The organism is Bradyrhizobium australiense, from assembly GCF_013114825.1.
Classification (GTDB): Bacteria; Pseudomonadota; Alphaproteobacteria; order Rhizobiales; family Xanthobacteraceae; genus Bradyrhizobium; species Bradyrhizobium australiense.
Window position 1 is genome coordinate 56949 of sequence record NZ_JAAVLX010000009.1, and the last position, 112513, is coordinate 169461.

Annotated in this window: 106 protein-coding genes, 1 tRNA gene and 10 pseudogenes (1 of these 117 running past the window's edge); 55 read left to right on the top strand and 62 right to left on the bottom strand. The window is 61.4% G+C overall.

The features are described from left to right. Positions 1–270: 270 nt before the first annotated feature. On the top strand, positions 271–453 hold the full coding sequence (locus HCN58_RS26120) for a hypothetical protein (protein ID WP_235983891.1): 183 nt from the start codon (positions 271–273) through the stop codon (positions 451–453). An 89-nt stretch (positions 454–542) separates the two neighbouring features. Here the strand turns inward: HCN58_RS26120 and HCN58_RS36085 are convergent. Next, a pseudogene (locus tag HCN58_RS36085) lies at positions 543–1202 on the bottom strand (SOS response-associated peptidase family protein). Between the two features lie 455 nt (positions 1203–1657). Here HCN58_RS36085 and HCN58_RS36095 point away from each other — a divergent pair. Beyond that, positions 1658–2017 (top strand): hypothetical protein, encoded by a 360-nt coding sequence (locus HCN58_RS36095; protein WP_235983894.1) that lies wholly within the window; start codon positions 1658–1660, stop codon positions 2015–2017. Positions 2018–2479: 462 nt separating this feature from the next. On the opposite strand, the gene HCN58_RS26125 is transcribed toward HCN58_RS36095, so the two are convergent. Next, the gene (locus tag HCN58_RS26125) at positions 2480–2857 is read right to left on the bottom strand and encodes a cupin domain-containing protein (RefSeq protein WP_235983896.1); all 378 of its coding nucleotides are present in this window, start codon (positions 2855–2857) and stop codon (positions 2480–2482) included. 224 nt (positions 2858–3081) lie between these two features. Here HCN58_RS26125 and HCN58_RS26130 point away from each other — a divergent pair. Further along, positions 3082–3325: pseudogene (locus HCN58_RS26130) on the top strand (DNA -binding domain-containing protein). A 701-nt stretch (positions 3326–4026) separates the two neighbouring features. Next, positions 4027–4212, top strand: coding sequence for a hypothetical protein (locus tag HCN58_RS26135; protein ID WP_376701221.1), 186 nt, complete (start codon positions 4027–4029; stop codon positions 4210–4212). 337 nt (positions 4213–4549) lie between these two features. Here HCN58_RS26135 and HCN58_RS26140 read toward each other — a convergent pair whose 3' ends face one another. The 11 genes from HCN58_RS26140 to HCN58_RS26190 form a co-directional block, all read right to left on the bottom strand. Then, positions 4550–5215 (bottom strand): hypothetical protein, encoded by a 666-nt coding sequence (locus HCN58_RS26140; protein WP_171582248.1) that lies wholly within the window; start codon positions 5213–5215, stop codon positions 4550–4552. 146 nt (positions 5216–5361) lie between these two features. Next, positions 5362–6198, bottom strand: a complete 837-nt coding sequence (locus HCN58_RS26145; RefSeq protein ID WP_171582249.1) for an NYN domain-containing protein — start codon at positions 6196–6198, stop codon at positions 5362–5364. Positions 6199–6708: 510 nt separating this feature from the next. Further along, positions 6709–6882, bottom strand: a complete 174-nt coding sequence (locus HCN58_RS26150; protein ID WP_171582250.1) for a hypothetical protein — start codon at positions 6880–6882, stop codon at positions 6709–6711. A 3-nt stretch (positions 6883–6885) separates the two neighbouring features. After that, a complete protein-coding gene (locus tag HCN58_RS26155) occupies positions 6886–7161 on the bottom strand; it encodes a DUF6894 family protein (RefSeq protein ID WP_171582251.1) in 276 nt (91 codons plus the stop codon). Positions 7162–7198: 37 nt separating this feature from the next. After that, positions 7199–8005: a hypothetical protein gene (locus HCN58_RS26160; protein ID WP_171582252.1), complete on the bottom strand. Its 807-nt coding sequence runs from the start codon at positions 8003–8005 to the stop codon at positions 7199–7201. Continuing rightward, positions 8002–8241, bottom strand: a complete 240-nt coding sequence (locus HCN58_RS26165) for a hypothetical protein (RefSeq protein ID WP_171582253.1) — start codon at positions 8239–8241, stop codon at positions 8002–8004. The genes HCN58_RS26160 and HCN58_RS26165 overlap by 4 nt, the downstream gene beginning before the upstream one ends. Positions 8242–8612: 371 nt before the next feature. Further along, positions 8613–8900: a hypothetical protein gene (locus tag HCN58_RS26170; RefSeq protein WP_171582254.1), complete on the bottom strand. Its 288-nt coding sequence runs from the start codon at positions 8898–8900 to the stop codon at positions 8613–8615. 123 nt (positions 8901–9023) lie between these two features. Beyond that, positions 9024–9260, bottom strand: a complete 237-nt coding sequence (locus HCN58_RS26175) for a hypothetical protein (protein WP_171582255.1) — start codon at positions 9258–9260, stop codon at positions 9024–9026. A gap of 676 nt (positions 9261–9936) precedes the next feature. Next, positions 9937–10425, bottom strand: coding sequence for a hypothetical protein (locus HCN58_RS26180; RefSeq protein ID WP_171582256.1), 489 nt, complete (start codon positions 10423–10425; stop codon positions 9937–9939). 20 nt (positions 10426–10445) lie between these two features. After that, positions 10446–11030: a recombinase family protein gene (locus HCN58_RS26185; RefSeq protein WP_171582484.1), complete on the bottom strand. Its 585-nt coding sequence runs from the start codon at positions 11028–11030 to the stop codon at positions 10446–10448. A 218-nt stretch (positions 11031–11248) separates the two neighbouring features. Further along, positions 11249–11512, bottom strand: a complete 264-nt coding sequence (locus HCN58_RS26190) for a helix-turn-helix domain-containing protein (protein WP_171582257.1) — start codon at positions 11510–11512, stop codon at positions 11249–11251. 81 nt (positions 11513–11593) lie between these two features. Between HCN58_RS26190 and HCN58_RS26195 the strand changes: the two genes are divergently transcribed. Further along, positions 11594–11953, top strand: coding sequence for a hypothetical protein (locus HCN58_RS26195; protein ID WP_171582258.1), 360 nt, complete (start codon positions 11594–11596; stop codon positions 11951–11953). 1419 nt (positions 11954–13372) lie between these two features. Here the strand turns inward: HCN58_RS26195 and HCN58_RS36100 are convergent. Next, positions 13373–13843: a tetratricopeptide repeat protein gene (locus HCN58_RS36100; protein WP_235983898.1), complete on the bottom strand. Its 471-nt coding sequence runs from the start codon at positions 13841–13843 to the stop codon at positions 13373–13375. Between the two features lie 175 nt (positions 13844–14018). Beyond that, positions 14019–14657, bottom strand: coding sequence for a hypothetical protein (locus HCN58_RS36105; RefSeq protein ID WP_235983900.1), 639 nt, complete (start codon positions 14655–14657; stop codon positions 14019–14021). A 756-nt stretch (positions 14658–15413) separates the two neighbouring features. On the opposite strand from HCN58_RS36105, the gene HCN58_RS26205 reads away from it, so the two are divergent. From HCN58_RS26205 to HCN58_RS26235, 7 genes are all read left to right on the top strand, one after another. Then, entirely contained in the window at positions 15414–16265 is an 852-nt protein-coding gene (locus HCN58_RS26205) for a sulfurtransferase (RefSeq protein ID WP_171582259.1), read from the top strand. After that, the gene (locus tag HCN58_RS26210; protein WP_210266156.1) at positions 16262–16528 is read left to right on the top strand and encodes a hypothetical protein; all 267 of its coding nucleotides are present in this window, start codon (positions 16262–16264) and stop codon (positions 16526–16528) included. Before HCN58_RS26205 ends, HCN58_RS26210 begins: the two co-directional genes overlap by 4 nt. Before the next feature lie 147 nt (positions 16529–16675). Then, positions 16676–18964 carry an adenylate/guanylate cyclase domain-containing protein gene (locus HCN58_RS26215; RefSeq protein ID WP_171582260.1) on the top strand — a complete coding sequence of 763 codons (2289 nt, stop codon included), beginning with the start codon at positions 16676–16678 and terminating at the stop codon, positions 18962–18964. 32 nt (positions 18965–18996) lie between these two features. Then, positions 18997–19680 (top strand): DUF1326 domain-containing protein, encoded by a 684-nt coding sequence (locus HCN58_RS26220; protein ID WP_171582261.1) that lies wholly within the window; start codon positions 18997–18999, stop codon positions 19678–19680. 225 nt (positions 19681–19905) lie between these two features. Next, positions 19906–21015, top strand: coding sequence for an MBL fold metallo-hydrolase (locus HCN58_RS26225; RefSeq protein WP_171582262.1), 1110 nt, complete (start codon positions 19906–19908; stop codon positions 21013–21015). 107 nt (positions 21016–21122) lie between these two features. Next, positions 21123–21641: an SCO family protein gene (locus HCN58_RS26230; protein WP_171582263.1), complete on the top strand. Its 519-nt coding sequence runs from the start codon at positions 21123–21125 to the stop codon at positions 21639–21641. Positions 21642–22008: 367 nt separating this feature from the next. Next, positions 22009–23025 carry an NAD(P)H-dependent flavin oxidoreductase gene (locus HCN58_RS26235; protein WP_171582264.1) on the top strand — a complete coding sequence of 339 codons (1017 nt, stop codon included), beginning with the start codon at positions 22009–22011 and terminating at the stop codon, positions 23023–23025. Positions 23026–23524: 499 nt separating this feature from the next. On the opposite strand, the gene HCN58_RS26240 is transcribed toward HCN58_RS26235, so the two are convergent. Both HCN58_RS26240 and HCN58_RS26245 read right to left on the bottom strand, forming a co-directional pair. Continuing rightward, positions 23525–23809, bottom strand: a complete 285-nt coding sequence (locus tag HCN58_RS26240) for a hypothetical protein (RefSeq protein ID WP_171582265.1) — start codon at positions 23807–23809, stop codon at positions 23525–23527. Between the two features lie 1598 nt (positions 23810–25407). Beyond that, the gene (locus HCN58_RS26245) at positions 25408–25623 is read right to left on the bottom strand and encodes a hypothetical protein (RefSeq protein WP_171582203.1); all 216 of its coding nucleotides are present in this window, start codon (positions 25621–25623) and stop codon (positions 25408–25410) included. A 1588-nt stretch (positions 25624–27211) separates the two neighbouring features. Between HCN58_RS26245 and HCN58_RS26250 the strand changes: the two genes are divergently transcribed. Next, on the top strand, positions 27212–27595 hold the full coding sequence (locus HCN58_RS26250; protein ID WP_171582266.1) for a hypothetical protein: 384 nt from the start codon (positions 27212–27214) through the stop codon (positions 27593–27595). A gap of 44 nt (positions 27596–27639) precedes the next feature. Here the strand turns inward: HCN58_RS26250 and HCN58_RS35355 are convergent, their stop codons facing one another. The 11 genes and pseudogenes from HCN58_RS35355 to HCN58_RS26300 form a co-directional block, all read right to left on the bottom strand. Continuing rightward, positions 27640–27798: a hypothetical protein gene (locus HCN58_RS35355; protein ID WP_210266157.1), complete on the bottom strand. Its 159-nt coding sequence runs from the start codon at positions 27796–27798 to the stop codon at positions 27640–27642. A gap of 125 nt (positions 27799–27923) precedes the next feature. Then, a complete protein-coding gene (locus HCN58_RS26255; RefSeq protein ID WP_171582267.1) occupies positions 27924–28265 on the bottom strand; it encodes a ParB/Srx family N-terminal domain-containing protein in 342 nt (113 codons plus the stop codon). A gap of 9 nt (positions 28266–28274) precedes the next feature. Continuing rightward, on the bottom strand, positions 28275–28640 hold the full coding sequence (locus tag HCN58_RS36110) for a hypothetical protein (protein ID WP_235983904.1): 366 nt from the start codon (positions 28638–28640) through the stop codon (positions 28275–28277). Positions 28641–29591: 951 nt separating this feature from the next. Further along, positions 29592–29810, bottom strand: a complete 219-nt coding sequence (locus HCN58_RS26265) for a hypothetical protein (RefSeq protein WP_171582268.1) — start codon at positions 29808–29810, stop codon at positions 29592–29594. A 725-nt stretch (positions 29811–30535) separates the two neighbouring features. After that, positions 30536–33241, bottom strand: a complete 2706-nt coding sequence (locus HCN58_RS26270) for a bifunctional acetate--CoA ligase family protein/GNAT family N-acetyltransferase (RefSeq protein WP_171582269.1) — start codon at positions 33239–33241, stop codon at positions 30536–30538. A 136-nt stretch (positions 33242–33377) separates the two neighbouring features. Then, positions 33378–33953, bottom strand: a complete 576-nt coding sequence (locus HCN58_RS26275; RefSeq protein WP_171582270.1) for a hypothetical protein — start codon at positions 33951–33953, stop codon at positions 33378–33380. Between the two features lie 31 nt (positions 33954–33984). Beyond that, on the bottom strand, positions 33985–34248 hold the full coding sequence (locus HCN58_RS26280) for a putative universal stress family protein (protein ID WP_171582271.1): 264 nt from the start codon (positions 34246–34248) through the stop codon (positions 33985–33987). A 241-nt stretch (positions 34249–34489) separates the two neighbouring features. After that, entirely contained in the window at positions 34490–35386 is an 897-nt protein-coding gene (locus tag HCN58_RS26285; RefSeq protein WP_171582272.1) for a CHAD domain-containing protein, read from the bottom strand. After that, positions 35383–36960: a bifunctional aminoglycoside phosphotransferase/ATP-binding protein gene (locus tag HCN58_RS26290; RefSeq protein ID WP_171582273.1), complete on the bottom strand. Its 1578-nt coding sequence runs from the start codon at positions 36958–36960 to the stop codon at positions 35383–35385. Before HCN58_RS26290 ends, HCN58_RS26285 begins: the two co-directional genes overlap by 4 nt. Further along, positions 36957–37940, bottom strand: coding sequence for a zinc-dependent alcohol dehydrogenase family protein (locus HCN58_RS26295; protein ID WP_171582274.1), 984 nt, complete (start codon positions 37938–37940; stop codon positions 36957–36959). Before HCN58_RS26295 ends, HCN58_RS26290 begins: the two co-directional genes overlap by 4 nt. A 295-nt stretch (positions 37941–38235) precedes the next feature. Beyond that, positions 38236–38346 (bottom strand): annotated as a pseudogene (locus HCN58_RS26300) (CBS domain-containing protein); the annotation flags it as partial. A gap of 271 nt (positions 38347–38617) precedes the next feature. Between HCN58_RS26300 and HCN58_RS26305 the strand changes: the two are divergent. Both HCN58_RS26305 and HCN58_RS26310 read left to right on the top strand, forming a co-directional pair. Next, positions 38618–39312: pseudogene (locus HCN58_RS26305) on the top strand (helix-turn-helix domain-containing protein). 43 nt (positions 39313–39355) lie between these two features. Next, on the top strand, positions 39356–39613 hold the full coding sequence (locus tag HCN58_RS26310) for a hypothetical protein (protein ID WP_171582275.1): 258 nt from the start codon (positions 39356–39358) through the stop codon (positions 39611–39613). Between the two features lie 221 nt (positions 39614–39834). Here HCN58_RS26310 and HCN58_RS26315 read toward each other — a convergent pair. Then, positions 39835–40216: pseudogene (locus HCN58_RS26315) on the bottom strand (aminotransferase class III-fold pyridoxal phosphate-dependent enzyme); the annotation flags it as partial. Between the two features lie 56 nt (positions 40217–40272). Between HCN58_RS26315 and HCN58_RS26320 the strand changes: the two are divergent. After that, positions 40273–40836 (top strand): DsbA family protein, encoded by a 564-nt coding sequence (locus tag HCN58_RS26320; RefSeq protein ID WP_235983905.1) that lies wholly within the window; start codon positions 40273–40275, stop codon positions 40834–40836. Between the two features lie 84 nt (positions 40837–40920). After that, on the top strand, positions 40921–41889 hold the full coding sequence (locus HCN58_RS26325) for a Bug family tripartite tricarboxylate transporter substrate binding protein (RefSeq protein ID WP_171582277.1): 969 nt from the start codon (positions 40921–40923) through the stop codon (positions 41887–41889). A gap of 5 nt (positions 41890–41894) precedes the next feature. Here HCN58_RS26325 and HCN58_RS26330 read toward each other — a convergent pair whose 3' ends face one another. Continuing rightward, positions 41895–42188 carry a PilZ domain-containing protein gene (locus tag HCN58_RS26330; protein ID WP_171582278.1) on the bottom strand — a complete coding sequence of 98 codons (294 nt, stop codon included), beginning with the start codon at positions 42186–42188 and terminating at the stop codon, positions 41895–41897. A gap of 303 nt (positions 42189–42491) precedes the next feature. Here HCN58_RS26330 and HCN58_RS26335 point away from each other — a divergent pair, with 303 nt between their 5' ends. Next, a complete protein-coding gene (locus HCN58_RS26335) occupies positions 42492–43694 on the top strand; it encodes an acyl-CoA dehydrogenase family protein (RefSeq protein WP_171582279.1) in 1203 nt (400 codons plus the stop codon). A gap of 283 nt (positions 43695–43977) precedes the next feature. After that, complete coding sequence (locus HCN58_RS37510) at positions 43978–44106, top strand: VOC family protein (protein ID WP_376701222.1); 129 nt, start codon at positions 43978–43980, stop codon at positions 44104–44106. A gap of 281 nt (positions 44107–44387) precedes the next feature. Here HCN58_RS37510 and HCN58_RS26345 read toward each other — a convergent pair whose 3' ends face one another. Further along, positions 44388–45137: a Spy/CpxP family protein refolding chaperone gene (locus HCN58_RS26345; RefSeq protein ID WP_171582281.1), complete on the bottom strand. Its 750-nt coding sequence runs from the start codon at positions 45135–45137 to the stop codon at positions 44388–44390. Between the two features lie 466 nt (positions 45138–45603). Between HCN58_RS26345 and HCN58_RS26350 the strand changes: the two genes are divergently transcribed. From HCN58_RS26350 to HCN58_RS26380, 7 genes are all read left to right on the top strand, one after another. Beyond that, complete coding sequence (locus tag HCN58_RS26350; protein ID WP_171582282.1) at positions 45604–46944, top strand: ABC transporter substrate-binding protein; 1341 nt, start codon at positions 45604–45606, stop codon at positions 46942–46944. Positions 46945–47072: 128 nt separating this feature from the next. Continuing rightward, positions 47073–48008, top strand: coding sequence for a carbohydrate ABC transporter permease (locus HCN58_RS26355; RefSeq protein ID WP_171582283.1), 936 nt, complete (start codon positions 47073–47075; stop codon positions 48006–48008). After that, a complete protein-coding gene (locus HCN58_RS26360; RefSeq protein ID WP_171582284.1) occupies positions 48008–48922 on the top strand; it encodes a carbohydrate ABC transporter permease in 915 nt (304 codons plus the stop codon). The genes HCN58_RS26355 and HCN58_RS26360 overlap by 1 nt, the downstream gene beginning before the upstream one ends. 4 nt (positions 48923–48926) lie before the next feature. Then, positions 48927–50027 carry an ABC transporter ATP-binding protein gene (locus HCN58_RS26365; protein ID WP_171582285.1) on the top strand — a complete coding sequence of 367 codons (1101 nt, stop codon included), beginning with the start codon at positions 48927–48929 and terminating at the stop codon, positions 50025–50027. A 30-nt stretch (positions 50028–50057) separates the two neighbouring features. Then, positions 50058–51047 carry a hydroxyacid dehydrogenase gene (locus tag HCN58_RS26370; protein ID WP_171582286.1) on the top strand — a complete coding sequence of 330 codons (990 nt, stop codon included), beginning with the start codon at positions 50058–50060 and terminating at the stop codon, positions 51045–51047. A 66-nt stretch (positions 51048–51113) separates the two neighbouring features. Further along, a complete protein-coding gene (locus tag HCN58_RS26375) occupies positions 51114–52538 on the top strand; it encodes an amidase (protein ID WP_171582287.1) in 1425 nt (474 codons plus the stop codon). A gap of 117 nt (positions 52539–52655) precedes the next feature. Further along, complete coding sequence (locus HCN58_RS26380) at positions 52656–53081, top strand: hypothetical protein (protein WP_171582288.1); 426 nt, start codon at positions 52656–52658, stop codon at positions 53079–53081. 12 nt (positions 53082–53093) lie between these two features. Here the strand turns inward: HCN58_RS26380 and HCN58_RS26385 are convergent. Beyond that, positions 53094–53572: pseudogene (locus tag HCN58_RS26385) on the bottom strand (DUF1993 domain-containing protein). A gap of 129 nt (positions 53573–53701) precedes the next feature. Here HCN58_RS26385 and HCN58_RS26390 point away from each other — a divergent pair. The 3 genes from HCN58_RS26390 to HCN58_RS26400 all read left to right on the top strand — a co-directional run bounded on the left by HCN58_RS26390 (position 53702) and on the right by HCN58_RS26400 (position 56013). Continuing rightward, the gene (locus HCN58_RS26390; protein WP_171582289.1) at positions 53702–54478 is read left to right on the top strand and encodes a transporter substrate-binding domain-containing protein; all 777 of its coding nucleotides are present in this window, start codon (positions 53702–53704) and stop codon (positions 54476–54478) included. Positions 54479–54673: 195 nt separating this feature from the next. Beyond that, a complete protein-coding gene (locus HCN58_RS26395; RefSeq protein WP_171582486.1) occupies positions 54674–55516 on the top strand; it encodes a DUF2147 domain-containing protein in 843 nt (280 codons plus the stop codon). Between the two features lie 143 nt (positions 55517–55659). Then, entirely contained in the window at positions 55660–56013 is a 354-nt protein-coding gene (locus tag HCN58_RS26400) for a hypothetical protein (RefSeq protein ID WP_171582290.1), read from the top strand. Between the two features lie 12 nt (positions 56014–56025). Here the strand turns inward: HCN58_RS26400 and HCN58_RS26405 are convergent, their stop codons facing one another. Both HCN58_RS26405 and HCN58_RS26410 read right to left on the bottom strand, forming a co-directional pair. Further along, positions 56026–56430 (bottom strand): (R)-mandelonitrile lyase, encoded by a 405-nt coding sequence (locus HCN58_RS26405; protein ID WP_171582291.1) that lies wholly within the window; start codon positions 56428–56430, stop codon positions 56026–56028. Between the two features lie 23 nt (positions 56431–56453). Continuing rightward, the gene (locus HCN58_RS26410; protein ID WP_028346033.1) at positions 56454–57152 is read right to left on the bottom strand and encodes a ribonuclease activity regulator RraA; all 699 of its coding nucleotides are present in this window, start codon (positions 57150–57152) and stop codon (positions 56454–56456) included. Between the two features lie 226 nt (positions 57153–57378). Here HCN58_RS26410 and pxpB point away from each other — a divergent pair, with 226 nt between their 5' ends. From pxpB to HCN58_RS26425, 3 genes are read left to right on the top strand one after another with little or no spacing between them, the layout of a single operon-like run. Beyond that, complete coding sequence (gene pxpB, locus HCN58_RS26415) at positions 57379–58110, top strand: 5-oxoprolinase subunit PxpB (RefSeq protein ID WP_171582292.1); 732 nt, start codon at positions 57379–57381, stop codon at positions 58108–58110. After that, on the top strand, positions 58107–59162 hold the full coding sequence (locus HCN58_RS26420; protein ID WP_171582293.1) for a 5-oxoprolinase subunit C family protein: 1056 nt from the start codon (positions 58107–58109) through the stop codon (positions 59160–59162). The genes pxpB and HCN58_RS26420 overlap by 4 nt, the downstream gene beginning before the upstream one ends. A gap of 33 nt (positions 59163–59195) precedes the next feature. Then, positions 59196–59966 (top strand): LamB/YcsF family protein, encoded by a 771-nt coding sequence (locus tag HCN58_RS26425; protein WP_171582294.1) that lies wholly within the window; start codon positions 59196–59198, stop codon positions 59964–59966. A 104-nt stretch (positions 59967–60070) separates the two neighbouring features. Here HCN58_RS26425 and HCN58_RS26430 read toward each other — a convergent pair whose 3' ends face one another. The 5 genes from HCN58_RS26430 to HCN58_RS26450 all read right to left on the bottom strand — a co-directional run bounded on the left by HCN58_RS26430 (position 60071) and on the right by HCN58_RS26450 (position 65885). After that, positions 60071–60223 carry a hypothetical protein gene (locus HCN58_RS26430; RefSeq protein WP_171582295.1) on the bottom strand — a complete coding sequence of 51 codons (153 nt, stop codon included), beginning with the start codon at positions 60221–60223 and terminating at the stop codon, positions 60071–60073. A 178-nt stretch (positions 60224–60401) separates the two neighbouring features. Continuing rightward, a complete protein-coding gene (locus HCN58_RS26435) occupies positions 60402–62003 on the bottom strand; it encodes a sulfite reductase subunit alpha (RefSeq protein WP_171582296.1) in 1602 nt (533 codons plus the stop codon). Continuing rightward, positions 62000–63781, bottom strand: coding sequence for a NirA family protein (locus tag HCN58_RS26440; protein ID WP_171582297.1), 1782 nt, complete (start codon positions 63779–63781; stop codon positions 62000–62002). Before HCN58_RS26440 ends, HCN58_RS26435 begins: the two co-directional genes overlap by 4 nt. Positions 63782–64119: 338 nt before the next feature. Further along, positions 64120–65298, bottom strand: a complete 1179-nt coding sequence (locus tag HCN58_RS26445) for a CmpA/NrtA family ABC transporter substrate-binding protein (RefSeq protein WP_171582298.1) — start codon at positions 65296–65298, stop codon at positions 64120–64122. Beyond that, positions 65295–65885, bottom strand: coding sequence for an ANTAR domain-containing response regulator (locus HCN58_RS26450; protein ID WP_028346026.1), 591 nt, complete (start codon positions 65883–65885; stop codon positions 65295–65297). The genes HCN58_RS26445 and HCN58_RS26450 overlap by 4 nt, the downstream gene beginning before the upstream one ends. Before the next feature lie 113 nt (positions 65886–65998). Here HCN58_RS26450 and rimO point away from each other — a divergent pair, with 113 nt between their 5' ends. Both rimO and HCN58_RS26460 read left to right on the top strand, forming a co-directional pair. Beyond that, on the top strand, positions 65999–67324 hold the full coding sequence (gene rimO, locus HCN58_RS26455; RefSeq protein ID WP_171582299.1) for a 30S ribosomal protein S12 methylthiotransferase RimO: 1326 nt from the start codon (positions 65999–66001) through the stop codon (positions 67322–67324). A gap of 242 nt (positions 67325–67566) precedes the next feature. Then, positions 67567–68763, top strand: a complete 1197-nt coding sequence (locus HCN58_RS26460) for an acetylornithine transaminase (RefSeq protein WP_171582300.1) — start codon at positions 67567–67569, stop codon at positions 68761–68763. 98 nt (positions 68764–68861) lie between these two features. On the opposite strand, the gene HCN58_RS26465 is transcribed toward HCN58_RS26460, so the two are convergent. The 3 genes from HCN58_RS26465 to pcsA form a co-directional block, all read right to left on the bottom strand. Next, complete coding sequence (locus tag HCN58_RS26465; RefSeq protein ID WP_171582301.1) at positions 68862–69836, bottom strand: quinone oxidoreductase family protein; 975 nt, start codon at positions 69834–69836, stop codon at positions 68862–68864. Positions 69837–69929: 93 nt separating this feature from the next. Further along, positions 69930–70655: a TerC family protein gene (locus HCN58_RS26470; RefSeq protein ID WP_171582302.1), complete on the bottom strand. Its 726-nt coding sequence runs from the start codon at positions 70653–70655 to the stop codon at positions 69930–69932. After that, complete coding sequence (gene pcsA, locus HCN58_RS26475; RefSeq protein ID WP_171582303.1) at positions 70652–71386, bottom strand: phosphatidylcholine synthase; 735 nt, start codon at positions 71384–71386, stop codon at positions 70652–70654. The genes HCN58_RS26470 and pcsA overlap by 4 nt, the downstream gene beginning before the upstream one ends. A gap of 135 nt (positions 71387–71521) precedes the next feature. On the opposite strand from pcsA, the gene HCN58_RS26480 reads away from it, so the two are divergent. After that, a complete protein-coding gene (locus HCN58_RS26480; RefSeq protein WP_171582304.1) occupies positions 71522–72712 on the top strand; it encodes a UbiH/UbiF family hydroxylase in 1191 nt (396 codons plus the stop codon). A gap of 7 nt (positions 72713–72719) precedes the next feature. Here the strand turns inward: HCN58_RS26480 and HCN58_RS26485 are convergent, their stop codons facing one another. Beyond that, a complete protein-coding gene (locus HCN58_RS26485; RefSeq protein WP_171582488.1) occupies positions 72720–73673 on the bottom strand; it encodes an AEC family transporter in 954 nt (317 codons plus the stop codon). Between the two features lie 124 nt (positions 73674–73797). On the opposite strand from HCN58_RS26485, the gene hspQ reads away from it, so the two are divergent. Next, positions 73798–74130, top strand: coding sequence for a heat shock protein HspQ (gene hspQ, locus HCN58_RS26490; protein WP_171582305.1), 333 nt, complete (start codon positions 73798–73800; stop codon positions 74128–74130). 70 nt (positions 74131–74200) lie between these two features. Here hspQ and HCN58_RS26495 read toward each other — a convergent pair whose 3' ends face one another. Next, complete coding sequence (locus tag HCN58_RS26495) at positions 74201–75025, bottom strand: invasion associated locus B family protein (RefSeq protein WP_171582306.1); 825 nt, start codon at positions 75023–75025, stop codon at positions 74201–74203. A gap of 262 nt (positions 75026–75287) precedes the next feature. Here HCN58_RS26495 and HCN58_RS26500 point away from each other — a divergent pair, with 262 nt between their 5' ends. The 3 genes from HCN58_RS26500 to HCN58_RS26510 all read left to right on the top strand — a co-directional run bounded on the left by HCN58_RS26500 (position 75288) and on the right by HCN58_RS26510 (position 79996). Then, a complete protein-coding gene (locus HCN58_RS26500) occupies positions 75288–77114 on the top strand; it encodes an extracellular solute-binding protein (protein ID WP_171582307.1) in 1827 nt (608 codons plus the stop codon). 45 nt (positions 77115–77159) lie between these two features. Then, positions 77160–78665 carry an AMP-binding protein gene (locus HCN58_RS26505; RefSeq protein WP_171582308.1) on the top strand — a complete coding sequence of 502 codons (1506 nt, stop codon included), beginning with the start codon at positions 77160–77162 and terminating at the stop codon, positions 78663–78665. Positions 78666–78754: 89 nt separating this feature from the next. Then, entirely contained in the window at positions 78755–79996 is a 1242-nt protein-coding gene (locus HCN58_RS26510) for a GGDEF domain-containing protein (protein WP_171582309.1), read from the top strand. A gap of 149 nt (positions 79997–80145) precedes the next feature. Here the strand turns inward: HCN58_RS26510 and mfd are convergent, their stop codons facing one another. Both mfd and HCN58_RS26520 read right to left on the bottom strand, forming a co-directional pair. Beyond that, entirely contained in the window at positions 80146–83664 is a 3519-nt protein-coding gene (gene mfd / locus HCN58_RS26515) for a transcription-repair coupling factor (RefSeq protein ID WP_171582310.1), read from the bottom strand. Then, complete coding sequence (locus HCN58_RS26520) at positions 83661–83951, bottom strand: FAD assembly factor SdhE (protein WP_171582311.1); 291 nt, start codon at positions 83949–83951, stop codon at positions 83661–83663. Before HCN58_RS26520 ends, mfd begins: the two co-directional genes overlap by 4 nt. A gap of 275 nt (positions 83952–84226) precedes the next feature. Here HCN58_RS26520 and recG point away from each other — a divergent pair, with 275 nt between their 5' ends. After that, complete coding sequence (recG, locus tag HCN58_RS26525) at positions 84227–86335, top strand: ATP-dependent DNA helicase RecG (protein ID WP_171582312.1); 2109 nt, start codon at positions 84227–84229, stop codon at positions 86333–86335. On the opposite strand, the gene HCN58_RS26530 is transcribed toward recG, so the two are convergent. The 4 genes from HCN58_RS26530 to HCN58_RS36115 form a co-directional block, all read right to left on the bottom strand. Continuing rightward, on the bottom strand, positions 86287–87267 hold the full coding sequence (locus HCN58_RS26530; RefSeq protein ID WP_171582313.1) for a Dap2 family DHDPS-related protein: 981 nt from the start codon (positions 87265–87267) through the stop codon (positions 86287–86289). The genes recG and HCN58_RS26530 overlap by 49 nt on opposite strands. A 31-nt stretch (positions 87268–87298) precedes the next feature. Further along, the gene (locus HCN58_RS26535; RefSeq protein WP_171582314.1) at positions 87299–88084 is read right to left on the bottom strand and encodes a DUF502 domain-containing protein; all 786 of its coding nucleotides are present in this window, start codon (positions 88082–88084) and stop codon (positions 87299–87301) included. Positions 88085–88246: 162 nt separating this feature from the next. Next, complete coding sequence (glmS, locus tag HCN58_RS26540) at positions 88247–90073, bottom strand: glutamine--fructose-6-phosphate transaminase (isomerizing) (protein ID WP_171582315.1); 1827 nt, start codon at positions 90071–90073, stop codon at positions 88247–88249. Positions 90074–90935: 862 nt separating this feature from the next. After that, positions 90936–91271: a hypothetical protein gene (locus HCN58_RS36115; RefSeq protein WP_235983908.1), complete on the bottom strand. Its 336-nt coding sequence runs from the start codon at positions 91269–91271 to the stop codon at positions 90936–90938. A 58-nt stretch (positions 91272–91329) separates the two neighbouring features. Here HCN58_RS36115 and HCN58_RS36120 point away from each other — a divergent pair, with 58 nt between their 5' ends. From HCN58_RS36120 to HCN58_RS26560, 4 genes and pseudogenes are all read left to right on the top strand, one after another. After that, positions 91330–91677: a hypothetical protein gene (locus HCN58_RS36120; RefSeq protein WP_235983910.1), complete on the top strand. Its 348-nt coding sequence runs from the start codon at positions 91330–91332 to the stop codon at positions 91675–91677. Positions 91678–92041: 364 nt separating this feature from the next. Further along, complete coding sequence (locus HCN58_RS26550; RefSeq protein ID WP_171582316.1) at positions 92042–92233, top strand: hypothetical protein; 192 nt, start codon at positions 92042–92044, stop codon at positions 92231–92233. Between the two features lie 147 nt (positions 92234–92380). Next, positions 92381–92642, top strand: a pseudogene (locus HCN58_RS26555) (SOS response-associated peptidase family protein); the annotation flags it as partial. 441 nt (positions 92643–93083) lie between these two features. Continuing rightward, a complete protein-coding gene (locus HCN58_RS26560; RefSeq protein ID WP_171582317.1) occupies positions 93084–93275 on the top strand; it encodes a hypothetical protein in 192 nt (63 codons plus the stop codon). Positions 93276–93317: 42 nt separating this feature from the next. Here the strand turns inward: HCN58_RS26560 and glmU (HCN58_RS26565) are convergent. The 4 genes and pseudogenes from glmU (HCN58_RS26565) to glmU (HCN58_RS26580) form a co-directional block, all read right to left on the bottom strand. After that, positions 93318–93460: pseudogene (gene glmU / locus HCN58_RS26565) on the bottom strand (bifunctional UDP-N-acetylglucosamine diphosphorylase/glucosamine-1-phosphate N-acetyltransferase GlmU); the annotation flags it as partial. Between the two features lie 235 nt (positions 93461–93695). Then, positions 93696–93983: a hypothetical protein gene (locus HCN58_RS26570; protein ID WP_171582318.1), complete on the bottom strand. Its 288-nt coding sequence runs from the start codon at positions 93981–93983 to the stop codon at positions 93696–93698. A 302-nt stretch (positions 93984–94285) separates the two neighbouring features. Then, on the bottom strand, positions 94286–94435 hold the full coding sequence (locus HCN58_RS26575) for a hypothetical protein (protein ID WP_171582319.1): 150 nt from the start codon (positions 94433–94435) through the stop codon (positions 94286–94288). 551 nt (positions 94436–94986) lie between these two features. Further along, positions 94987–96345: a bifunctional UDP-N-acetylglucosamine diphosphorylase/glucosamine-1-phosphate N-acetyltransferase GlmU gene (gene glmU / locus HCN58_RS26580; RefSeq protein ID WP_171582320.1), complete on the bottom strand. Its 1359-nt coding sequence runs from the start codon at positions 96343–96345 to the stop codon at positions 94987–94989. 162 nt (positions 96346–96507) lie between these two features. Here glmU (HCN58_RS26580) and HCN58_RS26585 point away from each other — a divergent pair, with 162 nt between their 5' ends. Together HCN58_RS26585 and HCN58_RS26590 are read left to right on the top strand one after the other, a co-directional pair. Continuing rightward, the gene (locus tag HCN58_RS26585; RefSeq protein WP_171582321.1) at positions 96508–97833 is read left to right on the top strand and encodes a hypothetical protein; all 1326 of its coding nucleotides are present in this window, start codon (positions 96508–96510) and stop codon (positions 97831–97833) included. Positions 97834–97929: 96 nt separating this feature from the next. Next, entirely contained in the window at positions 97930–98310 is a 381-nt protein-coding gene (locus tag HCN58_RS26590; protein WP_171582322.1) for a hypothetical protein, read from the top strand. Here HCN58_RS26590 and HCN58_RS26595 read toward each other — a convergent pair. After that, positions 98270–99895: a glycoside hydrolase family 17 protein gene (locus HCN58_RS26595; protein WP_171582323.1), complete on the bottom strand. Its 1626-nt coding sequence runs from the start codon at positions 99893–99895 to the stop codon at positions 98270–98272. The genes HCN58_RS26590 and HCN58_RS26595 overlap by 41 nt on opposite strands. Positions 99896–100144: 249 nt before the next feature. Between HCN58_RS26595 and HCN58_RS26600 the strand changes: the two genes are divergently transcribed. From HCN58_RS26600 to HCN58_RS37200, 5 genes are all read left to right on the top strand, one after another. Beyond that, positions 100145–100717, top strand: coding sequence for a beta-1-3, beta-1-6-glucan biosynthesis protein (locus HCN58_RS26600; RefSeq protein WP_171582324.1), 573 nt, complete (start codon positions 100145–100147; stop codon positions 100715–100717). A gap of 215 nt (positions 100718–100932) precedes the next feature. Continuing rightward, positions 100933–103611: a glycosyltransferase gene (locus tag HCN58_RS26605; protein WP_171582325.1), complete on the top strand. Its 2679-nt coding sequence runs from the start codon at positions 100933–100935 to the stop codon at positions 103609–103611. Between the two features lie 244 nt (positions 103612–103855). Next, positions 103856–103931 (top strand) — tRNA-Lys (locus tag HCN58_RS26610). 93 nt (positions 103932–104024) lie between these two features. Then, positions 104025–104177 carry a hypothetical protein gene (locus HCN58_RS26615; protein WP_171582326.1) on the top strand — a complete coding sequence of 51 codons (153 nt, stop codon included), beginning with the start codon at positions 104025–104027 and terminating at the stop codon, positions 104175–104177. A gap of 139 nt (positions 104178–104316) precedes the next feature. Then, complete coding sequence (locus HCN58_RS37200; RefSeq protein ID WP_311966872.1) at positions 104317–104733, top strand: hypothetical protein; 417 nt, start codon at positions 104317–104319, stop codon at positions 104731–104733. A 176-nt stretch (positions 104734–104909) separates the two neighbouring features. Here the strand turns inward: HCN58_RS37200 and HCN58_RS26625 are convergent, their stop codons facing one another. Both HCN58_RS26625 and HCN58_RS26630 read right to left on the bottom strand, forming a co-directional pair. Continuing rightward, on the bottom strand, positions 104910–105092 hold the full coding sequence (locus HCN58_RS26625) for a hypothetical protein (protein ID WP_171582327.1): 183 nt from the start codon (positions 105090–105092) through the stop codon (positions 104910–104912). Positions 105093–105710: 618 nt separating this feature from the next. After that, positions 105711–105956, bottom strand: a complete 246-nt coding sequence (locus HCN58_RS26630) for a DUF6894 family protein (protein WP_171582328.1) — start codon at positions 105954–105956, stop codon at positions 105711–105713. 700 nt (positions 105957–106656) lie between these two features. On the opposite strand from HCN58_RS26630, the gene HCN58_RS26635 reads away from it, so the two are divergent. Both HCN58_RS26635 and HCN58_RS26640 read left to right on the top strand, forming a co-directional pair. Then, positions 106657–106851: a hypothetical protein gene (locus HCN58_RS26635; RefSeq protein WP_171582329.1), complete on the top strand. Its 195-nt coding sequence runs from the start codon at positions 106657–106659 to the stop codon at positions 106849–106851. A gap of 1090 nt (positions 106852–107941) precedes the next feature. Then, positions 107942–108184: a PilZ domain-containing protein gene (locus HCN58_RS26640; RefSeq protein ID WP_171582330.1), complete on the top strand. Its 243-nt coding sequence runs from the start codon at positions 107942–107944 to the stop codon at positions 108182–108184. Between the two features lie 773 nt (positions 108185–108957). Here HCN58_RS26640 and HCN58_RS26645 read toward each other — a convergent pair. After that, positions 108958–109173 (bottom strand): hypothetical protein, encoded by a 216-nt coding sequence (locus HCN58_RS26645; protein WP_171582331.1) that lies wholly within the window; start codon positions 109171–109173, stop codon positions 108958–108960. Between the two features lie 338 nt (positions 109174–109511). On the opposite strand from HCN58_RS26645, the gene HCN58_RS26650 reads away from it, so the two are divergent. Together HCN58_RS26650 and HCN58_RS26655 are read left to right on the top strand one after the other, a co-directional pair. Beyond that, a complete protein-coding gene (locus tag HCN58_RS26650) occupies positions 109512–109919 on the top strand; it encodes a hypothetical protein (protein ID WP_171582332.1) in 408 nt (135 codons plus the stop codon). 217 nt (positions 109920–110136) lie between these two features. Then, a complete protein-coding gene (locus HCN58_RS26655; RefSeq protein WP_171582333.1) occupies positions 110137–110523 on the top strand; it encodes a hypothetical protein in 387 nt (128 codons plus the stop codon). Positions 110524–110591: 68 nt separating this feature from the next. Here the strand turns inward: HCN58_RS26655 and HCN58_RS26660 are convergent, their stop codons facing one another. The 4 genes and pseudogenes from HCN58_RS26660 to HCN58_RS37835 form a co-directional block, all read right to left on the bottom strand. Beyond that, complete coding sequence (locus tag HCN58_RS26660) at positions 110592–110984, bottom strand: response regulator (protein ID WP_235983913.1); 393 nt, start codon at positions 110982–110984, stop codon at positions 110592–110594. Positions 110985–111085: 101 nt separating this feature from the next. Continuing rightward, on the bottom strand, positions 111086–111664 hold the full coding sequence (locus HCN58_RS37825) for a sensor histidine kinase (protein ID WP_446471650.1): 579 nt from the start codon (positions 111662–111664) through the stop codon (positions 111086–111088). Next, a pseudogene (locus tag HCN58_RS37830) lies at positions 111665–112447 on the bottom strand (PAS domain-containing protein); the annotation flags it as partial. Between the two features lie 42 nt (positions 112448–112489). Next, positions 112490–112513: pseudogene (locus HCN58_RS37835) on the bottom strand (PAS domain S-box protein); its annotated part runs 915 nt beyond the window's last position; the annotation flags it as partial.

The following is a 112513-nucleotide window of genomic DNA, read 5'->3' on the forward strand; positions in this document are numbered from 1 at the left end:
CTAACCACTCGTACAAGGCGACGGCTTTCTATCAAGCCAATCCTGTCCGTCCGCTAGGTGGCTGCACTGAAGAGGTACTGCGGATGTTGGTCACCGGCCCGCACGGTACCGGAGCGCCGCCATGGGTATCTGTCGTGCTTAGCAAAGCGCAGCCGCCCGACACAAGGCTTGACCGGCTGCGGACCATTGCGGGTATAGGAACAGACATGAAGGTCGCGAATTTGGTCGGTGAACGACAGAAGTCGATCCTGTTCGGCTATGAGAAACATCGTGAACGAGACCGGGGAGATCATCGCAAAGGCAACGCATGACGGCACGTTGGTCGGAGGGCACCACCGCATCGCGGTGGCCGCCAGTCTCGGTCAAATGCTGCTCTGGCAGGACAGCGGTGAACCTGTGAACCTTGAAACCTTCTTCAGGCATCCGGCAAGTTCTCAGCGACGTATGGCTTGACGCCGCTCGCCGGGCTTATCGCCCTTCGGATACATCTGCTTCAAGCTGCGGACGAACCTAAACCAAGCGTCTTGCTGCCCGGCTGAGTTTCATGCGGCGATCCTGTCTTCCTTTTCCGTCCCACGCATAACTATCTTGAGGGCGTCATCCCGCAACGGCCGCTGCAGCATCTTGGCCTCATGCCACGGCGCGCGCATCCAAACATCACGCTCCTCATCAGTCATCAGAATGACCGGCATAGCCTTCGGATGGATCGGCTCGACGATTGCGTTCGGTGACGTCGTGAGGAAGCCTAGGCGTTATGAGGCCCCGGTACCGGCTTCGACTTCGTGCCACGATCGCCCTTGAACTCAGTCCAAATGGCCGCGAAGCAGGTCAGCGGTCTATCCTCATTGATGGCGAACCAGACGACGTCCTCTTTCTTGGTCTCGGGGTTCGGCTCTGGCGCGTATTCAAGGAAGCTATTGATTGGCACGAGACATCGGCTTTCCGGCTTCAGCCACCCGCGTCAATGCGCGCCTCGCACAGGCGGGCCGCCCGTGACCAACATCCGCAACACGTCTTCACCGGAGGCGGCATGCCCCAACGCATACGGACAAGCTCGCGCTCTGCGCCCGCATTCCGAATGACCGGCGCGGGATAGTCGGGAAACACGCCCGGCATGGGCGCAAGGTTACCGACGTAGCGGTTCATCACGCGAGAGCGCGCATGGCTTCTTGGTTTGTGGTGATGCTGTAGAGATTGCACATTTTAATCTCTGCTACGATGCACGTCTCTCAGCTTGCGCATGTAGTAGCCCTGCCTCTCAAGAGCCGACCTAATCTCCCCGCTTACTTTAGCAACCCTCTTCTTGCTCTTGCGCCATTTTCCCAGCGCCGCAGCGGCAGGGATCGGGCATCCCTTCTTCACAACGAGCAGATCACGTCTGGTGTTCAAATAAACATCCATATGCCTCGCTCCCAAAAAACGACTGAACTTATCGCCGGTGAGCGGAGCATGGGTGACCGAAACGCAACACCAAGCCACTGCTGTGCGCCGTCCTACTATACCGCTGAAGGGACGCTCAGCGAGACGCTTGACCAAGGTAAAGCAGCACAGGCCCGATAAGCAGCTAAGTATCGTGGATTGCTCAGGGGCTTCGGTGGCGCTGTAATGGCCGCCCATGAGCACGAAAAACGCGAGGTCATCTGGGGGCGGCCGGATCATGGGCGCGCATATGCGCGCCCAAACGGCCCGCCAAGAAGCTAAGAAGGCTGCCCGTGCGGCCGATCGCGCTGAGGCAGAAGCGTGGTCTGTCCGCATGGAAGGCTACGGCGGGCCAGCGCAGCCGTCCCCAACGATCGGCCAATGCCTCAATGGCGGTTATGGCTGGTTAGAGATCGAATGCTGCCGATGCAAGACGCGGGTTAGCCTGCCGCTGGATGCTATCCGCAGGGCGCGCGATACGCCGATCTGGAAGCTAGAGCCTTCCTTCCGATGCCGGTCATGCGGTACGCGCCGCTATAAGCCGCCGGTCCGCATGATCAAGTTGACGGTGCAGCGGGAGATTACGCCTTACAAGTAGGTGCATCCTGATGAGGAGCGTTGAGGCCGCAGCACATGATCTGTATGGTCTCACATGACGATCGCCGACTAGACCTTAGTCGTGTTTGCACGAACGAGTTCCAACTTGAAGTCGAGAGGCAGTGTCTATGATTACAGAATGTCGCTCAAATCGGTGGGCGATCTGGGGATTTGGGGAGAACTGTTTTGAAGAGAATTACCCTCGTCACTATAGCACTGCTTTGCTCAACGACACTGGCGCAAGCTAAGGGTGGTGGTCACGGCGGCGGCCGCGTATCGTATGGTGGAGGCCATCACACCTCTAGCCATAACGGCACATACATTGGAGGTTCAGGCTCGTCCCACAAGGGTGGGCAATATCAAAACCCGAGTACTGGAAATCAGTACGGTACCCACAAATAATTCGATGCTTCGCCGTGCTCTGAGCGAGCAAGAGCAGAGCACGGCTATCCCCGAAATAGTGTCACTTCACGACTTCAGTGACGGGCTTTCCTTTATCCACGATGTGGACGGTCAACATCTTCAACGGCTTGTCGCCTGCAACCTTGAACCCCGCGTGAGGTACGTTACGGATGTTTATTATGGCCGCTCCAGTGGGGAATTGCCGCTGGCTTCCATCCAGTAGTTCAAGCGTCGCGCCCTCGAGCACGTAAACGACTTCTTCGCCCGGGTGGATATGCCTTGGAAGATTTTCTCCGGGCGGAACAGTGGAGATAGTAACGATGACGTCCATGTCCTTTCCAGTCAGGTCTGCTCTCTTAAGTTCATCGCGCGTGATACCCTGCGCATGGGCGGTAGCAATTAGCATTACGAATGACGATGCGAGCACGAGCTGTCTCATAAATACCTCCCTCTAAACCACTTAGAAAGCAATATCAGCAACGGCTTCGATCTTAGACAGAACAATTGCGGCTGCAAGGCACAGATGAGTTAAGTCGCCGTCCGGGCTCGGAGAACGCCCGCGAAGCGTGCCGACCTAAACTTGACGCAGTGCTGTGTTGACCTCGCTACCCTCCGCCCCAGCCCGCGAGACGTGCCTATAAAACGCCGCCACTCGATCCTCATATCGCTGGCGTAGCGCCAGCCGGACCAACACCGAGTATGATGAGGAGCACATGATCACGTACATGCGCTTGCTTGATGCTGATCAACAGGGCGCCGACTGGCGCGATGTCTCTCGGATCGTGCTGCGCATTGACCCGGACACCGAGGCCGACCGCGCGCGCGGCTAGCCTTCGAAAGCCATCTCTCGCGTGCCAGATGGATGACCGAGCAGGGTTATCGCCTTCCGCTGCAAGGCGGCGTCTGATCATCACAACGCCTAGCCGGCCTCTCGGGCACTCATAGCTCGCTCAACCTCATCGGCTAGTTGGTCAATGCCGCGCAAGCCGATCAAACATTCGCACTTCGCTTTGTCAGTAGCCAAGTCTCGGACCAGCGCACATTCGGCTGCGTCCTTACGCGCAGCTTCTCAAGATGTTTTTGATAATCTTTCATTGGCGGACCTTCTTCTGCAACCAAGGACGTTGCACTGCGCGAAGGACCGTCGGACTAACAAATGTTAGGCGCGGCTGGAAAGTTGCTTATTATACTTTCGCTTTAATTGTAAGCGTCTCAAGCAACTCTTCGCCAACCGATGCCTACGTGCTGAGCACGGCCCCGCCCGGGGCTTGGGGGCATGGTGAGGCGGGAGCCGTGCCGAGCCAACCGATAAGCTCACCGAATCGGCCCGCGCAAATGTAACGAGCCCAGAACGTCCGAAACGTGGCGGACAACAAAACCGAGCACGACCGACGCGCAGTTCGGCTCTAAGTATGAGAAGTCACACCTTGACGGACTAACAAATGTTAGGTGGGCGACAGGGTCTCTCTGAGGTGCTACGAACACTTCGCGCCAAATTGATCTTGAATATGGCCAGCGCAACTTCACCAATTGTAAACCATAGAAATTTTTCCGAAAATTTGAGCGAACAACTCGCCCTCCGCCGCGTCGACTAGTTGGAGGCATAACATGATGACAGAACGCAAATTCAGAGAGCAAGAAGTTCAGATCGCGCGCTATCGGCTGCTGGAGCGGGAAGTCACCGATCCACTCGCCGCAAGTCTGCTTCACATTATCATCTTAGAACTTGAGGCTGACCTTCAGACGGATTGCGACACGGAGCATCAATCAGCGGCGTACGTAAAGCATGTGTAAAAGCCTTCGCCTAACTAGTGCCGGTTGTCTCCTCACAAACAGGGAATGAACGTGCCCAGTTTCGCATTCTCGGGCGACGGCCAATAAGGTGTCGCAAGGATCAAGCATATCCCAGTCGTCTCCCAGCACCCACGTGATTGCGGACAACTTGCCATTGATCATGCCCCCATTCTCCGCATTGTGGTGGACGCCGCCCGCCCGATTGATCAGCGCGAGCGCGATCCATTCCTGCGCGACGTCGCCACCGAGCTGGCGCATACGGGCTGCTCGGTCCGGCATCGTCGGCCGCGTCGTCGCCAAGCTGCAGTGCCAGCACCCGCGCCGCGCATGCGAGCGGTTAGAAACTCGAATTGATCTCCGAGATTTGTTTGACCTCGCTTGATGGTACAAAAATGAATTTCTTGTCGTGGCTGATGATAAACCCGCTGGACGAGGCTCGGACAATCCGCGCCTCAGGATACTCAGCCTCCTTCGTCTGAAATTTGTAAGTTCGCTTTGAATACAGGGCCTCGTGTTGAGCGAAGGTCGCACCTATCCAAAGGGTTGTGAGCAGCCCCGCGCCTACTGGCGCAGCCAAGACCGTCCATGACTTGCGTTGCTGCCAAACGATGTAAGCGCCTATCGTTCCGACGAGCGTGCTTGCCGAGAAGCAAATGGCAAAAAGCGTCATCACGGATAGAAATCTGTCAGTGAAAAAGAGCGAGATCGCGAAGAAAGCCATGACGAAGCCGAAGACTACCTTCATCGGCCCGGTAAACTTTGTCGTGGCATCCGGCTGCTTCGCAGCCTGTCGCACCTGTTCGACTACATCCAACGGAAAGAACGCGGTCGCCGGTATGACAAGGCAAAGCACGAGCCCCACCGGGTAGACGACGTTGCTTAGGTCCATCACTCCGATGAAATGATAGCCGATGAGGTAAAAGTACCCCATGTTGAAGACTGAGACGACGGCCACGGAACAAAGCGTGATGAAAGGCCAGTACTTTGTAACATTCTCAAACATGTGCCCCCCCTTGGAGCGATCGCGATAGCACGCTGCCCATCCTGCTAAGCAAGGGCCTACAACACAGCGGACTGTGACTTTAAAAAGAAAAACTCGGCCAGCTTCGCGCACTGACCGGGGCTCGTTGAAACGCGAGCCGCTGCCGCTTATGCGTCGAAGTACACACGCTTCTTATGATTGTCCTCGAACTCAGCCACGATCAGCTCCCACCGATCCGAACGAGCAAGTACATGAGGATTGATTGCCATCGATTGCCCCAAAAAACACCGTTCGCCTAGACGCGGTTCTTGGTAGATGAGGTATGGTAAACCTTCGCAAACGCCTTCTTTGAAGACAGTCGACGGCTGAAAGTCCGCAGTCGTCGTGCGGTCGACGATTTTCTCCCGCTCTGGATACTGGAGCCACCGCAAGATCGTAAATGGCGTGATGGGAATGACGACATCGGCAAGCGACATCAACTCCTCCGAAGTTTCCGGAGCGTAGCAGTGTAGATGCACCGATACCGGCGTATCGCGCAACGCCTCGAAGAGAGGGAAAAAATCAAGATCCGTCGTCATGATGTGGGCCTCAGCCATGTTTCTCAGCGAGGCGTGCTTGTAAACATCAATGGCTAACAGGATATCGACCCCTTTTTGCTCAAGCATCCTTCTGGTGGATCGACTTCGGGTAATTCCTTCGCGCGTGTGCATGAATGGTGTGCGATTCACGCGATCAAACAGTTTGAGCTTCGCGACTAGCTTCGTGTTGAACGATTCGTCGGTGTCATTGTCCTTTCGAGACGGCAATGCGTCGTAATAGAATGTGCGCTGAAACCCTCCCGCTATGGCCCTGTAGTCAAGCGACGAATTCAGCTCCATTCCCAAGAAAGCGGCTGCCTTTGGGATCATGTTTTCGATAAACCCACCATCGATAAACAGGTATTTCGTCACGGGCTCAATAGCCTTTCTGGAGGCATTCGTAGCGCCTAGCCATCCGAAATTCATCTGCGGCCTTCCTTGCGAATCACTGCGTCCACGGTCGCACAATGCGGGGTGCAACATGAGGATTGGAACGTTTGTCCCGATTATTCACAGGGGCTGCCTGAGGGGTGCTGGACGGCATCGACGATCCCGACATCAGAACTGTGGACAATACTGACACGCCAGTGACACAGCAGCTTGATGGCGGTGCAGATTGCAGCGTCATATCAATCCCTTGCCGCGAGCACGAAGTTCCCTACCAAAGGGTCTGTCCGGCGCATTCGCCATTGACGGCCCGCTACGTCAGCACCCAAATACATCGTTCCCCAAAGGCTCTCACGATTTTTTTCAATGGAGAGCTATCTCATGCGCAATCGACTGCAGGTCAGCTTCCGGGGACTACATCTCACCGCCGAAGGCATTGTGGGGATTGCAGCAGCGCTGCTCGTCATCGTCGTGATGGCGGCATCCAGATTTTAGATAACTGAGCTTGGCGTCAGAAGTGCTAGGTAGCGTACCAGCGCGTGGGGGGTCTCATTCATCTCCGAATAATCGCAGTCGGCGTTCGGCGGCGTTCTCCGCGAGCTTCATCCAGTCCGCCGCAAGGCTGAGCCAAGCATCCTTGTCGTGCAGGCTCATTGCTCTCGCCGCGAGCTTGCGGCACTCTTCCGCCTCTTGGCGGTACCTTTCTGCATCAGTTTCGGCCATTACCTAGGCGTCTAGACGAAGCCGACGTGCCTCGAAAGAAACCTTCACTAGCAGAACTGCGCCGCCATTGTCCCGGACCTCGACTTCCATCTGATGGTTCGAACCATGCTCGGCTCTATCAGGAAGGGCATCCACCGCCAATTCAGCGACGGCATGTGCGGCTTCGACCCACGCATCTTCGGCCGATGGCAGTTCCATGCCTTCCTCGTCCAAGGTCAAGCCGTCTGGGTGACGAACATCGAAGTGGTAGCGCGTCATTGGGCCTGAATGCAGTTCCACCGCGATCGTTCCTAATAATTGCTCACTCAAGGTTATGCTACGAAGCCGACGGTGAGAACGGCGTCAGCTTTGGTCGCTCCGGCAAGCTCGCCTTGTCCCGGCGCTTATGTTCCGGTGTGAGAGCAAAATCGAGCGCGACCGCATAGGAGAACATCTTCCTGATCTGACGCTCAAAGTGAGCATATTCTTTGAGAAGATCGCGCCCGTTCATCCTCGCAGCCTTCGGGTTTCCGAATATAGCATGCGGCAGAACGCGGGTGCTGCCGTCTCGCTCGGACGCCCTCATCAATGGCATGTGGATGCCGATGTTGCGCTGATCCGCGATCTTATCGCTATTGTTGATCAACCACTCGAACTCTGTGAGCAACGGGTTGTTCGGTTTCAACTTCGCCCGCGCAGCGGCAACCAACATTTTTCTTTGCGATCTATCGCTGTCGAGAGCATGCCAAGCCGAGAGCGCAAGCGGCCAATCGCTGTGGCTAAAGAGATTGGCGAACAATGTGCCGAGCGTTTCCTGATATTGGTTCCATGCGATCACGATCTTGCCGATCGCCCGCTCATGATCGGCGGTCTGCCGTTCGTACTCTTCCAGAGATCGCGTTTCCAAAGGACCTGCCCGGCGTTCTGTCATCTCCTGAGCAGCGTAGCGCATTTTGCGCTTCGCATCATCGGGAATGAAATCGTCCGGCATTTCGGGCATGTCATCAGGATCAGCCGGATCGACTTGATTGCACACCGGGCAAGGCGCGCCAGCCCCGCCGCAGTCGCAAGCGCGATCTCCAAGGAAGGGACTGTCAGGATGGTCCTCGCCCACCGGCAGTTGTCGCATCGGGTGCAGAATCATGCCTGCAAGGCGCGCCGCTTGATCGAACCGAAGTCCGGTCGGACATCGGCACCACGCTTGCCGCAAGCTGTACAGGTGAACTGGCCTTCGATGTCGGAAAGGCGTAGGTGATCAGGCCAGCGGCTGGCCTCCATGGTGACACTGTGGCTGCAGGTGTAGTCGTGGCAATAGACGATCACCCTACTCGCGCCCCTCTCGCGGAGTTCGGCAAAGGTGATTTTCTCGGTTTCCGGCATATTGCGTTCGGCTGCCAGTTCAGGATGAAATCGGAGGCGACAGAATGAATTTCTTTAGCAACATCGCGCTGAATTTGCGTGCCCACGGCCCAGCCGCCGTCATGTGCACTTGGCTGGTATGCTTTACGTTAGTCGCCCTCTTGGGCGAGGGCGAATTGGCCGCTAGGGCTATGACTGTTCTCACAATCGTCGGCGGAATGATCTTCGCGTCGTTCGGGGTACTAAATAAGATTGGGAACCCCTGATCACCGTTTCTCAAGGTAACGACAGTATCGCATGACAGTATCGAAGCCGGTCGAGATCGCGTCGAGGTCAGAAATCTTCGTTAAACAACAGCTTATGAAATTAGCTTGCATCCAGCCCGGGAGCCATCATTGGCATGCAGGCATTGTTTTCTCACGATTTTTTCTCCTGATTGGCAAATGACGCGGCGCGGGTTCGGGATTAAAAGTCTGAGGATCGAACGCTAGCGGGATTAATTTCAACGTCGCCGTGCTTGACTTGTCGGGCGTCGCAAAGCCGAGGAATGTCACCGGCATTTGCCGGTTGAAAGATCGAAGCACAGCATAACCCGCAAAATTGGGCCCTATATCGTCAATATCTAGAAGAATACGACCATTCTCTTTTGACTTGTATTCCCCAATCCATTGTCCCTGCATGCGGCGCTCCAACGGGCTAATCAACCCCTGATGTTCTGAAAACTGAACAATATCCAGCGGACTAGTGATTCTGACCAGACGCTACCAACAGTCTGCACGCACTTTGGCGCCGATCGCATGTTGTCACTTACGTTCTGATTTGCGTTCTGCACGCGACCGGAGCTCTTTTGTGAGGTCAACCGCGGCTTCGGCCACACCGTTCAAAGGGTGTGACCTGCAATAGTTGTCCATCCAAGCGGTCAGTGCGTCGAAGCTGGGCTGGGCGAGAAAGTCAACGCCGCCGCTTCCGATGTTGTATCCAGAAAGAAAACCACCAAGCCAAGACTGCAGTTTGATATGCTGCAAGGCGTTCGCGAACATTGTCTTGGCGATCGAAAAAAGAACGGTAGCGCGTCCATTCCCCACATGAGTAAGTACCAACCCCAAGCATCGTTTGCGCCGGTGCGACGTTAACTCCCGCGAGAACTATGGCCAGCGCCAGCATTAAACGGATCATGTTTCAGCTTCCCCAAGTCGCATCAGTACCGTTCGCATTTTTGCATCAATCTCGGCCACGTCATGTGATATCAAGTGACCGAGGCGCGCAGCGCACCGGCTAGGCACGGCGAGAAGCCCAGCGCGAACGGTCCGCAAAACGCCTGACCATTCCGCCTCGACCTGAGATGCCGGTACAAGGTCGCCGCGCATCATCGCGTTCTTTGTCTCGGCGTAATCCGCCCGCGCCATGGCTAGCCGGGCACGCTCAGCAGCGGCCTCCGAAGGACCTTCGCTCCCACGGTTGGCCGCGGCGCGCAGCGATGCGCAGTAGCGGTGGATCGACTGCTCGAAGTCGTAGCCATGCCCGCGCGCGCGCTCAGCCCCCAGCTTAGAGCGTCGCCTGATATGGTGACCTTCCGCTCAGACGTTGGTGCCGCGCGCCTGAATTTCGGAGACCGACCGAAAACCGACGCGCCCCATCTAAGAAGGATCATGCTCCGAGATGGAAGTGATGCAGAGTAGTTCATCACGCAGCGCTAAGCTTAGGCATCGAAACGGCTCACACAGTAGCGCCCCGGTCTCGCCGGAGTACGTACGCGCGGTGTGAGAACAAGTCGTCATAGCTCTGAAAGCGCCGCGCTAAACTCCAGACTTCCTCAATAGTTGGTGTTCCGAAAATCTCTTTAGGCTCCTTCGCCCTCGTGAGCCCCCGCGTTGCGACCCTGCGCTCGTAGAGATTTGGAAACCACCTGTCGTGGATGAGTCGGTTGCGATCTTCCTTATCCCGCCAGAAGGACTCGATCTTGCTCACAAGTTCTTCCAGGTCATAGCCGCCCAATCCGATCAATTGGGCCAGAGACAAGACCCGCTCCTTACTATCCCGCGATTTTAGCACGGCGACAGCCTTAATTTCGTCCCCGCCAAGCATCTCGGACACTAAGTCGAGCAGTTCGGCTTCCGCTAAAGCAAACGCGATCACCAGATTGCCAAGTGGCCTCACGAAAGGTTGGAAGTGCTCATCGACCAAATTTGGTTCTGAATGATCCATGCAAGACAACGCCTCGACCATCACACAGAAACCGATAGTACGCGCTGTACTACGCTGGTGCCGATCTTCAAGGTTCTACCAATTTTCAAGATGCCCATCCCGTCAGCTTTGAGCTTGCGGATGCGCTCCTCCAGGGCTGGTCCGACCGGGCGGCGGCCTAGCTTCGTTCCTCTCGCCTTCGCCCTGGCGAGACCAGCGTTAACCCGCTCCCTGATCATGCCGCGCTCGAACTCGGCGAATACGCCGAGCATCTGAAACATCGCCCTCCCCGATGGCGTGCTGGTGTCGAGCGCCTGCTGATGCAGGTAAAGATCGCATCCGAGTGCTCGCAGTTCAGTTAAGAAACCAACCAGGTCCTGGAGACTGCGGCCCAGCCGATCGACAGACCATGCGGCGACCATGTTGATCTTGCGAGCGGTGGCGTCGTTCAGCAGCCGATCGAACCCTGGGCGTCTTTCGCGCCCTTTTGCGCCGCTGATGCCGGCGTCCTCGTAAACCCCGACCACTTCCCATCCGGATCGGGCCGCCACTGCTTCCAACTCGCGTCGTTGGTTTTCCGTCGTCTGCCCGCCTGTCGATACTCTGAGATAAATGCCGACGCGCATCACGACTTCTCTCCGCAGTTGCCCGACTCAATAATGTCACAGATCATACCGAAATCAAATGATTAACGTATACTAACCGTGCCGAGGATAACGTCAATGATTTCGCGGATCTGAGAGGCGATCTGCAGAGGGGATTTCGGTATGGCTGAGTTTGTCCTCACTCGCGAGTCGGCGCACGCAACTCCCGACGATTGCTGGACAGAAAGAATAATCCCCAACTAGAGCTTTGGCCGTCGCCCACCTTTCAACGGTCGAGGCGTTGGCTCGCCGGCGCGCGGCACCCGAAAAAGTGCTTCGATATCAGAGGAAAGCGCTTTCGCAAGGCGTTCGAGAACAGCGACCGTGGGATTTTCGAGCCCGCGTTCTAATCGGCTGACATACGTTCGGTCGATCTCGGCATCTACGGCCAGGGCTTCTTGAGACAAACCGCGAGCGACGCGGAGCCGACGAATATTTCTTGCCACAAGTGCGCCTGCCTTCATGTGAGAAGGCGAACAGGTCGAGGCCTGTTAAACCACGGACAATAGTGCTAGGGTTATCGGCATTCGGCAACGAGTCTCAGCATGATCTTCACGCCAGAAACCCATTTAAAGGCTGCGAGAATGGTTCTCGAAGCAGCGGAGGCGGCCAGCGGGGCGAAGAAATGCCGCTTGGAAAGCCTAGCTCGTTTGCATCAGCTTCGTGCAAAGCAGTTGGAGGCAAAGATGACCAGCACGACAATAGACGAGCCAAATGAAATCGCTACAGCCAATGTTCCGTTCATGACTCACTGGATCCGAGAGCCGCCGGGCGTGTTCTCAGTTTTGGAGGCTTGGGAGCAGTATTTGACCGAACTGCTCTCGTTGCCCGATTCGATAGTGACGCGGGCAGCGATCAAGTCGGCGGAGGAGAAGATCGCCGCGAAGCGCGCGGAGGAGACCTAGAGGGCGCCGGTTTGCCGAGCCTCAAGTCGCAAAATTTATGGCATCATACGCAACGAGCATTGCTATCCTCGCAGCCGTGTTTCTTGGCTTTTTTCAGCTTTCCGGTTTTTGGCTTCTGCCGCTAACGGGTCTCGCAGTCATAGGAATGCGGTTCTATCACCCGGAACAGTTCGGGAGTTGGTATGCATACGTGCGGGCGGGTATTGTTGCATTCGTTTGCCTCTCGCTATTCGAATGGGTTGCGAGATTGGGAAGCCTATACATGACGGGGTTTAGTTTCGTTGGCGGGCCTTAGGGTCCGACTAGGTCATCGTGCAGCGTCGAAATGTGCAGCCCGTTTCGAACTGACGAGCTAGGCCTGCGGAGTTCGCCGGGTCGCGTCGTGAGCTGATTTTATAGTTCGCGGTCGCGCGGCTATTCCTTCAGCCTTCGCTCCCGCTCCGGAACGGTGGCGGAGTATTTGTACCCGTTGCTTTATCTCGACGCCTTGTGCTTTGAGCTCGGTCCGCTTGACCTAGAGCGCTGCCTGCGCGGCCTTGCGGGCGGCGATGCCTACAGGCCTGGTCGCGGAAGCGCACAAACCAGCCGCTACCGGTCACGCGCGACCCTTTAGCGCTGCAAGACCTCCCTACGAAGCCTTCTCCTGCGGACAGCTTTCGAATAGCGTTGAACCTGCCCAGGCCCTTACGGGTAGTCCGCTATCCGGGTTATATCGGACCTGCCAGTCTACTTTGTGAATGTCCGAATTGAGCAAAGCTACGGGCAGCCATGGCCACGTCCATGCGATAGTTCGCGATCGGCGCGCACGGAACGTTCAAGGTGCCAAGCGACACTAGCGGTGTTCTCATGATGGCGGAACGTCCATCCTCCCTACCCGCGTGCAAGGCACCTTGGAAACATTCAGCTTCTCTGCTCGGCCACCAATCATGGTGCACAAACCCACGGTCGAAAGCTACGGCGGAAGGATTACACGCGCCCGATCTCATGACCAAACTCCCGGGAGGAAAGATGCAGGCGACGAGACTTTGCTGGCGCGATATGGTCACCGGGTCAAATCCGAAAAAGATGCCTTGGGGTACTCCGTACGGCTAGCATCGCGGCTGTGCAGGAGGTCAGGCAGGCCCATGTTCACCTTGCTGGGTACGATCGCAGTGCAGTCGCAGCAGGCCTTCGTGGAAAACCCGAGACAGCACAGGCGACATGCACTCGGCGACGAAGGCCACCGGAAACGGTTTCGCGGGTCACTCCGCACGACGTTCGGGTCGACGCGTTTTGGTGGCGTGACGCACCGAAGGTGATGTCCGCTTTGCTCCTAAAACGGCGCGGCTGCTGCACAGCAGAGAAATGACGCGATGGGCCAATAGGTGACATTCGAGATGGAAGAGGCCGTCAATGTCAGCAAGCGAACAGCCTTTCACCTTATTGCTCCCGGGCGCCTCCCTTCCTCAGCCCACCGACAATGTCATCGAACTCCCGACGAAACTGCGGGTTGCTTGAGATTGAGTAACCAAGATCACGGTACCACTGGACCGTAAAGTCTGGTCGGAGCTTGTTCAGTTCAGTCAAGCTCTGCTGTGCCTGTTCCAATTGACCCGTGGCTCCATAGGCCGATGTCAGATCTACATAGGCATACCAGTACAAGTTGTTCAGATTGACCGAGCGCCTGCATTCGTCGATGGCCTCTCCATATTCGCGCACGTGCAAGTGTGCATGGCAGAGCCAGTAATGCCAAAGGAAAGCAAAAGGATCTCTCGGACTGATGCGGAGAGCCAACTGGGCCGGGGAGAAGGCTTCGCGCGCCCGCCCGGAGACGACAAATGTGATTGCTTTACTAGCGTAGGCAGTTGGATCATTTGGATCAATTTCGAGCGCAGCATCGTATTCAGCCATGCGCCTCCTCAGGGTGTCCAAATAAAAGAATGTTTCCTTACTTTATGAGCCCTGGCGTTTGCCGAGCTTTTGGACAGAACTCTGTCGATGAGGTCGATCGCTTGTTTCTTGTCTTCAACAACGGACGCAGACCACCGGTTATTCACACCAGCGGCTAAAGACCCCGCTTTCCCGATCATGGCCTCAACGTTGTCCGGATCGAGCCGTAGCGCATTGTCGAACAAGTCCTTTGCCTGAGCATTTCTATTTTCGACCGCGCCGGATAGAACTTTGCCCAGCCGCGCATAATGAAGTCCATGGCATCTGGATTCCTCCATCGGTCCGCCTCGCTGCGACGGCTTTCGGCTTGGATCAGTTCAATGTTGAGTGAGCGGGCAAGCCGCGCCATGATCTGGTCTTGCAAGGCGGCGAGGTTCGTACGATCGCCGTCGAAACGATCGGACCAGACGTCCCGACCGCTCGCGATATCCGTAAGTGATACGTTGACCCGGACCTGACCCCCATTGCGCCGCACCGCGCCCTGGACTGCCCAGCGGATGCCAAGATCCTTGCCGAGCGTTCTGAAGTCGATCTGCTTGTTCTTGTATGTAAAGGCCGTTCCGCGTCCGATAACGAACGCGCCGGGCATTTGCGCGAGGTCGGTCGTCAGATCGGTCGTAATGCCGTCGGCGAAATAGTCCTGCTCCGGATCGTTGTTGAGGTTGCGAACGGCAGGACGACTAGTGACAAGCGGGGAGCAATGTCGGGCCGAGCCGTAGCCTCCCTCTGCGTCTGTTGCTTGTCCGGAAACACGTCGGTGCGGAGCGTCTTCCACATAGTCCAGTAGCCGACGAGGCCACCCGCGATGGCGCCGATAGCGGCAATCGAAGCGAGCGCCCCGCCGATCAACTGCAATCGCGCCCGCAGGCGACCCTTTAGATTGCGATCGGATGGCAATTTTCCCGGTTGCCCGCTATCGGACGTCGCTTTGTCCGGTTGCTCGTTATCGGATGCCGGCTTGTCCGGTAAGTCGCTGGAGACTTCCGAGTTCGTCACCATTGCCTCCCCCGCAGGAGCCAAACGCCCGGATTTCCCAAGCCGCAGATTTTTTGCCGGCTTGGCGTGGGTCACCGTTACTGACTAAGTTCACGCCTCTTGCAACTTGTTGCTGGATGGCCGTCGGTTTTACGACGTCGAATAGATGTCCGGTTGGGGGCCAACAGCGGACCTTCATCAACCCTCGACAAACGTCGTGAAGTGCGATCCAATACCTTACTCGGCTGGAGATGTATCGTAGCCCCCTATGCTGGAATGCGAATCTCCTCTGTTGTCAGCTTCTCCCGCGGTAATTTTCGCCCTGCGCCAGATGCTGCGAGTTTCTCACTCAAGCATTAGGTGGGCTGCTGCTCATCGACCCCGGCCGCGCACTGGCGTCGGCCTATGAGGCCAGGGAGCCATTCTCGACGGACGGCGCTTGTGCACGCCCTTATGCACAGGCCGAGTTAGTGGGCGATCCGTACGAGCTGAGTGACCACACTGGCACCCGCCGCACGGGCGACGATATCCGTGGAAACCAACAGGGAGGATTCTCATGAGTCAGTATGCTGATCCCAAAGTGCTGGTTGATACCGCCTGGGTGGTGGCGCACCGGAGCGATCCCGACGTTCGCCTCGTCGAAGTCGACGTTGACACGGGTGGGTACGACCAGGGGCACATTCCGGGTGCGATCGCCTGGAATTGGACGACACAACTCTGCGATACGCTGCAGCGTGACATCATCCCGCCCGGCGACTTCCGGCGGCTGATGGAGGAGGCAGGGATTGCGAACGACACGACCGTGATCCTGTACGGCGACAACAACAACTGGTTCGCCGCCTGGGCGCTGTGGCAGATGAAGATCTACGGCCACTCGGACGTTCGCCTGATGGACGGCGGGCGACGCAAATGGCTCGAGGAAGGGCGCGAACTGACGACGGATGTGCCGCAAATCGCCCACACCAGCTACACGGTGCCCACCGAGCCCGATTTCCTGCTCCGCGCCTATCTCGGCGATGCCCAGGCGGCCGCGGCGCAACAGAGCGCTGCGCTGGTGGACGTGCGCAGCCCCGACGAGTTCACGGGGCGGATCCTGGCGCCGCCCGGCCTTCCCGAGACATGCCAGCGCGGCGGGCACGTGCCTGGCGCGCGGAACATCCCGTGGGCCAAGGCCTGCAACGAGGACGGCACCTTCAAGTCGGTAGACGAGCTTCGTGCTCTCTACGAAGGCGAGGGAGTGACCCCGGATCGTCCGACGATCGCCTATTGCCGTATCGGCGAGCGCTCGAGCCACACCTGGTTCGTACTCAAGTACCTCCTGGGCTACCCCGACGTGAAGAATTACGATGGTTCCTGGACCGAGTGGGGCAACCTCGTCCGCGCGCCCATTGAGCGCGCCGCGGCGTGATCTCGAAGGAGGTGAACGCGATGCAGAGCGGAACGGTGCTGCGCGCCGAGGACTACCGGCGCCGGCGAGATCGCCTCGAAGGCTGGGACATTGGCATCGCCTCGTACAAGCTCGGCGGCCGATACTGCTGCGAGGTGGACAATGCCAGCCCGGGAGGCCGACTGGCGCGAGGCGAAGGGGACACCCGCGAGGAGGCAGAAGCCGAGGCGCTGAATAAGGCAAGAGAGATGTTGGCGAGAACGCGGGTGTACCCACCGCGCTGACAATTTGCGCAAGAATCGGCATTCGGCTTTGCTCAAGTCAGGCGCGGCTTTTTGTCGTTGGAATCAGGGCAAGGCAGCGGCGCCTGCGGCGGCTCGTTGTGCTAGACTTTGAAACAGACCAGGGCTGGCCAGGCCAGGGAGCGGCGCATGGAATGTCCGAGCTGCCGGGCCGACATTCCGGAGGAGAGCAAGTTCTGCGACGCGTGCGGCGCGGCTCTCCCGGGCCGGTGCCCATCCTGTGGCGCGGCCATCCGGTCAGGTGCAAAGTTCTGTCCCGCGTGCGGAAAGAGGCTGACGGCGAGCGACCGCAACCCAACCGCCGCCACACCAATGGCTCCTATTCCGGCATCCGCCGAGCGCCGGCAGCTCACCGTAATGTTCTGCGATCTCGTCAACTCAACGGTGCTCTCGGCGCGGCTCGACCCCGAAGACATGCGTGACGTGCTGCGCGTCTATCACGATGGCTGCGCCAGCATTGTCAAAAGATTCGAGGGCTTCGTCGCCAAATACATGGGCGACGGCGTGCTCGTCTACTTTGGTTACCCGCACGCCCACGAGGACGACGCCGAGCGCGCGGTCCGTGCCGGTCTGGCTCTGGTTGAGACCATCGGCGCAACCGCGCTTCCGCTGCCGGGCGAGCTGAAGCTGCAAATGCGCGTCGGCATCGCCACCGGCCTGGTGGTGGTCGGCGATCTCATCGGAAGCGGCGCGGCTCGGGAGGAAGCGGTGGTCGGCGAAACCCCGAACCTGGCTGCGCGGCTGCAGGGGTTGGCGGCCCCGAACTCCGTCGTGATCGCCACCGACACAAGGCGCCTGACGGGCGGGCTGTTCGAGTACTGCGACCTCGGCCCTGCGACGCTCAAAGGCTTCGCTGATCCGGTGCGGGCATGGCAGGTGGTCGGCCCGAGCGCTATCGAGAGCCGCTTCGAGGCGCTTCACGCCGCCGGTACCACGACGCCGCTGATCGGCCGCGACGAAGAACTCGAGCTCTTGATGCGCCGCTGGCAGCAGGCCAAGGGGGGCGATGGCCGGGTCGTGCTGCTGTCTGGCGAACCGGGCATCGGGAAGTCGCGCGTAACCGAGGCAATCGAAGAACGGTTGAGCGGCGAAGCGCACATTCGGATGCGCTTCTTCTGTTCGCCTTATCACGGGGAGGCCGCGCTTCATCCCATCGTCAGCCAGTTAGAGCACGCCGCCGGATTTGAACGGGACGACAACGCCGAAAGCCGGCTTGGCAAGCTTGAGGCGATCCTCGCCCCATCGACGAAGACCATGAAGCAAGCCACCGCCCTGTTGGCTGACCTGTTATCGATCGGCGGCGATCGCTATCCGCCGCCAAACCTGGATCCGCAGAGGCGCAAGGAAGGAACCCTGAAGGCACTCTTCGCACAGCTCGCCGGGCTGGCTGCGGATCGACCGGTGCTGATGGTCTTCGAGGACGTACATTGGATCGATCCGATTTCGCTCGAGCTGCTCGAGCTGACGGTGGAGCGGATTTCGTCCTTGCGCGTGCTGCTGGTCATTACCTTTCGGCCAGAGTTCCAGTCGCCGTGGACTGGCGACGCGCACGTGACGACATTGGCGCTCAACCGTCTGGGCCGCCAACACGGCGCCGAATTGGTGAAGTGCCTCACCGGTAACAAGCAGCTGCCTTCGGCTATCCTTGATCAAATCACCGCGCACGCCGACGGCGTACCACTGTTCGTCGAGGAACTGACCAAGGCGGTGCTGGAAAGCGGTCTGCTAGGCGATGCGGGTGACCGCTACGTCTTGAACGGTCCGGTGCCGCCGCTGGCGATCCCAACGACGCTGCATGCCTCATTGATGGCGCGGCTGGATCGGTTGGCGCCGATCCGAGAGGTCGCGCAAATCGGCGCCGCGATTGGCCGCGAGTTTTCTTACGAGTTGTTGGCCGCCCTGGTCCCGCTCCCGGAAAGCACCTTGCAAGAGGCCGTGGACCGCCTCGTCCATTCCGAGCTGGTCTTCTGCCGCGGCAGGCCGCCGGGCGCGACCTACACGTTCAAGCACGCGCTGATCCGGGATGCGGCGTATACGACCTTGCTGCGCAGCCGACGACAGGAGCTGCACGCACGGATTGCGCAAGTGCTGGAAGATCGGTTTCCGGAAACGGTGGAATTGCATCCTGAGATCCTCGCCCACCATTGGTCGCAAGCGGGCCTGGTCGAGAAAGCGGCCTTTTATGCAGGAAAGACCTGGCTGCACGCCGACGGCTATCAGCGACGGAAGCAGCGCCTCGGTGGCTGGGAGATCGGGGTGATCTCGTACAAGCTGGGCAACCGATATCGCTGCGAGGTGGACAATGTCAGCCCCGGAGCACGCCTCGCGCGCGGCGAGGGCCCCACCCGGGCGGAGGCGGAAGCGCAGGCCCTGAACGAAGCGCGCAAGCTGTTGGCTAGAACGCGGGTGCGCTCCTAGCTAACCTGAAGATTGCGGGAGGGTGCGGTGAAATGGCTAATCAATGGCTATTCAAGAGCGAGACTTATGATAACTGCAATTGCGCAATGAATTGTGGTTGCCAGTTCAATTTGCCGAGTACCCACGGCTATTGTCAGTCGGCCTTCGTTGGCACCATCGTTGAAGGCCACTTTAACGATACGCCGCTCGCAGGCCTGAACTGGGCGGCGCTGTACAAGTGGCCCGGCGAAATCAAAGACGGAAACGGCCGGCGCCAGATCGTTATCGACGAGCATGCGGATGAAGCTCAACGGATCGCGCTTGAAACGATCATCTCAGGCGAGGCATGCGAACCCTTGAGCAATCTTTTCGCCGTATTCGCGCCCACATGCTCAGAATTTTGCGAGACATTGTTCCTACCGATTGATCTCGAAGCGGACTTGGAACTCAGAACCGCAAGGGTAGAGATACCCGGAGTCATGCGGAGCAGCGGCAGGCCGATGATCAACGAGTTTACTGGTCAACCATTCCACATTGCGCTGGCGCGCCCTAGCGGCAGCTTCGAGTTTACCTACGCAGAAATCGGGCTAGGTACCACCTCGGCCACGGGTGACATGGAAATGGCGTTCGAAGATTCATGGGCGCACTTTTGTGTTCACCACTTCAATCAGGATGGCTTGGTCCGAGAAAGATCAAGGCTCACGGCATGGCTTGAGCGCATGAGGCCGCGCCCGTGACGCAACGCGTTACGTTCTAGTGTGGATAAGCGTCGATTTGGCCTCGCCTTCGCCATTCCGGTCTACCCTTGACTGCCGACATGTGAGGCGATCGCCGGCTTTGTCGGTGTGGGACCGGAAGCTTGCGCCTGGCCGCCCCAACCGCGGGGCCTGACTTCCGGGCAGTCGAGAAGCTTGCTATACTGCGCGCCAGTTGGGGCCTCGAAACACGGTATGGAGGCCAACATGACCCGCATATTGGGACGGCGTGACTTCCTCGCAGGCTCTGCGGCCCTCGCGGTGAGCGGCGGCTTCACGTGCGTCGAGTTCGCTTCGGCAGCACCGATCGAGGTGCCGATGGTCGATAAGCTGTCAATCAGGGTGCTCGTCGACTCCACACACAATCTTTTCCTGCGCCCGGCAACGGTCAACGGCGTGAGCGTGCAGCCGACCCCCGTGTCGGCCGGGTTTCCCAATGTGATACACACACAATGGGGCCTGTCGCTGTGGCTCGAATCCCAGCGCGGCAACGAATCCCGCACCCTGATGCTCGATTACGGCTACACGCCCGACGTGCTTATCAACAACATGGGCATCATGGGCGTCGACGTGAAGAAGATCGACGGCTTGATCGTCAGCCACGGCCATTTCGATCATTACGGCGGCCTCATGGGATTCCTCGACAAGCACCGTGGCGCTCTGCCGGCGGACGTGAAGCTCTATGCCGGCGGGGAGGACAATTTCTGTCATCGCCTGATCGGGGCGCCGGGTCAATTCACCGACTTCGGCACGCTCGACCGGCGCGCTCTGGCCGCTCAGAAGGTCGCGACCGTCCTGTGCGAGCACCCGACCGTGATCGCCGGCCACGCCTTCACCACCGGGCAGATCAAGCGGTCCGGCATTGAAAAGGTCTTGCCCAACACCATGGTGGAGTACGGGATTAAGGACGGGCTAGGTTGCGATGCCACCCAATACACGCATTTCTCGGCGGCGGAACTGCAGGGCAAGGTCGTCCCGGACGAGCATACCCACGAGCACGCGACCTGCTTCAACGTGAAGGACCGCGGCCTCGTCGTCATCACGTCGTGCGGCCATGTTGGCATTCTCAACACCATCCGGCAGGCGCAGGAAGTCTCCGGTATCAATAAACTGCATGCACTGATCGGCGGCTTCCATCTCGGGCCGGCGACGCCCGACTATACCGATCAGGTCGTCGCCGAGCTGAAGACGTTCGCGCCCGACGCGGTGGTGCCGATGCACTGCAGCGGCCAGACCTTCGTCGATTCCGTGCAGAAGATCATGCCGGACAGGCTGCTGCTGGCCTCGGCGGCGGCGCGGCTCAATTTCGGCGCGTGATTGCGACCCGTCGGCGCGTTCTCGGTCTCGCGGCCGGCCTCCTGCTGGCCGACGCACAATGCTCGTTGCTGGCACAATCGCCCGAGGAGACGTCTGCCGCGCGCCTGATGGACGACCTGATGTGGAACCGCGGTCCGATCGGTGGGCCGTTCGCTCTGATCGACCACACCGGCAAACTTCGTACCGACGAGGATTTTCGCGGCAAACTTCTGCTGATCTACTTCGGTTACAGCTATTGCCCGGACGTGTGTCCAACCGATCTGCAGCAGATCGGTCTGGCGGTCGATGGATTAGGGGCCGGAGCGGAAGCGGTCCAGCCGATTTTCATCACGCTTGATCCCGAGCGCGACACCGCTGCGCACCTCGCCGATTACGTGCCGCTATTCCACCCGCGGCTGATCGGCTTAACTGGCAGTGCGGAGCAGATTCGGCGCATGGCGCTCGCCTTCAAGGTCTATTACGCCAAATACCCGCCTGACAGCCCGGATTACGTCATCGACCATTCTTCGTTCGTGTACTTAGTCGATAAAGCCGGAAAATACATCGGCTTCTTTCCGTCCGGCACCGCGGCCGACCGCATAATAGAAATGATCACTCTGCATCTTTCGGATAGGACGAAGAGATAACTTCTATGGGAAACGGACGTCAATGTTCGGGTCTCTTGCTTGAGGCTTTCAGCTTCGCTCCATTACATCGAAAACTTCTTGAACGAGTAGCCTCGAGCATTTGTCTGACTGCGACGGATACATTGCTGCATGGATGTCGATGTCGGCTCAGGGTCACGAGCGTCGCCCTCTGCCATACTCGGTTGTCCGACAATTTCCGCTATACGCTGTTAGCGACCGAGGTCTTGTGGCGGTGCAAACGTCGCTCAGGGCCAAGTGCGGAACTCTTCCTTCTCCACCAAATCGCGGCGTCTTGCATCCACTGGCGGTGCTATGCTGGATTCGGCTGCAGCGGTGGGGGATACACGACGAACGTGAGGAGCCGATCATGCTGCGCACGCCGCTTTGCCGACTGTTGGACATCGAAGTGCCGGTTTTCGCCGCACCGATGGGGTTTGTCACCGGTCCCGAGCTTGCCGCAGCGGTGAGCAATGCCGGCGGACTGGGGATCATGTCATTCAGCGGCAATCCGCCGGCGGTGCTGCGGGAGGAGATTCGACGCCTCCGGTCTCTCACAGGCAAGCCGTTCGGCATTGGCGTATTGCTGAGCGGGCCGCACCTGCCTTTCCCGGTCGAGGCCGCCATCGATGTCTGCATCGAGGAGCAGGTTCCGGTCCTCTTGACCTTCTGGGGTGATCCGACCGCCGTTGCCAGGCGAGCCAAAGCCGCCGGGGTGAAGGTGATCGATCAGGTCGGCTCTGTAGCCGATGCCGAAAGGGCGGTCCGCGCGGGTGTCGATGCTGTTGTCGCTCAGGGCGTGGAAGCCGGAGGTCATGTCGCCGGAGAGGTCACGACGTTGGCGCTGGTGCCACGTGTTGTGGACGCGGTAGCGCCCGTTCCAGTCATCGCGGCCGGTGGCATTGCAGATGCGCGGGGCTTCGTCGCCGCTCTCGCGCTCGGAGCCCAGGGCGTGATGATCGGCACCCGACTGATCGCGACACCCGAAGCCTACGCCCATCCGATCTACAAACAGAAAATCATTGACACGACTGAAGATCAGACGGTTCGCACAACGCTTTTCGGTCACGGCTGGCCAAACGCGCCTCATCGCACCCTGCGTACACCCTTTGTCGAGCACTGGTTGCCGGAGGAGACACGCGGCAGTGAGCAGAGGCCTGATGAACCGCAGATCGGCGAGACTAGGATCGGCGGCCAGCTGGTGCCGCTCTTACGTTTCATGGGGTTTCCGCCGACGCCAGCCACTTCCGGCGATCTTGAGTGCATGGACTTTCTTGCGGGACAGGGTGTCGGTTTGGTGCAGACGATCAAGCCGGCGGCAGATGTTGTCCAAGAACTCGTCAATGGTGCCCGCCAGATCATTTCCCAACTCGCCGAGCGCGATTGAAACAGGCGGGTGGCAGATGGCGCCTCGGTCCGCTCCGGGTCACGAGCGTCGCCCTCTGCAATAGACGGCTGCTCGTCAACTTCCGCTATGCCCCGTTCACGACCGACGTCGTGTGGCGGTGCAATACGTCGCTCTGGGCCAATTTCAGACAAACTTTGCTGAAGAGCCTTCAGGAGAAGCTCATCAAAATCAGCCAAGGTCGTACGCTACAGCCGCTACGGACCGCCTCGCCACGCGGTCAGGCGCGGGATCCAACGCGGCACATTGATGCGGAACGCATCGTATTCCGCCCCGAATGACTTTTTGAGCCTCGGCTCTTCGTAACCCACGACAAACAGGTGGCAAACGAGGTAGAAGAGCGCCGTAGGCGCTCGCGCAGCCCGTTGTAGTTCTCGCCATTACAAGCACGGGCGGTACACCGAAGAGGTTCAGGCGACTCGGCGTTAGTTGCCAGAGGCTCCTTTACGATATTAGGTAAAGCAACCTGAAATGTGTACTTTCAGCAGCTCGATAGGTCGCAGACTTCCAATACCCTCAAGGATTTTTCTAAAACACAGTTAGAAAACTCACTACTGCCAACGCAGTCATCGATCGCTTTGTTAGTTTGATCTGCCATACAGTTTGAGTATTTGCCCTTGTCTTCCCCGAATTTCTGCCGAAATTTAGCTAGGCAGGATTTGCTCGCTCTTTCAGTCTGCGCGATCCACTTGTCACGATCGATAGGCACCGCCTGAGCAAGAAGCGTCGACCCAAGCAACATCGCGATGGCCAAAGCATATCGCATGTTCTTATCTCCGCCGGATAAATCGGACGGTACATGAAAACGCTGGACGGCACTCTATTTAGGCGCATCCTAGACTGCTCCGCACCGCAGAGCGCCCATACCCGCTTAGTTTCTCGCGCAGGTGGCCAGAGTCCGTTGTGGGTCATGCGCGACCGATCCAGGCGGTCCTGCCTGCCATTTGAGGTCCGCTTTGACCTGAGAGCGACCTGATTGTTGCGCGCACACGAAATGACGCGAGTCGACATTGCGGGATTTCTGGGAAGCCTGGAACAAGCGCATGCTGGCATTTCCCCAGCGAGCTTTGCACGCGGCTCGATATGTACGCGTATCCACCGCTCGCCATCGATCCTCTTACCCGAACATTCCGATCGCTGGCGTCCGCTAGGCCGGTTATGTCGGCGGACAGTCCCTCCCCCACCTCCCTTCCTCCATCAAGGGGTTACGGCAAATGATCGGAGAAGCTACGGCCGCAACCCACGTTTTGAACGTCGTCGACGCGGCGGAAGGGATTTATGGGCGCGCTCTCTCAAGAACTTTCACAATCTTGGAAGCAGACGCGCGCGAGCCGCTGCTGCAGGAATGCCCGTGGTGCCAGCGGTCGCGGCCAGCATCAAGGCCACAGCGAAAAGCATCTGCTTCATTCCCAGTCCTCCCCATTGGTTGTGGTGCGCACAACCACAGGGAGAGCCCGCCGGTTCACGCTGGCGGGCTCCACCAAAAAATCTTCACGTTCTGTTAACTTCCAAACAGACGTTGCCGGTTTTTCCCACTTAAATATCGGCGTTTCGGACACGAATCAGTATTTGCCTTCGCCCGGCGTTCAGCTACGGCCCCGGGGCTTTAGCCCCGCAAGTCGGAGGTTGGTGTCATGCAGCATCGCCGATCCTTTATGACACGCGAGACGGTTCTAGTTGACGTCTCGATAGCATGGACCATTACCGTTCTTGCGGGACTGCTGTTGCAGCTCTTCGGAGTGTAGGACCGCCTTTCACGCCAGAGCGAAAGAGGCCGCCAACCGGAGGCGGGTAGACCAGCGCTAAGCCCTGCGCAGAAACGGCGGGCCCTTTCACAAATGGAGGTCTGGTTTTTTCGTCTTGGAAATCGGCTCCGATGACGTAGCGGGCTCGTGTGACCTCCATGAGGTCAGCTCCCCAGGGAGCCGAACGGGGGCGGTCTCGACCTGAATGCAAGCTCAATGCATCCCGCCAGCACCAACAGGCCTCCCGCAATCATCAGCCAAGCGAGCAATTCCAATAATGGCATTGCGGTCTCCCGCATTCATATGGCGGTGCCATAGATTGTTACAAAGCACTCACTCCGCACTGACCGACAAAATTGCGTCGAGATAGTCGCAATGAACGGATATTGGTGACTTGTTTCCGTCGAGCAGGACGCGGGCGCAATTTACGTAGACGCTGCTCCGGCCGACGATAGTGCCCGTCTTGTCAGCAAGTCGCGGACAGCGTGTTGCGCTGAGTGCGCTTATTTGAACGCGATCCCCAATCGAAAATTCTGACTTCATGATACCAGTCCAGAGTGCATGGGATCGAGCGTAGAGCTTGATCGGTGCGGCTGCTTTCCAGAATCGCTTGGTCGGTTCAGTCCAGACAAAGCCAACCTGACTTGTTTAAGTTTTTAGTTAAAGGGCGGGGCTGACTACACCGTTCACCGGAGAGGATTCGCGCTTCACGCTGGCGGGCCTCTTTCACCGCCCGAGCGGCAAACCACGTTTCCGCGGCATCCTCATTTGCGAATACCTTGTGCTCGGCGTCGCCGACCTGCTTGCTCGTGTTGACGTGGACAGAAACGGTCATTGGTCTCTCTTCAGCTTTCGCTTGCCCCAATGATGGCCCTTGCGATCGGGATTAAAGACTCGTTCGACGTGACGGTTCAACGCCCGCATTTCGTTACCCCAAGCGTGACCCCGGAGCCAATTTCACCCGCCCTGGCGGCGGGAGCGGACCTCCCGTGGTTCTCGAAGTACCACGCTGTGTTTGCGGATCGTGATTTTTGACCAGAGCGCAAGCGAGTTGCGCAACAAGCGCAGGTTCGCTGCCGACGATGCGGCAAACCACCACCTCGATTTCGGTTTGTTTCGGCGTACCCTCTTGATGATTGGGCGAACTCGTCGCGGCCACGACGGGCCGAGGCTTGAAGAATTCGCCGGGTTGCCTTGCATAGCAGGATAGCTGGAGGTAACGATGGATTTCACGGACAGGCGCCTCTGGTACGGTGTGGTAGCCGTCATCGTGGTATTGCTCGTGATCGGGTATGCGGCTGGGTGGTTTGGCGGAACACCCCCACCAGCGCCTCAGAAGTGAGAAGATCACTCATCTGATCCACCCAGATCGGATTGATCACTCCTCTGACCACCCTTGGCAGACATACCCCCACTTGCCGGCCGGCATCTTGTCCCAATTGAAATCCAGCCTGACGTCGGCGCCGCGCTTGCCGCAGGCCTTACAGACGAACTGCGGCTCGATGTCGGACAGCCGAGCATCATCGGACCAGCGATCGGCGGACAGGGTGGTGGAGTGGCTACAATGGTAGTCGCCGCCAGAAGACGGACACCGCTGGACTCGCGCATCTTGCCAAAAGTGATTTTCTGGGGCCGCACTTAGAGCTCAGGCTGCACGCGTAGCCGTTGGATCGGGTCCTAGACTCCGTAGAGCGGCGTAGAGCGTTTGCCGCGCCCATGTGCTCGATTTGCAGCCGGCGCGCTCAGCGGCCTCCGCAACGAGTCCTAGAGCCCTTTCAGGCATGATGATCTGAAGAGGCTTGCTGCTCATCAGTTGCCCGCCTCAACTTCGCTGACCGGACGAGGAGCTAGGCGCCGGCTAACGATGCCCGGCCTGTGATTGGTGTTACCGGTGTCGCCGGGGTCGGTAACAGGTTCGTCGTCAAATTCTGGTGCAGCATCAAAGGTCTGAGTTTTGCTGTTACCGGTGTGATCGGTGTTACCGGTGGAACGGGCTCAACCCAGTAACGGTTACCGCCAACTTTATGCACCTCTCCCGCCTTCGCCATCTTCATCAACAGGCGACGGACATTCCCTCCTGGTTCACCGGGTGCCGCGGCGATCTCGGCAGGCTTCATTGGTGAGCCGTGGTCCTCCAGCGCGGCAATGATCTTGTTGCGCTCGCCGGATCGACGAACGTCAGCGGCCTCGCCGATTATGGACCACGAGCCGCCAGCGAAGAGCAGCGCGGTTTCCTTCGGCGAATGAGATCACCCATTCGATGTGCGGATATCCTTAGCCTGTCCCATGGCTGTGTGATTTACTCATTTGTCTTTGCGGGAAACCGGCAGAGTCCAAATGTCTAGACCGCTGCTTGTGATACCAAGAGGGACACTTCCGATCTCCCTTTTTATTGCACGAGAACTTTCAGACAGGAGCGATAAATGGTTGAGAACGTGGAAAAATGCGGCTCCGTTACCATTAGATATCCCAGCGCGTGCGCGTATTCCTGCATTTGCGGTTCGTGGGGATGCATGTGGCAGGTGAAGTGTGACGGCACGGTATTTACAGGGACTGGTTTTAGCCCGCCGAAGCCTCCAAAGAACCCGCATGTGACGCTCGCCGGAGATTTAGTGGCGTGTGCGGAAGCCCTTCAAAATGCGTGGAAACGCCGCGTCATAGTCCCGAAGGAGTTGCGCGGGAATAAAATTCGAAAACGCACCATCAAAGGCACGCCCGAGGAGATTGCCGATGCTCTTGGCCTTGAGCTCGGGTCAAAACTCAAGAGTGCCCGACCAAAACGGCAAGAGGTGAAAATCGGGGTTTAGCTTTGCATGCTTCGTTGCAAGGCTGCGCCTCGCTCGCGCATCGCTCAATCTCGCTTAATGCGCCCTAGATATTCGGCGCAGATCGCGGCGAGCGCATTGCCTTGCGGCGATTTATTCGGGTTGTTCGCATCGCGCGGCGTGGTCGCCCTGGCGATTGGAATGAACGTCATGTCGCGATAGGGCGACCGATCGCCTTCCGGCAATTCCGGCTCGAGCTCGGAAACGCCGACGGAAAGCTTGATAGCTCGTTCTCACTGCTGCCGGTCAGCGCGATGTTAAATTCGACATCGACGAGATCGGATAGTTCGAGTCGCAAGGTCTCCTCGTCCTAATCGCTGGCATCCGTGAGCCGATTGTCGGCGATGACGTAGGCGCGCTTTTGCTGCTCGGTCCATCCGAGCGCGACGATGACCGGAACCTCGGTAAACCCCAGCAGTTTGCCGGCGGCCAATCGGCCGTGCCCGGCGAGCACCGTGCCGTCATCGGCCGCCAATATCGGCATGGTCCAGCCCCATTGCCGGATCGACGCCGCGATCTGCTCGATTTGCTCGGGCGCGTGCCGGCGCGAATTGCGCTCATATGGCCGCAAGCGATCGATGGGCCATGTTTCCACGGCGAACGCTACGATCAACAGCATGGCAATGGCGGTGCGCCGGCCAATGCGGTTCATTCCAGAACCTCATACTCGAAAACAACGCCCTCCGGATCGTTTTCCTCGAACCATTTCTCCGCGGCATCCAGATTGGCAAACACCTTGATGTGGCCGACCCCAGTGCGGCTCTTTTCCCTTCGGATTGAACTCGCGAACATGCTGCCGGTTTAGCGCGCGCATGACGCCGATCCTGGCGAACATGGTCGGGCCGCCGAGTTCGACGACGAGCAGCAGGGCTTCCGCCGCGGCTTGCCATGCCGGTAGGCGACGTTCCTTAGGAGACAGGTTCAGCATGTAGGTTGCTGCGTCCCGGAAGTAGACGAGCGTCCGCCCGTCCGGCAGCTCGATGGACTCGTCAAACTCACGGCTCCAGCCCGATCTGTGCTCTGCCATTTCCTCGCCCCGGGACATCCAAACCGAGGCGACCGGGGCGGGGCAAGGGCTGCGCCAGATCAGGTGCGCCTAGCCATCGTGAATTAAGATAAGCGCATTTCAAGAACAGATTGCAGGACGGAACGAGATTCTCTTTCCGCGGGAGCCTGGATTTAACCGTTACTGTGAGCGCCCGGGCATCGCACGCTTTTTGCCGTTTTATCCCGGTAGGATGACTCGGCACTCGTAAGGGTCCATCTTGAGTAGGGACGGCTCTGGCGCCCCCACAGCCCCCAAGCCCCGCGCCAGGGCCGTCTTATCAGGCGCCCATGCTCGCATAGGGAAGCTCGGTCGAACGTCGGCGCCACGCTTGCCGCACGCCTTACAGCGCGATCGAGTGGCCGCAACGGTAGTCGCCGCAGAACACAACGACGCCCAACACGCCAGACCCGCGCATCTCTCCGAACGTGATTTTCTGGGGCCGCTACATCGCTTGATGTTTGCAGTAGCCGGCCTCCGGATAAAGTCATTCAAAAGACGAGAGTCGCCCTGCTCTGCCCGTAGTTGAGACCGTGGGTTTGTAATTCTGCATGGTAAATTTGCCAATGATTTCAATCGTGTTGACCGGACACCCCTTCCGCCAGTATGATGTTCTCCGTTGTTCGCGATCGTTCGGAACGCACAGCAATTTTAGCGTCTTGCCCGGAAAGCCTGTACTTAATCGTTCGCAGGTGTTCCTCCTGATCAGCGCCGAAACCGCAGCTTGGCACCGTGGGTTCGGCGGACGGTTTTGGACCTGAGGGCCCGCCATCTAAAATACGGCCCCAGCGGGCTCGAGCGACTGGGGCCGTAGGTGAAGCGTCTCCTGTGCCGAAGTCTTCGGCACATCGTTGTAGCAGCTGGCAGATTACGTCGTACCTGCTCTTTAGGTGTGCAATCGGATCTTTTGAGGTACCCGATCACGCGGACTCGTTAATATGCCTTCTTCGCCTTCTTTTTCTTTTTGCCTTTGGCCGTAGCCTTTGCCATCGCGGCCCTTGGGCTTGTGGTGGCCGTCGGCGCGGTTGCATCGGAGCCTGACTTCGCAGCTGCACCACCGCCGGTGCCGCTGGCGCCGCCAGTTTGTGCTATGCCGCCGGCTGCTGACAGTGCCAGCGCTATTGCGGCCACGGGAATGATCAATGCGCGCATTGTAAATCTCCCCTCAAACGAGTTCCGGTCCGGAAAGACCGTCCGTTCTAACCGAGTTGAACCGTCCAAGTTCCGCGACGGACGCCAAAGAAGAGACCGCCGGTGTGAACCGGCGGCACGAAAAAAGGCCGCCGCTGGATTGAGACAGCGACGGCTCTCCTCATTACTTCCGCGGTCTGATGACCTCCGCGATTGGTCAATTCTCTAAGCGGCCCGGGGTTAAGGACTTGTGGCCACCAACTGCGACGGCGGCCCTAATGCTCGAATTTAGAGAGGAAGCGCAACCGGGTAGGTCGTAAAGAACCTGGTCGCCTCGACTTTGTCGTAGGCCAGACGATTATTCTTGGTCACCACTCGGCAGAGCCAAGCCAGTCAACAAGCGCCCAAGGTTCACCTGTCGCGTCGTTCCGGTCTTTGCGAATACTTCTTTCAGCTGACTCCTCACGGTCTCAACGCCCACATTCTGCCGACTTGCGATTTCTTTCTAAGGTCTTCGCCTCGGCTATGGCTCGAGCAACTTTTGCCTCTGCAGTTGTCTGGTCGAACAAACCTTGAAGCAGTTCAGCTGAAGGACTCGCTGTTCTGTCCACGGGGGTGGCAATGATGAGATTCGAAGCCATAGAAAAGGTATCCTTTGCGGCCCGCCGCACTGGAAAGACGTGAATCACCATGGCCGAGCTTTGCTCTGTGGCTGGCATAATAGCTGTTGCTCTGGCTCTTGTGCATCAGGCTTGGTTCAAAAGCGCCAGCCTGACGTTGCAGATATCGTGCTCCTGTGGGTCCGATTTCACCTCGAAGCCAAGGCTGCGGCACATCGCGAGCATGACCGTGTTCTCGGTCAGGACGTCGCCGGAGATCGCTTTCAACCCTTCCGATTTCGCATATTCGATGATCATCTGCATCAGGGTCCAGCCGAGCCCCCTGCCCTTGAGATCCGATCTCAGGAGAATGGCGTATTCGCCGCTCTCGTAGATCGAGTCCGAATGGATTCGGACGACGCCGACCGGTTCGTTGCTCGCCTCGTCGAATGCGACAAAGGCCATCGCCCGGGCATAATCGAGTTGGGTCAGGCGGGCGATGAATTCATGGGAAAATTCCTTCATAGGCGCGAAGAACCGCAGCCGCAGGTCCTGCATTGTGACATGCTTTAACATCTCGTGGATCGCTGGCTCGTCCTCCGGCCGGATCGGGCGAACGAACACGCGCCAGCCGTCCTTGACCTCGATGTGACGCTGCCATTGCGAAGGATACGGCCGCACGGCGAAATTGGCAGGACCCGAACCGCGAAACTTTCGTTCCGCGCGCCCGATCGCGACGCGCGCATCGACGGCGAGCACACCTGCTTCATCGGCCAGCAGCGGATTGATGTCGAGCCCGCGAATTTCGGGGATATCGGCAGCCATCTGCGCAAGCTTGACCAGAACCATCGCGACAGCATCCTGCTTCACCGCCGGCACGTCGCGATAGGCACGCAACAGCCGCGAGACGCGGGTACGTTCGATCAGGCTGTGCGCCAGTTGCAGGTCGAGCGGCGGCAGCGCCAAAGCCTTGTCGTTGATGATCTCGACCGCCGTTCCGCCACGGCCGAACACGACGACGGTACCGAAGGTCGGATCGTCGGCGACACCGAGAATGAGCTCGCGCGCCTTCGTCCCCACCACCATCGCCTGCACCATCACACCCGATATGCGCGCCTCCGGCCGCAGCGATCTTGCCCGCGCGAGAATCTCGGCGGTCGCCTTGCGCACCGCATCGGCGCTGGTGAGATTGAGCACGGCCCCACCGACATCGGATTTGTGTACGATGTCGCGCGACATGATCTTGAGAACCACCGTCGCGCCCTGCGCGAAGATTGCATTCGCATGCGCGACCGCCTCTTCGGCATCGGCGGCAGCGAAGGTCGGCACGGCCGCGATATCGTAGGCATCGAGCAACCGCTTGACTTCGATCGGATCGAGCCAGGAACGGCCGTCGGCCAGCGCCGCAGCAACGATCTGCCGCGCGGTATCGACATCGGGAGCGAATTCGCTCGGCATGGCGGGCGGAACCTGCGCCAGCGCTTCCACCGCCTCGCGATGGCGGACCAGATGCATGAAGCCGCGCACGGCGTCGTCTTCGGTCGGATAATTGGGAATGCCGGCTCCGCTCAAGAGATCGCCGATCGACGGCTCTGCGCCGACCCAGACCGCGAGAACGGGCTTCGGCGACGCGCGCTGCCCGGCCCGATATTTCTGCACCACCGCGGTCACGGCCACGGCGATTTCGTCGGCGCGCGCGATTGCCGTCTGTACGTTCATGACAAGCACGGCGTCGTTTTCGGGATCCACCAGCAACGATTCGAGCGCTGCGCCATAGCGCACGGGATCGGCATCGCCGATGATATCGACGGGGTTCGATTTCGACCATGTCGGCGGCAAAACAGCGTCTAGCTTCTCGCGGATCGCCGACGAGAGAGCCGCAGGAATACCGCCGAGCTCGACCAGCCGGTCGACTGCCAGCACACCGATGCCGCCGCCATTGGTCAGGATCCCGAGCCGCTTTCCCGGCGGCGATTTGACCCGCGCGAGCGTCTCGGCGCAGTCGAACAATTCGCGAAGATCCGATACGCGCAGGATACCGGCGCGCTGGAACGCAGCGTCGTAGACCGCATCAGCTCCGGCCAGCGCGCCTGTATGGGTTGCAGCGGCCCGTGCGCCTTGCGCCATCCGGCCTGACTTGACGACGACGACCGGTTTTATTCTGGCGGCGGCGCGTGCGGCCGACATGAACTTGCGGGCATCCTTGATCGCCTCGATGTAAAGCAGGATGGCGTGGGTCTTTTCATCCAGCGCGAAGTAATCGAGCAGATCGGCGATATCGACGTCAAGCTGGTCGCCGATCGAAACAATGCCGGAAAAACCGACGGCCCGCTGAGCCGCCCAATCCACCATGCCGGCGGCAATGGCGCCGGACTGCGAGATGAGCGCTAAATGGCCCGCGGCCGGCATATGTGCGGAAAAGCTCGCATTGAGACTGACGCCAGGCTTCATGATGCCCAGGCAATTCGGGCCGATCAGCCGCATGCCGTATTTTTGCGCGGCGCGTTCCGCTGCTTCCGCCAGCGAGCCCGGACCGTGGCCGAGCCCAGCACTGACAATGATGGCGCCGGCCGCGCCGCGCCGACCCGCCACATCTGTGAGGCCTGCGATGGTGCGGGCGGGCGCAGTGAGGACAACGAGTTCCGGCGCAAAAGACAGTTTTGCGATACTATCCGCGGCCGCGACGCCGTCGATCTCATGATAGCGCGGATTGACGAGGCCGAATTCGCCCTTGAACTGGGCCTTGCGGATATTGTTGAGAATGGCACGGCCTACCGAGCTGTGGCGCGGACTTGCCCCTACCAGCGCGACGGAATGCGGCGAAAGCAGATTGTTCAGACGATACGTGGACATCAGGCGTTTGTATCCGGCAGGCCGCGGCCACTTGTGAACAGTATCTCACGCAAAGTGTTCCGAGCGACACGATAACCCGGCACGGTCGCGGCCCGGTGGCAATCCGGCCTCGCCTTTTCTGTCATTGGCAGCCAACTCACAGTTGAGACAGATCAAAGCCCGCCGGGATTAGTGGCGAACTAATGCCCATGCGCATCGGCCAAGACGAACTGTCGCTTGAAGCGAAGGACGCTCGCCCGTTCCGCGCGCGAGCACACATCCGCGACTGGAAGCCGATCAGTTCAGCGAACGGCCGCTGATCAGGTTTGACGTGGTCGTGATCACCTGTCGTCTGGAGGTCTTTCACGGAATGCGCGCCCGCCATTTTCGGGACGAATTCCGTGGGCAGATGCATCTCAGTCCGCGTTCGCTCCAGCATCTCGTCGCCGAGAAACACCAGTTCCTCCAACATCATCTTCTGCGCACCGAGCATGAACTCCAGCGCGCCCTGGTTCAGTTTGGCGGCTTCCGCTTCTGGATTTGCGGCTGTTGGAAATGAACCGGAAGCGGCCCGCTCAGACAACTCTGACATGACAATCTCCGATTTCTGAATTTCCACCGAAAGCGATTCGGCTTTGGACCGAACATTGAGGTGCATCAAACTGGCGTTATTGCGACCGCAGGCCTCGTCACAAGGAGACGCGACAAGGAACTCACGGAAACGAAAGGTCACATCCCCCTGCCCACCAGGGATCAATCCGACATCAGCGCGGGACGCTCATCGAGCCGAACATGCCCCGCGTGACGCCGCCGAGAATTCGTTCCTGCAGGCGCGAATGGCCGTACCCGCCCATCACCAGGAGCCCAATATTGCTTTCGGCCGCAATCGACAAACTGGTGCCTTGGACGTTGCCGCGATCCGCCGTCAGCCTTTGGACCCGCGCTGCGATGCCGCGCCGGGCCAAATGGCTGACGAGTGGGTCCGAGGATGCTTTACCTGCTTCCTCGTTGACCGCAATTATGGTCACGCCTTCGCAGCCATCAGACGTGGTATCGCATCGCGCACCGCACGGGCCGCAAGGCGGCTTCAGCGGGAATCGCCGTGAAGGTCCTGGTGCTGCAGGCGATGTTGGCGAACTTGGCCCCGATCTCTGGCTTACGGCCCCGCGCCGCGGGTTGCTGCCAGCAAAGTAGCTGGCTGGCGGACGACGGAAGTTGAAGCAAGTCAAACTCGGACAATGTCCGGCGAGAGCGCTGCGAACGATGCCGTCAGCAGGCTCTGGCGTGGCTTAGCTCACGATAAGACGCGACGGCGACGCCGACCAGCTTTTCCCTTCGACGGCGATAGTCCGGCGGGTACGCCTTACTCCGTTTACGGCTTTCGGCCTGTCGCAACCCACTGGCAAGGCCAGCGAAACGCTTGAGGTCGCGGAGGTCGCCCAATGCGCGTTGCAGTCGCTTTGCCGGCCGGTGCAGGTGAAGCAATTCGCCGCGGCTCCACAGCGCTACGATTCCCGTGAGCCCTTCCAGCATGTAGCGGAAGCGTTTGACCTTGATCCGCAGCCGGTGACGGCGCGACGCTCCCAGCGCCTTCAGGCGGCGTCCCTTGCGGATCAAGCGTTCGTGCCAACGGTTGAGTTCGCGAGCGCAATAGAATTGCAGAGCCTCCGCCTCCTTATTCCGCTTGCACCGCGCTAGCCACGCTCCCTGTCTGATCCAGTCTGCGACTGCCGAGATCAGGCGCTGCGTCCGAACGGAGCGCAGACTGCGAACCAGGCGACGGTGATCCCGCGTCTGGCACTGATCGACCTGCCTAATGATGTGCTCCGCCCAGGAGCGGTAACGCTTGCGGCGCGCATATTCGACAAGGACGTCGCTGTCGCGCGCGGCGCCGAGCGAGCCATTCAGCCAGGCGATTTCCTTTTTCAGACGCAGCCATTCCGCATCGACCACGATCGGCGCGAAGAACGCCACAGCGGCGCGCAACCGTGTGATCGCGACGCGGATCTGATGCACTGCCTCGGCATCGCCGGCGCATGCGCTGCTATGCTGGGCCTTCATAGCCGCGACGCAGTCGAGCGCGATCGCCTGGAATGCGGCTGCACAATCGAGACTCGCCGCAGAGGTCTTGTGCAGGCCGGAAGTTCTGGTTGGACGGCCACTCATGGTCGAGGCTGGTCCGGCACCAAAGGCAGGAAAACGCGGGCATTGCACAGCGACTGTTCCGGTGTCCCCGAGGCATCGATCATATGCCATTTTACCGCGCCGATTGCGAAAGTCTCCTGCTTCAGGGCGACACTCCGTGTCGCATCGGACGCATCGCCCTTGCGCTGCTCGATCCGCGCCAGCCGCGTCGCAAGATCGGTCGTCAGAAAAAGGCCGACGAAGCGCGCGCTGTGTGTGGCCGCGAGACTCTCGATTTCCGTCCGTTCCGCCTCCTGCAGATAGGCGGCATCGAGCGCAACCGAACAGCCTTGGATGAGCACACGTTGCGCAGTGCTCGAAAGCGCGGCGTATACTCGCTCCGTCGTATCAGACTGATAGGCAGATTCCGGCAGAGCGGTGGTTTCGCTAGTACCTAACAGGCACTTGCGGACGACATCCGAGCGCACGATGAGCGCCCCGGGTGGAGGCTCAATCAGACCTGCGAGTCCGCGTGCAAGCACCGACTTCCCCGTCCCCGACAACCCGCCGATCGCCACCAGTATCGGCGGCTTGGGCGCAATGAGACGTCCAGCCAGATCGAAGTAGCGCTTTGCCTCTTGCCACACTGCGTCGCTCTCTCCGGCATGTTCGCTCTTCACGAACAGCACATGTGCGCGGATCGCTGCCCGCATCGACAAGAACAGCGGCAGCAGGCGCAGGCCGTCAAAATCTTTTTCCCCCGCCTGCGCAAGGTAACCATTGAACACCGCGTTTGCCGCCGCGCTTTGATTGAAATGAATCAGATCCATCAGCGTAAATGCAAAATCGTAGAGAATATCCGTCGTGGCGATGACCGGATTGAATTCGATGGCATCGAACAGCAGGGGCTTGCCGTCCACCAATGCAACGTTGGCAAGATGTAGGTCGCCGTGGCAACGGCGCACGAACCCCTGGCCGGCGCGCTCTCTGAGCAGCGGCTGTAATGTCGTTACAGCACCGCGGCTGGCGGCATCGAGTTGCTCGATGGCAGCGGAATCAAGTCCGCGCACGGTTCGAAACTTTACGGTATTGCGGTCGATGATGGGTAGGATGGAGGCAAGCCAACCTTTGCCGTCGTCGCGCGGCGCCCGGTCGTGGGACCGCAGAACCGCATCGGCCACGGCCGTCGCAAGCGATGGATCGATCGTCTTCGATGCAGCGATACGGTCGAGCGACTGCTTCTCGTCGAACCGCGTCATTTCGACCGCCCATTCGACCGCGGTGCCTGAGCCGCCGATTTCGAGGTCGCCATCGGAATTGCGCGTGATGGGAACAACGCGTCGGTAGAGCTGGGGAGCGTTGCCGGCGTTGACCTTCAATTCCTCCTCGCAGGCATTCTTGCGCTTCTCCAATGTCGAGTAATCCAGGAACGGCAAACGCACGGCACGCTTAATCTTCAATGCCCGATCAGCTCCGAGAAAAACTATGGAGGCGTGGGTATCGATCCGCTTACCGCCCCCCGCCGGGCCAAAGCTGGAACTATCGAGGAAATCGAGCACGTGCTGCTGGTTGTCAGCCTCCGCTGCGGCAGCGTCGGCGGGCGGTCGCACAGTCATGGCTGCAGCACGGCGGCCCCGGTGATCTGCCCGGCGCGCAGCTTCGAGAGGACTTCATTCGCTTCCTGCAACGGAAACACGCTGGTGTGCGTCCTGATGCCGGCTTGCGCCGCGACCTTGAAAAACGCGATGCCGTCGTTTCGCGTAAGATTGGCGACCGACACAAGCTGCCGCTCCTGCCAGAGCAAATGATAAGGGAACGAGGAAATGTCCGACATGTGAATGCCGGCGCAGACCACGCGCCCGCCTTTGCGCACCGCGCGCAACGCCAATGGCACCAGGGAGCCCACCGGCGCGTAGATGATAGCTGCGTCGAGCGGCGCCGGAGGCCGGTCCTCCGACCCGCCGGTCCATTCGGCGCCGAGCGATATTGCAAGGCGCTGCGCCGCGACGTCGCCCGAACGGGTGAATGCATAGACCGAACGCCCCTGCCAGCGAGCCACCTGCGCGATGATGTGACCGGCCGCACCAAAGCCGAAGATGCCGAGATGCTTTCCATCGCCCGCCATCACCAGCGAGCGCCAACCGATCAGGCCTGCGCACAGCAGAGGAGCGACAGCGACGTCGTCGTCGGCCTCGCCGAGCGGAAAGCAATACCTGCCATCCGCGACCAGGTGCGTGGCAAAGCCGCCGTCGCGCGTGTAACCGGTGAAGCGCGGGCGATCGCAAAGGTTTTCGCGGCCGCTCCGACAGTAAGGACATTCACCGCAGGTATAACCGAGCCAGGGAACGCCGACCCTTTCGCCGATCCTAGGAGACGTCACGCCGGGACCAACAGCTTCCACCCGACCGACCACCTCGTGGCCGGGAACGATTGGATAGGCAATGTCAGGCAATTCTCCGTCGACAACGTGCAAATCGGTCCGGCATACGCCGCAGGCGCCGACCGTAACACGCACTTCGCCGGTCCCGGGTACCGGATCCTCGCGCAGCTCAAACCGCAATGGCGCGCCGGGCGCTTTCAGGACCATGGCGTGCATTTCGTTCGATATCCTCACGCAGTGTATGCAGTCTATCCGCTGCGAACGGGTGACGCTTGATCCTCGTCAATCGAACCCGTGCGAACTTTCCCTAACATGGCTACGTCGGGAGCGCTGCGCCAGCTGCGGCGTTCTGCCATTTCTTGACAGCATGGAACAGGAGATCGCCAAATGCGCGCCCATCAGATTATGACCAGGTCCGTCATCACGATCACAGCGAATTTGGAATCGTTCGAAGACGCGCGACGCGGCAAAGCGGGTCAGGTGCGCCGGCACTTCCCGCCAGAGGAACGACCTACCTGCGCGCGCTCTCGGTCAAGGCGCGCATGATGTCCTCCCGCGCGATGATCCCGACCAACCGCTGCTCGGCGTCAAGCACGGGCAGACTCTTCATCCGGTGGTCCACCGTTGATGAAGCTCGGAGCACTCGATTTTCTTGAAAAACCATTCGAGGACGACCGGCTGATTGGCCTGGTCGAGACCGTCCTAGCGCAGAGCGAAAGCGGGTCGAAAAGCGAGGCGTTGTCGGCCGACATGGCTGCTCGCGTCGCCAGCCTTACCCAGCACGGACGCCAGGTGATGCAGGGATTGGTGACGGGGCAATCGAACAATGTAATCGCCCACGACAGGCGGCATCCTCGATACACCAATGCCATCCCGCATCGAGGAGATGCAAAATGCTCACCCAGACGATCACCGCCCCGGCGGTCCCGGCAGAGCTTACCCTACCCTACGCGCCCAGAATGTTCCGGCCATCGACCAGTTCAGCGTGATCGCGACCTGCGCGGGGGGCTTGCCAGCGAGTTTTCCTACCGGAAAGACGAGGAAATCTACGGCGAGGGCGAGCCCTCGTTGTATGTCTACCAGGTAGTCCGCGGTGCAGTTCGCATCTACAAGCTGCTCAGCGACCGACGGCGCCAGATCGGCGCGTTCCATCTGCCCGGCGACGTGTTCGGCCTCGATGCCGGTTCGACCCACCGCCTGACCGCTGAAGGGATCGCCGACACCACCGCCCGTCTGGTGAAGCGCCGCAGCCTGGAAGCCCCGCCGGATCGAATGTCGAGGTCGCCCATAACCTCTGGACCATGACCGCAAGCGATCTCCGGGCCGAGGATGACATGCCGCTTCTGGGCCGCAAGACTGCAATGGAAAAAGCTGCCACTTTCCTGCTGGAAGTGGATCGCAGGCTCACCAGGGCGGGCATGGTGGCCCTGCCGATGTGCCGCCGCGCATCGGCGACTGTCTCGGCCTGACGCTGGAAACCGTTTCGCGGGCGCTTTCGCAGCTCAGCGACCAGGGCATTCTGGTGTTTTCGAGCGCACATCAAATCGTGCTGCGCAACCGCCAGCGGCTGGCGGACATGGACGCCTGAGAGTAAGCTGGGCGACAGGATGCCGGAAGGATGGGAGTGCAAGATGAACAATTATCGCGTCTCCTTCTACAAGGACCTCTGTAATTCCGACGGCCACAGCTTCAAGTGCCTGCAACGCCAGATCGAAGTGCAATCGGTCGGCCCCTCGCAGGCGCTGGTGTTGGCGGAGCGGTTGGTCGACAACGAACGCCTCAATGCCGATTGCGTCGAGGTCATGCATCTGGCGGGCCATGACGAGTTCGAACATCCGGCCTGCTATACGCCCGCCCCCGGCAAGCACGCATGGAACCGTGTTGCGTGATGAGCAAACCGCGACGTAAATCGAAGCCTCGCGGCCTGCGTGGTGCCGGCGATCGGCTGTTCTGCCGCGCTCGTTGTCAGGGCAGGCGTACCGGCTAGTTTACGGGGCATTTTTATTTGATGCTCACAAGTCCGAATTGGCCCAGGTCGATGCCGACGACCTCTCGATTGGACCTCGCTTCCAATTCGCGGACAGCCGTGCGAGGCCGCGTGCAGCGCCTCGATCGCCTTGCTCCAGGCGCAGAGGTCTGGACGCACGCCGAGCGCTTCCCAGCTCCCTGGTATCGAGACGCAGGCCGGCGCGCACTTCGTCGATGATCAATGCGGCGTCAGCCGCGTCGCATGCCGCCCGCGGCTGCCGCCAGTTCCCTCGTCGGCAGTTCGAGATCACGCCCCCATGTCATGGCGGAAGGCTGTCACCAGAATCGCAGCGAGATCCCCTGCCCGCTTCCTCGACCGCCGCCCGCAGGCTTTGCACATCATTGTACTCGAAGTGCACAAGATGCGCGCGGTCCTCGGCGGTCACGCCCGCAATGCTCGGCGAGCACCATGGCAGCGCGCTGTGATAGCTGCCACGCGCGACCAGCACCTTGCGGCGTCCGGTGCCGGCGCAGGTTCCCGGCAAGCGGTGCCTTCTCGCTCGCCTTTGCGGGCTCCGCGTTGGCGCAAAGCGCGATTGCCGCCGACGTCGCCAAACCGGTATCCCTCCCCGACATCGCCATCGGATCCGCGAAGGCGCCGGTGACCATCACCGAATATTCTTCGATGAGCTGTCCGCATTGCGCGGCTTTCGGCCAGAATGTCTTTCCGATGCTGCGTTCGAAATTTATCGACACCGGCAAGGTACGCTTCGTATTCCGCGAATTTCCGCTCGACATCAAGGCCGCCGCAGCTTCGATACTGGCGCGCTGCGCCGGCAAGGGCGATTCCGAAAAATACCTCAGCGCAGTCGAGACCCTGTTCAAACTGCAGGAACGCCTGATGGCGAAGGCCAAGGATATGCTGATCTATGTCGGCAAACTGCACGGAATGACCGAGCAGGAAGTCGAGGCCTGCGAGCAAGATCAGGCACAATTCGACAAGCTTACCGCCGACCAGCAATACGCCTATAAGGAATTGAAGGTCACATCGACGCCGACATTCTTTCTCAACGGAGTGCGGCTGCACGGCGCGATGTCGTTCGAGGAGCTGGAAGCACGGCTCAAGCCGCTGTTGAAGAAGTAACGGCCGCAGGCGGTCGCAATAGCTCTTGTCCGGCGTCGCCGCCTCGCCGATGATGGCTCCAACAAACATATTGGGGAGACCGCCATGGCCGCGGCTTTGCGGGTATTGTTGGCAGCCGCGTGGCTGCTGTCCGGCGTCGTGGCGCCATTGGCGCAAAACTATCCGAGCAGACCGGTGCGCGTCGTGGTCGGCTTTCCCGCCGGAGGACCCACCGATGCCATCGCCCGGATCGTGGCGCAGAAGCTCTCCGACAATCTCGGCCAGCAGTTCTTCGTCGAGAACATCGGCGGCGCCGGCGGTAATACCGCGGCAGGCCAGGTCGCGCGCGCGACGCCGGATGGCTACACTATCATGGCGATCAGCACCGGTTTCGTCGTCAATCCCAGCCTCTATGCCAAGGTGCCATATGATCCGGTCAAGGATTTCGCGCCGGTGACGCTGGTCGCGGTTTCTCCGAATGTCGTGGTGGTCAACCCGCAGGTGCCGGCCAAAACGCTGCCGGAACTGGTGCAGCTCGTCAGGGACAATCCCGCCAAATACAGTTTTGCCGGCCCCGGCGTCGGATCGACACCGCATCTGGGCGGCGAGCTGTTCCGGCTGGCTTTCAAGCTGGACTTGGTCCACGTCCCTTTCACGGGCGCTGCCCCGGCCATTCAGGCGACGGTCGGAGGGCACACGCCGATTGCCTTTACAGCGCTGCCGCCGGCTCTCTCGGCGGTGCAGAGCGGACAATTGCGCGCGCTCGGCGTGGCTTCGAGCGAACGGGCCGCAGGCCTGCCCGACGTGCCGACCTTCGCCGAACAGGGCGTGAAGGATCAGGAGGCCGATACGCTCACCGGGATCGTCGCCCCCGCAGGGACACCGCAAGAAATCGTCGATTTGCTCTACCGCGAGATCGCCAGGATCGTCGCACAGCCGGATGTGAAGGAGCGTCTCACCGTGCTCGGCTTCAAGCCGGTCGCGAACACGCCAGACCAGTTCGGCGCGCGCATCAAGTTGGAGATAGATAAATGGGGCAAAGTGGTGCGCGATGCTAAGCTAAGGATCGAGTAGAACGCCTATCGTCCGTCTCCGCATTGCGATTCTTCCGCAACATCGGCATTCGCGATCTTGATGAAGGTCAGGCCGACACGATTCTTCTGGATCCATGCTACCCGGCATTCATGCACAATCGAGGGATCCTTGGCCATCACCAGACGAAAATGCCGCGGGACGAAGGCCTGGTTGTCGACATCGATTGCCGCGCCCTCGCGCGAGATGTTCCGCACCACGCAGCGCATCACGGAACCGCCCGACGAAACATAGGCAGGCTCCTCCATCTCCGTTCGCGGAAATTTTCGCCTCTCTTCCATTCCGTCCGTCCCGCCTCGGATCGATTCCGGCCAAGCCGCAAGGCTAGCGCAAAACCTTAAACAAAGTCGGACACGTGTGCCGCAGCGTTCGCCGAACGGCCGGAACAGGCGTCGTCAGCCGACGGGTTAAAATCGTTTCACGCAGTCCACGCGATTGCCGCGCCCCATTGTGCAGAGCGGCACGAAATCCCAAATCGCATATTCGCAGATATGCTCCGCCTCGCTATGGACTTGCCGATCGCGACGATGGCGCGATAGCCTTATCCACTGATAACTGGCACGCGAACGCGATAACCGGCGGGCATGGCCTTGGATACACTGATTGCAAACTCTGCCGATCTCGCGGGCGACCAGTCAGTAATCGCCCGGGCCGAGGCCATACGTGCTGACGTCGCGGCAGTTTCCGACGATATCGAGACCGCGCGCCGGCTCCCGCCCGTACTGCTCGACAAGCTGCATGACGCGCAATTGTTTCGTCTGTTGCTGCCTCGCTCAACCAACGGGATCGAGACCGATCCGGTGACTTTTTTTCACGTCATCGAAACCATTGCCAAAGCCGATGCTTCCACCGCCTGGTGCCTCAGCCAGGCCGGTGGTTGCGCGATGTCGGCGGCCTATCTCGATCTGCCAGTGGCGCAGGCGATATTCGGCGATCCGCGCGCGGTATTGGCATGGGGGCCCGGCCCCAAGGTTCGCGCGGTCGAATGCGAAGGCGGCTACAGGGTAACCGGCGTATGGTCCTTTGCATCTGGCGGCCGACATGCGACCTGGCTCGGCGCGCACTGCCCGATTTACGCCGCCGACGGTTCGCGCAGATACGACGCCAATGGAGCTCCGCTCGAGCGCACCATGCTGGTACGCGCTGAAGACGTCGAGTGGACCGACATCTGGAATACCGTGGGCTTGCGCGGCACCGCCAGCGATCAGTTCGCGCTCAACGACTTCTTCGTGCGCGCGGACCATTCGATTACGCGTGAGTTCGACCGGGAATGCCGCGAGCGCGGCCCGCTCTACCGCATGAGCAACCACACCTGCTATCAGGTCGGCTTTGCCGGTGTCGCCTGCGGCATCGCCCGCACCGCCCTCGACAACTTCGTCGATACAATGCGCAACAAGGTGCCGCGTGGCGCGAAGATTTCCTTGCGGGACAATGCCGTGGTCCAGTGCAACCTCGCCCAGGCGGAAGTCAATCTCCGGGCCGCGCGGGGCTACGTGTTGCAATCGATGGCCGACACCTGGAAGGATCTCACCGCGGGCGCCACCATCACGGTCGCGCAGCGCATGAACATCCGGATGGCCTCGACCCATGCCATCCACAAGGCGCGCGAGGCGGTCGACTTTGCCTACAATGCCGCAGGCGCCACGGCGATCTTCGAGAACCATCCGCTGGAGCGCCGGTTCCGCGACATCCATACCGTGACCCAGCAGTTGCAAGGCCAGCTCAGGCATTTTGAGACCGTCGGCGCCTGGATGATGGGTGTCGATACGGACCTCAGCTTTGTTTAGGGAGAGCGACCATGGGACTTGGCGGACTACAGCACTACACCATGGAGCCCGCCGATCTCGAGCGCACCGAGGATTTCTATTGCGATGTGCTCGGGCTGGAGAATGGCGACCGGCCGCCGCTCGATTGTCCCGGCTATTGGCTCTATTCCGGCGGAACGGCCACGGTGCACCTGATGGGCAGACGGAAGCCGCGCGAGGGCATCGTCGTCCGCGGCACCGAGAAGAAGTATGAAGATACCGGCCGGCTTGACATATCGCCTTTGCCGCCACCGATGTCGAGGGCATGCGCCGGCGCCTGCAGTCGAAAGGCGTCAAATTCCGCGAAAGCATCGTGCCGCGCACCGGCGATACCCAGTTCTTCCTCCATGATCCCGATGGCGTCGGCGTCGAACTGAACTTTCGGAAAGCTTAGCCCTTGCGGCGCATGCCCGACCTCGATCGCCTGCGTCCAGACCGACCGCGATGCTGCGACGCCGGGACGCACATGATGTTGCGGAGCAACACCGCCCGTCAAAGAATGAAGTTCCCGACAACGCCGCAAGTCAGTCACGACTAAGGCGCGAGTTCGTCCGGTTTTCTTCATCATTGCAATGAGATTGGAGGAGCCGCGCCGCTGCGGCAGAATAGCCGGGTGCCGCGCCTTTCCACCTACCCCAGGGCATGCGTGCCCGGCTATTCGTCCAGCCGATCCGCCTAATCGAGCCCACGCTCGTGGCTCAGGTTGACCATTTCCTGAATGAAGACCGCCTTTTGCTTGTCGTTCAGGCTGGCAAACAGCGGCTCGGCGGCATCGGCCACGTTGCGCTGATCGACGGCGCGATCATTGAGAAATTGGGCCTCATTGCGCATCTGCTCGATGATGTCGTCGGGAGGATCGCGCTTGGCGCGCGCAACACGCAGGTTGAGCCGGTCGGCGCCGTTATGACCGAGATAGTGCATCGCACTGTTGAACGCAGCCCAGTGCTTCTCCTGCTCGGGCGTGAGATCTAGCTCCTTCTTGATCCGCTCGATATTGGCGTCGCTGTTGGCGACGATCTGTTCGGCCGTCAGTTGCGGCGCACCGGCCTGGGTCAGGACGGCCGGTTGCTGTTGCTGCTGCTTCGCAGTCTTGGTCGCCTTGGTCCCCTTGGACGGCTTCGACGTTTCACCCTGCTTGGATGCCTCGCCTTGCTTGGCATCCTTTGTCGCAGGTACCTGTCCGCCCTTGTTATTGTTGCCCCCGGTCAGAACGCCGGTGACACCCGTGACCACCCCGACGACGCCGCCGATCGCTCCGCCCAGCACGCCGCCGACCGGCCCCGCAGCCTTGTTGCCCTCGCGCGCTCCTTGCTGCACGCCCTGCACCAACCCTTGCGCGTTCGCGGGCGCAGGCGCCTCAAAAGCCAGCATGGCGACGGCGCCAAGCGCAAAACGCATTCGTGCAATTTGCAAACGACGGATCATTTATCGGGTCTCCATAGCGATCGAGAAATTCGGCACGCGCAGTCGCTCTGGGCTGCCGAGAATCCTTCTCAGCCTAAACTATCGTTTCGGCCCCGAACTCGTCCACCGTTGCGCCGGCGGGTTCCACGACAGAAACATCTTTCGCAGCGAAGGAGTTACGCGCGCCACGGCTTGACCGCGGCGCAATCGCGCACCATCGCCACAGGAATCGAAAACTAGAGTGTGCGGCGCAATATGCCCGCGCCCATTATTTACGATCCCAACGACTGGCATCGTCGCTCCGGCTGCCCGGAATTTCCACGCAACGTTAGTTCAATGACGGCGGCCGCTCTGTTTTCTCGACAGATGCAAACAATTCTGGTCTGATCCAACTACTAAATCTTCGCTGGCCAGCCGTCTTTGCGGTCGACGTCAGACGAGGACAAAAAACAAGAAGCAAAATCTGGCTCAGCAAAGAGGAAACGCCATGTCACGCAGGAAGCTTTCTCGCCGACAATTCGTTGCTGCGACAGCGCTATCATCCGCAGCCCTCATCACCGCGCCCTATGTGCGCGGCGCCTACGCCGCCGGCACGTTGTCGATCGGCCTCTGGGACCACTGGGTTCCTGGCGCCAATAAGGCCTCAACCGATCTCGTCAATGAATGGGCCGAGAAGGAGAAGGTCGAAGTCAAGATCGACTACATCACCAGCAACGGCAGGAAGAACGAGATCACGATCGCAGCCGAGGCGCAGGCCAAATCCGGGCACGACATCCTGGCAATGCCGACCTGGTGGCCGCACGCCCAAACCGAGCTGCTCGAGCCGATGAACGACGTCATGACGCCGCTGATTGCACAGAACGGCGCGGTCAACGACACCGTGAAATATCTCGGCCAACTCGATGGCAAATGGCATGCTGTGCCGTTCTGCATCGGCAGCCAGATCAAAGGGCCCTGCAGCCGCATCGACCTCATGAAGAAATTCGCCAATATCGACGTGCAAGAGATGTATCCGGCGGGCTCCCAGCCCAAAGCGGACAATTGGACGATGGAGACATTCCTGAAGGCCGCGGAAGCCTGCCACAAGGGCGGCGTTCCCTTCGGAATCGGCCTGGGCGAAACTTCGGACTCCGTCGACACGGCAGGCGCGATCTTCCAGTCGTTCGGAGCGCAGCTTGTCGATGCCAAGGGCAACCTGACGGTCAAGACCGACGAGGTGCGGCAGGCGCTCGAATACTACAAGAAACTGATCGCCTTCCTGCCGCCTGACGCCGGGGCATGGGACGATGCCTCAAACAACAGGTGGTTAGTGTCCGGCAAAGGTGCCTTGATCATGAACCCGCCGAGCGCATGGGCTGTCGCCAAGCGCGATGCGCCGCAGATCGCCGAACAGTGCTGGACGCACGGTTTTCCGAAGGGACCGAAGGGCCGCTTTGCACCGCATCTACCCTACTTTCTGGCGGTGTGGAACTTCTCCAAGAACAAGGCAGCCGCGAAGAGCCTCATTACGCACCTTTCGCAGCCGACCTCGATTGAGAAACTCGTTGCAGCCAGCGGCGGATACGACCTGCCGGCATACGAGAAACTCACGACGCTGAAGACCTGGGCCGAGGAAGCGCCGCCAAAGGGCACGCTCTATCACTACCCCAATCCGTACAACCATCAGATCTTGTCGATCGCTGCGTCGCCGGCCCCGCCGAAGGTGGCCCAGCAGATCTATGTGCAGGCCACGTTGACCAAAATGTGCCTGCGCCACGGTCAGGGGGAAAAGATGGAAAGCACGCTAGCCTGGGCAGAAGGTGAGTGCGAAGGCTTCATGCGGAGTTGAAGCGAAGGATTTCGCCGCGGCGGCCATTCGAGTGCACCGCCGCGGCGCGGGTTCATTACTGCATCAGCACACCAGGGGGCCTGCAGGCGCGGGCTTCTCGGTGATACATCCCGCGAGGACGATGCGTCATGGTCGATGTCACATTTCAATCGAGTCGCGTTGCTGGTGCTGGGACGCGAAAGCGCACCAGTCTGCGAGCGGCGATGAAGCGAAAGTCCACTGCGGCTTTCCTGATGACCCTGCCACTTATTCTCCTGATCGCAATTCTGGTTCTTTATCCGGCTTTCTATTCGCTACATCTGGCAACCCTGAACAAGTCGATGCAGCGCTTCGTTGGTTTCGGCAATTTTGAGTTCCTGTTCAAGCGCCAGACATTTTGGCTGGTCGTACAGCAATCCTGCATCTTCGCGATCACGGCTGTGGCCTTCAAGGCGCTGATCGGCTTTATTGTCGCGCACTTTGTCCACAACATTCCGGCCAAGGGTCAACGCAAGTGGCGCGGAATGCTGCTGGTACCGTGGGTCATTCCGCCGGCGATGAGCACGCTCGCCTGGCTGTGGCTGTTCGACCCCTCCTACAGTGCCTTTAACTATACCCTTTCGTTCTTCGGCATCGGTCCAATCCCCTGGACCGGCGATGCGGCCTGGGCACGTTTTTCGGTCATCCTGGTCAACGTCTGGTTTGGTGCGCCATTCTTCATGATCATGTACCTGGCCTCACTGAAGTCGGTGCCCGAGCAGCTTTATGAGGCGGCGGCGATCGACGGCGCCAATTGGTGGCAACGGATCTGGTACGTGACGCTGCCGATGATGCGCAACATCATCGCGATCACGACGCTATTCTCGCTGATCGTGACCTTCGCGAACTTCGATATCGTCCGCATCCTGACCGCCGGTGGCCCGCTGGATCATACGCATATCTTCGCGACCTGGGCCTTCCGCCTTGGCATCGAGGGCGGGGACATCCCGCTCGGCGCCAGTGTCTCGCTGTTCATGTTTCCGATACTTGCGATCGCGGCGATCTTCATCCTCCGTGACATCAACAAACGCGGGAATGAAGCCTGATGGCCAGTACAGTTGTAATCGACAAGGGTGCGCCAACCCGCAAAGTCAAATATGGCAGCATGAGCCGCGACCGGGCCTGGGCGCTGCGCTGGTCGTACTTCTTTCTTATCGTATTCGCGATCTTCTCGCTGGTACCGCCACTCTATATGCTGATCACCTCGCTTAAGAGCAGCGCCGAGATTTCGGCGGCAACGAATCCTTGGTGGGTATTTCATCCGACGCTGTCGAACTACATCGAGCTTCTGACATCGAATCAATTCCTGACGTTCTTCTGGAACTCGGCGTGGGTATCGATCGTGGTGGTGACGATCACGATGCTGATAAGCGTGCCAGCGGCTTTCGCGCTGTCTCGCATGCGGTTCTGGGGGTCGGCGACGCTCGCGACCGGCGTGTTCCTGACCTACCTGATCCCAGATACGCTGTTGTTTCTGCCGCTCTTCAAGATGTTTGCGGCGTTTGGCGATTGGACCGGGATTCCGCTGATCAACCGATGGTATGTGCTTCTGATCGTCTATCCGACGCTCACGGTGCCGTTCTGCACCTGGATCATGATCGGTTACTTCGCATCCATCCCCAAGGAGCTCGACGAGGCTGCCATCATCGATGGCGCGTCGTGGTTTCAGACGTTGACGCGCATCTTCATTCCAGTCGCGATGCCCGGTCTGATCGCGGCAACCATCTTCGCGTTCACCGTGTCATGGGCGCAATTCCTCTATCCGCTGGTGTTCACCACCTCCACTGACCAGCTGGTGCTGCCGGTCGGCATCATCACGACGCTTATCAAGGGCGACGTGTTCAATTGGGGACAGATCATGACTGGCGCCCTGCTCGGCGCGGCCCCGCCGCTCATTATCTACGCGTTCCTGATGGACTATTACATTGCCGGACTGACCGCCGGTGCGACAAAGGGTTGATCTCATGGCTGACGTGACGTTGCGTAAGGTTATTAAGCGCTATGACGAGGTCGAGGCGGTGCGCGGCATCGATCTCGATATCGCCGACCATGAGTTTGTCGTGCTGGTGGGGCCGTCGGGCTGCGGCAAGTCGACCACGCTGCGGATGATCGCCGGCCTGGAAGATATCTCCGACGGCGACATCATGATCGGAGGCGACGTCGTTAACGACGTACCGCCAAAGGATCGCGATATCGCGATGGTGTTCCAGAACTACGCGCTCTATCCGCACATGACGGTTGCGGAGAACATGTCATTCGGCCTGCGCTTGAAGCGCTATCCGAAGGCCGAGATCAAGAGCCGGGTCGACGAGGCCGCGCGCATGCTCGACATCGTCGAACTCGTCGACCGCAAACCGAAGCAATTATCCGGCGGCCAGCGCCAGCGCGTCGCGATGGGCCGCGCCATCGTGCGTAACCCGAAGGTGTTTCTGTTCGACGAGCCGCTGTCCAACCTCGACGCCAAGCTCCGCGTACAGATGCGGATCGAGATCAAGAAGGTGCACCAGAAGGTCCGCACCACGACGGTCTACGTGACCCACGATCAGGTCGAGGCGATGACGCTGGCCGACCGCGTGGTGGTGATGAACCATGGCCGGATCGAGCAGATCGGCACGCCGAACGAGCTCTATCACAAGCCGGCAACGAAATTCGTCGCCAGCTTCATCGGCTCGCCAGCTATGAATTTCATCCCATGCCGGCTGGAGGATCTCGCCGGCAAGTTGCACGTCCGGTTGACCGACCGCACCACCTTCCCGCTGCCGCCGGCCCGCGCCGCCCGCTATCAGGGCGTGCCGCGCAGCGATAAACTGCTGCTGGGGCTGCGGCCAGAGCATATTACCGAGGCCCGGCCGCATCTTGCACCCGGCGTGGAGGCTTTCGACGCGGTGCTCGACGTCACCGAGCCGATGGGAATGGAGACGCTGATCTACTTTACGCTGGAAGGCTCGCAGGTCTGCGGCCGGGTCAATCCCAATGCCGGCGCGCAGGATGGCGCGCCCCTTCGATTGGCTGTGGACCTCAACAATATGCACCTGCTAAACGAGGTGACCGGCGTCGTCCTTTGACGGCGCAATTGTGAGACCCAAGGGCAGGAAATGGCTACCAACAAGAAGAAAATCTTCATTACGGAATCGATGTCACAGCAGGGAAGAGCGCTACTTCACGCGCGAGACGACATCGAACTTGTCGAATTTCCCAACATGATTCCGCAGAAGGATTTCGAAGCCAAGTTGAAGGAACATGCGCCGGTACACGGCGTCGCCCTCGGCGGCACCCGCTTCGGCGAGCCCGAGCTGGAAGCCTCGAAAGACATGCTGGTGGTGACGCGGATAGGCGTCGGGTTCGACGCCGTCGATGTTCCCGCGCTGAGCCGCCGCAAGGTGCCGCTGATGGTGGCCGGCACCGCCAATTCGCCATCGGTTGCCGAACACGCGCTGTTCATGATGCTGACGCTCGCCAAGCGTGCAACGGAAATGCATTCGCTGGTCAGGGACGACAAATGGGCTGATAGGCTCGGGATGTTGCCGTATGACCTTTTCGGCAAGACGGTCCTGATCGTAGGTTTCGGGCGCATTGGCACTCGCACCGCCAGACGCTGCCTCGCGATGGAAATGAACGTCCTGGTTTTCGACCCCTATAAGCCCGCCGCCGACATCAAGGCCGCCGGCTGCGAACCGGTCGCCGATCTCAACGCGGCGCTGCCGCGCGCCGACTTCGTCAGCATCCATTGCCCCAAGAATCTGGAGACCGTCGGCATGTTCAATGCCGACAGGCTGAAGCGGATGAAGCCGACCGCTTATCTCATCAACACGGCGCGCGGCGGAATTGTCGACGAGGCCGCGCTGCATGCCGCGCTGGTGTCCGGCAAGCTTGCCGGCGCCGGCCTCGACGTCTTCGAGCAGGAGCCGCCGCCGGCCGGTCAGGCGCTGCTCGCCCTGCCGAACGTTATCATGGCGCCGCATGTCGCGGGTGTCACGGTGGAAGCCGTGGACCGGATGAGCGAGCAGACCGCCCGCAACATTCTGAGCGTATTGGACGGCGTTCCCTTGCGCCAGAACGTGATCAATCAGGACGTGCTCGGCTAAATCGTCCGCAACAAATGGCCCCAGGCGTGGCCGGTCTATCGGCCGGCCGGCAAGCGAGGTGTGTGCATGGCCTTCAAGGAGTACGGCGATTACGACGCGGTCGGCCTTGCCGAGCTGGTTCGGAAGAAAGAGGTCTCGGCCACGGAATTGCTCTATGAGGCCATCGCCCGCACCACGAAGGTCGATCCGCAGATCAACGCCATCGTCGTCAAGCATTACGACTATGCCGAGCGTCAGATCGAGCGCGGCCTACCCGACGGCCCTTTTACCGGCGTACCGTTCCTCCTGAAAGATCTCGACCTCCTGGAAGGTACGCGCACGACCTCAGGCGCCACGGTCCTGCAAGATTTCGTGGCTGACCACACCGGGACGCTCGCGCAGCGTTTCCTCGATGCCGGCGTAACGATCTTCGGCAAGAGCTCGAGTCCCGAATTCGGCCTGATGCCGACGACGGAGTCGCGCCTGTTTGGGCCGACCCGCAATCCCTGGAATCTGGAGCATTCTTCCGGCGGATCATCCGGCGGCGCGGGGGCGGCCGTTGCAGCCCGCATCGTCCCCGTCGCGCATGCCAGCGATGGCGGCGGCTCGATCCGCATCCCCGCCTCCGCCTCCGGCGTATTCGGCCTAAAGCCGACCCGAGCACGCAATCCGCTCGGCCCCGATCGCGGCGAAGGCTGGGGCGGATTCGCCTGCGGCCATGTCGTGAGCATCAGCGTGCGCGACAGCGCGGTGATGCTGGACGCGATTCACGGTCCCGAGTCGTCGAGCCCCTACGTCGCGCCGCCGCCGGAACGGCCGTTTTCGCAGGAAGTCGGCCGCGACCCCGGCAAGCTTCGTGTTTCCTTCACCGATAAATCGCCATATGGCGACGCCATCGATCCGGAAATCGCGGCCGCCGTGCGTGAAATCGCAAGCCTTCTGGCGGGGCTCGGTCATCACGTCGAGGAACGGGCGCCGGCGCTTGCTGCCGATCCGGCCGCAGTGATGGCCACCATCGTCGGCGGCAATACCGCGCTGACCGTGCGGCTGATCGAGCAGCGGCTCGGGCGAGAGATGACGCAGAATGATCTCGAGATATTGACACTGGCGCATTCGCGCAACGCGAAGAGGACCTCTGCGACCGACTATGTCGCCGCCCAGCTCGCCGCCTTCCAGATTTCGCGCTCGCTGGCTAGCTTCTTCGAGAGCTGCGACGTCTTCCTCTGCCCGACGTTATGCGCGCCGCCGCTGCGCATCGGCGAACTCAATACGATGTCAAACGATCTGTCGCACATTGCCCCAATCCTGCGCCGCTACATGCCCGGCACGTCCATGTTCAACATGTCCGGCCAGCCCGCGATGTCGGTACCGCTGGCCTGGAATAAGGCCGGATTGCCGCTCGGCATGATGTTCTCGGCCAAGTATGGCGACGAGGCGTCCCTGTTCCGGCTGGCCGGCCAGCTCGAACAGGTCCAGCCCTGGAAGAACAGAACACCTCCAATCTGCGCTTAGCTGCGCCCCAAAAAAGCCACGGATTGACAAAGCCCAGCTTTATTCGGAAGCAAGGAAAGGGCCTTGGGCGGCAACGGATAATGATTCCGCAAACGGGCTCGATCCGGAGGCTGAACCGTGACCCAAAGCGACCCGACCGACAACGCCCTAGCGACCATCGCCAGTATTCTTGACCCGCCGGACGCCCGTCGCGCACCCGAAAAGACCGCGGTCGCGGAGCACGCGCCGGTGGTCCCTCCGCCCATCCCCGTGTCTCCTCCGCCCATCGAGGCTCATGGCTACTGCAAGTTCGGACCCGGCCCAATGACCGCGATCCGTTTCAAATGGACGGTCCGCCTCGACAACGGCGACTACTATGTCGACGAGACCATTGGAGAGAATTCCGCGCCGATCGTCACCGGGCCGATGTCGCGGGAAGCTGCGATCCAGATGGTCGACGATCGCGAAAGCGGCGCGCGCCGGCGCTTCGAGCAATTGAAGAGCGAGATGACCAGGGACAGCGCCACCGTCAATCTGGCCCGCAAGGACAGCGGCGAGGCGTAACTTTGTTAATGGCTATCTCTGTGGCCCCAGGAAATCCTTCTTGACCAGATCGACACCGGCATGGCGCAGGACGTCGTAGGCTGTCGTGACATGAAAAAAGAACTGCGGAACACTGAACGTCAACAGCAACGATTTCCGGTGAATTTCCGCTGCGTCCCGTTCTTGAAAGTAAAAGCGACTTCCTTGTCGGCCGCAGCTTCGATCTCGGCCCGCGGCAAATCTTGCACGAATTCGATCGCCTCGGATATCTGAGACTTGAGCTCGGAAACGTCGGGCTCGGCGTCCGAAAATCCGTGAGGCACCCGGCCGGCCAGCAACGCGCAGCCAACGACCGCGTGCCGATCGGCCTCTGCTATCTGCTGCTTCAGGCTGCACATGGTGGGTGAGAGCCGCATGTTCAGAAGGACTGCGGGATCGATGTTTTGGGCTTCGGCATGCGCCGAGGCCTTGTCGAGAAGTCCGGACAGATTTCTGAGATACGGCACGAACATGCCGACGGAAGACTCATAGAGCGAGATGGTCACGATTTCAATTTCTCCGGGTGGCACCGCGCGGATATCTGGTTTAAATCGGCGCGATCGATTCAGAGTGTCATTTAATTTGTCGGCGGAGAAGACCTGATGCTTCGAGTGTTCGTTAGCCTCGCAATCGCTGTCCTATGGACCGTTGTCGCCCACGCTCAGCCGGCGAATTCCCGCCTCGACGAAGTCATCAAGCGCGGCACGCTGCGGGTCGGCATGACCGGCGATTATCTGCCGTTCACCAATTTCGACAAGGCCACGTCCAAATTCCGCGGGTTCGACGTCGACATGGCGGAAGCGCTGGGCAAGGCGCTGGGCGTCAAGATCGAGTTCGTTCAAACGGCGTGGCCGCAGCTCATGAAGGATTTCGAATCCGACAATTTCGATATCGCGATGGGCGGCGTCTCGATCACGCTCGACCGGCAGAAGAAGGGACTATTCTCGACCCCGATCATGCGCGAGGGCAAGACGCCGATCGCCCGCTGCGCCGACCAGGGCAAGTATGAGACCATCACCGATATCGACAAGCCGGGCACGCGCGTCATCGTCAATCCCGGCGGCACCAATGAACGCTTCACCAAAGCGAACATCAAGAACGCCGAGATCAAGATGTGGAACGACAACGTCACGATTTTCGACGAGATCGCCAAGGGCAATGCCGACCTGATGATGACGGACGCTTCGGAAACCCGCTACCAGCAGAAGCAGCACGCCGGCGTGCTCTGCGCGGTGCATCCGGACAAGCCGTTCGACTTTGCCGAGAAGGCCTATTGGCTGCAGCGCGATATCGCGCTGAAAGCATTTGTCGATCAGTGGCTGCACATGGCTATCCAGGACGGAAGCTTCAGGAAAATTTATTCCGCTTGGTTCGATTGATTCTCGGCTTGGAGAAGTCTGTTATCCGAGGAAATTGACCGTCCATTGGGCGCAATTTAGACTGCCGCGGTCGAATTGAACCAAAGCCGCTAGTACACGACTTATAGTTTGAAAGTGATCTGGATCACGTTGAGTGAAGCTGCCGCTGCGTAGTAGCTGCGGAAATCCGGATTCCCTGTTCAGGAGGTCGTCATGATGAAGAAGTGCTTCGCTATCGCCGCGCTATTGCTCGCGAGCACCGTCACCGCTGCGCAGGCGCAGTACACTTTCGAATATGGCGGCCGCACCATCACGATCGATCCCGATCGCGGCACTGTTTCCATCCCCGGCGTCTACGACAACACCGGCAAGAAGACCAAACGCGCGCGCGGCGAGGAAGGCGATCTTGACCGTCCGGCCAGGAAAGCCCCGCAGCAGGCGAAGACCGCCCCGCAGGCCGTACCCGAGACGACGCCACCGCCGGCCGCGCCGGCACCGACTGAGCAAGCGGCTGCGCCAGCGCCTGCCGCCCCCGCTCCGGCCGCTCCCGCCGCAGTAATGGCAACGCCGTCGAGCACGACGGCAGCCGTTGCGCCGGCAGACGCCGCCGCGCCTGCGGCAGCACCCCCTGCTCCCCCCGTGCAACAGAACGCCGCTCCGGCAGTAGCGCCAGCACCTGCCCCCGTTGCCCCGCCAGCACCACCGCCGCCGCAACAACAGAAACAGGCCGCGGCTCCGGCAGCTTCGGCGGCGCAGCCTGCGAACTCACCGTTTGGCGTTTGGCTGACGGAGGAGAAGGAAGGCAAGGTGCGGATCGAACCGTGCGGCCCCAATCTCTGCGGCTACTCCGTCGACAAGAAGTCGAACCAGAACGGCGAGCAGGTCCTGATCAACATGAAGCCCGGTAAGGACAAGTGGAGCGGCCGGATTTTCGATCCGAATACCGGCAGCACCTACGATTCGACGATCGCGCTGAAGGGCACCGACAGCCTGCGCGTTCAGGGCTGCGCGTTCGGCGGCATGTTCTGCGGCGGCCAGACCTGGACCCGCGTCAACTGACCCGCAGGCATGGCTCGCGCATTCGACCGAAGCCCCGCCGCTGCGCGGGGCTTTTTCTTGGAATCTTGACGCGTGATGGCAATCACAGTCGTCATGGAGCTGCTGTGAGATCGTGATCGTGTCGAAACCAAAAGGGGCACGTCATGGTAAAGTCTCGGAAATCCGTCGCAGCCGCTTTGCTGCTTCCTGCACTGGGCCTTGCGGCACCATCCGCGGCCGCGACATTCGACGGTGACTGGAGTGTGCAGATCGCCTCGTCGAATGCTGCCTGCAGCAGCGGCGCTTCGGTCTCGATCGGCATCAACAACGGCCAAGTCGCCTCCCACAACACGGCTGTAACGGCGTCCGGCCGCGTAGCCGAAGCCGGTGCCATCCGCGTAACGCTTGCGAGCGGCATGAAGCGGGCGGTCGGCTCCGGGGTTCTCACGGGCACGTCAGGATCGGGCACATGGCGCGCGGCGCTCTGCTCGGGCACCTGGACCGCGCAGCGGATGTGAAGCGGCAGGTACTCAGCCGACTTTCGCGGAATATTCCGCGTCCGTCACATGCTCCATCCAGGTGACGTAGCTTCCGTCGAGCGCTTCCTGCATGGCAATGTGGGTCATGCTGTTGGTCGGCGAAGCGCCGTGCCAGTGCTTCTCGCCCGGCGGAATCCACACGACATCGCCGGGGCGGATTTCCCTGATGGGGCCGCCCTTGGCCTGCACCCGGCCAACGCCTGAGATCACGTACAACGTCTGGCCCAGCGGATGCGTATGCCATGCGGTGCGCGCGCCGGGCTCGAAGGAGACGCGCGTCGAGACCAGCCGTGCCGGCTGCTCGGTTGCGATGATGGGATCCTGCAGCACGGTGCCGGTGAAGTAGTCCGGCGGCGCCCGGCGCGTCGGCCGGGAGCCAGCGAAATGGATTTCCATGGAGTTGCCTTTGCTTGTTGATGTCATTTCTTCGTCGCGGCGTAGCGCGCCTTGGTCTCGGCGTTCATCGGATAGAGTCCGGGCAATGCCGCGCCGTTATTCACCTCGTTGACGATCCAGGCTTCCATCCGCTCCTGTTCCGGCCCTTCAGCCAGCACGTGATCGAGCAGCGCCTGCGGGATCAGCACGGCGCCGTCCTGGTCGGCGACGACGATGTCATTCGGGAATACCGCGACCCCGCCGCAGCCGATCGGCTCACCCCAGCCGACGAAGGTCAGCCCAGCCACCGAAGGCGGCGCGGCAAAGCCATCGCACCAGACCGGGAGATTGGTGCCGAGCACGCCTTCGACGTCGCGCACCACGCCATCGGTGATCAGCGCGGCAACGCCGCGCTTGACCATGCGCGCGCAGAGGATGTCGCCGAAAATGCCGGCATCGGAGACACCCATGGCGTCCACCACGGCGATGCAGCCCTTCGGCATCGCTTCGATCGCAGTGCGGGTCGAAATCGGCGACGACCAGGATTCCGGGGTAGCGAGATCTTCGCGCGCGGGCACGAAGCGCAGCGTAAAGGCCGGTCCGACCAGCCGCGGCTGCCCCGGCCGCAGCGGCTTGGTGCCGCGCATCCAGACGTTTCGCAGGCCCTTCTTGAGCAGCACGGTGGTGATGGTGGCGGTCGACACGCCGGACAGGGTCGCGATGGCTTCGGGTGACAGGGACATCTGGAATGTAGGCTCCGGAGGATGGATGAAAGGTAGCGCATCTTGCGGGGTGCGGGCATCGCGTCAAGAGCTCGTAGAAAAAAGCGCGATCACAACATCTTATCATCGGAATGCAGATTAATTTATTGAACTTACTGGGTGATTTCGCGCGAAGCGAATTCCACTCACGCCCAAAACACGCTACAGCTTGTGCCTAGCACGAGAGCTGCGAGACAGTTTAGAGGTCATGGCCGCAACGCTATCCCCGCCCCGCCTGTTGCCGAGTGGCGACAGCGCCGTCACGGTGGAATTCAGCCGCAATATCGACGACGCCGCCAACCGGCGGGTGCTGGCGCTCGACCGCGCTCTGGCTGCTGAGCCCATCCCAGGCGTCACCGAGGCTGTGCCGACGTATCGGTCGCTGCTGGTCCATTACGACCCCGTGCAGATCGATTTCGACAAGCTCAGCGAAAAAATTCTCGCGCTCGCAAAACGACCGGTGCCGCCAACGACGAAGGTCCGGCGCTGGCGCATTCCGGTGGTCTATGGCGGCGAGCACGGCATCGACCTGGAGGACGTCGCCCAAACCCTCAACACGACGCCGGACGAGATTGTGGCGCGGCATGTTGCCGGCGACTACCGGGTCGCGATGATCGGCTTTACGCCGGGCTGGTCCTATCTCAGCGGGCTTGCGGATAGCCTGCACATGCCGCGGCGGCAGAACCCGCGCTTGCTGACGCCGGCCGGCACTATCTCGATCGGTGGCGTACAGACGGGTGTGCAGTGCCTCGCGGGCCCGAGCGGCTGGCACCTTCTGGGACGGACGGCGGTCCGCACCTACCAGCTCCATCGCGAGCCGATCTTCCTGCTGGAGCCGGGCGACAACGTCACCTTCACGTCCGTCGATGCCAAGACCTTTGCGGAACAGGATCGCGCCGCCGAAGCCGGTGAATTCATTGCCGAGCAGATCGCTTTATGACCAAGCTCGTCATCGCGTCGATCGGCCCGGCAAGTTCGGTACAGGACGGTGGACGTCCCGGCGCCCAGCGCTACGGCTTGGTGCCGAGCGGCGCGATGGATCGGCTGGCGTTGGCGGCCGCCAACACGCTGGTCGGCAATGAGCCGTTCACGGCGGCGGTCGAGGTCGGTCCGTTCGGAGCCAAGTTCACCGCGCGCGGCGGCGCGGTGCGCGTCGCGCTGACGGGAACTCCGCGCAATGCCGATATCGCAGGCCGCGCCGTGGCACCAGATACTTCCGCAAGGCTGGCCGATGGCGAGACGTTGACGCTCGGCTTTGCCCGCGGCGGCTCGTTCAGCTATCTCGCGATCGAAGGCGGCGTTATCGGCGAGCCGATGTTCGGTAGCCTCGCCGTCAACGCGCGCGCCGGCCTCGGCAGCCCCTATCCACGCCCGCTGCAGGCCGGCGACGAACTGCCGACGAAGGCCGCAAGCGGCGCGCCAGAGCGGCGGATCGAGCTGCCCGCGGCAGGCGACGCGCCAATCCGCGTGGTCTGGGGTCCGCAGGATGACGAATTCGCCGACGAGACTAAAAAGCTGTTTGTCGACAGCGAATGGAAGATATCGGCAACCAGTGACCGGATGGGCTATCGGCTCGAGGGGCCCATCCTCAAGCACCTCCACGGCCACAACATCGTTTCCGACGGTACCGTGAACGGCAGCCTGCAGGTGCCCGGCAACGGCCAGCCGATCGTGCTGATGCCGGATCGCGGCACCAGCGGCGGCTATCCGAAGATCGCAACCGTGATCTCGGCCGACCTCGGCCGCTTGGCACAGATCCCAGCCGGCCGCGGCTTTCGCTTCAGGGCCGTCAGCATGGCCGAAGCGCAGGCGGAAGCGCGGAAATTCGCGGAACTGCTGCGCACCCTGCCCGAGCGGCTGCGAGCAATCGAAAGCGTTGATCTCAACGTCGACGCGCTGCACGATGCCAATGTCGCGGGGCACGCCGTCAGCGCGGTCGATGCCGGAACCTGGCACGCAGTATCTCTGGCCGACATAGCGGGCCCGGACTGACTACCATCCACTCACGAGAAGCGGACGGACAACATGACAACCATCGACCTCAATTGCGATCTCGGCGAAGGATTTGGCGCGTGGGAAATGGGCAATGACGCCGCGATGATCGAGCTTGCGACGTCGGTGAATGTCGCCTGTGGCTTTCATGCAGGCGATCCCGACATCATGCGCCGCACGGTCGAACTGGCGAAAGCGCGCGGCGTCTCTGTCGGCGCGCATCCCGGCTATCACGACCTGCACGGCTTCGGCCGGCGGCCGGTCCCGGGCTTGAAGTCTTCGGAGATTGAGAACCTCGTCGCCTACCAGATCGGGGCGCTGCAGGCGATTGCAACCGCGGCCGGTTACAAGGTCAGCCACGTCAAGGCGCATGGCGCGCTCTCCAATGTCGCCTGCGAGGACGACATGACCGCGAAGGCCATCGCGAACGGTATCAAGGCGGTCGATCCCAATCTGATCTTCGTGGTGCTCGCCAATTCCAAGCTGGTAGAGGCCGGCGAATCCGCCAACCTGCCGATGGTCCACGAGGTGTTTGCCGACCGTGCCTATGAAGACAATGGCTCGCTGGTGTCGCGCAAGAAACCGGGCGCTGTGCTGCACGATGCCAAACAAATCGCCGACCGCGTCGTGCGAATGGTGCAGGATGGCGCGGTCGTCTCCGTCACCGGCAAGGTGATCAAGATGCGCACCGACACTGTATGCATTCACGGCGATACGCCAGGCGCAGTCGACATTGCGCGAGGCGTGCGTCAGGCATTGAAGGATGCGGGCATTACGGTCGCGCCGTTCAAGACGGCGGGTTGATATCAGAACCGTAGGGTGGGCAAAGCGAAGCGTGTCCGCCATCGCGAGCGGAGTGCTGATGGTGGGCACGGCGCAAACGCGCCTTTGCCCACCTTACAAGAAGCTCAGAACGGGTGGACCGACAACGTACCGAAGACAATAGCGGCAATGAGCGCGAACGCGCTGTAGAGCGCGGCGGTATGAAAGCCGGTGCCGGAACGGCGGGACACCGAGCGTGCGTAAAGGTGCAGGCGGGTTTCCGCCGATAGTTCGCGCATGATCGATCTCCAACGCGGCATGGATTGCATATGGAATATCGATCGCGCAGGGATGCAAGATATCCGCAAAAATAGTGATACGGACGCTCCGCCGCACTCCATTTCGAGGGAAAATTCCCCTCCGCCCGACCAGGGCGAGAATTTTATTCGGGCCGATTTGAGTGAGCTGGAACCCGAATTAGTAAACGTCCTGCTGGAACCGGCCGTTCTTCTTCAGTTCCCCGACGAAGCTGACGGCCTCGTCAGTGGTTCGGGCGCCGAATTGGGCGATGATGTCTACCAGTGCGCGCTCGACGTCCTTGGCCATCCGCTTGGCATCGCCGCAGATGTAGACATGGGCGCCTTCGGCTAGCCACGTCCATACCTCGCGGCCAACCTCGCGCATGCGGTCCTGCACGTAGAACTTCTTCTCGCCATCTCGCGACCACGCCAGCGACAATCGCGTCAAGAGGCCCGACGTCTTCATCGCGTTGAGTTCGTCGGCATAGAAGAAATCGCAATCGCTGCGCTGATGGCCGAAGAACAGCCAGTTCTTGCCGGGCGCGCCGGTGGCGCGGCGATCTAGCAGGAAGGCGCGGAACGGCGCGATACCCGTGCCGGGCCCGACCATAATGATCGCCGTTTTGGGATCCTGCGGCAGGGCGAAGCCATGGGCCTTCTGCACATAGACCTTCACCTCGTCGCCGGGATTGATGCGCTCGGCAAGAAACGTCGAGGCCAGCCCCAGACGTCGACGTTTGTTGACCAGATAGCGCACGCAATCCACCGTCAGCGATAGCCTTCCGGGCGTGGCGTTGTGCGACGATGAGATCGAATAAAGCCGCGGCTGCAACGGCTCCAGCGCCTCGACGAAGGCCTCAGGATGCGGGCGGACGCGGGAGAACTTCTGCAACACCGCCATGACGTCGAGCGTTGGCGCGTCGCCATCGGGATCCTCGCCCTGTGCCAGCGCACGGGCTTTTTCACGCAACGCGCCGCCGGTCAGATACGAGATCAGTTCGAACAGGGAATCCGGCGCCGGCGACAGCGAGACGTCGTCGCGCAATACTTCGCGCAGCGTCTTTCCCCTTACCTCCGTGGTATGGGAGGCGCCCAGGAGCGCGATGATCTGGTCGACCAGACCGACGTCGTTGCGCGCAAAGATGCCGAACGAATCGCCCACGACATAGTCGAGACCGCATCCGGAGAGATCGAATTCGATATGCCAGGTCTCTTTTTCGGAGCCCTTGCCGTTGAGCAGTCGCCGCGACAGGAATTTTGCGTCCGCGGGATTGTCGCGCGAGCGGCCAGGTTCGCCTGCCGCTGTCGTTGCAACCGCAGCCGTCGCTGCCGCAGGCACCGGTGACGGTGCGGATGCCTTGTCGATCTCCTCATAGAGCGACTTCAGCATCCGCGCGGTTTCCTTGCCGCCGGGGACGCAGAGGTTGAGCCGCGCTTCGCTCCTGTTCGCAATCGCCTCCGAATAGTTGTGGCAGTCGTAGCCGCACTGGCCGCAATCCTGCTGCGCCATCGCCGCCATCATGCGCCGCCGCAACGGCCGGCCTTCGGCCAGCTTCATGCGTTCGGCAATCGGCATGGTCTGGTCGTGCCACGGCGCTTCGCCGTCATCGCCGTCGCCGGCTGAGCCCTGCATAACGGCCGCGCCTTGTTCCGCGGACAACGGCGTCGCATCGGACAGAAGTCCGGCAAAGAACCCGTTCAGCCAGGAGCGCTGCGCTTCGGAAAACGGCGCGTTTGAGGGAATGATCTCGATCTTGGGTGGAGGCGTGATCTGGTTCATGAGGACACCTCAGCATCCGCAAGCTTGCGCAGCGTCTCGCCGTCATGGCGGCGCGCAAATGTCAGGAACGTCTCATCGGGCGATACGCGATGCGTGAGATAGGCCTTCAGCAGTTTCTCGACTGTCCTCGGCGCATCCTCGGCCTTGAGGTCGCGATAGACCTCCTGCCCGATATCGGCGTCGGGACCAAAGCCGCCGCCGGTGAAGAGATGATAGCCCTCGACGGGATCGACATCTTCGCCAAGATCCACTTTCGCCGCGATCAAGCCGATATCGCTGATGTAGTGCTGCGCGCAGGAATGATGGCAGCCGGTGACATGGATGTTGAGGGGCGTCTCGATGTTGACGCGCGGCTCGCACCAGTCGCCGATTTCGGCGGCATGACGTTTGGTGTTCGACGCCGCAAATCGGCAGCCGGTATTTCCGGTGCAGGCGATCAGCCCGGCCCGAATTTGCGACGCCTCGACCGCAAGCCCGATCGCCTTGATCGCGGCGACCGCGAGCTCGACGCTTTCGTCGCGCACGCCGGGGATCAGCAGGTTCTGCCACACCGTCAGCCGGATATCGCCGTCACCAAGATCCTGCGCTATTTTGGCTAGCCCCCGCATCTGCTCGCAGGTGACCTTGCCGAGCGGCAGTGACACGCCGATCCAGTTCAGCCCGACCTGTTTCTGCCTGTGCACGCCGATATGCGCCGTGCGGTCCGAGGCCGGCCGCGGCGCAAGCGCCTCCGGCGACACGCGGGTGAAGGGCTTGCCGAGCCGCTCTTCGACGAGCTTAAGGAACTTGTCGTGGCCCATCCCGTCGAGCACATATTTCAGCCGCGCCTTGTTGCGATTAGCGCGGTCGCCGAGATCGATGAAGATGCGCACGATGGCATCGGCGACCTTGGTGGCATCAGGCGGCTTGACGATGATGTCGGTGTATTTTGCAAAATCCTTGTGACCAGTGACGCCGCCGATCCCCAGCCGAAACCAGACGCCGGGTTCGGCGCCAAAACCGCCCTTCACCTCGACCGCCGTGAATGCGATGTCGTTGGTGTCTTCCAGTACGGCGATCTTGCCGGCACCGTCGAAGGCAACGTTGAACTTGCGCGGCAGACCGTACAGCGAGCGATCGTTGAGGATGTGATAATGCCACTCGCGGGCATAGTCGCGGGTATCGATCAGCTCCTGCGGGTCGATCCCAGCCGTCGGCGTGCCCGTGACGTTGCGAATGTTGTCCGCGCCGGTGCCGCGCGAGCAGAGGCCGAGATCCTGAATGCCCTCGATCAGGACCACCGCATTGTTGGGCGGAATTTCCCGCACCTGCAGATTAGCCCGCGTGGTGACGTGGCAGAATGGTCCGCACAGCCGCTCGGCAAGATCAGCCAGCCCCGCGAACTGCCAGTGCTTCAGGATGCCGTTCGGGATCCTTAAGCGGCACATGTAGGAATCCTGCGCCGGCGCCACGTAGAACAGGCCGTAATAGCGCCAGCGGAAATTATCCGCAGGGTTCGGCGACGCGTTGTCGAGTGCCTGCTGCTTCAGCCGCGGATAGGCATCGAACGGATGCTCCTCGCGCTTGAACTTTTCCGGGTCGGCGAGCTTCTTGCCGGAGGCGATTACCTTGTCCTGCGCCTTGATGTGCGCGGCATCCGGCCCGGTCGGTTCGGCATTCGCTTTGCCGGCATTACCGAGGCCGCGCCCGGCGCGGCTGATCTGCAAGCCGGTGGTAAAGCCCTCGAGATAGCGCTTCTGCTCGTCGGTAAAGTCGACTGGGATCGGTTCGATTTTCATGCGCGACGAAACTCCTGCGGCCACGATCCGTGGCGTCAACGAATGGGGTGGACCGCCTGGGAAGTCGGCTCGGCGATGGCGCCGCGCTCAGATTCCGGTATTCGGTCCGTCCAGCTTCGTTGCTGCGGAAATCCATCATGGACGTAGGTCAGCAGGCATCTGCGACGAGCCGACTGCACTGCACCATACAAGTTGCGTGCCAGATGGAGTCGCGACGAATATCTTGAGATTTCAATATGTTCGGAAGAGGAACTTGAAACTATGAAGCGAACTTCATAGTTGATTCCTGAGCAGCTTGCCTAAAAATTATACGGCTCGGACAATTGCCTAATATTGCTTCAATCGATCGGCTTATGGCTTCCATGCCCGATCTTGAAAGCCGCCAGATGCCCGGCGATGTCCCCCGGGTCGAACGCGGGACCGGCAAAGGCGCCGATGGCACCCGGCGTGTCGGGGGCTGCCCCCGGACCTCCCATGGCGGCGTCGTAGAGCTCGGGCCTGAAGACCGCCATCGCGGTTCGCAGCGCATCCGGCCGCATCTCTGTCTGTCGCCAGCGCACCATCTGAGCGTAGAGCCAGGCGGCCTGCGCTGGATCGGGCCGGCCTGCCCCTTCGCGCCCGACCAAAAGATAACGGCCGCTCTCGCGCCGCTGGCCGGCGGGTGAAATCTTCAGTCGGCCGTCGAGGGTGCGCTGGATCACCTCGGCACCGACGCCGAGCCGTTCGGGCCGCGCCAGGACATGGGCGGCCTCGGCGCGGTTTCCGGGATCTTCGATGTATTCGGCGGCGTGGGCAGCCGCCCGGATCAGGGCAGCCAGTACGCTCGGATTCTTTTCCGACCAGCTTTGCCTGACGGCGAGAACCTTTTCCGCCGCGCGCACCAGGATATCAGAGACGAAATGCAGGATGTGACCGACGCCGAGATCGACCGCAACCGAGTTCCAGGGCGCCCCGACGCAGAACGCATCGACATGGCCACTGGCAAGGCTGTCCACCATATAGGGCGGCGGCAGCACCACCAGGCGCACATCCTCGTCGGGATCGACCCCACCCGCCGCCATCCAGAACCGGAGCTGGTAATTATGGGTGGAGAACGGGAATGTCATGCCGAACGTCAGCGGTTCTGCGCCGCTCTGGCGCCGCTTCGCAACCACGCGGGCAAGCGCCAGTGCAGTGGCCATGGGATCGACGACCTCGCCCTCGATCTCACTCATGATCGCGACATGCAGCGCCGGCGACACCGTGATTGCATTGCCATTGAGGCCCAGATTGAACGGCGCCACGATCGGCACCTTGACGTGGCCTAAGCCCAGGCTTGAGGCGATCGCTACCGGCGCCAGCAGATGCGCCGCATCGAACAGGCCGATATTGAGCTTATCGCGGACGTTGGACCACGACACTTCGCGCACCAGCGTGACGTCGAGCCCTTCGGCGGCCGCAAAGCCCTTGTCGACGGCGATGATCAGCGCGGCCGCGTCGACCAGCGGAATGAAGCCGATATGCAGCGGTGTGGTCATTTCAGCAACTCCGACGCGGTCAGGATCGACTGCGCGATCTCGCCGATCTTCTTTTTCTCGCGCATCGCGGTAGAGCGCATCAGCACATAGGCCTCCTCTTCGGTGAGACCCTTCACCTTCATCAGGATTCCCTTGGCGCGGTCGATCACCTTGCGCTCCTCGAGCGCCGACTTGGTACGATCGAGCTCATCCTGCAGCTTGGAGAAGGCGTTGAAGCGGGAAATGCAGAGGTCGAGGATCGGCTTGATCCGCTCCTTCTTCAGGCCGTCCACGATGTAGGCGGAGACGCCGGCATCGACGGAGGCCTGGATTGAAGCCGCATCGCTCTGGTCGACGAACATCGCAATCGGCCGCCGCACCGCGCGGCTGACCTGGAACATCTGTTCCAGCACGTCGCGGCTGGGATTTTCCAGATCGATCAGGATGACGTCGGGATCAAGCGCATAGATCCGCGCCAGCAGGCTCTGCATTTCGCTGATATGTACGACACCGGTAAAGCCCGCCTCCCGCAACCCCTCTTCCAGGATTGCGGCCCGGATCGGGCTCTCGTCGACAATGACGATTTTCGGCGACGACTCAGCGCTCATCGATCAACTCATACCCTGGCCGGGCATCCATAGCACGTCAGAAGCCGGCGCAAAGCCTTGTAATTATGGACAATTGGGACTAGTTCGTGCACATCAATCAGGCAGATCTAGATATGCAACAGGCCGCTGCGCCCAAAGTCAGCTTTGTTTCGCTTGGGTGCCCCAAGGCGCTGGTGGATTCCGAGCGCATTATCACCCGGCTGCGCGCCGAAGGCTATGAGCTGGCCCGCAAGCACGACGGCGCCGACATCGTGATCGTCAACACCTGTGGCTTCCTCGACAGCGCCAAGCAGGAATCGCTTGGCGCCATCGGCGAAGCGATGGCCGAGAACGGCAAGGTCATCGTTACCGGCTGCATGGGCGCGGAACCCGAGCAGATCGAGGCGGCCTATCCGGGCGTGCTCTCGATATCAGGCCCGCAGCAGTATGAGAGCGTGCTGGAGGCGGTGCACCGGGCCTTGCCGCCGGTCCATAATCCGCACCTCGATCTGGTGCCGCCGCAGGGCGTCAAGCTGACGCCGCGGCACTACGCTTACTTGAAGATTTCCGAAGGCTGCAACAACCGCTGCAGTTTTTGCATCATCCCAAAACTGCGCGGCGACCTGGTGTCGCGTCCGGCCAACGACGTGCTGCGCGAGGCGGAGAGGCTCGTCGCAGCCGGCGTCAAGGAATTGCTTGTTATCTCGCAGGACACGTCGGCCTACGGCGTCGACGTGAAGTACGCGGAAAGTCCGTGGAAGGATCGCCAGGTCCGCGCCAAATTCTTCGACCTCGCCAAGGAACTCGGCGAACTCGGCGCCTGGGTGCGGCTGCAATATGTCTACCCTTACCCGCATGTCGACGAAGTCATCGGCCTGATGACCGAGGGCAAGATCCTGCCCTATCTCGACATCCCCTTTCAGCATGCAAGCCCGGAAGTCCTCAAAGCCATGAAGCGTCCCGCCGCGCAGGAAAAGACGCTGGCGCGGATCAAGAAGTGGCGCGAGGAATGCCCTGAGCTCACGCTGCGCTCGACCTTCATCGTCGGCTTTCCCGGCGAAACGGATTCCGACTTCGCCTATCTGCTCGACTGGCTCGAAGAGGCCGAGATCGATCGTCTCGGCTGCTTCAAATACGAGCCGGTCGCGGGCGCAAGCTCGAATGCGATCGGCAATGCGGTGCCTGACGAGGTCAAGCAGGAGCGCTGGAATGCGCTGATGACCCGGCAGCAGAAAATCTCCGCACGGCGTCTGAAGCGCAAGGTCGGCACCAGGCGGCAGATCATCGTCGACGAGGTCGGGCCGACGGTCGCAAAGGGCCGCTCAAAGGCCGACGCGCCGCAGATCGACGGCGCGGTCTATCTTTCCAGCCGCCGCCCGCTGAAGGTCGGCGAGATTGTCACCGCGAAGATCGAACGGTCCGATCAATACGACCTGCACGGCAGCGTCGCGGGGTTCTGAACACCCGACGCTGCTTGACATGGCGCACCGTTCGGCTGTATGGGCCGTCGCCATGAAACTGAACCGGACCAACCGCCGCGCCTGCCTGCGTCGCCGCTCCAGCGACGATGATGGGTTGCGCCGTGTCCGACGACGACGCTGATTAGCTAGTTTCAGCCAAGTTTTCGAGAAGGCCGCACCCTCAAACGTGCGGCCTTCTTGCGTTTCGGCCTGCCCCTTCCCCAAACCCTGAGGAGATCGACATGACCCAAGCCGCCCATCCGTTCGAGGCGCTGATGAACATCACCGCCCGCCCGCAGGCCGTGTTTGTCCGCGGCGAAGGCGCGTATCTCTGGGATGACGCCGGCAAGCGCTATCTCGATTTCATGCAGGGTTGGGCCGTCAACTGCCTCGGCCATTCGCCGCCGGTCGTCGCTGACGCGCTTGCGGCGCAGGCAAAACTGCTGTTGACGCCAAGCCCCGCCTTCTACAACGGTCCCAGCCTGAAGCTCGCGCAAGCACTTCGCGAGAAGAGCTGCTTCGATCAGGTCTTCTTTGCGAATTCCGGCGCGGAGGCCAATGAAGGCGCCATCAAGCTGGCGCGGAAGTACGGCGCGAAATTCAAGAACGGTGCATTCGAAATCATCACGTTCGAAGGCGGATTTCACGGCCGCACGCTTGCAACGATGTCCGCATCGGGCAAGAAGGCGTTCGAGCCGCTGTTCGAGCCGAAAGTATCGGGCTTCCGCAAGGCCAAGCTCAACGATCTCGATTCAGTGAAGGCGCTGATCTCCGACAACACGGTCGCCGTGATGCTGGAGCCGATCCAGGGCGAAGCCGGCGTCTGGCCGGCAACCGATCAATTCCTGAAGCAGTTGCGCGCGCTGACGAAAGAGCACGGTCTGCTGCTGATCGTCGACGAGATCCAGACCGGCATGGGCCGGACCGGAAAGCTATTCCATTACGAACACGCCGGCATCGAGCCCGACATCATGACGCTCGGCAAGGGCATCGGCGGCGGCGTGCCGCTCGCCGCCCTGCTCGCTACCGAACATGCCTCCTGCTTCGAACACGGCGACCAGGGCGGCACGTTCAACGGCAATCCGTTGATGTGCGCCGCTGGCCTTGCCGTGCTTGAGGAGGTTTCGAAGCCGCAATTCCTGAAGACGGCTGCGGACGCCGGGCTGTTCCTGGAAAGCGAACTGCAAAAACTGTCCGCACGGCACGGTCTTGGCGAAGTTCGCGGCCGCGGGCTGTTGCTGGCACTCGACCTGAAGCTGCCGATCGGCGCCGCGATCGTAGCCGAGGCGCTTGCCGATGGTGTCCTCATCAACTCGCCGCAGCCCGATGCGCTCCGCTTTATGCCGGCGCTTAACGTCACGCGTGAGGAGATATCGCTAATGATCGATTGCCTTGATGCGATTTTGGTGAAGGCAGGTGCGGCGCGGCGGGTGGCGTAGTCGCGCTCACGTCATTCCGGGGCGATGCGCAGCATCGAACCCGGAATCTCGAGATTCCGGGTCTGGTGCTAACGCACCATCCCGGAATAACTGCGTCATCACGGCCGCAGGATCGCCGCCCCCGTGGTCGCCCGGCTCTCCAGCTCAGTATGCGCCTTCGCCGCGTCCTTCAGCGCGTAAGCATGATTGATCGGCACATGGAGCTTGCCGTTGATGACGGCGGCAAACAGCGTGTCGGCGCCTTCGAGCAGGTCCTTGCGGGTGCTGACATAGTCATTGAGCTTCGGCCGGGTGGCAAACAGCGAGCCGTGATTGTTGAGCTCGGCGAGCGGGAACGGCGGCACCGGACCGGAGGCGTTGCCAAAGCTGACGAACAGGCCGCGTGGCCGCAGGCACGACAGCGAGCCCGGAAAGGTGGTCTTGCCGACGCCGTCATAGACGACGTCGCAGAGCTCGTTGCGGCTGATCTGCTTGACCCGCGCCACGAAGTCCTCCTCGGTATAAAGGATGACGTGATCGCAGCCATTGGCGAGCGCGAGGTCGGCTTTGGCTTTGGAGCCGACGGTGCCAATCACATGCGCGCCGAGCGCCTTTGCCCATTGGCAGGCCAAGAGCCCGATGCCTCCCGCCGCGGCATGGATCAGCACGCGGTGGCCGGGCTCGACCTTGAAGGTCTTGTGCAGCAGGTACCAGACCGTCAGCCCCTTGAGCATCAAGACGGCGCCCTGCTCATAGGTGATGTGGTCGGGCAGCTTGACCAGCTTGTCGGCCGGAATCACCCGTTCGCTGGCGTAGCCGCCGAGCGTGAAATAATAGGCGACGCGATCGCCAGGATGAAAATTGGTGACGCCAGGCCCGACGGCCACAACCTCGCCGGCGGCTTCATTGCCAGCAATGAACGGCAGTCCCGGCGCCTTGTAGAGGCCGGTACGGAAATAGACGTCGATGAAGTTCAGCCCGACGGCATGCTGACGGATGCGAACCTCGCCCGGTCCAGGTGCCGGGACCTCGACGTCCTCATACACCAGGGCTTCCGGTCCCCCCACCTTGTGCACACGCACCGCCTTGGTCATGACAGTCTCTCCCTCGGTATTTGCTCAAGTGCCCGACTTGAGCGCGCAACGAAAGCCATCGACGCCGCCTTGTCAACTGATCGGCCAAACCGCCTATCTGGCGGCCCTCCTGCGATTGCGCCTGGCGAGCACATTGAACAGTTCGACGGAGGCCGCGAACAACATGGCAAAATAGATGTAGCCGCGCGGGATATGGAATTTGAATCCGTCCGCGACCAGCGCCACGCCGATCAGCACCAGAAATGCCAGCGCCAGCATCTTGGTAGTCGGATGATCGGCCACGAACCGTGCTACCGGACCTGATGAGACGTACATGATGATGATGGCGATCACGACGGCCGCAATCATGATCTCGATCTCCCGCACCATGCCGATCGCGGTGATGATCGAATCCAGCGAGAACACCATGTCGACAACGATGATCTGGATGATCACCCAGAAGAACGCGCTGGCTCTCGGCTCGGCATCGGGCTCGGCGTCCCGCGCCTCCACTTCACCGTGAATTTCGTGCGTCGCCTTGCCAATCAGGAACAAGCCGCCGCCGATCAGGATGATATCACGCCATGAAAACTCGACGTTTCGCACCGTGACAACAGGCTCCGTCAAGCCGATCAGCCACACCAGGACGCTCAGCAGGAGTATGCGGAACATCAGCGCCAGCAGCAAACCGATTTGGCGCGCCCGTCTCGCCTGGTCAGGCGGGATGCGCGAAACGATCACTGACAGAAAGATGACGTTGTCGATACCCAGCACGACTTCCAGTGCTGTCAGCGTCAGCAGCGCCGCCCAGGCTTCCGGGCTTGTCAACAATTCCATCATGCCCTGAACGACTTCATTCGCCGGATCACCGCGTCACTTCCCACCATATAGGCCGCAATGGCGCACAGCCCGGCTACGATCGGCGCGCCCACATTGAAATCACGCGCAAGCGTATACATTGCAAGCATAGCCCAGACGGCAAGCAGCCATAGGGTCAGCCAGCGCAGACGAACCACGCGGACCGGATGCAGCACATGAAACGGGGCGAATGTCAGCGCGATCAGGATGGCTATTCCGAGAGTGGACAGGGCCGGCGGCAGGTGCAGCAAGAACAAATAAAACGCCGCAGCGTTCCACAGCGCTGGAAAACCGCGGAAGTGATTGTCCGACGCCTTCATGCGCCGGTCCGCAAAATAGAGCGCGCCCGATACCACGATGCCGATGCCGAGCAGCGGCGCCGCCAGCGGCAGCAGCATCCCGCTCGCGGTGATGGCATAAGCCGGCACGAAGACATAGGTCACGAAATCAACGACGAGATCGAGTACCTCGCCCGACCAGTTCGGCTGCAACCGCACGACATCCAGTTTCCGTGCAAGCGGGCCGTCGATCGCGTCGACGATCAAGGCGACGCCAAGCCAGCCGAACATATTGGCCCAATGCTCGCGTACGGCCTCCAGCATCGCCAGCAGCGCGACGCCCGCGCCCAACGCCGTTAAGATGTGGACGGCGAATGCGGCGCTCCGCATTCGGCTGGTCGCCGGGACGGAATCTGGCTCGGTTGTCTGGTCCATTGCTCCGGCAGTGCTATCAGGAATCGCCCCGCTTTGCATATCGGCGCTTTGCGGCGTTCCGTCGCGCGATTGGGCGGAAACATTTCGGCCGGTTGATGGCTTGAAAATGCCGGCCCCAGCGTCAATTGTCCCAATATGAATGATGCGTCGCAAGTTTATGACATCGCCGTGATCGGCGGCGGGCCGGCGGGGTTGACCGCTGCGATCGCGCTGGCCGCTACCGGCGCGAGAACCGCCCTGCTCGCCCGCCGCGTCCCTTATGCCGACAACCGCACCACCGCGCTGTTGGGGGCTTCCACCGAGCTGCTCGAACGTCTCGAGGTCTGGCCTCACTGCCGGGACAAGGCCGCCGCTTTGCGGACCATGCGCCTCGTCGACGACACCGGCCGGCTGATCCGCGCGCCCGAGGTGCGGTTTTCCTCGGATGAGATCGGTCTCGAACAGTTCGGGTACAACATTGACAACCACTCGTTAATGGTTGCCCTCGAAGAGCGGGCCGCCGAACTTTCTAAGTTGAATAGATTTGACGATGAGGCCACCGCGATCGACCCGCAGGATGCGATCGTCGCGATCCGTACCGGCAAGGGCGAGCAACTTTCCGCGCGGCTCGTGATCGGCGCAGACGGGCGGCAATCACCGTCGCGCGAGGCGGCCGGCATCAAGATCAGCCGCCGCGACCTTCACCAGTCCGCGCTGACCTTCAACATCTCCCATTCTCGGCCGCACAAGGGCATCTCCACCGAATTTCACAGCTCGCAAGGTCCACGCGTATTCGTTCCCCTGCCCGGAAACCGCTGCAGCGTGGTGTGGGTTTCGGAAACCAGAGAAGCCGAGCGGCTGATGTCGCTTGGCGACGACGAATTGTCGGAAGCCGCGGAAAGGCAGTCCCACTCCATTCTCGGCCGTGTGCAGATTGAAGCAGGACGCAACATGTTTCCGCTGACGATTGAGCGTCCGGAGCAATTCGCCAGCCATCGCGTCGCGCTGGTCGGTGAATCCGCTCATGTGGTGCCGCCGATCGGCGCGCAGGGCCTCAACATGGGACTGCGCGATGCGGCTGATATCGCCGACATCGCCGGCAATGCGATCTCGCTCGGCGAAGATCCGGGATCGCCGGCGGTGCTGGCGCGCTATCAATCCGCCCGCCGCGCCGACGTCGCCAGCCGGTTAATTGCCATCGATTTCGCCAACCGCTCCTTGCTCAGCGACTTCCTGCCTCTGCAATCGCTGCGTGCGGCGGGGATGCACCTGCTTGGATCGTTCGGCCCGCTGCGGCGGCTCGCCATGCGCGAGGGACTCGCGCCGACCTGGAAGCGCGTGAGCTAACCCCCGGCTACGGAAACACCAGCCGTCCGCTCTGGATGAACCACATCACGCTGGTCAGCGTGACCACAGAAGCGAAGGTTCCGATCAGGACGGCGACGGACGCCGGCTCGATCCAGGTATTGTTCTGCCGGGCGATGACAAACACGTTCAGCGCCGGCGGCAGCGCGGCCATCAGGACGGCGGTCGCGGCCCAGGGCTGCGCGAACGGGCCGAACAGCAGCATCAGCCCGAATACGATGAGCGGATGGATCAGGAGCTTGATCGCGATCACGCCGGGCACTTCCCAGGGCACGCGATCGAACGGGCGCAGCGCCACAGTAACACCCAGCACGAACAGCGCCGTCGGCGCCGCCGCGTTCTGGAGAAATAGCAAGGTGCTGTTGACGGCGACCGGCAATTGAACGTGCAGCGCCGCGATAAGCGCCCCCGCGGCGGCCGACATGATCAGCGGATTGAGCACGATCTGCCGCGCGGCGATGCCAATGGCGTGCAGGAACGACGGATGCTTGCGATCGGTCAACGCCATCAACAGCGGCACGATCGTGAACAGGAAGATGCTGTCGCAGCAGAAGATCAGCGCGGTCGGCGCCGTAGCCTTGGCTCCGAGCACCGCCAGCGCCAGCCCGGGGCCCATATAGCCGATATTGCCGTAAGCGCCGGCAAGGCCCGCCATCGTCGCCTTGCGCAGCGACAGTTCGCCGGTGATGCGGCCTGCCACCATGGCAAGCACGAAGGCGCTCACGGTTGCAAGCGTGGTTGCGATCAGAAATGGCGGGTTGTTCAGTTCGGAAAATGGCGTCTCCGACATGATGCGGAATAGCAAGGCCGGCAGTGAGACGTAGAGCAGGAAGAAGTTCATCCAGGCGAGGCCCGATTCCGGCAGCCCTCGGGTCTTGCCGCAGGCAAATCCGATGAAGATCAGGCCGAAATAGGGAAGCGCAAGGTTGAGGATGTCGACCATCTCGTAAAGCGTCTTTTCGCCAGTCATTTCGGGGAGATGGCGCCGGATATGGCCACCACGCGTAAAGGTTAATTCGTCCTATTGCCCCTAGCATCGGCCACAATCATGGTCTATTCGACGGGACATGATTAAAGCGCGCACGGCCAAATTTCAGATCGGGCAGATCGTCCGCCACCGGGTGTTCTCATTCCGCGGCGTGATTTTCGATATCGATCCGGAATTCAACAATACCGAGGAATGGTGGTTGTCGATCCCCGAGGAGGTTCGGCCTCACAAGGATCAGCCGTTCTATCACCTGCTCGCGGAAAATTCGGAGTCCGAATACGTCGCCTACGTCTCCGAACAAAATCTCCTGCCCGACGATTCCGGCGAGCCGATCCGGCATTCGCAGGTGGCCGAGATCTTCGTGAAGGATAAGGCGGGCGGCTACCGCCCACGCAATCCGTCGCTGAACTAGCCGTCTCTGCCGGCAACGAAAAAGGCGCCCTGATCGGGCGCCTTTTGTGTTTTGTCGAATGGCGCGGCTGTTATTTCGCCGCCGGATTTGCAGTGGCGCCGCCCGGCTGGGCTCCCTCGAGCTTCTTGCGCTGCTCTTCAGCCCGCTTCTGCAGCTCTTCCTGTAGCTTCTTCTGATTTTCCTCGAACACCTTCGGATCGGTCGGCGGACCGTCATAGGCCTTGGCGAATTCACCCGCGAGCGGCAGCGGCAGCGTCAGCGGCGCGCCGTTGGAATTGATCGCCTGAACGACGAGATTCTGGCCCTTCTTCAAGTTGGCGATCAGTTCGGGCGTTGCTTCGTAGTCCGACATGCAACCGTTCTGGAAGCAGATGACATAGGGGCCCTGCTGCGGCGGATTGTTATCAACGATGATCCGGGTTCCGTGCACGAGCTGCATGCCGAGCGGCAAGGTCACGCGCAGGAGCTTCTTCGGCTCGCCTTCCGGCTCGATGATGACGGCGGCGATGACGGGTTGGCCCGACTCGATGCGGCCGTCCTTGCCGGTGAAGCAAACCTGCTTGGCGCCGGCCTCCTGACCCTTGAGGCAGAATTTGGTCCAGGGGGCGTAGATGAGCTGGACTTGCTGTTCCTGCGGCGGGGGAGTGCCGGCGGCGGGAGCGCCAGCCGGAGGGGCCTGCGCGGTCGGAGCGCCGGCGGGAGCCTTGGGAGCAGCCTTCGGAGGCGCTTTCGGAGCGGCAGGCGCGGGGGCAGCCTTCGGGGCCCCGGGCGCTGGCGCAGGCTGCTGGGCTTGCGCGCCCGAGCCGATCAACGTTGCCGACAATGTCGAGGCCGCCAACAGGGCCAAGATCTGCCCACGCGGCCGAATCGACGCGGCCAAGATACGGAAATTCATTGCGGAAAACCCTTTCTGAACCGGAGCGCCCGAAACCGCTACAGGCACCGACACCAAGCCGCGCTGGGGCGGCTGTCTCGTTGGCAATTGAGGCGGATACGTGACAGGCGTTCCCGCGGTCATCAATTGCCCGCCTTCAATACAGCGGCAGACGAAAAGATCAATGCCGACAAGCATCTTTGGGTGTTCCTCGCGGGCCGAGGGCGAAGCCTATGGTAAAGCTTTGTTCGTGCGCATTTTCGAATCAAATCGCCGCCCGCCTATGACCCGCTCCGGTCGTATCCCCCTGCGTGTGCTCGCGGGCATTGCCCTTGCGGTGACTGTGACGCCGCTCGCCCCGGCCCACGAAGCCAGAGCGGCCGAAAGCCACGCGCTGGCGATGCACGGCGCGCCTGCTCTTCCCGCCGGTTTCACGCATATGCCCTACGCCAATCCCGAAGCGCCGAAGGGCGGGCGGCTGGTCTGGGGCGCCCTCGGAACCTTCGACAGCCTAAACCCCCTGATTGTCCGCGGCCTCGCGGTTCAGCAGATCAGGGGCTTTGTGGTCGAGAGTCTGATGGCGCGCGGCAACGACGAGGCTTTCACGCTCTATGGCTTGCTGGCCAAAACCGTCGAGACCGATGACGCGCGCAGCTACGTCACCTTCCACCTCGACCCTAGGGCGCGCTTCACCGACGGCAAGCCGGTCACTGCAGAGGACGTCCTGTTTTCGTGGGCCTTGCTGCGCGACAAGGGTCGCCCCAATCACCGCCAGTATTATTCCAAAGTCGTAAAGGCCGAAGCACCCGATCCGCTCACCGTGCGGTTCGACTTCGGCGGCGGCAATGACCGCGAGCTGCCGCTGATCCTTGGGCTGATGCCGGTCTTACCGCAGCACGCGGTCGATCCCGTGACGTTCGAGGAAACCACGATGACCGGACCGGTCGGTTCCGGCCCCTATCGCGTCACCGTCGTCAAGCCGGGCGCCAGCGTCACGCTGACCCGCAATCCCGACTATTGGGGCCGCGACCTGCCGGTGAATCGGGGGTTGTGGAACTTCGACGAGATCAGGCTCGACTTCTATCGCGAGGCCAACGGCCAGTTCGAGGCATTCAAGCGCGGCCTCTATGACTTTCGCGCCGAGCACGAGCCGCTGCGCTGGCATGACGGTTACGATTTTCCGGCCGCCCGCAACGGCGAAGTGATCCGCGACACCATCAAGACGGGGATGCCGCAGCCCTCGGAATTCCTGGTGTTCAACACGCGGCGTCCGGTGTTTTCAGACATCCGCGTGCGGCAGGCACTGACGCTGCTGTTCGATTTCGAGTGGATCAACCGCAATTACTTTTTCGGACTCTATGCGCGCGCGGCAGGCTTCTTCGCAGGGTCCGAACTATCCGCCTATGCCCGCCCGGCCGACGAGCGCGAGCGCGAACTCTTGAGGCCGTTCGCTGCACGGATCCGGCCGGATATTCTCGATGGCACGTACCGCCTGCCCGTCACCGACGGATCGGGCCGCGATCGAACGACGCTGCGCCAGGCGCTGAGCTTGCTGTCGGAAGCCGGCTACGATCTCGATGGGGCCGTGCTGCGGCAGCGTTCGTCCAGGACGCCGCTCACCTTCGAAATCCTGGTGACGACGCGCGACCAGGAGCGGATTGCGCTTTCCTATCAGCGCGACCTCAAGCGCGCCGGCATCGAGGCCAGCGTCCGCGCGGTCGATCCCGTGCAGTTCGACCAGCGCCGGCTGGGCTACGAGTTCGATATGCTGCAGAACCGCTGGGATCAGTCGCTATCCCCCGGCAACGAGCAATCCTTCTACTTTGGCAGTCCGGCCGCCGACATTCCCGGCACCCGGAATTACATGGGCGCCAAAGAGCCCGCGATTGACGCCATGATCGCTGCCCTGCTCGAGGCGCGCGAACGTCCGCCTTTCGTCTCCGCGGTGCGGGCGCTCGACCGCGTCCTGATGTCGGGCTTCTACGCAATTCCGGTGTTTAACGTGCAGGAGCAATGGATTGCGCGCTGGAATCGGATAGAACGACCTACAGCGACTGCGTTGACGGGCTATCTGCCGGAAACCTGGTGGCGGAAGCCGGATATGAAGTGAACTCGCCAAGCGATCCAACCTCCGTGACAGAGCCGAAGTAACGCCGTGACCCAGCCCACCGCTTCGCCAACGCTCGATACGTTGTTCAAACGGAACCTGGCACGGCAGCCGGACGCGCTGGCGCTGGTCGATCCCCCCAACAAGCAGCGCATCACCGGCCAGCCGCCGAAGCGTCTTACCTTCGCGCAGGCCGACCGCATGATCTCGTCGCTGGCTGCGCACTTCATCGAATCCGGCTTGCCGTCCAATTCCGTGATCGCGGTTCAGCTGCCCAACACCATCGAATTCGCGCTGACCGTGCTGGCCGCCTTCCGCGCCGGCCTCGTCGTCGCGGTGCTGCCGCTGCTCTGGCGGCAGTCGGAATTGACCATGGCGCTCAACCGCGCCGCCGCGCGGGCGATCGTGACCTCGGGCAAGGTCGATGGCGTGATCTACTCGGATCTCGCCATGAACGCCGCCGCAGAAGCGTTCTCGATCCGCCATGTCTGCGGCTTCGGCGGTGACCTGCCCGAAGGCATGGCCTCGCTCGACAACGCCATCTTCCGGGAATCCCCGACCACGCGCGCCGTGATCCAGGACGGCCGCAAGGCGGCGCTGATTTCCTTCGACGTCACCTCGGACGGATTTCGGCCGGTCCCGCGCGCCCATCTCGGCCTGATTGCCGGCGGCCTTGCCATATCGCTCGAAAGCGACGTGCCGCAGGGCGCCACCATCCTGTCGGCCTTCTCGCCGATGTCGTTTGCCGGCCTCGCCTCGTCACTGGCGATCTGGCTGCTGTCGGGCGGAACACTGGTGTTGCACCATCCGTTCGATGACGAGGTGCTGGAGCAGCAGGTCAACGAACAGGCCTGCGACACCTTGATTGCACCTGCACAGCTGGCGCTGCGGCTGGACGAACTGGACTTCGCTGCGCGGATGCCGAGCCTGCGCAATGTCATCGGCCTGTGGCGCACACCGGAACAGGTCGGCTCCAGCGCGTGCTGGACCGCGCAACAGGCGACGCTGACGGATGTCTATCTGTTCGGCGAGGCCGGATTGTTCGGAGCCCGCCGAATCGCGGAGGACGGCTCACCGGCCCTGATCAAGCCCGGCCCTCACGGCGCGCCACGCGATTTGCCGGGATCGTCGATCGCGGGCGAGATCCTGCTGACGCCGCGGGGTACGTTGGGATTGCGCGGACCGATGGTGCCGGTGGCGGCCTATGCGCCCCCTCCGCCGCCGAGCGACTCCCTGATCGCGTCGCCGCCGCGCGACTACGTCGATACGGATTACGCGGCGCGGCTCGACCGCGTCACCGGCGCGGTCAATATCACCGCGCCGCCCTCCGGCGTCATGGCCGTCGGCGGCTACCGCTTCCTGGCGCAGGACCTGCAGGAGTGGGCGCGCCGGCTCGGTCAGGGCGCGCTCTTGACTGCACTGCCCGACCGCCTCAGCGGCCACCGGCTCGCTGGCCGCGCGCTCGACAACGCCCGTGCCCGAGACGCGCTCACAGAACTGGGCCTTAACCCCTTGATGGTGGAAGCATTTCGGGATCGGAGCAACGCCGCCTGAGGAGCCGCTGGCGGGCGTCCGTTGACGCCGCATTAAGCGCCGCAAACTAGGATCGCAGCTCAAAATGCGCGCCTGATCCGAGTTCTCAGATGTCTCAGCAAGGTCCGATTCTCGTCGTATCGACCGCGAAACCGCGGTCCTTTGCCGCCACACTCGACGTCACGAGACTGTTTCCGGTGGTCGAGACCGGGTGGGCGGACGCGGGGCGCGCGGTCGAGCAGGTGCAACCGGCGGCCGTGCTGGTCGGAACCTCCGGCACCGATCCAGCCGGACTCGCGGAGCTGGCCGTGCGGGTCGCGGCGCGACAGCCCTATCTGCCGTTGATCGCCGTGGACCCGCAGATTGCGTGTCCGGACAACGTCATTCCCTTCTTTCAGAGCCAAGTCCCACACGCCCAAGGCGGCTCCGACCGGCTGGCCGCCCGCTTGCGCGCCGCGCTGCGCGTGCGATCCTTGCATGCGACCGTGATGCGCCGGCTGGTGCCGGCAGCGCCGATGGCGCTGTCGCACATCGATCCGGCGCGTGACGCTACCGTGCTGCTGATCGGCCGCGGCGGCGCCTATCCCGCGCTGTCGGTCGCGCTTGGCGAGCGCACCGGCGTGGTCGGCGCGCTCTCGATCGAGGCGGCAGCGAAGCATCTGAACGTCAGAGATATCGATGGCATCGTGCTCGGCGAAGGATTTAGCCCGCGCGTGGTCGACGCCTTCCTCACCGTGCTGACTGAGGACGCCCGTTTCCGCAATCTTCCCGTCGTCGTGACGGCAAGCGATCTGGCGCCGGCCTATGATTTGCCGAACCTCGAGATCATCTCCGGCGACGCCCCCGAGGTGGCAGCGACCGCGCTGCCGCTCATCCGCCAGCACGCCTTCGAAGCGCATCTGAGCCGCACGCTGAAAGCCATCGACGCCGATGGCCTGATCGACGCGCGGACCGGTCTGCTCACCCCGGAAGCGTTCGAGCGCGACTTCGCCAGCGCCATCTACCAGACGCAGCAGCGCGGCGGCGGATTGGCGGTCGCACGCTTTGCGTTCGATCGCGACCATCCCCGCGCGCAATTCGACGGCGCGCGGATCATCAGCCGCCTGATGCGGCAAATGGATTTCGGCACCGCCCAGGATGACGGCTCGGTTGTCGTGGTCTTTGCCGAGGCCGACCTGAAGACGGCCCACAGCATTGCGCGGCGGCTGTCGAGCGTGATGCGACATACCAGCCATGGCCAGCGCGACGCACGATCGGAGCCTACGGTCGCGGTCGCCACGCTGCTGCCGAATGATTCTGCAAAGTCGCTACGATCGCGGCTCGAGCAAGACGCCCAGCGCGCCGCGTCGTAGAGAGAGCGCCAACCTAACCCGGTCATTGCGAGCGAAATGAAGCAATCCATCTCTCCGCTCTTGAAGACAGATGGATTGCTTCGTCGCTTCGCTCCTCGCAATGACGGGGAGAGGCTGCGCGCCCCACCGCGTCCGGGACACGAGACCGCCTATGCCGCCTTCTTGCTTTCCGCGAGATTGGCGAGCTGCCGCAATATCTCCGTCGTGCCTATCAGCCGCTCTTCCGGCGTCTTCCATTGCTGCAGGAACACCACCTTCATGTCGGGCCGGACCTTCGCGGCCTGGCCGTGCTGACGGATGAAGGCGACGAGGCGATCCGGCTGGGCAAAGCTGTTGTCGCGGAATGAAATCACGGCGCCCTTTGGACCGGCATCGACCTTCTCGACATTGGCACGGCGGCAATAGGCCTTGATCGCCGCCACCTTGAAGAGGTAGCGGACTTCGTCCGGCAGCACGCCGAAGCGGTCGCGCATTTCGGCAGCGAAATTGTCGATCTCCTCGTCGGTGTCGAGATCGGCCAACCGCCGATACAGCGACAGCCGCACCGAAAGATCGTTGACGTAATCCTCGGGGATCAGCACCGGCATGCCGATGGTGATCTGCGGCGACCAGCGGTCGGCGGCGGGCTCGGCCACGCCGGCCTTGAGATTGAGGATCGCTTCCTCCAGCATCGATTGATAAAGCTCGAAGCCGACTTCCTTGATGTGACCGGATTGTTCCTCGCCGAGCAGATTGCCGGCGCCGCGGATGTCGAGGTCGTGCGATGCGAGCTGGAAGCCCGCGCCCAGCGTTTCCAGCGACTGCAGTACCTTCAGCCGCCGTTCGGCCTGCGCAGTGATCTTCTGCTGCGCCGGCAGCGTAAACAGCGCGTAGGCGCGGAGCTTCGAGCGCCCCACCCGTCCGCGCAGCTGATAGAGCTGCGCCAGGCCGAACATGTCGGCGCGGTGCACGATCAGTGTGTTGGCGGTCGGAATATCGAGACCGGACTCGATGATGGTGGTCGAGAGCAGGATGTCGTACTTGCCGTCGTAAAACGCTGACATGATGTCTTCGATCACGGTTGGCGCCATCTGGCCGTGGGCGACGGCGACCTTCATCTCTGGCACGTTCTTGTCGAGAAAATCCTTGACACCGGCGAGATCCTCGATCCGCGGCACCACGTAGAACGCCTGTCCGCCACGGTAGCGTTCTCGGAGCAACGCTTCGCGGATCATCAGGGGGTCGTGCGGCGCGACAAAGGTGCGCACCGCCAGACGATCGACTGGGGGCGAGGCGATGATCGAGAGATCGCGCACGCCGGTCAGCGCCAGTTGCAGCGTCCGCGGAATCGGCGTCGCGCTGAGCGTCAGCACATGCACCTGCGCACGAAGTTGCTTCAGCCGTTCCTTGTGGCTGACGCCAAAGTGCTGCTCCTCGTCGACGATCAGCAAACCGAGATCCCTGAACTTGATCGACTTGCCGAGCAGCGCATGGGTGCCAACCACGATATCGACATTCCCGTCGGTCAGCCCCTTTTTGACCTGCGTCAATTGCTTTGCCGGGATCAGGCGGGAGGCCTGTGCGACATTGACCGGGAAACCGCGGAAGCGTTCGGCAAAATTCTTGCTGTGCTGCCGCGCGAGAAGTGTGGTCGGCACCACCACGGCGACCTGCTTGCCATCGAGCGCCACGGCAAACGCAGCGCGCAGTGCCACTTCCGTCTTGCCGAAGCCGACGTCGCCGCAGATCAGCCGATCCATCGGCCGGCCGCTTTCGAGGTCTTTCAGCGTGGAAGTGATGGCCCCCAACTGGTCTTCGGTCTCCTCATAGGGGAAGCGCGCACAGAATTCGTCATAAACATGCGGCTGCACCGGCATTTTCGGCGCTTCGTGCAGTTGCCGCTCGGCCGCGATCTTGATCAGTTCGCCGGCGATCTCGCGGATCCGGTTCTTCAGCTTGGCCTTGCGTGCCTGCCAGCCGCCGCCACCCAGCCGGTCCAGCTCCACATTGGCGTGATCGGAGCCGTAGCGCGACAGCAGCTCGATGTTCTCGACCGGCAGGAACAGCTTTGTTTCAGCGGCATAATGCAGCTCAAGGCAGTCATGCGGCGCGCCACCGACTTCGATCGTCTGCAAGCCGACAAAGCGCCCGATGCCATGCTCTACATGCACCACGAGATCGCCGGTGGAAAGGCTCGTGACTTCGGAAATGAAGTTGTCGAGCTTGCGGCTCGACTTGCGCTGCCGCACCAGGCGGTCGCCGAGGATGTCCTGCTCGCTGATGACGGCGAATTCGTCGGTCTCGAAGCCGCTCTCCATGCCGACCACCGCCAGCATGGCCTCGTTGCGCGGCGTCGCCTGCACGGTGCGCCAGGCGTTGACGCTGGTGATATTGGCGAGCTTGTGATCCCGCAGCATGCTGGCCATGCGGTCGCGCGAGCCTTCGCTCCACAGCGCGATCACCACCTTCTTGCGCTGCGCCTGCAACGCCAGCACATGCGCCACCACGGCTTCGAACACGTTGACCGAAGTGTCGGCGCGCTCGGGCGTAAAATTGCGGCCCTGCCGCGCGCCGGCGTCGACTACGTCCCCGCCCCCTTCGGGCACGGCAAACGGCGTCAGCCGCGCCACCGCGGCATCGTTCAGCCGTGTTGTCCACTCTGTTTCCGTCAGATAGAGCCGGTCCGGCGGCAACGGCTTGTAGATCGCACCTGACCCTGGATGTTCCAGCGCCTCGCGCCGTGCCTCGTAATAGTCCGCGATCTGTTTGAACCGCTCGCGCGCGGCGTCCTCGCCTTGCGGTTCGATCGCGACCGGCGCACCGTCGAGATAATCGAACAGCGTTTCCATCCGCTCCTGGAACAGCGGAAGCCAATGCTCCATGCCGGGATGGCGGCGGCCTTCGCTGACGGCTTCATAGAGCGGATCGTCGCGCTCGGGCGCGCCGAAGGTCGCGACATAGCCCATGCGAAAGCGGCGGATGGTTTCGGTGACGAGCTGGAATTCCGAGATCGGCACCAGATCGAGCGCGCGCATGTCGAGCAGCGTGCGCTGGGTTTCCGCGTCAAACGTGCGAATTGACTCCAGGGAGTCGCCGAAGAAGTCGAACCGCACCGGCTGATCCAGCCCCGCCGGAAACAAATCGAGGATGCCGCCGCGCACGGCGTACTCGCCGGGCTCGCGCACGGTCGAAGAGCGGTTGTAGCCGTTGTGCTCCAGCCAGGCGACAATCGAGTCCATCGGCACGACATGGCCGGGCGCAACCGACAGCGCCTGCGCCGCCACCACCTCGCGTGCGGGCACGCGCTGCACGATCGCGTTGACAGTGGTAAGCACGATCAGCGGCTTGTCGCTGCCCTGCAGGCGCGACAGCCGCGCCAGCGTCGTCAGTCGCTGCGCCAGGATGCCGCCGTGCGGCGACACCCGGTCATAGGGCTGGCAGTCCCAGGCCGGAAACTGCATGACGGGCAGATCAGGCGCGAAGAATTCCAGCGCCCGCGCCAGCTGCTGCATGCGCGCACCATCGCGGCAGACCACGGCAAGGCTCACCGCGGGCGGTTTTGGTCGGGCCGCCACCGCGCGCGCCAGATCCGAGACGACAAGCCCCTCCGCGCCCTCGGCGACATTGGCGAAGGTCAGCGCGCGGCCGGGGGCCAACAGCGCGGCGGGGGATTTGATCGGCGACTTCATGCGTCGTGATCCACGGCGCGAAACGCCTTGATGCGGTCGAACAGCGCGGTCGCATATCCCGGATCGAGCGGCGTGTCGCCGGTCAGCGCGGCATAGAGATCGGGATCGGGCACCTCGATCAGGCGCTCCAGCTCGGTCAGTTCGTCGTCGCGCATGCCCGATATCTCGGCATCGGCAAAACGGCCGAGGATGAGATCCATTTCCCGGGTACCGCGATGCCAGCAGCGGAACAAAAGCCGCTTGCGGCGGTCGTCGAGGCCGCCGCTTGATCGTGTTGTACCCGTCATTTTCTCTGGTCCCATTCGAACGCCAAAAGCCCGGACGTGCCGGGCCGGGTTGATATAACGGTCGGGATGACTGTTGTCAGCCCTTCCTGCTCCCTGAATTATCAACCGAGTTGTCATTGCCGGGCTTGACCCGGCAATCCATCCTCTTGAAGAGGGATGGATGCGCGGATCCAGTCTCCGCCAAGGCTTCGCGGGCCACGAGCGCACTCGGCCGCCGAAGCTTTGGCGAAGGCGGCAAGTTCGCGCATGACGGATCGTAAGCGACGAGAGACCTGATGCGCCCCACCCTGCTCAATCCGCTGTTTGCGCCGGTCACGAGCCTTCCTGGTGTCGGGCCGAAGCAGGACAAGCTGCTGCGCTATCTGCTCAGCCGCGATGAGACGCCGCGGCTGATCGATCTGCTGCTGCATCTGCCGGCCAGCGTGATTGACCGCCGTGCCCGGCCGAAGATTCGTGAGGCGGTGCTGGGAACCGTGGTTACACTGGAAGTCACCGTCGGCCGCCACCGGCCGCCACCGCCGCGCAATGCCCGCGCGCCCTACCTCGTCTATGCCTCGGACGATACCGGCGACGTGGTGCTGACGTTTTTCCGCGCCAAGCCCGGCTATGTCGAAAAGCTGCTGCCGGTCGGCGCGAAGCGCTACGTATCCGGCACGCTGCAGATGTATGACGGCATCCCGCAGATTGTGCATCCCGACCGCGTCGTCGACGAAGCCGGATTTGCAAAACTCAGCGGCATCGATCCGGTCTATCCCCTGACCGAAGGGCTCGCGCTGGGGTCGCTGCGCCGCGCGATTGCCCAGGCGCTGCAGAAGCTGCCGGAACTGCCGGAGTGGATCAGCCCGGAAGTGATCCGTCGCTGCAAGTTTCCGCCGATCCGGGAAGCGCTCAGCCGCGTGCACGTGCCGATCGAACTCACGGACATTTTGCCCGACGGCCCGTTCTGGTCACGGCTTGCGTTCGACGAATTGTTGGCCGGTCAATTGGCGCTGGCGCTGGTGCGCGCGCAATTACGGCGTCCGGCCGGCGACCGTAACGCCGGCGACGGTCACCTGCGCCACAAGATCATCGACGCGTTGCCCTACGCGCTCACCACCTCGCAGCGCGCAGCGGTTGCCGCCATCACCGAGGATTTGCGCCAGCCGGTGCGAATGCTGCGGCTGCTGCAGGGCGACGTCGGCTCCGGCAAGACGGTGGTGGCGCTGTTGGCGGCGGCTGCGGTCGCGGAGGCCGGCAAACAGGCCGCGCTGATGGCGCCGACCGAAATCCTCGCGCGCCAGCATATCAAGACCATCGCGCCGCTCGCCGAAAGGGCGGGCCTGCGCGTGGCGATCTTGACCGGGCGCGAAAAGGGCAAGGAGCGGCGCGAGGTCCTTGCGCAGCTCGAAGCCGGCGAGACCGATCTTCTGGTCGGCACCCACGCGCTGATCCAGGACGACGTGATTTTTACGGCACTGGCACTGGCCGTGGTCGACGAACAGCATCGCTTCGGCGTCCGCGAACGGCTCGCACTCACCAATAAGGGCGAGGCCGTCGATGTGCTGGTCTTGAGCGCGACGCCAATCCCGCGCACGCTGGTGCTCACCTATTTCGGCGACATGGACGTCTCCGAATTGCGCGAGAAACCGGCTGGCCGCCAGCCGATCGACACCCGCACCGTCCCGAACAGTCGGCTCGACGAGGTCGTCGATGCCGTCGGCCGCGCGCTGAAATCAGGCAAGCTGGTTTACTGGATTTGTCCGCTGGTCGAGGAATCCGAAGCCGAGGGCACGGAACATCTCACCAACGCCACCGCGCGTTTCGAGCGGCTGCAGAAGCGCTTTGGCGACCGCGTCGGCCTCGTGCACGGGCAGATGAAGGGGACGGAGAAGGATCGCGTGATGGCGCAATTCGCCAACCACGAAATCGGCCTTCTGGTCGCCACCACCGTGGTCGAGGTCGGCGTCGATGTGCCCGCAGCCACTATCATGGTGATCGAGAATGCCGAACGCTTCGGGCTCGCGCAACTGCACCAGCTCCGCGGCCGGATCGGCCGCGGCTCGGAGTCCTCGACCTGCCTGTTGCTCTACAAGGAGCCGCTCGGCGAGATGTCGGCGGCGCGGCTGAAGGTGATCCGCGAAACTACCGATGGATTCAGGATCGCGGAGGAGGACCTGAAGCTGCGCGGCGAAGGCGACGTGCTCGGGATCCGCCAGAGCGGCCTGCCCGGCTATCGCATCGCCCGCTCCGACGTGCACGCGCAACTGATCACGCAGGCGCGCGACGAGGCGCTGCGCATCATGAAGGACGATCCCAAGCTCAAGGGCGAGCGCGGCGAAGCGCTGCGCTGCCTACTTTATCTATATGAGCGTGACGAAGCCGTGCCGCTGATCGGCGCGGGATAGCTCGCTCCGGCCTCGGCAATGCGACGCCGGTAGTGCTCGGTGCCCTCGACGATCTTGTCGAGCAGCGCCTCCAGCGCCCAGAATTTTTCGTGGATATCGAAGGTGACGGCACGGCTGTCGGTGCAGGAAAACGTACCGAGACGCTGGTGGTAGAGTTTTGCGAGCTTCGGATAACCCATCGGTTCGGCCATCGCCGACAGCGCGAGGTAGACCGACAATTCGTCCGCCAGTGCCGGATGGCGGGCATTTTCGGTCATCATCCATTTGTAGAGATCGGGATGAAAATTCGTGAACACGCCGGTAAACCCGCGCGAACCGGCTTTCATTGCCTCAAAGGCAATCGCCGCATTGGCATTGACGATAGCAAGTGGCGTGCCCCTGGTCAGTGCCACCCGGCGCTTCACCGTTTCGAGGTCGCAGGAGACGTCCTTGAGGATGATGAAGCGGCCGGTGCCCGCGCAGACCTTCAGTTCATCGTCCGTCAGCAGGCGGCGATAAGGCGCCGGGCACTCGTAGAGGCCGAGGGGAATTTCCTTCGGCAAGCGGTCGAGCAGCCAGCTCAGATCGTCGATGAACTTGCTGCCGCCTTCCCGCCTGGCGTCGAGACGGTTGGTGACGAGCACCATCCCGTCAACGCCTGTCGCGGCGATCGCGGTCAGCTCGGCAAGCTGGTCGTCGAGGCTTTCGCTGATGTGCCCGGAAGCGATCACCGGCACACGACCGGCCGCGGCTTTCTTGACGAAGGCGGCGAGCGCAACCCGTTCGTCGAGACCGAGAAACTGCATCTCGCTCGACTGGCAAACCGCAAACAGCGCGTCCGAGCCATTGTCGATGTACCATTCCACCAGCCGGGTGAGGCCCGGATAGTCGATCTGGCCGCTTTCGGTGAACGGCGTGATCATCACGGGAATGATGCCTTCGATCTTGGTCATGAGTTCATGCCCCCCGGGATGACAGCTCAAATCACTCCACCTTCACCTTTGCGGGAGCGGGCTTCAGCCCGGCGGCCGAATTGGCCACGCGCGCCGCGTTCGCCATGCCGGCAAGCGCTGCGTTGCGTTTCTGCGGATCGGAGCCTGGCTGCACCACGCCGGCGGACATGATCAGCGTCGCGGCGTCTTCGGTGGTCATGTCGACTTCGATAATCTTGCTCTTCGGCACGTAGAAAAAGAAACCCGTGGTCGGGTTCGGCGCGCAGGGCAGGAACACCGAGATGTGCTCCTCCTGGCCGGGAAGCTGGCTCGCGATGTTCACGCTCGGCGACTGCGAGATCAAAACGATCGACCACATTCCCGGCGAGGGAAATTCAACCAGTCCGACCTTGCGAAAGCTCGACCCCTTGCCCGAGAACAGCGTCTCGAACACCTGCTTCAGCCCGCGATAGATCGCACGCACCACGGGCATGCGGCCGAGCAGGCGTTCGCCGAGGTCGACCAGCGTCCGACCGATCAAATTGGCGGTGAGGAAACCGAGCAGCGTCAGCGCGACTACGGCGACGATCAGCCCCGAGCCCGGCAAGCCGAACGGCAGATAGGTTTCGGGACGGTAGACCGTCGGCACGAACGGGCGGACCAGATTGTCGACCCAGTTCACGAACCACCAGGTTAGATAGAGGGTGATCGCGACCGGCCCTGCGACAATCAGCCCGGTCAGAAAATAGTTCCGAAAACGGGCCATTAGCCCGCGAGGGTGGGTATCCGGCAGGGGTTCTTCCGGCGGCGCGGTCGGGGGCAGTTCTTCGCGGTTCATTGTGGTTCCAGGTCAGGGCGGCCGAACTCGACATTCGGGCGCGATCGGACGCAAAACCGGGGCCCACTTTTGCTTGATCGCGCCTATTCCAGCTAAGCCATCCTAGCAGGTTTTTGAAGAGCCAGCGTGACAGCCCGGGGGCTTGACTATCCAAGAGCTTGACTATTCGACGGTTACAGATTTCGCGAGATTTCGCGGCTGATCCACGTCGGTCCCCATCACCACGGCGGTATGATAGGCCAGGAGCTGCACCGGGATGGCATAGACCATCGGGGTAAACGCCGCCGCCATGTCAGGCAGCACGATAGTGACAAGGGATTCGATGGTGGCTTCCGCCGCCCCCTTGGCGTCGGTCATCAGAATGATGTTGCCGCCACGGGCTGCGACTTCCTGCATGTTGGAGACGGTCTTCTCGAACACCCGGTCATGCGGCGCGATCACCACGACCGGCATGTTTTCGTCGATCAGCGCGATCGGCCCGTGCTTGAGTTCGCCGGCGGCATAGCCCTCGGCGTGAATGTAAGAAATTTCCTTCAGCTTCAGCGCGCCTTCCAGCGCCAGCGGATAGCTGGTGCCGCGGCCGAGATAGAGCACGTCCTTCGATTTCGAGATGTCGCGCGCCAGTTTTTCGATCTGCGGTTCTAATGTCAGCGCCGCCGCCATGAGCCGCGGAATCTCGACGAGGCCGTGGACGAGTTTGATCTCGTCCTCATCCGACAATTCGCCGCGCGCCTTGCCGGCGGCGACCGCAAGCGAGGCCAGCACCATCAACTGGCAGGTAAACGCCTTGGTCGAGGCGACGCCGATTTCCGGACCGGCCAGCGTCTGCAGCACGGTTTCGCTTTCGCGCGCAATCGTCGATGTCGGCACGTTCACCACCGACAGGGTGTGAACGCCCTCGGCCTTGGCGTAGCGCAGCGCGGCCAGCGTATCGGCGGTCTCGCCGGACTGCGAGATGAAGATCGCGAGATCGCCCTTGCGCAACGGCGCCTCGCGGTAACGGAATTCGGAGGCGACATCGAGTTCGACCGGAATGCGCGCCAGCCGCTCGAACCAGTATTTGGCGACGTAGCCGGCATAGCTCGCGGTGCCGCAGGCCGTGATCGAAATGCGTTGGACGTCCTTGAAATCGAACGGCAGCTTGACCGGCAACATCACGCGCTCGCTCGCCATGTCGATGTAGCGTGCCAGCGTGTGGCCGACCACTTCCGGCTGTTCGTGGATTTCCTTGGCCATGAAGTGGCGATAGTTCGCCTTGTCGACCAGCGAGGTCGAGGCGCTGTGCTTTACCGCGTCGCGGTGAACGATCGCGTTGGTCTTGTCGTAGATGACAGCGCCCTTGCGCGTCAGCACCACCCAATCGCCGTCCTCGAGATAGCTGATCGTATCGGTGAACGGCCCGAGCGCGATCGCATCCGAACCCAGATACATCTCGCCGTCGCCGTGACCGATCGCCAGCGGCGGGCCGTTGCGGGCGCCGATCATCAGGTCGTCGTCACCGGCGAAAATGAAGCCGAGCGCGAACGCGCCGCGCAGCTCCAACAGTGCCGCCCTCACCGCCTCGACCGGCTTGATGCCCTGCTGGAGAAAACTATCGACGAGGTGGACAACGATCTCGGTATCAGTTTCGGTCTTGAACACCGCCCCCTTCTTCTCCAGAGCCGCGCGCAACTCGCGAAAGTTTTCGATGATGCCGTTGTGAACCACGGCGACGCGATCGGTCGCATGCGGATGCGCGTTGTTCTCGGTCGGCTTGCCGTGGGTCGCCCAGCGGGTGTGCCCGATTCCGGTGTGCCCCGTGAGCGGTTCGGCCTGCAGCCGCTTCTCGAGGTTCTTCAGCTTGCCCTCGGCGCGGCGGCGCTCGAGGTGGTCGCCTTCCAGCGTGGCGACGCCTGCGGAGTCATAGCCGCGATATTCAAGCCGTTTGAGTGAATCCACCAACTGCTCCGCGACCGGAGCGCGTCCAAGAATGCCGACAATGCCGCACATGCGGTTCAATATCCCCAAATCGACGAAGTGCGTCGCAACACGCTAGTCTCTTAACGAGAAATGAAGTCCAACAGATACTCAATAATTATTGCGGATTGAGACAGTCTTAAGCGGAAAGCTTAATGGCCGCCAACCCAGGGATTAACTTGTCACATCTGCCATGCCGGCGGGATATGAGTCCGCGATCTCGCGGCATGAACTGCCCGAGGCTTGGCCTTGGTTCCCCCCAAAGAACGAGGGAGCAGGGAATGCCGGGTGCTTGCTGCACCCGCGGTCTCGTGTGCAATAAGCGCTGAGAGATGCGCACACGAGCATACAGGTACAGCCGGAGCACTCCGGCATTCCCTGCGCAATGGCTTTACGGCTTACTTCGCGCTCTCGCCGGCGACGAATTCCTTTGTCACCGTCACCAGCGGATTGAGACTTGTCTAAAGCCCGGTCGGGCCGACGCGTCTCCGCGGGCTTGACATCAGCAACGGATGCCAGGACCACGCGACTTCGCCGTACGCAGCGCCCTTAACCGTTGCTCCAATCGACGAGATACCGGCCGAAGTTCTGGCAAAGCCCTTGAACGCCGGTCGTCTGCGCAAGGTTGGATCACTCACGGGAGAATCCGCCCTGCGACTACGATCGCACCCGACGCCGCTGCGTCCACCGCATCCAACCCCGCGTCCGTGACGATCGCGATACGCCCTCTTTGGGAGCCAGGCCGGGCTGCTCTTTCGATAAATCCGCCATGCAATTCGCATAAGGCAGAATCAAGACATTTTGCAACTAGCCGTTGCTAGCTAAAGGAATTGTCCACGGGCGTGATCGTCGAAATCGTTCTCCCGCCGGTTGTAGATCTTCAGCGTGTCGACCTTCACGTGGGGTCTGCTTCATGATCCATTACGGTGACAGTGCACTTAATTGGCTTTTCGCCCTCCACCATCGATCCTGGCGCATGGCCCGCCTCGCCCGTGTCGTCATTCCCGGCCACCCGCATCACGTGACGCAGCGCGGCAACGGCGGTGCGCGCACGTTCTTTAGCGAGGACGATTACGCGCTCTATCGCGACATGCTCGCCGCATCCTGCCGCGCCGCCGGGGTGGAAGTCTGGGCGTGGTGCCTGATGCCGAACCACGCGCAGCTGATCCTGGTGCCGTCCGACGCCGACGGGCTGCGCCGGGCGCTGGCGCCGGTGCACCGCCGGCATCATTCACGCGCGCCGCGAGCGGACCGGGCATTTCTGGCAGGGCCGTTTCGACTGCGTGGCGATGGACGAGGCGCACCTCGCCGCCGCGCTACGCTACGTGTCGCTCAATCCCGTGCGGGCGCGCCTGATCGACCGCGCGCGGGCGTGGCGCTGGTCGAGCGTGCGCGCCCATCTCGCAGCCCGGGACGACGGCCTCACGGCGCTCGCGCCAGTCCGCGAGCGCTATCCGGATTTTGCGCACTTCCTGTCCGAGCAGGCTGATGCCGGCATGATCGAACGGCTACGCCGCGCCGAGAGCATCGGCTGGCCGCTCGGCGACCGCAAATTCCTCGACGCCGCCGAGCGGAAGACACGGCGTGTTCTCAAGCCGGCCAAGCGTGGGCCGAATCCGCGTGTCGAAGAGGATTAAGCGCACTGTCACCGTAATTCGGCTTCATGCGGGCGCTGAACCGGCATCACGTTCGGGAGTTTAATCCGAAGCGGAAAGATCCGCATTGGGGCCGGCGCAAGCCAAAGAGAGACCAATGACGGTCTGGATTTACATCGACACAAGCAAGGAAGTCAGCGACGCTGATTACCTAGGTCTTTGCAACAAAGCATGCCTCTGAAGCATGGCTTCAAGAAAACGACGAAGAAGGCGTTGCGTTCGAGCATGAGGTACTGGAGTGAACAGCCTCGCAGATCTGGCGCAGACGGACCGAGGCGAAGGAAGACAGACTCTCGGCCTTTCCCCTGGGTTGCTGGCCTCCCAATTCCAACTAGCGGAGAGCGAAATGGCTGAAAAGATCGATGTTGAGGTTACCGGCAAATCGCAGTTTGAAGTCGCCTACGACATGGCGAGGTTCATTCTCATCAATATGGAAGGTCGTCGGGTGAAAGGCGTAAAGCGAGAAGAGCTCTTGCATTTGGTAGCTGACTGCACCGAGGCCTTGCGCGGCATCAAGGTCAAGCAGATTATCAGCTAAAAAAGTGAGGCTGGCACCCCGTCCAGCCTCCTCTTGTCCGCAAGGGGTTACGCGGCGGCATAGCTTCCTAAATTTGCTTCTGCAAGCAGGTCGGCGACGTCGACCACATCAAGTGTTCGCGAATGTGGATGCCACGGCGCGCCTGCACTGTGTAATCTCTATTCGATCATCACTAAGGCATCCGCGCGCTTTTCGGGGTAATCAATCGCTACGTCGGCAACCTGCCGCCGATACCAGGTGTGTTCCCGGATTATCCGGCTCCGGTGATCTGAAATGCCGGTAGTGAGCGCGAAATAGCAATCATGAGGTGGGCATGCCGCCACCGCCGCGCACGGGTGGTCCGCCTGTCACCAACATCCGCAACACGTCGTCGCCGCACTGGCGGGCCTGGTTGAAACCGGAAAACAGGTGGAATTACGGGGACAGCGCACTTAACCCGCCGCTCGCGAAAAATGCAATTGAGTGCACTGTCACCGTAATTGCGAATTTCCTGTCCGAAGAACCCGATGCCGATAAGGTCGAACGGCTCCGCGGCGCCAAGACCATCGGCCGTCCGCTCGGCGATCACAGATTCCTCGACATGCTCGAGCGGAAGACCCGCCGCGTTCTTAGGCCGGCCAAACGCGGGCCGAAGCCGCAGGCTGAGGAGGATTAAGTGCACTGTCACCGTAATCCCGTAATCCCGGAATGGCAGGGGCGATGGAGGCGCTCATCCTCGTTGCCGAGAGCAGCGGGCCGACAATGTTTGCACGGATCGGCGTCATGAAACCATTGAACCGGGGCCACGTTCAGGAGTTTAACCTATCTCGCAAGGACCCTCGCTGGGACGCCACAAGCTGGCGCGAGATCGATGAAAACGGTCTGGATTTACGTCGATACAAAGAAACAGGTCGGCGACCGTGACCATCTCAAGGTGTTTGCAAACTCGGACCTTGCCGATGAGTGGTTCTTGGTGAACGATCCGGAAGGCGCCGTCTTTGAGTACGAGGTCATAGGCGCTGCAGATGACGAAACCGGGTCGGGACGTCAACGGCATCGCTAGGACAGAGGCCGACCAACCACATGAAACGCCCGGCGTGCGGGCCGGCGCGACCAGCGAGGAGTTGGTGCCGACGAACGCACCTCGCCGATCAGCGTCTTGTGCTTGAAGAAGCCGTCGTAGTTGCAGGTGATGGTGCCGGCGGCGAGGTTGGAATTGGCGGCGACATGGGCGTCGCCGATGTAGGATCGGGCGATTGGCGCGCACGGACGCCGAGAAAGACTAACCAAGTCTTAGTGCGAACCCGGTGCAGGCTGATCGTCGTTCTGATCAAACCCCAAGGATAAAACGACCGATCTCGATCAGGACAACGGCGCCTACGATCGCAAGCGCAAGAAAAAATGTCGCCCGGCGATGGGACTTTCCTCATGGCTCGCCTCATTGCGGAACGAGCCCCAAAGTATTTTCCGTGTTACTCGCCGTTTAGTCGCAGCGGCGCTCCCTGCGCGTGATCCTGCGGCCGTCGTCCCGTTCAATCGTGGTGGTCTCCATGCGGCAGCGCTTGCCGATGGTGACACCCCCTGGGCCGACGCCAACTGTGGTGTCGGAGTCGTAGTGTCGGCGACGGTCGTAGCGATAGTCACGATCCCTATCGTAGTCGCGGTCCCGGCCGACTTGAACATCGACGCCTTGGGCCTTGACCGGAGTGACGAGCGGGGCAGTCGTAAGCAGCGCTGCGGCTGCCGCCACGGAAAGAGCGATCTTCAACATTTGGAAGTCCTCCTTGGGCTTGATATGGCGGTGCAACGGGCACGAATGCTGAGGGTTCCTCCGGGGCAATCAACGGAGCACCGAAGTAGCGCGGCGTATTGCCGCCTTTCGCCCTGAGCGGCCCGCGAAGGTGCGAGGGTTCGTTCCAACGGGACGAACGTGCCCGCCCGTACTCTTCCGGATAGACGGTACCGAAATCCGCGTCAGAATGGCCGCATTGCAGCGGCGGCATTTAAGTTCACCTAGTATTTGCGTTTTCGCCCGGCAGCCCGAAATGGCTGCCGGGCGTTTGATGACTGGCCCTACTCCTTAGGATGCTCCAGGGCCGCTTCCAGTTCTGTGACGATGTCATGCAGGAGGCCAATTGCGAGCGGGTCGGTAACCTCGCGCTCCATCACGCGGAAGCGCATCACCCGCTCTTGAAGCTCACGATGTTCCCTGTCGTCGTCCATAACGCGCTCCGCACTTGAGCATGACGCCGAATGAGGCCGATGGTTGCAGGAACTTGAATAAACATTCATCAAGGTTAAAGCGTTCGCTCCGGCTTCAACCGAGGCGGTCTAACCGGCGGCCGCAATTCAGCCGACGCCACCCGGGTTGCAGGTCAAATACCGAACGAGTGCCTGATCTGCCTCAGCATCGACATGGAGGCGTCGGTATACCGACCATGGGTGAGATACTGGTCTAGCTGCGACGCACCAAGCAGCATCACGGCTGCCATTACAAAGCCTCTGAACATAGTGGGCCTCTCCAAAGGAAAGAGACCGCCAACCGGGCTGGTCGGGTTAACCTTTCGAATTCGCTGTCGCCGATCGCGACCTATCTGCAATGGCGGAATGCTGGCACCAATTGGTAGCCAAATTGCTAAATTGTGCTGCGATGGCGTTGCAGAGGCGCTTTCGCGAGTCTCCGCAATATGCCGGACTATTCACGGCATTTTCGACCGAAAACCTTGTTGCCGATCGAGACAAGTCTGAAGCGGAAAGCTTAACAAGCGCTCCGCTTAACCCTCTTTCGGCTTTTTCGCCCGCAGCTTCATTTCGCGGTAGCGCTTGGCCCCGCCCTCGCGGTTGCTCTGCGGGCTGCGCTCCACCGCCATTGCATCGTCGGGCACGTCCTTCGTGATGACGGAGCCCGAACCGATATAGGCGCCCTTGCCGATTTTCACCGGCGCGACCAGCGAGGAGTTGGTGCCGACGAACGCGCCCTCGCCGATCAGCGTCTTGTGCTTGAAGAAGCCGTCGTAGTTGCAGGTGACGGTGCCGGCGCCGAGGTTGGAATTGGCGCCGACATGGGTATCGCCGATGTAGGAGAGATGGTTGACCTTGACGCCGGCCTCTAGGGTCGACGCTTTGGTCTCGACGAAATTGCCGATCTTGGCGCCTTCGCCGAGCGAGGTGCCGGGCCGCATTCGCGCAAACGGACCGACCAGAGCCTTCTTGCCGACCGAGGAGTGCACGATGTGCGTGAATGAATGGATCACCGCGCCGTCGTCGATGGTAACGCCGGGGCCGATCACCACGAAAGGCTCGATGGTCACGTCCTTGCCGAATTTGGTATCGGCGGCGAGATAGACGGTGTCGGGGGCAATCAGTGTCACGCCGGCATCAAGTGCGGCCTTGCGCAAACGCGTCTGCATCACTGCTTCCGCCTCGGCAAGTTGCGCCTTGTCGTTGATCCCGCGCACTTCATCCTCGCTGGTTTCGATCACGACGGCCTCCAATCCCATTTCCCTGACGATGGTGACGGCATCGACCAGATAATACTCGCCCTTGCTGTTGGCGTTACCGATCCGGTCGAGAATTTTAAGAGCCTGGCCGCCGTCGAATGCCATCACGCCGGCATTGCACAGCGTGACCTTGCGCTCTTCATCCGTCGCGTCGGCGTGTTCGCGGATCGCGATCAGACGATCGCCCTGAAGCAGCAACCGGCCGTAACCGGTCGGGTCGGCAGCGCGGAAGCCGAGCACGGCCAGCGCCGCGCCTTTCGCCAGCGGCGCGCGTAACCGCGTAAAGGTCTCGGCCGAAATCAGCGGCGTATCGCCGAACGCGACCAGCAGATCGTCGGCGCCGCGCGCGATCGCCTCGCGGGCGGCCAGCACGGCGTGTGCCGTGCCGAGTCGCTCGGCCTGAACAAAGCTGGCAGCATCGGCGCGGACGCGCCTGACCTCGTCGGCGACCGCCTTGTGGTCCGGCCCGATCACGACCGCAAGCGAGGCGCCCGCGCCGTGCGGGGCCGCATCCAGCACATGCGCCAGCAGCGATTGGCCGGCGACCTGGTGCAGCACCTTCGGCAGCGAGGATCGCATGCGCGTGCCCTCACCGGCCGCAAGCACGACTGTCAGGCTGGATCGAGCGGTCATTCTGGTCCTCAGGCGAACAAGGTTTGCCGGCCGTCTTTAATTGTTTTCCCCCGGAGATCAAACCGATTCGCCGCCCGCAAACCTCCGGATTCAAGTCGGCGGGACTTTTCCTGTTAATGTTTGCCCTGTGATTCGGCAGGCCTTGAGGAGGGCCAAAGGCGTTTGGCCAGGAAACCCGACCATCTCGCAGACTTCGAGGCGGATGACAGCGGCGGCGTGCTGAGCAACCTGTTGGCCGACGAAGATGAACTCGACCGCCGCGCGCTGTGGCGGATCGGATGCTGGGGCGTGGGCGCGACCGCCGCGGTGATTCTGGCCGTGATGGCCAACCAGTCGTCGCTTGGATTGAAGCGCGAGCAGGTTGCTGCCGCTGATCTCACCCGGCAGGCGCAGCAAATTCAGCTGATAGCCAAGGAAACCCAGAACGAGGCACGGCGGCTCGCCGCCGCGATCGATACGCTCAACGGCGACCGCGATCGGCTGTATTCCCGTGTCACCAGCCTGGAACAGGGGCTCGATTCCGTCACCGGCGCCATCGCTCGCCAGGGTTCCGTGCAGGGTTCGCCGCCTGTTGCCAATGCCGAACCGCAGACCGCCCAAAAACCGCCATCGCCAAGCATCGCGCAGGTAGCTACCGCGGCGGCCGCAGCGCCCGTGGCTGACAAGCCCGTTACCTCCACCGCCGAGCCTGCCCCGGCGACGGTCTCGCCTGCGGAGAAGGACACGGCAAAGACCGACGCCGCCAAAGCCGATAGCGCCAAGCCGGAAACGGCCAAAGCCGACACAATAAAAACCGACACGGTAAAGGCCGACAGCGCCAAGCCGGAGCCGGCAAAGCCTTCGCCCGCCACCCCACCGATGGCCGCACAGTCGACGATGGTTCCGTCCGATCCCGTCGCCGGCAAATTGATCGAGCCGGGCAAAGCGCCGACCCCGGTGATCGCGAGCCCGATTCCCGACGTGATCGCGGCGGCGCCGACCGATGCGGAGGCGGACGAAGCCACTGCGCCGAAAGTCTCCCTGCAGCGAACCGAGTTCGGGGTCGATCTCGGCAGCGCCAATTCGGTCAACGGTCTGCGCGCGTTGTGGCGCGGGCTTTTGAAATCGAGATCGAACGCCCCCCTGACGGCACTGCGCCCGATCATCGTCATCAAGGAAGGCACCAACGGCCTCGGCATGCAGCTTCGCCTGGTCGCCGGTCCGCTGAACGACGCCGGCGTCGCCGCGAAAATCTGCGCCGTCCTGGCTGAAAACAGCCGTCCTTGCGAGACCACGATCTTCGATGGCCAGCGGCTGTCGGTGAAATCCGACGATGCGCCGTCCACCGCCGCCAAGCCGACGCCGCGCCGGCGCAGCATCGCCAAGCGGGCGGCGGCGACGGTCGTTGAGGAGGTGCCGAAGAAGCCGGAACCGCCGGCGGCGACAACGCAGACGACGACAACACAGACGACATTGTCGTCCTTCTTCGGCAAGAAAAGCTCGCAATAGGCTTTTGACTACAGGACGTTACGACAATATTCTGACTTGCATTCTCGCTGCCTGCGAACGCTTGTCCCGGCCAGCAATCCCGACCATATTGCGCCGATGAAAAAGTCCCCGTTCCGGCTTACGCCCTATCAAGTTCAATTCCTGTTGGTGGTCGGTTTCGTCACCGTCGGCTACGCGCTCTATCTGCGCTATCTCGCGATCGAGCTCTCGACCGTTGCGCTGGCCTGCGACGCCGGCCTGCAAACGATGCTGTGCAAATCGCGGACGCTCGTCACCTACCTGTTCAAGAATTCGGTATTCGGCATCACCGCGCTTGTGATCGCGACGCTTCACGTGATGCGGCCGTCGATCGTGCTGCTGACCGGCGGGCTTATCGCGGCGGGGTTCGGGATCGTGCTCTACAATATCGCGCTGTCGGGAATTGCGATCGGTCTGCTCATTTTGGGATTTGCTCGGCCCGCGCCCGCCACAGCGTAATCGCCAGCAAGAGATAGATCGCGCACGTCCACATCGCCTGCCAGTTCTGATTGCCTTCGTTGAATCCGGTGAAGAGCGCGGCAGCAATCAGCAAGCCGGCAAAAGCGGATTCGGCAATCGGGCGAACGCCGTCTTTCGGCCGGTTGAGCAGCATCAGCGCCGCGAACGGCACCACGGCCATGGTCAGCGAAGCGAACGGAAAATCGCGATAGCGCGGATCGAACGCAAAGCCGAGCGCGGTTTCCGCCGCGATCAGCGTGGTGACGACAACCACAAGACCCAATAGCGCCGACAGCACCGACTTGGTCCGGCCCTCGCGCGGACCGAGCAGTTCGAGGAAGGTCGGCAGCGGCCGTCCCGACATCGCAGCATTCGCGCACAGCAGCGGTGACGCGATGGCGGCTGCCAATAGCGCCCCCCATTGCAGCCAGCCGCCTGCCCCGTAGCTCTCAAAATACATCTTGTCGGCGGCGACCCCGAGCAGCATGCCGGCGGTTGTTGCCGACGTCCCGACCGCGACCCACGAAGCCAGCCGCGGCTTCCACGGCCGCCGCCGCAGCGTCAGCCAGGCCGTCAGGAACACGAAGGCGCTGAGCGCCATTCCGCATGCCATCTGCAGCTTCCAGAACGGATAATTGCTGATCGGCTCTCCGGGCGGATATTTCACCGCCCGCTGCGCGTCATTGATCATGCCCCAATAGCCGCCGACGGTGCCTTCGAGCTGACGCTTCCATGGCTGGTCATAGGCCTCGATCAGGTTGACGCGAAACTTTTCGCGCTTGGCGAGATCGAGGATTTCGGACACCACCCGCGCCTGGTTGGTGCGCGACGGCAGTGCGCCTTCGCGCATCCGCCCCTCACTCGGCCAGCCGGTCTCGCCGATCAGGATTTCCTTGTTCGGAAATGCCACCGCCATCCGCCGGCGGATATCGTCGACATGGCCGGCGGCGTGCTTCGCGCGCACCGGCATGTCTTCCCAGTACGGCAGGATGTGAATCGTGACGAAGTCGACCGCATCGTAAATTTCGCGATTGCGCAACCAGAATTCCCAGACATCGGCATAGGTCACCGGCACGGTGACCCGCGACTTGACCGAGCGGATGTGGGCCGCGAGATCCGATGTCGTCATCTCGCCGCGCAGCAGCACTTCATTGCCGACCACCAGCGCGGTAATCGTGCCTGGATGTTCTTTGGTCAGCTCGATCGCAACCGAAATCTGGGCAAGGTTCTTGATCCGATTGCTCGAGAGCCAGATTCCCTGGATCACCTTCAAGCCGACCTTGGCGGCCTGTGCCGCAACCTGGTCGAGCCCATTGTCGATCGAATAGGTCCGCACGCAGTCGGTGATCTTGGCGAGTTGCGCCAGGTCCTGCGCGATCTGTTCAGGGGGGATCTGCGTGGTCGGGATCAGCGGATTCTGCACGCCGCGGAACGGCGCATAGGAGACGCATTGCAGCTTGGCAGTGGGGTCGATCGGCGCGCGCGGAAGCGTAATCGGCGTGGCGAGCCACCACCAAAGCGCCGCGATCATACCAAGCGATGAAAGGAGAAGCGCCAGCGGCGTACGAAGAGAAATCGGTTCCATCCTCCGGGCGGGGACCGTCGATTACCCGTTCGTCGGCGTTCTGCCAAGATGCACGATGGCCCTATTCCACCGTCGTCCCCGCGACAGTTTTACCAGTGCCCGTGATAAAGTTGTGACTTTGCTGGACAAAATCTGAAATACCCGTCATGTGAATCGCCTGGTTGTCCGCCGCATTGGAGACCTATTTGGGCGGCAACAAGCCAGAACACCACACCAGCCGCTCGCGGCAGGAAATTGATCGGGGAATGTATGCGTCGACGGGTGCTTGATCCAAGAGTTGCGGTTTTGAGGCGCTTCGCCGCGGCGGGCCTGGCCCTCCTGATCGGATCGGCCGGGGCGTTTGCCCAGAGCGGCAGCCCGACCCCGCAGGATCAGCAAGGCAAGCCGCCGGCCAATGCCGCCGACGCCAACAAGGACAACCAGCGCAAGGCCGACGAATTCGTCGAGGCGGCTCAGGCCATTAACGGCCCGGCCGGAAATCCCGAGTGCGTCTGGCTCGGCCGTCGGGTGGTTCGCCTGATGTGGCGCGACGACCTCGATACGGCGTTCCGGCACCTCGATCTCTATGACCGGTTCGGCTGCCCCGGCGGGCATGTCCAGGCCACCTTCCGCTGCCTGACCCGGTTTGGCGGACAGATCGACCCCAAAGTGGCGGAAACCCTCGACAGCCGCATCCACGTCTGCTGGATCAATCCGGGCGCCCAGCCCCAGGCTGCCGCGGCAGCCAGCCCGCCGCCTGCGACCGCCGGCAACGCGACGCCTGCGCCGGCCGCTTCGCCCTCGCCGGCCCCCAGCGCCGCGCCTGCCCCGCCGGCGAAGTAGACGTCCGGTATTCAAGATACGTTCACCGGAACGATCCTAATGATCCGGCGTTTGGATTGGTCGCGCCCTTAAAACGCCGTCCTTAAAAAAGTCATGGCGTCATACCAGTTGTGAATTCGCAGGGCAGGACTATCCTTATGACGCCGCCGTGTCGGTCGAACCTTGGGGACAGGTTCGCTTTCCATAAATCGCAGCCCCGTATGGTTTAGCCGCCGATGCGCGCCGTCGTTGCCGTTCTGCTGTTTGTGACCGCAGCTCACGCCGGGCTGTGGAGCCTGTTCCAGGAAAAACAAACGGCGCCCGATTTCAGGGGCATTTTGCCGAGCGTCTCCTATGCGCCGTTCGAAGGGACGGCTCATCCTGACGTCGACAATATTCCGCAGATCGAAAAGATCCGCGCCGACCTCAAGAAGCTGTCGACGATCACGCGCGCGATTCGTCTCTACTCCTCGACCGGTGGCGTCGAACTGGTGCCCCCGATCGCCGCCGAGTTCGGGCTGAAGGTCACCGTCGGCGCCTGGATCGACAAGAATTCCGATCGCAACAAGCGCGAAATCGAGGCGGCGATCAACCTCGCCAAGCGCAACAGCAACGTCAACGGAATCGTCGTCGGCAACGAAACCATTTTCCGCGGCGAGCAGAAGATCAACGACCTGATCGAGCTGATCAAGCAAGTCAAGAAATCCGTCAACGTCCCCGTGACGACCGGCGAGATCTGGAACATCTGGCGCGACAATCCGGAACTGGCGTCCTCGGTCGATTTCATCGCCGCGCACGTGCTGCCCTATTGGGAGAACTTCACCGACAAGCAGGCCGTCGATCAGGCGGTGGCCATGTTCCAATTGCTGCGCGAACAGTTTCCCGGCAAGCGGATCGTGATTGCCGAGTTCGGCTGGCCGAGCGCCGGATACAATTTGAGGAACGCCGAGCCCGGCCCGTTCGAACAGGCCTCGGTGCTGCGCAATTTCGTCACCCGCGCCGAAGCCATCGGCATCGACTACAACATCGTCGAGGCGATCGATCAGCCCTGGAAATTCTTCGAAGGCGGCGTCGGCCCCTATTGGGGCATCCTCGATGCCAATCGCGAACCGAAATTCGCCTGGACCGGCCCGATCGTGAACGAGAATTACTGGAAGCTCGCTGCGATCGCGCTGCTGGTCGGCATCCTGATGTCGCTGCCGATCCTGCGGCTCGAGCAGCCGACAATCTTGCAGGCGCTGGTGCTGTCAGCGGCAGCGAACGGCATCGGCGCTTGGGGTTCCACCGTGTTCGCCTACTGGGCCGGCCACTATTTCGTGTTTGGCTCGGCGTTTGCGCTGACGCTCGGCCTGATCCTCCTGGTGCCGCTGGTCCTGATCGCTATGGCGCGCATCGACGAAATCGCGGCGGTTGCGTTCGGCCGCGGTCCACGCCGGCTGATTGCCAAGAGCGCGGCATTGGCCCCTGCCACCATCGGCGAGAACGTCGCCTTCCCGAAGGTTTCAATTCACATCCCCGCTTACCACGAGCCGGTCGAGATGCTGAAGCAGACGCTCGATGCGGTGTCGCGGCTCGACTACCCGAATTTCGAATGCGTCTGCATCATCAACAACACGCCCGACCCGGAATTCTGGCGGCCGATCCAGGATCACTGCCGCGCGCTCGGCGAACGCTTCAAGTTCATCAATGCCGAGAAGGTGCAGGGCTTCAAGGCCGGCGCGCTTCGCATCGCCATGGACCGCACCGCGGCGGATGCCGAGATCATCGGCATCATCGACGCCGACTACGTGGTGCATCCGGACTGGCTGAAGGATCTTGTGCCTGTTTTCGCCGACCCGCGCGTCGGCCTGGTGCAGGCGCCGCAGGAGCATCGCGACGGCGACCGCTCGCTGATGCACTACATCATGAATGGCGAATATGCCGGGTTCTTCGACATCGGCATGGTCCAGCGCAACGAGTTCAACTCGATCATCGTGCACGGCACGATGTGCCTGATCCGCCGCTCGGCGATGGATATGGCCGGCGGCTGGTCCGGCGACACCATCTGCGAGGATACCGATCTCGGCCTGACCATCCAGGAGCAAGGCTGGCTGACGCACTACACCAACGTCCGTTATGGCGAGGGCCTCCTGCCCGACACCTATGAGGCGTTCAAGAAGCAGCGCCACCGCTGGGCCTATGGCGGCTTCCAGATCGTCAAGAAGCATTGGCGTCGTTTCCTGCCCGGCGCGAGCCGGCTGACGCCGGACCAGCGCCGCGAATTCTCGCTGGGCTGGCTGAACTGGCTCGGGGCCGAAAGCCTGGGCGTGGTGGTGGCGATCCTCAACCTGATCTGGGTGCCGATCGTCGCGTTTGCCGACATCGCCATTCCCGACAAGATCCTGACGCTACCGATCATCGCCTCCTTCGTCGTTTCGCTGGTGCATTTCGTGGCGCTGTATCGCCTGCGCGTGCATGTCAAAGCCGGCCAGATGCTTGGCGCCATGATCGCGGCAATGAGCGTGCAATGGACGGTGTCGCGCGCCGTGGCCCAAGGCCTGATTACCGAGCATCTCGCCTTCGCCCGCACTTCCAAAGGTGGCCTGTCGCGCATGTCGATCGAATTCCAGGCGTTCTGGGAGGCCGTGATCGGGGTGCTGCTGCTGGTCGGCGCCACCGTGCTGGTCGTGACGAACGGCTACAAGCAGGTCCGCGAGATCTACATCTTCGCGGGCGTGCTGGTGCTGCAAAGCCTGCCGTTCCTCGCGGCGGTTACGATCGCACTGCTGGAAAACTCCCGCATCAACTCCTTCGCCTTCTGGCGTAACAGCGCGGTGCGGACGGCGGAACTGATTGGGCTGCGCCCGGTCACCCTGCCGACGGTCAACACCCAGTCCCAGCCGGTCGCCTCCGAGATTCGCCGGGAGGTCAACTAACGTAGCGTTTTCGAGCGAAGTGGATCCCGGTTCGCGCCAGGAAAACGCGTCAAATAGGAGGCGATCACGGTTCTGATTTCAATCAGAACCGCGACTCGCCCGTGGATCGATTGGCGCTGGCGGGTTGAAGAATCCGAACTAACCTTTAGCTCTCTAAAGAGAATTGGGAATCAAACGAACCACGAATTTGCCGCGGGGTTGCTATTGACCCGCAGGGGCCCGCCCCCTACACAGCGCGGCGAGTGAGCGCGTAGCTCAGGCGGTAGAGCACGTGACTTTTAATCATGGGGTCGAGGGTTCGAGTCCCTCCGCGCTCACCAATGGTATCAATAAGTTATGGGAAACTTCGGGTCATCGCCCTGGCCTGATTTTTTAGCGAGTACACCCCGCGCACACAGTGCACGGGGTTTATCATGGATACCTATCCAATCGGCCTCATCGTTCTGATTGCCGCACTGGTCGCGCTGCTCATTGTCGCTAGGCTGAAGCGTGCGGGCAGAAGAAAGACCTATCAGCGTGAGTGTCACGGCACGTCGCTGGCCTTCCTGCTCCCGCCAATGCGGTAGGGCCTGTTGAGGAAGTAATCGCGGTTGCCCCGCGCCTTCTCGGCGTACTGATCGATCGCGACTGCGATCGCCTGGACGTGCTGATAGCAGTAGCCCTCGCGCGTGGCCCGCTGGCGCAGTTCGGCGAGCGCCCTGATCCATGGCGAGCTATCGCCTTTCTCGTCGTACCACTGCTCCGGCATTACCAACTCCGGCCGCCGAGCCGCGCCCTTTCGTCGGACCGCCCTGCTCTTTCCTGCTTCCAAAGGGCCGGCGGCTCCTCACCCTGGAGGATGCAGCCAGCTACACCATAAAGCTGCCGCAGGCAGAGGACGCGGCGCGGGAATGGCAGGCCGCCATGGAGGCACTAATCCTCGTTGCGGAGAACGGCGGCCCGACCATGTTGGCCCGGATCGGCGTCATGCGGGCGTTGAACCGTCACGTCGAGCAGGTCTTTGATCCCGAACGCAAGAGTCATCATTGGGGCAAGCGCAAGCTGAAGAGACCAATGACAGTTTTTGTCCACGTCAACACCCACAAGCAATCGACGAGCACATCAACGTCTTCGCGAATGTAGACGCCGCGGAAACTGGTTCGAGGAGAACGACCCCGAAGGCGTCGCGTTTGAATATGAGGTTTTGGAGTGAACCGCATCGGCCGCAGGACCGATTACGCGAGCTAGTGATCTTCGTAGTCCGCGATCGTTTTGCGGGTGCTGGGCTCTCTGTGAGCTTGAAGGCACCCTTGAAGGGCCTACGCTTGGCTGGCTTTGGATTTGTTCATGGCCCGCTCAACCTCGTCGGCTAGCTGATCTAGATGGCGATATAGCCGATCGTACAATTCACGCTTGGCTTTTTCCGCAGCGAGGTCCCGGACGAGTGCGCATTCGGCGGCGTCCTTCCGCAGTTTCTCAAGATGCGCTTTATAGTCCAGCATTGGGGCGCCTTGCCAATTTTTCCCAATGATTCAGTAACCAAAAGAAGCTGTCAATTGTTGGCGAGCATGAGTTACGCGCAAAATTTTGCCTATTTGTCCACCGGCGCACAGACAACAACTCCTGTAGCGTCCATGATGTCTAGTGGTCCTGGGCGCAGCAGCAAAGCCGGGCCGTTTGCTCCTTCCAAAACGAGAATAGGAAAGAACTTCATTTCCCGGTTTGGGTCCGCACAGTAAGGGCGTGCACCATGAACACTCCGGATGAGGACACCGCGTTGAAGGCAATGAAGGGTCCTTGGCGAATACATCGCACCAGGGCCGCGCGATGCTACTAAAACAGTGCACCGGGTTTGGCCGTTCTCGATAGAGAGGAAGTCGTTCGCGCTTTAGATCGCATGAAACGGCATCCGCGCTTCGACTAGTGGATAAACCACTTGCTCACGAATACGAAAAGCCCGGCGGTCCATCTACGGCCGCCGGGCAATACGTAAATACAATTTGAAGCAGGAAAGCCAATATTGAAGCGGGAAAAAGCGGCAACGTCTGTCCAAAAGTGAACCAAGCGTAAAAATTATTTGAGCGGACGGCCCGCCAGACGGCCGCCAATTGAGGCGGCGTTCACCGCCTGTGCCGGTCAATTTCAACTGTGAACTTCACATGCAGCACCGGCCCGTTTTCGTCCCGCACGTCGACTGCCAAGTCGGACGCCGCTCCATTGTGACGTTTCATGACCGCGTCCCTCGCCATATCGGCAAGGGAGCGGGCGGCCTCTTGCTGCACCGCTTCAACGGTGGCGAATTCCATGCCCTCCTCGTCGGGGGAGATGTCATCGCCTTCTCGCAAGTCAAAATAATAGCGACGCATGTGTAGCCTTACGGTTGCGGCTGCGGCTCGGAGCCTGTTGCGGAATGGATGGAATTCCTCTCGTCCTGAAGCTTGGCGATCAGGCAAGCGACGCGCTCACATGTGAGGGGGTCAAACGGAAAATTCGCAAACCGGCGGTAGTGCGTGATTTTCTCGTCTAGCTGTTTGCATCGCTCACACATGGACTCACCGCGTGGATCGCGGGAGCGTGCAGCACTCTCAGTCACCGATACCAGCCTAGGATCGAGCGGTGATGGACCTTAAATTAGCACCTTTGTCCGGTTCCCGACATAGCATTTTTGCGCTGTTCGCGCCGGTAACTTAGATGGCCTTAGCCGGTAATTAGATGGCCTAAAAAGAACGAGGCCCGGGTTCCTATGACTCGTAACCTCAACGGCCCGATGCGTCGGGTCGCTCGGTGCGAACAAAAACGTAAGGCGAATAGGCTCAAGTTGATCTTGCTCAAGCAAGCTGCCGTCATAGCTAGCTCTGCTCAGGTTTAGGAACGACTCCGGGTGAGCGCGGTTAGCTGTGCGTGCCGACCAGCGTCCCCCGGTTGGTACGGTTTCAAGAACGGCCCCAGCCCCGCCGGCTGGGGTCTCTTCTTTTAACGGTCGGAATCCTGGTTCGCCACAGGACATAAACCAGTAGGAACCAAGTTCATTTTCCTGAATTTGAGTCGCTCAGTAAGGCGCGTACCATGAACACCCCGGACCAGGACATCATACTGCGGGCCATGGAGGATGCCAGGCGCATCCTCGGGGAATACATCGCACCCGGCCCGCGCGACGCCACACTGACGGTGCACCGGCTAATAACCGTTCTTGATCGAGACGAGGTGGTCCACGCTCTCGACCGAATGAAAAAGCGCCGGACTCTTCGTCTTGTGGAATAGACGTGCTTGGCCACCAGCCCTCGCCAAAAGCCCGGCGGTCATTTGCGGCCGCCGGGCGACAAGCAAATATACTTTGGTGGCGAAAGCAGTCATTGAACCGGGAAAGGGTGGAAACGTCTGTTCGAAAGTGAACACAACGGGACGATTATTCGACCGGCTCGGCGGCGTGGACCGGCGGCAGCTTGGACCCAAGCATGAGCAAAGGAACGGTTTTCAAGGAGCCAATGTTAACCCGTGCACTCAAGACAACGAGGAGCCGCCATGATGATCCGCCTTGCTTGCTCTGGGGCCTTCTTTGTAGCTTTTGCTATTGCCGAACCAGCTTTGGCCGCCGGCGGATGTGGGGTTGGGTGCAGCAGCACGTCTGAAGGGGCTTGTGTCCGCGATGGATGGCAGCAAGGTTTGCCCGTTCGGAACGAGTGCCCGGCCACGTCCCGGCCAACACCGCCTTGCGGCCCATATCACCGATGGAGTCGGCAATCCATGATGTGCGTCGGGCGTTGACCTGACAGGTTTAGCGGCCCCGGCAATACGCAACGCACCGGGGCCGCCAACCGCGAGATTACCCCCGGCTAGGGGCTTGGGGGCGTGCAGCCAGGGGCCATCAAAGAATAGCCAGCCATCGGGCCAGCGTCTGTACGGGCGCCGACAAAGGACAGGCCCGCCAGCGTGAACCGGCGGGCCACTGGGCGGCTTTAGGCCGTCAACCCTTCCAAAGATTCCACGATGTTGCGATGGACGAGGTAATACCAGACTGACTTGCGTTAAAACTCCATCCGCTTTCGGGGTGATCCCAGAAGGCACGACGCGCGTCCGGGATGTAATAATAATAATAGGTCCGTTTTCCCGGGCGGCATTGCGCCGATTACAATGTAGATCCGCCGACGATAATCCCTAGGCAGCAATTTTCTTTCGCTCTTCCAGGAACTTCCGTCGCTCCTTGTCATCTGACGAGTTCACAATCGTGGACGCGCCCTTAAGCAGAGGCCGCTATTTGAGAACGCACGATGTGGCTGAAGCGGGTTCTATCTTTGGAGCGTTTTAAGAATTCAGTGCTACTAAAGCGAATATTTCAAGTCGGATTATTGCGATGGTGGATACTCGAATTGCTCCACGTGTTCGCGTGATGAAACCCGCCAAGATCGACTACGGCGGCGACAAGTATCCTTGTGTCGTTCGTGACATATCGAGCACGGGCGCGGCGCTGGACTTTTCCGAGCTGATCCGCATTCCCGACGAGTTCACATTGATCTTGCCGGATGACAAGCTAAAGCTCCCTTGTCGCGTTGTGTGGCGCAGAGAGTACAGACTTGGCGTGGTCTTCGACCTGTAGCTCTATGCAGCCGTTCGGCTCCCGATGTCCGGCTGCTCTACCCCGCCGCCCCAATGGGCATTGCTTACCGCCCCAATGGGCATTGCTTACCGTCTGAAGTAGTTATGACGCTCTTCGCTTTCGGGCTAACAATTCGAAGCGGACAAGAATAGCTGTGCAAGCGGCCAGCGCGGTCAAAGCCATCAGGAGAACCGTCGTCAGCATGGCAAATCTCCAGCCCGATGATTCGCAGTTTCTTAAACTGTGAATTATCTCAGCCGAATACTTAAGAAGAAATTAACGCCATGGTCTTCTAGGGACCGTTGCTCAGCTCGGGATCCGGGTTGATGACGCTGGCTTTGTCCAGAATGCCACCGTCGAAAGCAATAGTTTGGTTCCCAACCTCATGTCTGGAAACCTAAGCTGAAGCGTTTGCGCTGGCCGAACGCCTCGCTTTTCCTTTTAGCTCCGCTATCCCTCGCCAAACGTCGAGTTCGAGACTGCTCGGCCGCTGCCTGAAACAAATGGCTGCGTACCTGGTTATTAACAAAAACAGGGACGGCGCCGTGCAATTCTCTTTCAATCTCATCTGGAGCCAACCACGCCACAGAATCCTCGCTGCAATGGTTAAGCGGGAGGCCGAACAATGATCGAGCTCTCAGCAGCGATCCTCGCCCTGGTCAGCGTGGGGATCTTCATCGCCCACGCGCTGGATGCCTACCGCACCGGCTAGCGCGTGAGCGTAGACACGAAATGCCCCTCAGGCGCCGGCGGTGGCGCCTCGGTGGCATTCGTCATGTTGCCCCCTGTCGATCTCCTGTCCGATGGAGGTCCTTGGCCGCCGGGCGGGTGAGCCGTGAGCGCGGCTTTAAAGGTACTCCTAGCTGGTGAGCCTTGAAGGCCACCCCACCCACGGGTCGATCCATCTTCTCTGCTATTGCTTGGGCTGAATAATGCTGAGCGAGATTCTTGAGATTTTTAATATCCTCATCACTCCAGCGCTTGGCCATTCCTGCACTCTCCATACTCTCGCATTAAATTGGGACAAAAACGGAATACTTTGGCATTAAATCGGGAAAAAACGGAAAGTTCCATAGCTCCGCTGCTACTACTGATGCCGCCGCTACGGCCGGAGCGAAAGTCTCGGCAACGACCTCGAAGAGGGATGTTGAATTTGGCGGCCCTCGGAGCGGGGCCTGGCTCGGGTAGCGAGTGCATCGTCATTCGCACTGGCCAGCTTCATAGCACCCCACAAAATCGATGTCGGAGCGTTACAATCCGCCGTAGCCGCTCCGGAGCGGGTTTCGGCTGCAGACAGAGTTTTGGTGTTCACCGGAGGGACCGAAAGATGTTCGCTAGCATTGCCGGCGTGGCCCTCGCGCTACAATTGGGAGTGCCTGCCTACCCGCAGAGCGAAAGCACGCCCTTGGCCAAGGAAGTCTTGATCGAGGAAATCTTGGTCGAGGAAATCCGGTACCGTCGTCACGGCCATCCGCCGCCGTGCGGCCATGGCTATGATCTCGATGAGCGGGACGGCAAGTGCTACCCGAACGGAATGGTGCCGCCGCGATTTCAATCGGGCCGGTATTACCCGCTCGAGTACGGCGGCGGCCGGCGGCCGGTACCATGCGGCCATGGCGCGGACCGCGATATTCGCGATGGGCTCTGCTATCCGACGGGCACGGTGCCACGGCAGTATCAGGAAGGCCGCCCGGGCTATCACTATCGACGAAACGGCTATTACGAAATGCGATAGCGTGGCGACGCTGAACATCTGTTCGCCGAGTCGCAACTATCCCGTGGCCCTCGTGGCCGGGGATTTGACTTCCGATCTTTGAAATATGTTCATCGGACATTCAGGGCGTGTTTCGATATAATACTATCGGTGCAACAGCAGCCCTCGATCGTGATCGGATGACGGGTCAGCGCGTCGTGGAAACGCTGGCAGCTACTGGTTTGATCGGAGACCGACCATGATCGTCAGCATTGCCGCTGCAGCACTTGCCGCTCAGTTGAGCATGGCGCCCGGGAGCGTTGCTGAACCTGTCCTGCCTCAAGCCGTGCAATACCGGGTACCCGCCCATCCGCCGCCATGCGGCCATGGCTGGGATCTGAGCGCGCGCGATGGCCTCTGCTATCCGAACGGATATCTGCCGCCGCAGGAGCAGGCCGCAAGGCAATATCCGCGTTACTATCGCGGCGGCCGCTACCCCGTTCCGTGCGGGCATGGCGCGGACCTCGATAGCCGAGACGGTCAATGCTACCCGACGGGAACGGTCCCGCCGCAGTTTCAGGAGGGCCGCCAGCGTTATTACGGCGGCGGATATGAAGGTCGTCGCCGCTACTATTATGAGGACTGAGCGCTGCGATCCACAGCGCCAGAGCACGACTGGCCGTGTAGGCAGCACCCGCGCGCGCTGCGCTTCCGCTACGGCCGGCGCAACTGCGAGAGAGCCTCCGCGACCACCGATAGCAGCGACGCCATAGTGTACGGCTTCGGCAGCCATCCGAGGGGGGCATAGGGCTCGGCGCGCCCGCGCGTGTGCACATCGTCGTGCGCGGTCGCAAAGATGCAGCGAATGGCGAAGTCCTGATACAGTTGCCGAGCGGCGTCGATACCGTCGCGGGTGCTGGCGAGCCGAATATCCATCACCGCCAGCGTCGGTTGGGCCTCCCCGGCCAGTGCGACGGCTTCCTCGGCGGTCGTGGCCGGACCGACAACTTCAAAGCCGGCAGCAGTCAGCGCGACTTCGGTTTGCATGGCGATCAGGAAATCATCCTCGACGACAAGAACCCGCGGCGGCCCCTGCCTCCCCTCCATGGGTCGATGCTCTTCAGCAGGCGGAGACGAGTTCCGGTTCGGCTCGGACGGCAACGCAAAATGTCCTGCGCTCTGGTGCGGTGTCGTCATCGATCAGCGGCCTAGATTTTGGCAGCAGGGAAATCGAGGCACACCCGCGACGGATTTTTCGTGACGCAAAGGGTTCCATGGAGCTGGCGCGCGAGACCGAGCACGAGCTGGAGCCCCGACGAGGTCTTGCGCACAGCCTCCAGGTCGAACCCCTCGCCGTCGTCCTCGACGCAGAGCGCCAACCGTCCGTCATGCTCGGTCAGGCTAACCCGGACGCGCTGCCTCGCGTGATCCTTGATGCCGTGCTTCACGGCGTTTGTCAGAAGCTCGTTCAATATCAATGCCAGCGGCATCGCCACGTCGTTGGAAAGCACGCCGCCCGCCGCGCCACACTCAATTCGTGCATCCGCCGGCAGCAACTGACGGATGGTCTGGCAGACCGCCGGCAGGAATTCTTCGGCCGCGAAGCGGCTGGCATCCGTTCGGCCGTACAGCACACGCTGCGCCGCCGCCATGGCCGCGATCCGTGCGCTGGCTTCGTTCAGGACTTTCCGCGCCTCCTCGCTGCGTGCAGTCCTTGCCGCGGAGAAAAGCAGCGACTGCAGCATCTGCATGTTGTTCTTGGTGCGATGATTGAGTTCATCGAGCAAAAGCCGTTGCTGCGTTTCCGCCTGCCGCCGCTCGCTGATATCAACCAGCATGTTGATGGCGCCGGTGATCCTGCCGAAGGTGTCCCGCAGCGGCGTCGGGAAGGGAATGAACGGCACCCGCGTTCCGTCCGGCCGTTCGGCGACTGCTTCGGCGCCGCGCACGGCGCGTCCTTCCTTCAGCGCAACCGCCATCGGGCACTGGTCGTGCGGAAGTGGGGTGCCGTCGGGATTGAACAGCTTCCAGGTGACACACCATTCGTCGCTGCCGAGCGCGGGCGTCCGCCCCGAGAATTCGACCGCCGCTTCATTGAAGTAGGTAATCTTCCCCTGCGCGTCCGTCGTGTAGATGGCGGCTGGAATCGCGGCGAGCAGTGCCTTGAGACGCAGTTCGCTCTCCTGGAGCTTGCGTTCGACTTCCTTCCGGCCGGTGATGTCGCGCGCGATCTTCGATGCGCCAATGATGCGTCCTGTGCCGTCGTGCACGGGCGAGACGGTCAGCGAAATATCCAAAAGGCCGCCGTCCTTCCGCCGGCGAACCGTTTCATAATGGTGGATGCGCTCGCCGCGCCGTATGCGCGCGAGGATCCCCGGCTCCTCGTCTTCGCGCCCCGGCGGAAACAGAATGGTCACAGGCTTGCCGATGGCCTCGCCGGCGGTATAGCCGAACAGCCGCTCCGCGCCGGAATTCCAGGTCTGGATGATCCCGTTCAGATCCTTGCTGATGATGGCGTCGTCGGAGGATTCCACGATGGACACGAGTTGCTGCGCGCGCTCCTCGGCGGCGCACCGCGCCTGTTCCGACCTCAATCTGGCAATTCCAAACCCGAGTTGCCGCGCGAGCGTCAGTGC

Excerpts from the sequence above, each read along its gene's own strand:
- HCN58_RS26535 (WP_171582314.1), bottom strand. The coding sequence starts at position 88,084 with ATGAACCGCGAAGAACTGCCCCCGACCGCGCCGCCGGAAGAACCCCTG.
- HCN58_RS26520 (WP_171582311.1), bottom strand. The coding sequence starts at position 83,951 with ATGACGGGTACAACACGATCAAGCGGCGGCCTCGACGACCGCCGCAAG.
- HCN58_RS26215 (WP_171582260.1), top strand. The coding sequence starts at position 16,676 with ATGGAATGTCCGAGCTGCCGGGCCGACATTCCGGAGGAGAGCAAGTTC.
- glmS (WP_171582315.1), bottom strand. The coding sequence starts at position 90,073 with ATGTGCGGCATTGTCGGCATTCTTGGACGCGCTCCGGTCGCGGAGCAG.
- HCN58_RS26390 (WP_171582289.1), top strand. The coding sequence starts at position 53,702 with ATGCTTCGAGTGTTCGTTAGCCTCGCAATCGCTGTCCTATGGACCGTT.
- HCN58_RS26190 (WP_171582257.1), bottom strand. The coding sequence starts at position 11,512 with ATGAAGGCAGGCGCACTTGTGGCAAGAAATATTCGTCGGCTCCGCGTC.
- HCN58_RS26310 (WP_171582275.1), top strand. The coding sequence starts at position 39,356 with ATGAACAATTATCGCGTCTCCTTCTACAAGGACCTCTGTAATTCCGAC.
- HCN58_RS26645 (WP_171582331.1), bottom strand. The coding sequence starts at position 109,173 with ATGGCCAAGCGCTGGAGTGATGAGGATATTAAAAATCTCAAGAATCTC.
- HCN58_RS26180 (WP_171582256.1), bottom strand. The coding sequence starts at position 10,425 with ATGGATCATTCAGAACCAAATTTGGTCGATGAGCACTTCCAACCTTTC.
- HCN58_RS26250 (WP_171582266.1), top strand. The coding sequence starts at position 27,212 with ATGGTTGAGAACGTGGAAAAATGCGGCTCCGTTACCATTAGATATCCC.
- HCN58_RS26635 (WP_171582329.1), top strand. The coding sequence starts at position 106,657 with ATGAACACCCCGGACCAGGACATCATACTGCGGGCCATGGAGGATGCC.
- HCN58_RS26600 (WP_171582324.1), top strand. The coding sequence starts at position 100,145 with ATGCGTCGACGGGTGCTTGATCCAAGAGTTGCGGTTTTGAGGCGCTTC.
- HCN58_RS37200 (WP_311966872.1), top strand. The coding sequence starts at position 104,317 with ATGGCGAGCTATCGCCTTTCTCGTCGTACCACTGCTCCGGCATTACCA.
- HCN58_RS26425 (WP_171582294.1), top strand. The coding sequence starts at position 59,196 with ATGACAACCATCGACCTCAATTGCGATCTCGGCGAAGGATTTGGCGCG.
- pcsA (WP_171582303.1), bottom strand. The coding sequence starts at position 71,386 with ATGGACCAGACAACCGAGCCAGATTCCGTCCCGGCGACCAGCCGAATG.
- HCN58_RS26370 (WP_171582286.1), top strand. The coding sequence starts at position 50,058 with ATGGCTACCAACAAGAAGAAAATCTTCATTACGGAATCGATGTCACAG.
- HCN58_RS26460 (WP_171582300.1), top strand. The coding sequence starts at position 67,567 with ATGACCCAAGCCGCCCATCCGTTCGAGGCGCTGATGAACATCACCGCC.
- HCN58_RS26575 (WP_171582319.1), bottom strand. The coding sequence starts at position 94,435 with ATGGACGACGACAGGGAACATCGTGAGCTTCAAGAGCGGGTGATGCGC.
- HCN58_RS26570 (WP_171582318.1), bottom strand. The coding sequence starts at position 93,983 with ATGTTGAAGATCGCTCTTTCCGTGGCGGCAGCCGCAGCGCTGCTTACG.
- HCN58_RS26165 (WP_171582253.1), bottom strand. The coding sequence starts at position 8,241 with ATGCCGGAAACCGAGAAAATCACCTTTGCCGAACTCCGCGAGAGGGGC.
- HCN58_RS26560 (WP_171582317.1), top strand. The coding sequence starts at position 93,084 with ATGAAAACGGTCTGGATTTACGTCGATACAAAGAAACAGGTCGGCGAC.
- HCN58_RS26440 (WP_171582297.1), bottom strand. The coding sequence starts at position 63,781 with ATGAAAATCGAACCGATCCCAGTCGACTTTACCGACGAGCAGAAGCGC.
- HCN58_RS26605 (WP_171582325.1), top strand. The coding sequence starts at position 100,933 with ATGCGCGCCGTCGTTGCCGTTCTGCTGTTTGTGACCGCAGCTCACGCC.
- HCN58_RS26145 (WP_171582249.1), bottom strand. The coding sequence starts at position 6,198 with ATGAATTTCGGATGGCTAGGCGCTACGAATGCCTCCAGAAAGGCTATT.
- HCN58_RS26355 (WP_171582283.1), top strand. The coding sequence starts at position 47,073 with ATGGTCGATGTCACATTTCAATCGAGTCGCGTTGCTGGTGCTGGGACG.
- HCN58_RS26265 (WP_171582268.1), bottom strand. The coding sequence starts at position 29,810 with ATGCGCGCATTGATCATTCCCGTGGCCGCAATAGCGCTGGCACTGTCA.
- HCN58_RS26175 (WP_171582255.1), bottom strand. The coding sequence starts at position 9,260 with ATGTTCGCGAACGCCTTGCAGCATATCAAACTGCAGTCTTGGCTTGGT.
- HCN58_RS26195 (WP_171582258.1), top strand. The coding sequence starts at position 11,594 with ATGATCTTCACGCCAGAAACCCATTTAAAGGCTGCGAGAATGGTTCTC.
- HCN58_RS26395 (WP_171582486.1), top strand. The coding sequence starts at position 54,674 with ATGAAGAAGTGCTTCGCTATCGCCGCGCTATTGCTCGCGAGCACCGTC.
- HCN58_RS26295 (WP_171582274.1), bottom strand. The coding sequence starts at position 37,940 with ATGCACGCCATGGTCCTGAAAGCGCCCGGCGCGCCATTGCGGTTTGAG.
- HCN58_RS26135 (WP_376701221.1), top strand. The coding sequence starts at position 4,027 with ATGATGACAGAACGCAAATTCAGAGAGCAAGAAGTTCAGATCGCGCGC.
- HCN58_RS26625 (WP_171582327.1), bottom strand. The coding sequence starts at position 105,092 with ATGCTGGACTATAAAGCGCATCTTGAGAAACTGCGGAAGGACGCCGCC.
- HCN58_RS26150 (WP_171582250.1), bottom strand. The coding sequence starts at position 6,882 with ATGGCCGAAACTGATGCAGAAAGGTACCGCCAAGAGGCGGAAGAGTGC.
- HCN58_RS26205 (WP_171582259.1), top strand. The coding sequence starts at position 15,414 with ATGAGTCAGTATGCTGATCCCAAAGTGCTGGTTGATACCGCCTGGGTG.
- HCN58_RS26375 (WP_171582287.1), top strand. The coding sequence starts at position 51,114 with ATGGCCTTCAAGGAGTACGGCGATTACGACGCGGTCGGCCTTGCCGAG.
- recG (WP_171582312.1), top strand. The coding sequence starts at position 84,227 with ATGCGCCCCACCCTGCTCAATCCGCTGTTTGCGCCGGTCACGAGCCTT.
- HCN58_RS26360 (WP_171582284.1), top strand. The coding sequence starts at position 48,008 with ATGGCCAGTACAGTTGTAATCGACAAGGGTGCGCCAACCCGCAAAGTC.
- HCN58_RS26640 (WP_171582330.1), top strand. The coding sequence starts at position 107,942 with ATGGTGGATACTCGAATTGCTCCACGTGTTCGCGTGATGAAACCCGCC.
- HCN58_RS36095 (WP_235983894.1), top strand. The coding sequence starts at position 1,658 with ATGGGCGCGCATATGCGCGCCCAAACGGCCCGCCAAGAAGCTAAGAAG.
- HCN58_RS26345 (WP_171582281.1), bottom strand. The coding sequence starts at position 45,137 with ATGATCCGTCGTTTGCAAATTGCACGAATGCGTTTTGCGCTTGGCGCC.
- hspQ (WP_171582305.1), top strand. The coding sequence starts at position 73,798 with ATGATTAAAGCGCGCACGGCCAAATTTCAGATCGGGCAGATCGTCCGC.
- HCN58_RS26495 (WP_171582306.1), bottom strand. The coding sequence starts at position 75,025 with ATGAATTTCCGTATCTTGGCCGCGTCGATTCGGCCGCGTGGGCAGATC.
- glmU (WP_171582320.1), bottom strand. The coding sequence starts at position 96,345 with ATGACCGCTCGATCCAGCCTGACAGTCGTGCTTGCGGCCGGTGAGGGC.
- HCN58_RS26225 (WP_171582262.1), top strand. The coding sequence starts at position 19,906 with ATGACCCGCATATTGGGACGGCGTGACTTCCTCGCAGGCTCTGCGGCC.
- HCN58_RS26465 (WP_171582301.1), bottom strand. The coding sequence starts at position 69,836 with ATGACCAAGGCGGTGCGTGTGCACAAGGTGGGGGGACCGGAAGCCCTG.
- HCN58_RS26330 (WP_171582278.1), bottom strand. The coding sequence starts at position 42,188 with ATGGAAGAGAGGCGAAAATTTCCGCGAACGGAGATGGAGGAGCCTGCC.
- HCN58_RS26285 (WP_171582272.1), bottom strand. The coding sequence starts at position 35,386 with ATGAGTGGCCGTCCAACCAGAACTTCCGGCCTGCACAAGACCTCTGCG.
- HCN58_RS26220 (WP_171582261.1), top strand. The coding sequence starts at position 18,997 with ATGGCTAATCAATGGCTATTCAAGAGCGAGACTTATGATAACTGCAAT.
- mfd (WP_171582310.1), bottom strand. The coding sequence starts at position 83,664 with ATGAAGTCGCCGATCAAATCCCCCGCCGCGCTGTTGGCCCCCGGCCGC.
- HCN58_RS26270 (WP_171582269.1), bottom strand. The coding sequence starts at position 33,241 with ATGTCCACGTATCGTCTGAACAATCTGCTTTCGCCGCATTCCGTCGCG.
- HCN58_RS36110 (WP_235983904.1), bottom strand. The coding sequence starts at position 28,640 with ATGGCAGAGCACAGATCGGGCTGGAGCCGTGAGTTTGACGAGTCCATC.
- HCN58_RS26125 (WP_235983896.1), bottom strand. The coding sequence starts at position 2,857 with ATGAGACAGCTCGTGCTCGCATCGTCATTCGTAATGCTAATTGCTACC.
- HCN58_RS26500 (WP_171582307.1), top strand. The coding sequence starts at position 75,288 with ATGACCCGCTCCGGTCGTATCCCCCTGCGTGTGCTCGCGGGCATTGCC.
- HCN58_RS26630 (WP_171582328.1), bottom strand. The coding sequence starts at position 105,956 with ATGCGTCGCTATTATTTTGACTTGCGAGAAGGCGATGACATCTCCCCC.
- HCN58_RS26400 (WP_171582290.1), top strand. The coding sequence starts at position 55,660 with ATGGTAAAGTCTCGGAAATCCGTCGCAGCCGCTTTGCTGCTTCCTGCA.
- HCN58_RS26325 (WP_171582277.1), top strand. The coding sequence starts at position 40,921 with ATGGCCGCGGCTTTGCGGGTATTGTTGGCAGCCGCGTGGCTGCTGTCC.
- HCN58_RS36100 (WP_235983898.1), bottom strand. The coding sequence starts at position 13,843 with ATGGCTGAATACGATGCTGCGCTCGAAATTGATCCAAATGATCCAACT.
- HCN58_RS26255 (WP_171582267.1), bottom strand. The coding sequence starts at position 28,265 with ATGAACCGCATTGGCCGGCGCACCGCCATTGCCATGCTGTTGATCGTA.
- HCN58_RS26240 (WP_171582265.1), bottom strand. The coding sequence starts at position 23,809 with ATGCGATATGCTTTGGCCATCGCGATGTTGCTTGGGTCGACGCTTCTT.
- HCN58_RS26435 (WP_171582296.1), bottom strand. The coding sequence starts at position 62,003 with ATGAACCAGATCACGCCTCCACCCAAGATCGAGATCATTCCCTCAAAC.
- HCN58_RS26405 (WP_171582291.1), bottom strand. The coding sequence starts at position 56,430 with ATGGAAATCCATTTCGCTGGCTCCCGGCCGACGCGCCGGGCGCCGCCG.
- HCN58_RS26590 (WP_171582322.1), top strand. The coding sequence starts at position 97,930 with ATGAAAAAGTCCCCGTTCCGGCTTACGCCCTATCAAGTTCAATTCCTG.
- HCN58_RS26485 (WP_171582488.1), bottom strand. The coding sequence starts at position 73,673 with ATGGTCGACATCCTCAACCTTGCGCTTCCCTATTTCGGCCTGATCTTC.
- HCN58_RS26410 (WP_028346033.1), bottom strand. The coding sequence starts at position 57,152 with ATGTCCCTGTCACCCGAAGCCATCGCGACCCTGTCCGGCGTGTCGACC.
- HCN58_RS26595 (WP_171582323.1), bottom strand. The coding sequence starts at position 99,895 with ATGGAACCGATTTCTCTTCGTACGCCGCTGGCGCTTCTCCTTTCATCG.
- pxpB (WP_171582292.1), top strand. The coding sequence starts at position 57,379 with ATGGCCGCAACGCTATCCCCGCCCCGCCTGTTGCCGAGTGGCGACAGC.
- HCN58_RS26420 (WP_171582293.1), top strand. The coding sequence starts at position 58,107 with ATGACCAAGCTCGTCATCGCGTCGATCGGCCCGGCAAGTTCGGTACAG.
- HCN58_RS26660 (WP_235983913.1), bottom strand. The coding sequence starts at position 110,984 with ATGGAGGGGAGGCAGGGGCCGCCGCGGGTTCTTGTCGTCGAGGATGAT.
- HCN58_RS26550 (WP_171582316.1), top strand. The coding sequence starts at position 92,042 with ATGGCTGAAAAGATCGATGTTGAGGTTACCGGCAAATCGCAGTTTGAA.
- HCN58_RS26365 (WP_171582285.1), top strand. The coding sequence starts at position 48,927 with ATGGCTGACGTGACGTTGCGTAAGGTTATTAAGCGCTATGACGAGGTC.
- HCN58_RS26140 (WP_171582248.1), bottom strand. The coding sequence starts at position 5,215 with ATGTTTGAGAATGTTACAAAGTACTGGCCTTTCATCACGCTTTGTTCC.
- HCN58_RS26530 (WP_171582313.1), bottom strand. The coding sequence starts at position 87,267 with ATGACCAAGATCGAAGGCATCATTCCCGTGATGATCACGCCGTTCACC.
- HCN58_RS26235 (WP_171582264.1), top strand. The coding sequence starts at position 22,009 with ATGCTGCGCACGCCGCTTTGCCGACTGTTGGACATCGAAGTGCCGGTT.
- HCN58_RS36120 (WP_235983910.1), top strand. The coding sequence starts at position 91,330 with ATGGACGAGGCGCACCTCGCCGCCGCGCTACGCTACGTGTCGCTCAAT.
- HCN58_RS26160 (WP_171582252.1), bottom strand. The coding sequence starts at position 8,005 with ATGATTCTGCACCCGATGCGACAACTGCCGGTGGGCGAGGACCATCCT.
- HCN58_RS26480 (WP_171582304.1), top strand. The coding sequence starts at position 71,522 with ATGAATGATGCGTCGCAAGTTTATGACATCGCCGTGATCGGCGGCGGG.
- HCN58_RS26230 (WP_171582263.1), top strand. The coding sequence starts at position 21,123 with ATGGACGACCTGATGTGGAACCGCGGTCCGATCGGTGGGCCGTTCGCT.
- HCN58_RS26430 (WP_171582295.1), bottom strand. The coding sequence starts at position 60,223 with ATGCGCGAACTATCGGCGGAAACCCGCCTGCACCTTTACGCACGCTCG.
- HCN58_RS26650 (WP_171582332.1), top strand. The coding sequence starts at position 109,512 with ATGTTCGCTAGCATTGCCGGCGTGGCCCTCGCGCTACAATTGGGAGTG.
- HCN58_RS36115 (WP_235983908.1), bottom strand. The coding sequence starts at position 91,271 with ATGATGCCGGCGGTGCACCGGCGCCAGCGCCCGGCGCAGCCCGTCGGC.
- HCN58_RS26450 (WP_028346026.1), bottom strand. The coding sequence starts at position 65,885 with ATGAGCGCTGAGTCGTCGCCGAAAATCGTCATTGTCGACGAGAGCCCG.
- HCN58_RS26185 (WP_171582484.1), bottom strand. The coding sequence starts at position 11,030 with ATGCGCGTCGGCATTTATCTCAGAGTATCGACAGGCGGGCAGACGACG.
- HCN58_RS26655 (WP_171582333.1), top strand. The coding sequence starts at position 110,137 with ATGATCGTCAGCATTGCCGCTGCAGCACTTGCCGCTCAGTTGAGCATG.
- HCN58_RS26615 (WP_171582326.1), top strand. The coding sequence starts at position 104,025 with ATGGATACCTATCCAATCGGCCTCATCGTTCTGATTGCCGCACTGGTC.
- HCN58_RS26245 (WP_171582203.1), bottom strand. The coding sequence starts at position 25,623 with ATGACCGTTTCTGTCCACGTCAACACGAGCAAGCAGGTCGGCGACGCC.
- HCN58_RS26170 (WP_171582254.1), bottom strand. The coding sequence starts at position 8,900 with ATGCAGGGACAATGGATTGGGGAATACAAGTCAAAAGAGAATGGTCGT.
- HCN58_RS26350 (WP_171582282.1), top strand. The coding sequence starts at position 45,604 with ATGTCACGCAGGAAGCTTTCTCGCCGACAATTCGTTGCTGCGACAGCG.
- rimO (WP_171582299.1), top strand. The coding sequence starts at position 65,999 with ATGCAACAGGCCGCTGCGCCCAAAGTCAGCTTTGTTTCGCTTGGGTGC.
- HCN58_RS26290 (WP_171582273.1), bottom strand. The coding sequence starts at position 36,960 with ATGACTGTGCGACCGCCCGCCGACGCTGCCGCAGCGGAGGCTGACAAC.
- HCN58_RS26510 (WP_171582309.1), top strand. The coding sequence starts at position 78,755 with ATGTCTCAGCAAGGTCCGATTCTCGTCGTATCGACCGCGAAACCGCGG.
- HCN58_RS26335 (WP_171582279.1), top strand. The coding sequence starts at position 42,492 with ATGGCCTTGGATACACTGATTGCAAACTCTGCCGATCTCGCGGGCGAC.
- HCN58_RS37510 (WP_376701222.1), top strand. The coding sequence starts at position 43,978 with ATGCGCCGGCGCCTGCAGTCGAAAGGCGTCAAATTCCGCGAAAGCATC.
- HCN58_RS26445 (WP_171582298.1), bottom strand. The coding sequence starts at position 65,298 with ATGACCACACCGCTGCATATCGGCTTCATTCCGCTGGTCGACGCGGCC.
- HCN58_RS26470 (WP_171582302.1), bottom strand. The coding sequence starts at position 70,655 with ATGATGGAATTGTTGACAAGCCCGGAAGCCTGGGCGGCGCTGCTGACG.